An 83,322-nucleotide genomic window follows, 5' to 3' on the forward strand; every position below is an offset into this window, starting at 1 on the left:
CTTCACCCCGCTGAAGCTGCCCGTCGGCTTCGACTACCAGCGGCTCTTCCACGGCGTCGACGAGCGCGTCCCCGTCGACGCCCTCCACTTCGGCGTCCGCGTCCTCGACCACTATCTGCGCACCGCCTGACCGACCACCGACCGATTCGCACCCGGGGGACCGTCCTACGTGAACACCGTGCCGGCAGCACCGTACGGAAGCTGGCCGTCGCCGATCGACGCGGCGCTCGCCGCCTCGCACGACGGCCGCCCCGACCACCTCGGCACCGTCGGGGACGAGGTGTGGTGGACCGAGCCGCGCCCGGCCGAGGGCGGCCGGCGCGCGTTGATGCGCCGCCGCGCCGACGGCTCCACCGCCCCGGTGCTGCCCGCCCCCTGGAACGCCCGCAGCAGGGTGATCGAGTACGGCGGACAGCCCTGGGCGGGCACGGTGCGCGCGGACGGCGAACTCCTCGTGGTCTTCGTCCACTTCACCGACCAGCGGCTGTACGCCTACGCCCCCGACGGCCCGGACGAGCCGTGGCCGCTCACCCCGGTGTCGGACGTCGGCGGCGGGCTGCGCTGGGTGGACCCGCAGGTGCGCCCGGAGCACGGGGCGGCGGGCGAAGTGTGGTGCGTGCTGGAGGAGTTCACCGGGCCCGCACCCACCGACGTACGGCGCGTCGTCGCCGCCGTACCGCTGGACGGCTCGGCGGCCGACGACCGCTCGGCCGTCCGTGAACTCTCCGACGACCGGCACCGGTTCGTCACCGGACCCAAGGTCTCCCGCGACGGGCTGCGGGCGGCCTGGATCGCCTGGGACCACCCCCGGATGCCGTGGGACGGCACGGTGGTCATGCTGGCCGACATCACCGGCGCGGGTGAATTCGCCGATGTACGGCCCCTCGTCGGCGACCTCGACGAATCCGTCTGCCAGGTGGAGTGGGACCGCGACGGCAGCCTCCTGTTCGTCTCCGACCTCGCCGACTGGTGGGAGCTCCAGCGCATCCGGCCCGACGCGGTCGCGGGCGGCGTGGTCCCCAGCAGCCGCCTCCTGCCGCCCCGGGGCGAGGAGTTCGGCGGACCGCTGTGGAAGATCGGGCTGCGCTGGTTCCACCCGCTGGACAACGGACTGATCGCCGTCCTGCACGGCAGGGGCGGCATGCGGCTCGGCATCCTCGACCCGGAGACCGGCGAACTCGCCGACGTACCGGGCCCCTGGACCGCCTGGTCCGACACGCTCGCCGTCCACGGCAGCCGGGTCGTCGGCGTCGCGGCGAGCCCCCGCGGCGGCCCCGAGATCGTCGAGCTGGACACCGCGACCGGGCACACCCGCGTCATCGGCGCGCCCCACCGGGACGCGGTCGACCCCGCGTACTACCCGGCGCCCGAGGACCGCACCTTCAGCGGCCCCGACGGCCGTGAGATCCACGCCCACATCTACCCGCCGCACAGCCCCGACCGCACCGGCCCCGAGGGCGAGAAGCCCCCGTACGTCGTCTGGGCGCACGGCGGCCCCACCGGTCACGCCCCGCTCGTCCTCGACCTGGAGATCGCCTACTTCACCTCGCGCGGCATCGGTGTGGCCGAGGTCAACTACGGCGGCTCCACCGGCTACGGGCGCGGCTACCGCGAACGGCTGCGCGGGCAGTGGGGCGTGGTCGACGTCGCCGACTGCGCGGCCGTGGCCTCGGCCCTGGTCGAGGAGGGCGCCGCCGACCCGGACCGGCTCGCGATCCGGGGCGGCAGCGCGGGCGGCTGGACCACGGCCGCCTCGCTGACCTCCACCGACCTGTACGCCTGCGGGACGATCCTCTTTCCGATCCTGGACCTCGAAGGATGGGCCACGGACGAGACCCACGACTTCGAGTCGCGGTATCTGGAGTCCCTCGTCGGCCCGTTCGCCGAGGTGCCCGAGCGCTACCGCGAGCGCTCCCCGATCCACCGCACCGACCGGCTGTTCACCCCGTTCGTGCTGCTCCAGGGCCTGGACGACGTGATCTGCCCGCCCGCCCAGTGCGAGCGGTTCCTCGCCGCCGTGGCCGGGCGGGGCGTCGCCCACGCCTATATCGCCTTCGAGGGGGAGAGCCACGGCTTCCGGCGCGCGGCGACCCTGGTCCGCGCGCTGGAGGCCGAACTCTCCCTCTACGCGCAGACGTTCGGTATCGACCGGCCCGATGTGCCGCACCTGGAGCTGACCACATGACCGGTGAGGACCACGGCCCGGCGACCGAGGACCGGGGCCCGTTGGCGCCCCTCGCCCGGCCGGCCCGGCTGCGCCCCGGCTCCCGGGTCGCCGTCGTCGCGCCCAGCGGCCCCGTCCCCGCCGACCGGCTGGAGGAGGGGCTCGCCGTCCTGCGCGACTGGGGCCTCGAACCCGTCGTCGGCCCCCATGTCCTCGACGGCCACCCGGAATTGGACTACCTGTCCGGGGCGGACGCGGACCGCGCGGCGGACCTTCAGCAGGCGTGGTGCGACCCGTCCGTGGAGGCCGTACTGTGCGCCCGGGGCGGCTACGGCGCGCACCGGATGGTCGACCTGGTCGACTGGGCGGCGATCCGGGCCGCCGGGCCCAAGGCGTTCGTCGGCTACAGCGACATCACGGTCCTGCACGAGGCGTTCGCCCTGCGGGCCGGGTTCGCGACCCTGCACGGGCCGATGGTCGCCACCGACACGTTTCTGCAGGACCCGGCGACCCGTGAACACCTGCGCGCCACGCTCCTCGAACCGGGAACCGTCCGCACCCTCGGCCTGGAATCGGCCGGGTCCCTGGTCCCCGGCCGGGCGCGGGGCATCCTGTACGGCGGATGCGTCAGCCTGCTCGCCGCCGACATCGGCACCCCGGGCGGCCGCACCCACGCCCGCGGCGGACTGCTGGTGATCGAGGACACGGGGGAGGAGCCCTACCGGCTCGACGGCTTCCTCACCGGGCTGCTGCGGTCCGGAGCCCTGGACGCGGTCGCCGGTGTGGTCTGCGGATCCTGGCAGGAGTGCGGACCGTACGAGAAGATCCGCGCCGTGCTCGCCGACCGGCTCGGCCCGCTGGGCATACCCGTGGTCGAGGAGCTGGGCTTCGGCCACGGTCCGACCGCGCTGACGATCCCCCTGGGCGTTCCCGCAGTGCTCGACGCACCGGCGGACGGCGGGCGTTGCACGCTGACCCTCGAGAGCCCCGCCCTGCGCTGAGCGCTCGCCGGACCTCTCCTCGGCCCTCCCGCCCGCAGATGTGTGTTTTCGCCCGCGGAACGTGAACATCCGTCAAGAACCGCTGACCGATGCGTTGACACGGCTATGAGCTGTGTCACACCATGAGCGCGGCCCAATACTTACCGGTCGGTAAGGTGTCCTCGGTGTGGAGGTCTTCGTGTCAGGTGCTGTTTCCAGAGTGCGCGGCCCGCTCGTGGCGGTCGCCGGGGCGGCCCTCGTCGCCCCCCTCGTCCTCGCCGGCCCGGCCCATGCCGAGGCCGACCCGTACACCGTCACCCCGCTGACGTTCACCGTCGAGGCGGGCGACCGCACCTGCACGGTGGACGCGGACCTCTACCGGCCCGCCGGGGCCGACGCGGAACACCCCGCCCCCGCCGTCCTCGCCACCAACGGCTTCGGCGGCAGCAAGTCCGACGGCTCCACCGACGCCATCGGCAAGGCCTTCGCCGAGCGCGGCTACGTCGGACTCGTCTACTCCGGCCTCGGCTTCGGCAAGTCCGGCTGTCTGATCACCCTCGACGACCCGGAGATCGACGGCAGAGCCGCGAGTGAACTCCTCGACTTCCTCGGGGGAGTTCGCACCGCCGACGACGGGACCGAGGCCGACTACGTCACCCGGGACGCCGACGGCGACCCGCGCGTCGGCATGATCGGCGGCTCCTACGGCGGTGCGATCCAACTCGCGACCGCCGCCGTCGACCCCCGCGTCGACGCCCTCGTCCCGCTGATCACCTGGAACGACCTCGGCTACGCACTCGCCCCCAACAACACCGGGGCGCGCACCGGCGTCACCTCCGACGCCCCCGGCGTCTTCAAGTGGCAGTGGACCAACGGCTTCTACCTGATCGGCGAAGGCCAGCCGCTCCTCAACCCGAGCCTGGACCCCTCCCGGATCAACCGGCTGGACTGCCTGCACTTCGCCACCCGCGCCTGCGAGACCATCCGGCTGCTCAACTCCGGCCGCTACCCCGCCGACCGGGCCGAGGAGATGCTCGCCTACGCCCGCAGCGTCTCGCCCGTCTCCTACCTCGACCGGGTCAAGGCCCCCACCCTCATCGTCCAGGGCCAGGCCGACAGCCTGTTCAACCTCAACGAGGCCACCGCCACCTACCGGACCCTCAAGGCGCAGGGCACCGAGACGAAGATGATCTGGCAGTCCTGGGGACACAGCGGCGGCCAGGTCCCCGGCGAACTCGACCTGAGCCAGGGCAATCTGGAGACCAGCCACGTCGGACAGCGGGTCCTGGCCTGGTTCGACCGCTACCTCCAGAAGAAGACGGACACCGACACCGGACCCGCCTTCTCCTACTACCGCGACTGGCAGAGCGGCTACGGCACCGCCGCCGACGTCCCCGCCCTCTCGCAGTCCCTGTACCTCTCCGGCGACGGCAAACTCGTCGACAACCGGTCCAAGGTGGCGCGCGGCAGCCGCCAGTACACCAACTGGCTCGTGCCCACCAGCCACTCCGAGAGCTCCATCGCCCCGCTGATCGGACTGCCCGACCCCAAGCCGTACGACATCAAGGGCACCTACCTCGGCTGGCGCAGCGAACCCCTCACCGCGCCCCTCGACGTCGTCGGCGCGCCGAAGGCCACCCTGAAGGTCGTCTCCCCGAAGACGGAACGGGTCCAGAACAGCGGCGACGCCTCCGACAAGCTCGTCCTGTTCGCCAAGGTCTACGACGTCGCGCCCGACGGCACCCGGACGCTGGTGAACCGGCTCGTCTCCCCGGTCCGGGTCCCCGACGTCACCCGGCCCTTCACGGTCGAGCTGCCCGGCATCGTCCACCGGTACGAAGCGGGGCACCGCCTGGAGTTCGTGATCGCCGCCAGCGACACCGCGTACTTCGGCAACCGGGGCGTCAAGCCCGTCACCGTCGTGAGCGCCCCCGAGGACACCGGCGTACTGGAGCTCCCGGTGGTCCCGGCCGGCTGACGCCCGGCACCCCGTTCACCCGAACGGCCGTACAGCACCGCCCCCCGAACCCGGCAGCCGGACATGCTGGGACCCCGGGGGGCGGTCGCGTGCACGACGGGCGGGCCGGACGGCGAGGAGCGAGCGGAAGGGCCGGACCATGAGCCCCAAGGACGTATCGAGCGGTACCGCGCGCGCCAAGGGGTGGCTCACTCCGGGGCGCATCGTGGTCGGTGTGCTGGTCGTGCTCGTCATCGTGTTCATCTGCGTGAACACGAACAAGGTCACCATCCGGGTGCTGATCCCCGAGGTGACGATGCCCCTCTGGTTCGCCCTGCTGGCCATGTTCCTCATCGGCCTGGGCTGCGGCGGCTACCTCTTCCGCCGCCGGGGGAAGTGACGGGCCCCCGCGCCCCGGCCCCACGGAATCCCGCGAATCCGCTTGAAGGCCCCGGTCCGATGCGGCGAGGATGGGCCGCATGCGTACGATCGTGGCTCTCGACGCCCCGTCCAACCTCGGGCTGCGGCCCCCGGCCCCCGGCACCGTACCGGGCGTGTACAAGCTGGCCGGCGCCCTGCGCGAACAGGGGCTCCTGCGCCGCCTCGGAGCCCTGGAGGGCGGTGTCGTGGTCCCGCCGCGGTACGACCGGGGCGACTGGCAGGAGGGCGACGGGGTGTTCAACGCCGCCGCCATCGCCCGCTACACCCGCACGCTCGCCGACCGTATCGAAGGACACGTACGGGCCGGGGAGTTCGCCCTGGTCCTCGGCGGGGACTGCTCCATCCAGCTCGGCGCCGCCCTCGCCCTGCGCCGCATCGGCCGGTACGGGCTCGCCGCCGTCGACGGATCCGCTGACTTCCGGCACTCCGGCAACAGCGACCGGATCGGCGCGGCGGGCGGCGAAGAGCTGGCCATCGGCACCGGCCGGGGGCAGGACGACCTCAGCGACCTCGAAGGGCTCCGCCCCTACCTCAAGGACGAGGACGTCCGCCTCTTCGGCCTGCGCGACGAGGACGAGGACCGGGCGGAGCTGACCGCCCTGAAGATCCCCCACGCGACCGTCGGCCAGATCCGCGAGCAGGGCCCGGACGTCCTCGCACGGGCCACCGTGGAGAGCCTGGAGACGCCCGCCCTCGACGGCTACTGGGTCCATCTGGACGCCGACGTCCTCGACCCGAGCGTCATGCCCGCCGTCGACAGCCCCGACGACGGCGGCCTCCTCCCGCACGAACTCGCCCCGCTGCTGCGCACGCTCGTCTCCTCCCCGCGCTGCGTCGGGCTCAACGTCACCATCTACGACCCCGATCTCGACCCGGACGGCACCGCGGGCGCGCTCCTCGCCGACCTCGTCGTCGGCGCGTTCACGGACGATTGAGCGGTCACGGACGACTGAGCCTTCACGGACACCCTCGGCGTCCGCGCCGGGCGCGCGAAAATCCGGCCGACGGGGCTCTGGTCCCCACGGCCACCCGCGTGTTCCATGGTCACCGGGGGCGCCCGGACCTGCGGCGGCCCGCCGCGAGGGAACGAGGGTGCCTTGGCCACGACCGTACGACGTGCCGTACTTGACCTGCCCGCAGCGCCGCTCGGGCCGGAGAACCCGCTCCCACCGCTGCGCACGCCCGCCGCACCGCCCGTCCTCGACCCCCGGGAACGGGCGGACCTACCCCGCGACATGGCCCGGCAACTGGGCCACCGGCCCCTGCGCACCGTCCTGCCCACCCGGCTGCTCGACGGCTACGGGCGCGAACGCACCCCCACCGCCATCGACACGCTCGTCATCGAGAACGACCAGCTGCGCGTCACCGTGCTCCCCGGACTCGGCGGCCGGATCCACTCCCTGCACCACAAACCCACCGGCCGCGAACTGCTCCACCGCAACCCGGTCCTCCAGCCCGCCGCCTTCGCCCTCAACGGGGCCTGGTTCTCCGGCGGCATCGAGTGGAACATCGGCGCCACCGGCCACACCACCCTGTCCTGCGCACCCCTCCACGCCGCGCTCGTGCCCGCCCCCGACGGCGGCACCATGGTCAGGCTCTGGGAATGGGAGCGGCTGCGCGACCTGCCCTTCCAGGTGGACCTCTGGCTCCCCGACGACTCAGACTTCCTGCACGTCGGCGTACGGATACGCAACCCGCACGAACAGAGCGCGCCGGTCTACTGGTGGTCGAACATCGCCGTCCCCCAGACCCCGGACACCCGGGTGCTGGTCCCGGCCGACGAGGCCTGGCACTTCGGCTACGACCACACCCTCACCCGGGTCGGCGTCCCCGAGGCGGACGGACTCGACCACACCTATCCGCTGCGCTCCGAGTACCCCGCCGACCACTTCTACGAGCTTCCCGACGACTCCCGGCGCTGGATCGCCGCGCTCGACGCGGACGGCCACGGACTCGCCCAGACCTCCACGGATCTGCTGCGCGGCCGCAAACTGTTCCGCTGGGGCCACGGGAAGGGCGGCCGCCGCTGGCAGGAGTGGCTGAACGGGCCCGGGGGCGGCGGTTACGCGGAGATCCAGGCGGGTCTGGCCCGCACCCAGCTGGAGCACGTCCCCCTCGAACCGGGCACCGCGTTCAGCTGGCTGGAGTCCTACGGTCCGCTGTCCGCCGACCCGGCCGCCGTGCACGGCCGGGACTGGGCCGCCGCCACCGAGGAGGCGAGCGCGCGGCTGGAGGAGGCACTCCCGCGCGGAACGGTGGAGGATGCGTACGCGGCCTGGCTGCCGCACGCCGACACCGAACCGGGCGAGATGCTCGCCGCCGGCTCCGGCTGGGGCGCGCTGGAGGTGCTGCGGGGCGGCCACCGACTGCCCGGCACACCGTTCCCCGTCTCCACCATCGGCGCACCGCAGGCCCCCTGGCGTGAGCTGCTGGAACACGGCACCCTCCCGAAGCAGACCCCGGACGGCATACCCGGCCCGACCCCGGTCTCGCCGCCCTGGCGCGACATGCTGGAGACCGCCGACGCCGACCCGCACACCGAGTACCACCTGGGCATCGCGCAGTGGCACGCCGACGACCGGGCGCAGGCCGTCCGCAGCTGGGAACGCGGCCTGGAGCGCGGCCCGGCGCCCCGCTGGCCGCTGCTGCGCTGCCTCGCCGTCGCCGCCGAGGAGAGCGGCAGGCCGGACCATGCCGCCGAGCTGTACGCCGAGGCCTTCGCGGACCTCGACGCTCCGGGAGCGGGGGAGCTCATCGCATCGGCGGAGGGCGGCGCCCTCCTGGTCGCCCTGGCCCGCGAGACCATCGAGGCGCAGCTGTCCGCCGGCCGGCCCGGAGACGCCCGGACGCTGCTGGCCGGGCTGCCGGGGGCGATCCGTGAGCGCGGACGCTTCCGGCTGCTCCTCGCCCGGATCCTGGTCGCCGAGGGCGACACCGGGGCGGCCCGCGCGATCTTCGACGCCGGATTCGAGGTCGCCGATCTGCGCGAAGGGGCCGGAATCCTCGGCGAGCTGTGGGCGTCCGTCAGCGACGAACCGCTGCCGGACGCCTACGACTTCCGCATGCGCCCGCCGCAGGACTGATCAACGCTCCCCGGGCGGCCGGTCAGACGGTGACGTTGCGGTCCACGTACTCGAAGATCGAGCCGTCCGGGTGCAGCGCGATGAGGTTACGCCCCGCAGGGGTCGGCACCGGTCCCGCGATGACGCGCGCGCCCGCCCGGGTCAGCGCCGCGTTCGCCTCGTCGACGTCCTTGACGGCGATGGTCGCGCCCACCTTGCGCAGCACCTCCAGCTCCGACTCCGGCCCGCTCATCAACAGGAAGCAGCCGATCGCGGCCACCGACACCCCACCGCGCTCGAAGCGCAGGGCCGACGTGCCCGTCAGCCCCTCGTAGAAGGCCACCGAGGCCTCCAGGTCGTCGACGCAGATACGCAGCGTGGTTCCGAGGATCTCCATGCGTGCGAGGGTAGTTGGCGGCCGCCACCGGTGTGATCGATTCCGGGGCGGCCGGGCCCCTTATCGGATCGCACCGACTGTCCGGCTCACGCCCGGCACAGCACCTCGCCGTGCGGGACCAGGAACCAGCCGTCGCCCTCCTCGCCCCAGGAGCGCCACGCCCCGGCGACGGCCGTGAGCTGTTCGGTGCTCGCATGGCCGCCGTGTACGGCCAGTTCGGCGTAGACCGAGTCCGTCGTACGGTCCGCCCACAGACCGCTCCACCAGGCGCGGCTCTCCGGGGTGGCGAAACACCAGGCGGCCGCGGTCGGGGTGATGTCGGTGAACCCGGCCCGCCGCGCCCACGACAGGAGCCTGCGGCCCGCGTCGGGTTCGCCGCCGTTGGCACGGGCCACCCGGCCGTACACGTCCAGCCACTCGTCGAGGCCGGGGGCCTCCGGATACCAGGTCATCGCCGCGTAGTCGCTGTCGCGCGCCGCGACCACACCGCCGGGGCGGCAGACGCGCCGCATCTCGCGCAGCGCTTGGACCGGGTCGCCCACGTGCTGGAGCACCTGGTGGGCGTGGACCACGTCGAACGAGTCGTCGGGGAAATCCAGTGCGTGGACGTCGGCCACCGCGAACTCGACGTTCTCCAGCCCTCGTTCGGCCGCCACCTCGGCGGCCTGGCCGAGGATGCCGGTGCTGGTGTCCACCGCGGTGACCCGGCCGGGCGCGACCAGCGCGGCCAGATCGGCGGTGATGGTTCCGGGGCCGCAGCCGACGTCCAACACGGCCAGACCGGGGCGCAGTTCGTCGAGGAGATACGCCGCCGAGTTGGCGGCGGTCCGCCAGCGGTGCGAGCGCAGGACCGACTCGTGGTGGCCGTGCGTGTACACGGCGGTCTCCTTCGGCATGGCGTGACGTCCTCTCCCGAAATTCCCGCGCCGACGGGCGCGACGACAGGAACCACCGTACGCCGACCTGCCGCATGGTGAGATGGCCGTCTTGCGATGCGGACGCGTGGTCCTGGGGTGTCAGACCGGCATCGGGCAGTAGACGGTCAGCGCCTCCGGCAGCTTGTCGATCATCAACTCCGGTCCGGAGTGGGCCACTTCGCCGTCGTACGCGTACGGGGTTCCGGGTGCGAGACCGCCGATCCGCACCCGACGCCTGCGCACCGCCGCATGGGCGGGGGAGCGGGTCAGCGGTCCCGCCACCGCCGCCGCCAGCAGGCGCAGCGCGGGTCCCCGCCCGCCGTGCACCACCCGGACGTCCAGCAGCCCGTCCGCCAGGTTGTGGCGGCGGCCCGGGGCGGGGCCCACCCGCTGGAAGAGCCCGTTGCCGACGAAGAGCAGCCACAACGGACGCCTGCGGCCCTGCAGTTCGGCCTCCAGAGGCCGCTGGCCGCGCAGCACGTGGAACGCCGCGAGCACCCCCGCGGGCCAGCCGCCGATCCGGGGCGACCAGTGTTCCCGGGTGCGCACCAGATCCGGATAGACGCCCAGCGAGAAGGCGTTGAGGAAATAGCCGTCCGCCCCGTCCGGACCCTTGGGCCCCGGCCGGAACCGGCCGAGGTCCACCCGGATCGCATCGCCCGCGGTGAGGGCGGCGGCGGTGTCGTGGACGGTCTCGATGCCCAGGTCGTAGGCGAAGTGGTTGAGCGTGCCGCCGGGGAAGACCGCCAGCGGCACGCCGTGCGTCGCCGCCACGGAGGCCGCCAGGTTCACCGTGCCGTCGCCGCCGCAGACACCCAGCGCCCGGCCCCGGCCCGCCGCCTTGTCCAGGGCGGCCGACAGCTCCTCGGGCGGCACCTCCACCACCTCCGCGGCGGGCAGCGCCTCGCGCACCAGCGACGCGGTCGCGGTGGCCGTGCCCGACTCCTGGTTCACCACCACGACGAGGTCCTGCCCGGCGGGCAGCGCCGGGGCCTCACCGGGCGGGCGGCCGGGCGCGGGCAGCTGGCCCCGGGTGGGCACCACCCCGCGCAGGGCGAACGCGGCCCCCACACCGAGCACCGCTCCCGCCAGCACATCGCTCGGATAGTGGACCCCGGTGTAGACCCGGGAGGCCGCCACGGCCACCGCGACCGGGGCCACGACCGCGCCCCAGCCCCGGGACTCCAGGGCCACCCCCGTGGCGAAGGCCGCCGCCGAGGCGGCGTGGCCGGACGGGAAGGAGGTGGTGACCGGCTGCCGCTTGAGCTGCCGCACCACCGGCACCAGGTCCACTATCGGCCGCTGGCGGCGCACCGCGCCCTTGCCGACCGTGTTGATCGCCGCCGAGGCCACGGCGAGGGACGCCACCCCGCGCAGCGCGGCCCGGCGCGAGCGCGCACTGCTGCCGAGCGCCGCGATCCCGGCCGCCGCCCCGAACCAGAGCAGCCCGTGGTTGGCGCTCCGGCTCAGTCCGGGCAGCAGCGGATCGGCGCCCGGCCAGTGCCGGTCCGCGACGCTCCGGAAGACGGCCAGGTCCCGCCCTTGCAGCCAGCCGCGCAACCGGGCGGCGGCGGGGGCGGCGGATGAGGTTCTCGGTGAGGACATGGCTCAGCGAATACCCGGCCGGGCCACGCTGAACCAGCAGGCGCGCTGAGACCCCGGCCACGTGTCGCCGTCGACCGGCGGAACAGCCCACCTGGAGGCGGCCCCCGGCGCGGGTGGGCGATTGAGCGGGCGGGCCGCCCGGAACCTCCGTATAAAGAAGCCAGGGAGCGACGCGTGGCGGAGGAGGGCCGGATGCACGGGACCGAGGACCACGGGCCCACGCACGAGGACCACGGGCGCGCGCATGAGCGCCCCGAACCCGCCCACGAGGACCACGGCCCCGTCCGCTACGGGCCGCCGGCCCCCGACCCCGGCCTCCCGGTCCTCCCCGAACTTGCCGCCGTCCTGGCCGCCGCCTCCGCCCGGACCCGTCCGGAGCTTCCCGGCGGGGGCCCCGTCCTGCGTGAGGCGGCCCGCGGCTACTGGGACCGGCGCGGACTGCACGGCACGGCGGGCAGCATCGCCGCCGCCCCCGGCGCCCAGCCGCTCCTCCTGGCCCTGATCGGTGCGCACGGCGGCGACGTCCTCATGCCGCGCCCCTGCCCGGTCGCCTGGATGCCGCAGGCCCGGCTGCTGGGCCGGCCCGCCTACCATGTGCCGACGCCGGCCGAGTGCGGCGGCGTACCCGACCCGTACGCCCTGCTGGAGACCGTCCGCCGGGTCCGGGCGGAGGGCGGCCGTCCGAAGCTGCTGCTGTTGTCCGTCGTGGACGACCCCACGGCCACCGTCGCCCCGCCCGAGCTGGTCCGCGAGGCCTGTGAGGCAGCGGTCGGCGAAGGGCTGCACATCATCAGCGACGAGACCTGGCGCGACACCGTGCACCGGCCCCGCGACACCGTTCTCCTCAGCCCCGCCGAGATGTGCCCGGACGACGTCACGGTCATCGCCGACCTGGCCGGAGCCCTGACGCCCGCCGCCTGGCCGGTCGCCGTCGCCCGCTTCCCGGACACGGCCCGGGCCGCCGTCCGGCACGCCCGCACCCTGGACATCCTCACCGCGCTGGGCGCCCTTGTCGCGGCTCCGGTCGCCCACGCGGCCGCCCACGCGCTGGGGGAGCCGGATTCCGTACGGGAGCGGATCCGGCGGGCCGCGTCGCTCCAGGCGGAGGTCGCCGCCGCCGCCCACCGCGCGGTCCTCGGCTCCGGCGCACTGGCCCGCCCCCCGCAGGCGGGCCGCCACCTCTACGCCGACCTCGGCCCGCTGCGCGCCCGGCTGGCGGAGCTGGGCGTCACGGACTCCATGGAGCTGGAGGAGTACCTCACCGACCGGCTCGGCGCACCGGCCCCGGGCGGCCACCGCTTCGGCGACGAACTCGGCGCCCTGCGCGTACGCCTGGGCACGGGTCCGCTGCTGGGGGCCACGCCGCAGCAGCAGACGGAGTCCCTCAGCGCCGCGAAGCCGCTGGAGCTCGCGCATGTGGCGCGGGCACTGGACAGCTTCGCCGCGGTCTTCGGCGCGCTGCGCTGAGCGCGGCCGCTGAGCGCGGCCACGAAGACGCAGGGGCTACGAAGACGCCGCGGCCACGAAGACGCAGGGGCTACGAAGACGCCGCGGCCACAAAGACGCAGGGGCTACGAGGACGCCGGGCCGAACCGCGACCGCAGCCTGCGCCACACCGCCGGAGCCCCGCTGATCAGCAGCGTCAGGGCCACCGCCGCGACCACCCCCTGCCACGGCTCCGGGAACAGCGAACCGCCCAGGATCCCGATCAACTGGTACGTCGCCGCCCACGCCAGACACGCCGGAACATCGCCCCGGGCGAACCGCCGCAACGGCATCCGGCCCAGCAGACACGCCAGCATCACCGGGATCCGCCCGGCCGGCACCAGGCGGGAGAGCACCAGCACCGTCCCGCCGCGCTCGTCCAGCTTCGCCTGCGCCTGGGCCAGCCGCTCCGGCGCGGCCCGGCGGGTGATCGCCTCCAGCCACTTGGAGCCGTTCCTCGACCGCACCCCGCGCTGCCCCAGCCAGTACAGACAGACATCCCCGAGGAACGCGGCGGCCGACGCCACCAGGAACACGAAGAGCAGGGCGAGCGGAGACGTCTGGTGGAAGGCCACCACCGCCGCCGAACTCACCAGCGCCCCCGTCGGCACCACGGGCACCAAGGACCCCAGCGCCACCAGCGTGAACAGCGTCGGATAGCCGACCGCCTGCTGGGTCGACTCGGTCGGCAGCTCCCGTACCACCTGCTGGATCTCGTGGATCACCGGCCGGCCTCCGGCCTGACCCGTTCGCCGTGCCCCAGCACATGCACCGTCACCTCGGGCGCCCGCTTCCCCGCCTGCCGTACGAACTCGTCGCCCGGTCCGTGGAACTCGTGCGGGCGCACCCCGTCCAGACCGATCGGCCAGTACGTCCCGTAGTGCACCGGCACCGCCGACCGCGGTGCGAGACGGGTCAGGGCCTCGGCGGCGCGGGCCGGGTCCAGATGACTGTGTCCCAGATAGGGCCCCCAGCCGCCCACCGGCAGCAGCGCCACGTCCACCGGCCCCACCGCGTCGGCCATCCCGTCGAAGAGCCCGGTGTCCCCGGCGAAGTACGTCCGGGCCTCGCCCTCGACCACATAGCCGAGGGCGGGGGCGCGGTGCGGCCCGACCGGCAGCCGCCGTCCGTCGTGCAGCGCGGGGACCGCCCGCACCCGCACGTCGCCCACGCGCACCATGTCGCCCGGCCCCACCTCGGTGATGTGCAGCTGCCGCACGCGCCGCAGCATCCGCAGCCCCGGCACCGCCGCCACCGCGCCGCTCGGCACGATCAGCCGGCTGCCGGGGGCCAGCCGGGCCAGCGACGGCAGATGCAGATGGTCGGAGTGCAGATGGGAGACCAGCACCACCTCCGCGACGGCGGCCTGCGGCGGCGGCACCTCGCCCCGGCGGCGGCGCAGATGCGCGAAGCGCCGTACGAACAGAGGGTCGGTCAGCACCCGCACCCCCGAGTCCTCGATCGTGCAGGTGGCATGACCCCACCAGGTGACCTCCACCGGCACGTCCGCCTCCTCGCTCGATCCCCGCTCGGTCTCCGCCGGACCCCGCGACCTCGTGTCCCGGCGCGGCCCGCGCTTGCCCGTGCCCGGGTGCGCTGCCGGTACGAGCCTATGCGCCCCCCGTACCGTCCCGCCGCCCCCTGGCCGGTCGACCCGGAAGGCGCTGACCGGGACCGACGCTGTGAAAAGCTGAAGGGTGGGCCCCGGACGACCGGGCCCGGGGGCGGAGAGGGCGTGAGGTGGACCGGCGTGGGTGACGGGAAGTGGCGTACGGCGGGCAGAGCCCTGATGCGGGTGATCGCGGTCTGGGCGGTGTCCACCCTCACCATGCTCGCGCTCGCCGGCATCCTGCCCGACTTCCAGCTCCAGTCCGACGACGGCGACACCATCACCAGGACCGCCTTCACCGCCGCCTGGGGCGCGGGAGCCTTCGGTCTGCTCTCCGCCCTGGTGTGGCCCGTTCTCGTACGGTCCCTGCTCATCGTGCCCGCGCTCGTCCTCGGGGCCCTGGTCTTCTTCCTCAACGGCTCGCTGCTGCTGATGGCGCTGCGCCTCATCCCGGACGGGCGCGGGGACGCCGCGCCGGAGACCGCGGTCGTCGTCGCCGCCGTCATGTCCGCCGTCGCCTCCGCCACCTCCACCGCCCTCGCCGTCCGCGACGACGAGGCCTACCGCCGCCGGCTCTCCCGGCTCGCCGACCGGCGCCGCAGACGCGGCCGCACCCCCGGTCCGCCGGAACCCGGCCGCGAAGGACCGCCCGGCACCGTCTTCCTCCAGCTCGACGGCGTCGGCCACGACGTCCTCGTGAAGGCCGCCGCCGACGGGCTCATGCCGACCGTCGCCGGCTGGCTCGCCGACTCCTCCGGACACCGGCTCACCCCCTGGCGCACCGACTGGTCCAGCCAGACCGGCGCCAGCCAGCTCGGCATCCTGCACGGCAGCAACCACGACGTGCCCGCGTTCCGCTGGTACGAGAAGGAGACCCGCACCGTCATGGTCTCCAGCCGTCCCGCGAGCGCCCTGGAAATGCAGCGCCGGGCCATCGCGCACACCCGTGACGGGGGGCTGCTCACCGTCGACGGCGCGAGCCGCGGCAACCTCTTCAGCGGCGGCGCCGGACAGCTCGCCCTGGTCCTCTCCATGGCCGCCCGGCGCGGCAAGGGCCGCCGTTCCCGCGCCGGATACTTCGCCTACTTCTCCGACCCGGCCAACGCCACCCGTACCGCTCTCTCCTTCGTCGCCGAGGTCGTCCGCGAGATCGGCCAGTCGACCCGGGCCCGCGCCCGGAAGGTCACCCCGAGGATCAAGCGCGGCGGGCTCTACCCGTTCATCCGCGCCTTCGCCACCGTCGTGGAGCGTGATGTGGTCGCCGCCGCCGTCCTCGGCGACATGTTCGCCGGACGCACCGCCGTCTACGCCGACCTCGTCGCCTACGACGAGGTCGCCCACCACTCCGGCCCGCACAGCCGCGATGCGGAGAAGGTCCTCGAACGCCTCGACCGCTCCCTCGCCCTGATCGCCAAGATCGCCGACCACACCCCGCGCGCCTACCGGATCGTGCTCCTCTCCGACCACGGCCAGAGCCCCGGGGAGACGTTCGCGGGGAAGTACGGGCTCACGCTCAAGGACCTCGTCCGGGCGGGCTGCGGGCTGCCCGTGCCGCGCCGGGCCCAGCGCACCCGCAGCGCGTCCGAGGCCCGCGACGCGGTACGGATCGCCCTGCACCGCCCGCCCGAGGAGGAACCGGAGGCCGAGCATCCGGCCAAGCACTCCGACCCGATCGTGCTGGCCTCCGGCAACCTCGGGCTGCTCTCCTTCCCCGACATCGAGGGCCGCGCCACCCGCGAACAGATCGAACGCCGCCACCCGGCACTGCTCTCCACCCTCGCCAACCACCCGGGAATCGGCTTCCTCCTCGTCCGCGCGGAGCACGGATCGGTCGTGCTCGGGCCCGGCGGGGCCGAGGTCCCCGTCGCCGGACTGACGGACGGCGAGGGCCCGCTCGCGGAGTTCGGCGTCGGTGCTGCCGCCGCCGTACGGCGCACCGACACCTTCCCGCACGTCGCCGACGTCATGGTCAACTCCATGTACGACCCGGTCACCGGGACCGTGCACGCCTTCGAGGAGCAGATCGGCTCGCACGGCGGCCTCGGAGGCGAACAGTCCCGGCCGTTCCTGCTCTGGCCGCGCGGACTGACGGACCCGCTCGACATCGTGGCCGCCGAGACCGCGGAGGGCGCGCCCGTGCCGCCGGGCGGAGGTCTGGTGGGCGCCGAGGCGGTGCACCGGGTGCTGACCCGCTGGCTCCAGGAGTCCTCGGGCCCTCAGGTGCCGGTCCGGGCCGAGGGCTTCGCCGGGGCGGATCTGGCGGACGAGCCGTTCCCCGGAGAGGCCTCGGTGCCGGACGCGCCCGTGCCGGGAGAAGCTCCGGTGCCGGACGTGCCGGGGACGACGACCTGACCGATGGGCGGGGCCTCGTACAGGCAGCCCGTCCGCCCTTACGCCCTTCCGGATCAGGCCGACTGCCGCCGTACCAGCGCCGGCGGGAAGAGCACGGAGGGCGAGGGGCCGCTCGGCTCGCCGATCTGCCTCAGCAGCAACCGGGCCATCTCCGCCGCCATCTCCTCCACCGGCTGCCGGACCGTGGTCAGAGGCGGATCGCAGGCGGCCGCCGCGCTGCTGTCGTCGAAGCCGACCACCGCCACATCGGACGGCACGTCGCGCCCGGCCCGCAGCAGCACCGGCAGCGCGCCCAGCGCCATCAGGTCGGAGGCGATGAACACCCCGTCCAGGTCGGGGCGGTCCGCCAGCAGCCTGCGCATGGCCGCGGCCCCGCCCAGATGCGTGAAGTCGCCCTCGGCGCAGGCCACGTCCTCGATGCCGTGGGCGGCGACGGCCTCCAGGAAACCGGTCAGCCGGACCTGCCCGGCGGGCATGTCCTGCGGTCCCGAAATGGTGCCGATGCGCCGCCGCCCCAGCGCGGCCAGGTGATCGGCCGCCAGCCGCGCCCCGGCGTGCTGGTCCACCTCCACATAGGCCAGCGGCGACGGCTTGTGCGGACGGCCCGCGAGGACGGCGGGCATCCGGGTGTCCTGGAGCAGTCCCGGCAGCGGGTCGTCGGCGTGCGTGGTGATCAGCACGACCCCGTCGACATGGCCGTGGCGCAGATAGGAGACCAACTGGGTCCGGGACGCCTCGTCGTCGGCCAGCATCACGACCATCTGGATCCCCGCCGGGCGCAGCACCTCCAGCAGCCCGCTGACGACCCGCCCGAAGTAGGGGTCCGAGAACATCCGGCCGACGAACGGCTCGGACATCGGCCGCCGTTCCCGCTCGGAGACCACCAGGGCCACCGAGTCGGTCCGCCGGGTCACCAGGGAGCGCGCCGCCCGGTTGGGCACGTAGCCGGTGGTCGCCACCGCCTCCTCGACCACGGTGCGCAGGGCGGGGTCCACCGTGGTCGCCCCGTTGATCACCCGGGACACCGTCGCCCGTGACACACCGGCCACGGCCGCCACGTCCTCCAAGGTCGCGGGGCGTACGGGCTGCGGCACTTCGGCTGTCATGCAGCCCTTTATACCCGCAGGCCGGCCGCCCCGTTCAGCCGAGGGCCCGCACCGCACCCGGCAGCCGTTCCAGCTCGGCGAGGAAGGCCTCGCGCGCCGTCACGAGGTCACCGGCCAGTTCACGGGCGTCCGCCCGGCCGCCCGCGGTGATCTCGGAACGCGACACCTGCGCGGACTGGCGCAGATGGTCCCGGATCCGGGCGACGACGAGCCGGTCGAACGCGGGCCCTTCGGCCGCGCGGGCCGTCTCCAGGTCTTCCTCGGTCACCATGCCAGGCATGTCGTGCCCCGCGTGCACATCGGTCTGGGGCAGCCCCATCCGGGTCAACAGGGGTCGCAGGCGGTCGAGTTCGGCTTCCTGCCCGGTGCGCAAGCGGACCGCGAAGGCGCGTACCCGTGGTTCGGCCGCGCGGTCGGCGGCGAGCGTCAGCAGCTTCACCGCCTGCTGGTTCATCGGGGTCATCAGCTGGACCCAGCCGACGTCGGTGGCAGTGGCGGCGGGGGCGGCGGATCCGGTGGCGGACGGCGGCGCGGACTTCCGTACCTCTGCCGTACGGGGTGCGGAATCCGGCGCCGACGAGCAGCCGGCCGCGCCGGTGAGGACCAGCGCGCCCAGCAGGCCGAGGACGCCGGCCCGGTGGCGGGGCGACGGGAGGTTCATGGGGTTCATGGCTGTCCTCGTACAAGGCGCGGCGGGGAGGGGAGGGGCGGGCGTCCGCCCCGGAGCCGGGGCCCCGGGACGGACGCGGTGGAGCGTGGGGTGACGACCGATCAGGGCTTGCCGTCGAAACCGCACTTGACGATCGCGTTGATGCAGTCGCGGACGCGCTGTGCCAGCTCCTCCTCCGGCCATACGTTGAAGAAGTCGCCGTGCATGGTGTAGCCGGGCCCGGAGGCCAGCCGGAAGCGCGCCGGGTCGCCGTTCACCGGGTAACGCAGCACCTGCCGGAGCTTGGGCACCGGCACCGGGTGGGTGGACGGGCAGCCCCCGTTCACCGGGTAGGCCATGTGGCTCTTGTGGTCGGCCGAGTCGAGATCCGTACCGTTCCAGCACTGCGGGAAGTCCAGGTAGGACTCCATCATCGTGCCGGGCGGACAGTTCACGAAGTCCTGCGAGGGGTTGACCTCACCGGCGTGCAGGCACGACCAGCGGGCGAGGGTGTTGTCCTCGGGACCGGTGGCGACGGCGTTGCCCGCAACGATGCGCAGGCCCCGGGGGAAGGGCTGGATCTGCCGGATGACGTCGTCGCTTACTCCTTCGCCGAGGTAGTAGAAGGTGGTCCCGGTGGGCTCCACCTCCGTGTCGCCGTCGTAGAGGGTGGGCACCCAGTACGACGACAGGTCGGTGTCGGGCGAGCAGCTGGTGCGGCCCTTCTCCAGCGACTCCAGGTCCGAGTTCCCGTTGGTGGTGTCGTTGCCGAAGAAGCTGTGCATGTGGGAGGCGCCCGGCAGCCCGGGGAAGACGATCGGGTCGTCGGGGGCCCGGTGGGTGTAGGGGCATTCCGCGAGGAACTCGGCCACCCGCACCACATCCGCGGCGGCCTGCGGGGCGGCTTCGGCGGCGGCCCGGTCGGCCGCCGCGTTGCCCACGTTGGCCTGGAGGAAGGAGAGGGCGAGGGCCGCGGCGGCGAGCCCGGCGATTCTGTACCGCCAGGGCGGCAGGGAGCGTTGGCGGCGGTGGTCGGGGTTGCGTCGATGACGGAAGAGCACGGCACTCCTGTTCGGGACGTGGGGGGATGGGGAAACACGTGATCACGGTTCACGTGAGAGAGCGCTCTCTCACGTGAACGTAAGAGTGCTACCTGTGCATGTCAAGAGAATGCGCCAGGGGAAGTAAGTACTGCTTCTATCAAGGGCGTTGGCGAGTCGCTGGATGGGAGAGCGCTCTCCCATTTGGGGGTTTGAGTCTCCTTGCCTCCCGCCGACAGGCGGTGAAGGCCCCGGGGGGGGGATCCCGGGGGTGAGATGTCGGCAGGACTGGACCGTCGACCATGCGGTCGACGCGGTGTCACTTGGCATGCAGGCCCGGCGGGGAGGTCCGTGTGGCGTGCGGTGTAATGGTGATGATTCCTGGATATCGCACACGCGTCGGATCGAGTTCTCCTCGTCAGGCGACAGCCGGCAAGTGGGCGAGGGAGGCAGGCGCGTGACCCAGTGCGCTGCGAAGAAATAGCTGAGAGCGGAACAAGGGGGCAATTCGTGCTGACGTATCACGAGGTCATGACCACAGACTTCGGGCGACTCACCACCGCGGCCGACAAGTGGGAAGCCATGGCGGGTGAGATCAAGAAGGTCGAGGCCCGTTACAAGGACACCGTCCGGAACATCAGAGTGGAATCGACGTGGTCCGGTTCCAGCGCCAGCAGTGCCCGCATCAACTTCGCCGGTACCCGGTACGAATACGCCGCCGCCCAGACTCAGGCCAAGGCCATCGCCGCGCTCCTCCGGGATGCCCACACGCAGTTCGTCGACCTCAAGAAGAGGCTCGATTCGGCTCGTGCGGATGCGGTCAAGGGCGACTTGCACATCGACTCCCGTGGCACGGTGAGCCACGACGAGAGCAAGCTGACCGGCCAGGACCGGATGTATCTGCGGGATCACCCCGAGGCCGTCGCTGCTCTGAACAAGCGGATCAAGGCCATGGCTCACCGCATCAAGACCCTCGTGCAGGCCTTCGACGATGCGGACCAGGGGGTCAAGATAGCCCTGGCGGCTGTAGCCGTCGACAGCAACAAGGATGCCTTCGGCAAGGGCGCGGACGACCAGCTCAACGGGTTCAACGCCGGGGCGTTGAGTGATATCGAGCAGTACGAGGTGATCAACACCACCGAGACAGCCCTGAAGATCAACGGAGGGGAGAAGGTTTCGGCCGCTGAATACGCGGAGTTCAACCGGTCCATGCGCGACAACGCGCAGGACAAGGCTTTCAGCCAGACCTTCCTCAACAGCATTGGCGCCGAGGGGACCATCAAACTCGGAAACAAGCTGAACGACCTCGCGTACTACACGGACAAGAAGTCCATGCAGACGTACCTGGGTATCGAGCGCGGCCTGTCGACCGCGATCGCCAGCGCCACACGGGTGCCGGAGTTCAAGAAGGACGGCAAGGTCCTGGCGATGGGCTCGAGAGAGTACGCCCAGGAGCTGGCCGACTGGAAGAACCAGCGGGGGGAGTGGGCGAAAAACCCGGACTCGGATTTCTACAACGCGTGGCTCGATGACGTCAAGAGCAACGGGACCAAGGAATTCGACAGCCAGGTCACCAACGTCAACCGGATGACCACAGCCGATCAGAAGGCACTTGGCTACCAGACCCTGGTCACCGTGATGCAGAACGGCGGCGACTACAGCGGCCCCTTCCTTCATGATCTGGCGGACTCCATTCGAGCGGCCGAGAATCCCGCTCAAGGAGGCAATAAGGATATCTGGGACCTGGACCACAAGTTCGACGTGAGGGGCGGGAGCAAGACGTCCGGCTGGTTCGCCAATGATCCCCTGGACGGCCTGCTCGGTGTCATGAGCAAGAATCCTGACGCGGCCACGGCCTACTTCGACCCGCAGGCCTATTCCGACGTCGACCACAAGTTCGGCAAGGACCGCTTGGAATACCTGCAGTCCGGGCGCGACTGGGATGTTGTCAATGAGTACGGAACAAGGCATAAGGATGGTGCTCTGTTCCCCAAGGGGGACACGGAGGACGTGGACAACCGTGTTGGCTTCGGCGCGGCACTGGAAGCCGCCATGACCGGTAACGTCCCCGGCAGCCCGGTGCCGGAAGGATTCACGAAGCACAGCGAAGCGCAGGTTCGTGTACTTGAAGACGTCGTGAAGTCATACGCGGAGATCGCCAAGATCGACCAGGGCGCCATGCCGGCCAACATTCGCGTGAACATGGCCAATGCGCTCGCGTACTACCCCGGAGACGTCCACGATGTCATCAGTGGCCAGGTCGACTACACGGACCCCCGGTTCTCGACACACCCGAACGATATCGACGTCAACAGGCAATCGATGAACCAGTTCATTCGGGCGCTCTCCGAGGATGGCGACGCCTTCAGGAAGGTCCATTACTCCCAGGTGGGTCACATAGCTGAGCAGATCGGCACCCTCGACAAGGACGACTTCATGCAGAATCCGACCGGAGACACCGACCGGGGAACCGGAATTGCCAAAGATGCAGGGAAGATCATGGGGACACTCGACGAGATTCGTGCCGATGTGCTGGGTGACGCACGTGACAGCAAAATAAGCGAAAATAACTGGGACAAGGTCTACGGATACCATGCCTACGGAGCTCCAGTGACGGGAATTCCGGTGATCGGCGACAGTTTGCAGCGCATGATCGATATTGGTACCGGCATGAGGGCCGAAAATCTCAATGATGCCGTGACCGACGCCACCAAGGAAAAATTGATCAGCTACTATGCGCAGAACGGCTACCCCCGGCTGGAGCTGATGCTCGTCGAGCACGCGGCGGAAGTGGGAGTCCCCGACGACTACATCAAGAATACTCACAACCGCATGGGGCGCATCAGCGAGTCGGCTGGAAACGCTTACGAGCGAGGCTTGGGCAGTGCGCAAGGGTCCACCGGAGAGAACGGCTGATCCCTGTGCGGACGTATATAAAGTCTCGCCCGTACACGTTCGTCGCGACCGCCCTCTGTGCGGTCCTTGGAGCCGCCCTCGGCGGTGCCCTGTGGTTCTGGTCGCAGGGTGACGGTGCTGAGGAGCAGGGGGCCCGGTCCTGCTGGCGGGTTCTCGCGGAGCTTGGCACCGATTCCTCGGGGTCGATCGGTTCCTGCGGTGACGAGCTGGAGGCCGCGATGACGGGTAAGCCGGCGGGGAGCAAGCCGACGGGTACCGGCCCGGTCCGGCTGGCCGATGAGCAGAGCCGGGCTTTCGAGCATGTGGTCAAGGCGTATGCGGCACCTGAGTCAGGGGCCGAGAAGATGCCTAGCGGAATTCGCCGGAATATGGCGCATGCGATTACCTACTACCGTGACGATGTGTACGAGATCGTTTCCGGGCAAGTGGATTACTCTGATCCGAGGTTCTCGACTGAACCCAACGATATCGATGTCTCGAGACCTGTCATGTGGGCATTCCTGAAGGGGGTGGCCCGGGACAAGGCCGCGTTCGGTCTGGTCCGTGAGTCCATGTTCGATCTCATCGAGCAGCAGGTGAACGAGCTCCAGCGGGAAGATTTCGCCGGAGAGCAACGGGGGGACAGCGATCAGGCCATCGGAGTCGCTCGTCAGTCAGGAAGAACCGTTGGCGTTCTGCAGGCGTCCCGGTTCGAGGGCCTCCAGGGCCAGTTCGGCGAGTCCGGCGCCAAGCTCGAAGAAGCGCTGGCCGACAAGGACTACCAGGCCTATGGGGTGCCCCGGCTTGGGCAGCTTTTCCGGAGCCGCGCCGCAAGTCTGGGGATTCGGGAGACGCCGGAGAGTCAGAGGCGCTTGGACGACATTGTCTCGACGGCGGAGGACAACTACCGGATGCGCTCGGGCTTTCTCGTCCCATGACCGGCAAGCCCTGGGGCTCATCGGGAGCGGGACGGGCCTGGCCGGCCCTCGGGGGCGCGCGGCGAGGCCGTGCCTGCGAATCGGTGAGGAAGTGGCGTTCCACCACCCCGTATTGCATAGTGAGGGATCGGTCGTGCCTCGCTATCAGCGGGCCGACGGGGTGCGTGGACGGCTGCGACAGGCGGCCGGGGGTGAGGGACGATGCGTTCTGTGCACGACGGACAGCGACCGGGTCGCGCCGTCCCCCCGTCGTCCGTACCCGTCCCGGTCTCTGCTCTCCCTACCCCTCCGGTACCGGCTGTTCACGTCCCGATCGCTTCCGCGCCCGGCGAGTGGCGAGGGCCGCTCCGCCCGGGGGCGGGCCCATGGGGGAAGGGCCCCGGACCGCTTCGTGACGGGAGCGGTGCCGGGGCGTTCGGGGCGGGGCGTTCCCACGGTGGCCCCCGGACGTACCGGCGCACGGGTGAGCCGGGCGCCCCGGCCGCCCGGGGACTGGCCCTGGACCTCGGCAGCTCCCATACCCGGGCCTGGGTGCCCGGCCGGGGGCTGGTGCTCGACCCGTTCCCCGGCTCCGGCCCGCACGGTGGCCCCGAGCGGGCGGTCCGGCGCGGGCGCATCGTCGACCCCGAGTCCTGCGGCCGGCAGCTCGGCCGGATCGCCGACGCGGCCCTGGGCCCCGACCGCAGCGACAGCGTGATCGTCCTCAGCCACCCCGTGCTCGCCGGGGCCGAACACCGCACCGCCGCACGGGCCCTGCTCGCCGGGCTCGGGACGACGCGCGTCGTGGTCCTCAGCAGCGCCCGGGCCGCCGCCGCGTACGCCGGACCGAGGGACGCGGGTCCCCTTCTCGTCATCGACATGGGAGCCGAGCTGACCGAGGTCACGCTCCTCGTGGGCGGCCTGGTCGCCGACGCCCGGCAGGCCGAGAGCGGACTCGACGACCTCGACGGCCTCGACCCGGCGGCGCTGCCCGCCGTCCTCGTCCGCACGGTCCTCGACATGATCACGTCCATGTGGCGGCACGACCGGCACGGCGCGATCCGCGGAGCCCTGCGCAAGGGCCCCGTCCTCGCGGGAGGCGGCGCGCTGCGGGCCGACGTCACCGATCGCATCGCCCGCTGCCTCGGCACCCGGGTGCGCCTGGCCGACGACCCGTCGACCACGGTCGTCCGGGGCGCCGGACAGATCCTCAGCTCCGTGCTCCGCCACCGGACGGCGCCGCCCGAGCACTCCGGCCGACCGAGGTGACGCCGTACCCGGGACCGGCCCGGGCGCACACGTCCCGCCTGCGGTGTGTGCTGACCACGCTGCTCCTCACCGTCCTCACCCTGATCGGCGGCGCGGCCACGGCAAGCGGCGCGGCTCCCGCCCCGGCTTCCCGAAACCTCGCGCCGGCCGTCACCGTCACCGCTGCCGTCTCGGCGTCCGCCGCACCGCAGACCCACCACGCCGGGACCCACCACACCCGAACCGACCACGCCGGGACCCATCACACCGGGCATGTCGCCGGGCCCGACCGAGATGAGCCGGGCCGCGCGAGCGGGGTCGTGGCGGAGGCCGGTACGGGCACGGTGGCGCGGGCCGAGCACGAGCACCCCCGGGCGGCGGCCGATCCGGCGCAGGCTCCCCGGGCCGGCTCCGGCAGGCCGTATCTGCTCCTCCACGCGCCCCCGCCGCCGCACGACGGGCTGCCGCCCTCTCCGGCGTCGCCGGCCGAGGCGCCCGGCGGCGCCCGGGAGAGCACGGCCGATTCCTTCGACGTGCCAGGCAGCCGTCGGGGCGCGCTCCCCGGCGTCCGGGGGCCTCCGGGCCGGACGGTCACCGGTCCCACGACCGGTCATCCGTCCTGTTCCGCATCTGCCGAACCGGCGTCGCGTCCTCACTGAGGTGAGGGCGCCCGGCGCCCCACCGGAGGATTTCCATGACTCGCGCCACCGCGGTGCGAGCGGTTCTGGCTGTCGCCGTTCTGCTCGTCTCCGTCTTCATCACCCTGACCATGTCGCCCAGACTCGGACTCGACCTCCAGGGCGGCACCCGTATCGTGCTCCAGGCCCGGGACACCGCCACCGTCCAGGCGGACCGGGAGACCACCGACCGCACCCTGGAGGTGCTGCGGCAGCGCATCGACTCGCTGGGCGTCTCCGAACCGACCCTGACCCGTTCCGGCGAGGACCGGATCATCGTCGAACTGCCCGACGTCCAGGATCCGCGCCAGGCCGCCGAGGTGATCGGCCGGACGGCCCAGCTCACCTTCCACGCGGTCGAGGGCCCGGGGACCGAGGAGCCTGCCGATGAGACCGGGGGAACCGACCCCGCCCCCGACCAGCTGACACTTCCCGACGAGCAGGGCCGTCAGCTCGCGCTCGGCACCGCCCGGCTCTCCGGCGCGGGTGTCGAGGACGCCACGGCCGGGTTCGACGCGCAGGGCGGGGCGGGCTGGAGCGTGTCGCTCGAATTCCGCAAGGACGCGGGCCAGGACTGGAAGCGGCTGACCGGCGAGGCCGCCTGCCATCCGGCGGGGGACGACCGTCGCCGGGTCGCCATCGTCCTCGACGAGAAGGTCATCTCCTCGCCGCAGGTCGACCCCTCGGTCGGCTGCCGGGCCGGACTGCCGTCCGGGGCCACCCAGATCACCGGCTCGTTCAGCGCGGACGAGGCGCGTGACCTGGCGCTGCTCATCAAGGGCGGGGCCCTGCCCGTACCCGTCGAGATCGTCGAGCAGCGGACCGTCGGCCCGACGCTCGGCGCGGCGGCCATCGACGCGAGCGCGCGGGCCGCCCTGATCGGAGCAGCCGCCACCGCACTCTTCATCACCCTCGTCTACCGCCTCTTCGGCGCGCTGGCCGCCGTGGCGCTGGGCGCGTACGGGGTGATCTCCTACGCCGCGCTCGTCGCCCTCGGCGTCACACTGACCCTCCCCGGGCTCGCCGGATTCGTCCTCGCGATCGGGATGGCGGTCGACGCGAACGTCCTGGTCTTCGAACGGGCCAGGGAGGAGTGCGCGGAGCGGCCCAAACGCTCTCTGCGCTCCGCGCTGACCACCGGGTTCCAGCAGGCGTGGAGCGCGATCGCCGACTCCAACGTGACCACCTTGATCGCCGCCGGACTGCTCTTCTTCCTGGGTTCGGGCCCGGTCAAGGGCTTCGGCGTCACCCTCGCCATCGGCGTCGTCGCGTCGATGTTCTCCGCGCTGGTCATCGCCCGCGCGCTCACCGAGATCGCCGCGAACTCCCGCTTCGTCAGCGACTACCGGAGCGTCAACGGCATCGCGCGCCCCGGCGCCGTACGGACGTGGCTGGTCCGCAAGGACCCGCAGCTCTTCCGGAAACCGGTCCGTTGGCTCGTCGTCTCGGCGGCCCTGGTCGCCGTAGCGGTGGCCGGGATCGTGGTGCGCGGGGTCGACCTGGGCGTCGAGTTCACCGGGGGCCGGCTCGTGGAGTACTCCACCAGCCGCCCGGTCGACGTCGAAACGGCCCGGGACACGCTCACCGCCGCCGGGTTCGGCGACGCCGAGGTCACCACGGCGGGCGACGGCGACCTGTCCGTACGCACCGGGAAGCTCGACAACGACGGCGAACACGCCCTGCGAGCCGCGATCGCGGAGGAGGGCGGCGAGACGGAGAAGGTACGGGACGAGCTGATCGGCCCGAGCCTCGGCGACGAACTGCGGCGCAACGCGCTGATCGCCCTGGCGGTCGCGGTGGCCGTGCAACTGGCCTATCTGGCGGTCCGGTTCCGCTGGACGTTCGCCGTGGCCTCCGTCGGGGCCATGGTGCACGACGTGATCCTCGTGGTGGGGGCCTTCGCCTGGCTGGGGCGGCCGGTGGACGGCATCTTCCTGGCCGCCCTGCTCACCGTCATCGGCTACTCGGTCAACGACTCGGTGGTGGTCTTCGACCGGGTACGGGAGCTGTGGGGGGCGAACCGGCGGACTCCGCTGGACACCATCGCCCGACGGGCCGTCCTCCAGACCGTTCCGCGCACGGTGAACACCGGGATGGGCGCCCTGTTCATCCTGACCGCCCTCGCGGTGCTGGGCGGCGACTCGCTCGCCGACTTCGCGCTCGCCCTGCTCATCGGCATCGTCGTCGGCACCTGGTCCTCGGTGTTCACCGCCGTACCCGGGGCGCTCGCCCTGGAACGGACCGCGAAGGCCCCGCCGCCCGCACCGGGGAAGGGGAAGGGCAAGGGCAAGGGCAAGGCGCGCGGGCGCGCCGGTGCGTCCAGGCGCGACCCGCTCGACAACGGAGCCCGCGTCTGAGGTGATCTCCGAGGTGATTCAGAGGTGATTCAGAGGTGATCTCCGAGGTGATCAGGACGGGACGTGGTCGTGCAGATAGGCGGCGGTCTCCCGGTCGGCGGGGAGGAACGTCTCGATGGCCAGCTCGGCCACCGTCACGTCCATCGGCGTGTTGAACGTCGCGATCGACGACACGAACGACAGGACCCGGCCCCCGTGTTCGAGCAGCATCGGCAGCGCGAACGCGGCGGGCCGCTCCCGCTCCCGGTCCGTACCGCCCGCCCGGTCCGTGCCGTCCGGCCGTGCGGGGACCGGGTAGGCGGCCACCTCGTCGTACAGCTCACGCAGCTCCGGCGAGCGTACGAGGGCGATCTGACGGTCCATCTGTGCCAGCAGGTCCGCCCGCCACTCCGGGAGGTTCACGATGCGCGGCGCGAGCCCCTCCGGGTGGAGGGTGAGCCGCATGGCGTTCACCGGCGGGGTCAGCAGCTTCTCCGGCACCCCTTCCAGCAGCAGCGCGATACCCCGGTTGGCCGCCACCACCCCGTAGGTGCCGTCCACCACGAGCGCCGGATACGGCTCGTACGCCGTGAGCAGCCGGTCGAGACTCTCGCGCAGGGAGGCCAACGCGGGGTCGTCGAGCGGCGTCTGCGCGTAGCGGGGCGCGTAACCGGCGACCACGAGCAGCGCGTTGCGCTCCCGGACCGGGACGTCCAGCTGCTCGGCCAGCCGCAGAACCATGTCCTCGCTGGGCCGGGAGCGGCCCGTCTCGATGAACGAGATGTGGCGGGCCGAGGAGTCCGCGCGCAGGGCCAGCTCCAACTGGCTGATGCGCCGCCGCTCCCGCCAGTCGCGCAGCAGTGGGCCTACTCCCGTGTCGGGCAAGACAGTCGTCATGCCGAGACCGTAACGTCACCGGCGGGCCGGGGCCGGTACGGGCCGCCCCGGCCCGCTGTGACGCATGCGCCGATCCATCGTGACCGTACGCAATCCTGACCGTACGCAACCGAGACCCACGGGAGCCGTTCCATGAGCGCCGAACCGCTGTCGCCGACCGAGATCGCCCGCCGGCTGGAGAGCCTGCCCGGCTGGGCGCTGGAGGGGGACCGGATCACCCGGACCTTCCGGCTGCCCTCCCACGTCGCCGCCGCTGCGCTGACGGTTCACATCGCGCGGATCCAGGACGAGCTGAACCACCACTCCGACCTGAAGCTCGGCTACAACACGGTGGCCCTCTCCATCCACACGCACGACGCGGGAGGCGCGGTCACCGAGAAGGATCTCGCGCTCGCCGCCCGGGTCGCGGCCGCCGCCCCGGCCCACGGAGCCGAATAGCCCGGCGGAGCCGTCGGTGTCCGTCCGGCCCGGTCCGGGTCGAGCCTTGGCCGGGTCGGGGCGGGCCTTGGCCGGGGCGGTCCGGATCGGATCCGGGCTCAGGCCACCGTGCCGAACCTCGGGTGCGCGCCGAGCCACTGCGCGTAGCTCGGGCTGCGCGACACCGCCTCCGCGTACGCCGCGCGGGTCGCCCCGGCCACCGTGCCCGCCGCGGCGAGCGCGGCGGGGGAGTGCGGGTGCCAGCCCACCAGATGGCGCCAGCTGAGCGGCGCACCGGCCAGCGGCCGGGTCACCAGCCCGGGCGCCGGCGGGAACGTCGCCCGGCACAGCCCGATCGCTCGCCCCACCTGCACCAGATGGACGACGGAGGAGGTGTCCGTCTCGTACACCGACACCGGGGTGAAGCCCGACCGCGCACAGGCCGCGGTGAAGCAGTCGGCGAAGCAGCCGTCGCCCGGCACGTCCGCCCAGCACTCGTCCGCGAGCGCGGCCAGGTCCAGTTCCGCTTCGCCGGCCAAGGCGTGGTCCTCCGGCAGCATCACGAAGACCGGGTCCACCCCGACGACCTCCCAGACCAGCCGGTCCGCCAGCGGCGGCGGACTCTCGCCGCACGTTCCGATCAGCGCGAAGTCCAGCCGCCCGTCGATCACCAGCGAGGCGATCTCGGCCACCGACCACGAGGTGTACGTCGACACCGGCACCGACGGGTGCGCGGCGGCCATCCGGTCCACCAGACCGCCGAGCAGCGGGCCGTGCGTGCCGCCCAGCCGGAACCGGTCCAGCGACCCCGTGGCATTGGCGAACCGCACGGCCTCCGCCTGGAGTTCGCTGACCGCGGGCAGCACCACCCGGGCCCGCTCCAGCACCAGTTCGCCGAGCGGGGTGGCGCGTGCTCCGGTGTGGTCGCGGTCGAAGAGCGCGCCGCCCAGGGCCTTCTCGATCCGCCGCAGCTGAGCGCTGAGAGCGGGCTGGGCAAGCCCCAGTGTGGCGGCGGCCTTGGTGAGGCTGCCCGTGTCGGCTATGGCACGGACCGTTCGCAGATGGCGCAACTCCAGCTCCATAAGGGCAAGTTATGGGCCCGGCGTCACCCCGGCAATATGTGTGCTCCGCCTACCGTTCGGTCGGTGTACAGAGGGCGTACTCCGCGGGGTGCGGCGGCGGGGAACGGCGTTCCGGTTCAGCCGTGCCAGGCGCCGTCCCCGGCGGCCTCGCGGGCGAAGTCGGTGAAGTCCTTCGGCTCCCGCCCCAGGACCCGCTTCACGTCGTCCGTCGTCGCCGTGTTGTGTCCGTCCAGCAGCGTCGCGAACAGCTCGGCCAGGAATCCCGCCTCCGGTCCCGGCACCCCGAACTCCTCCAGCAGCGACGCGTACGCGGGTCCCGTCACCGGCACGTACCGCACCGGCCGGCCCGCCGCCCGGCCCAGTTCCTCGGCGGCCTGCGCGAACGTCAGGCTCCGGGGGCCCGTCAGCTCGTACACCGCACCCGCGTGCCCGTCCCCGGTCAGCGCGGCCACCACCACGTCGGCCAGGTCGTCGAGGCCGAGGAACGGTTCCGCCGTCGTGCCCGCGGGGAACGCCAGCTCACCGCCGAGCACGCCGTCCAGGAGCGCGCCCTCGCTGAAGTTCTGCGCGAAGAACGCCGACCGGACGACCGTGACCTCCACCGCCCCGGCCACCCCTTCCGCGCCGCGGAGGGCTTCCTCGGCGACGGCCGCCTGTGGTTCGCCGCGCCCCGACAGCAGCACCACCCGGCGCACCCCGCACGCCGCCGCGGTCCGCCCGAAGACGGCCATCGCCTCCGCCGCCCCGGGCACCGCCAGATCCGGGTAGTACGCCACATAGGCGGCCTGTACGCCGCGCAGCGCGGCTGCCCACCCGGTGTCGTCCTGCCAGTCGAACGGCACCTCGCCCGGGCGTGAAGCTGTGCGTGAACCCGACCGGACCGGCACCCCGAGGGCTGTCAGCCGCTCCGCCACCCGACGGCCGGTCTTGCCCGTGCCGCTCGTCACCAGAACCGTTCCCATGGCCTGCCCTCCGTCTCGTCCGCTGCTGCCGTTGCTGCTGCCGTTGCCGTCGTTCTGTCGCGTGTTCGCGTTCTCTGTCATGGCTCCAGACTCCCGGGCCCGTGACCGGCCGGACATGCTCCAGAGGCTCAGGCACCTACTTCTCCGTCCACTTCTCCGTCCACGCGCCCCCGCGTCCGCCCGTCTACGCTGGCGGTCATGGACGCTCTCGACGGACTCCTGGACGGACCACGGGCCCGGGGCGCGTTTCTGCTCCGCATGGTGATGGAGCCGCCCTGGGCGGTACGGATCGAGGACCGGGCGCCGATCTGTCTGATGTCGGTCCGGCGCGGCACGGCCTGCGTCGTCCCGCCCGACGGAGGCGAACCGGTCCGGCTCGGCCCCGGGGACATCGCGGTGGTCCGCGGCCCCGATCCGTACACCGTCGCCGACGCGCCCGGTACGACACCCCACGCGCTCATCGGACCCGGCGGCGTCTGCACCACGCTGCACGGCCGGCCGCTCTCCCAGGACATGGCGCTGTCCGTACGGACCTGGGGAAACGCCGCCGACGGAGCTACTGCGGTCCTCGTCGGCACCTACCTGCTGGACGGCGAGATCAGCAGCCGACTGCTGGACGCCGTGCCCCCGCTGCTCACGGTCCCCGCCGACGCGCGGACCCGGCCGCTGCTGGACCTGCTCGACGCGGAGATCGCCCAGGACGAGCCGGGCCAGCGCGTCGTCCTGGACCGGCTGCTGGACCTGCTGCTGATCGCCGTGCTCCGCGCCTGGTTCGCCCGGCCCGGTGCCGACGCCCCCGCCTGGTACCGCGCGATGGGCGACCCGGTCGTGGGCACGGCGCTGCGGCTCCTCCGGAACGCCCCGGCGGACCCCTGGACCGTCGCCACGCTCGCCGCCCGCGTCGGGGTGTCCCGGGCCCAGCTCGCCCGGCGGTTCACCGAACTGGTCGGGGAGCCGCCGATGGCGTACCTCACCGGCCGGCGGCTCGCCGTCGCGGCCGACCTGCTGCGCGAGAGCGACGCCACGGTGGAGGCCGTGGCCCGGAAGGTCGGCTACAGCGCCCCCTTCGCCTTCAGCGCCGCGTTCAAGCGGGCCAGGGGAGTCAGCCCCCAGGAGTACCGCGGCAGCCCGCGGGACCACCCCGATTTGCCGGACCGGCAACGAAGCTTGCCGCACGACCGGGGCCCGGGGAGTCTGACCCCATGAGCAGCCACGCCGGTCACGGCCCCCACGACGCGCACGCATTCGCCACCCCCGTACAGGCCCACGCCCACACCCATGCTCATGCTCACGCGCATGCGCATGCGCATGGATCGGCAGGCGATCCGGCGACGGACATCGACTGGGACGTCCTGGGCCCCCTGCTGGAGCAGGAGGCCGAACTCAACGGAGCGCAGTACGAGGAGGCGGCCCGCTGGATCGCCGCCCTGCCCACCGCGCCGGAGGTCCGCCGGGTCCTGGACGTCGGCAGCGGTCCCGGCGTCGTCTCCTGCCTGCTGGCCGAGGTCTTCCCGGAGGCCGAGGTGGTGGCCGTGGACGCCACTCCCGCTCTCCTGGAACGCGCGAAGAACCGTGCCCGACGCCTCGGCGTGATCGACCGCTTCCGGACCCTGGAGGCCGAACTCCCCGACGACCTCGACCGGTTGGGCGAGGCCGACCTGATCTGGGCGGGCAATTCCCTGCACCATCTGGGCGACCAGCGGGCCGCGCTGGCCGGATTCGCCGGGCTCCTGCGGCCCGGCGGCACGGTCGCGCTCGTCGAGGGCGGACTGCCCACCCGACGGCTGCCCCGCGACATCGGCATCGGACAGCCCGGCCTGGAGGCCCGGATGGGTGCGGCCGCTGCCACGCGCTTCGAGCACATGCGGTCCGAACTCCCGGGCGCGAAGCGGGAGACCGAGGACTGGAGCGCGCTCTTCACCGCGGTCGGCCTCGTCCCGCAGGGCACCCGCAGTTTCCTCCTCGACCTGCCCGCCCCGCTCTCCCGGACCGCCCGCGACCATGTCGTCGCGAGCATCGCCCGTGAACGGGAGGTGCTCGGCGACCTCCTGACGGCCGAGGACGGCGCCGTACTGGACCGCCTGCTGGACCCCGAGGACCCCGAAGGCCTTCACCACCGCCCCGACGTCCACCTGCTCGCCGCCCGCACCGTGCACCTGGGCCGCCGCGAACAGGGCATGTCCGGCGGTTCTGCCGCTACGTGACGAGGGTGAGGGTGAGGAAGAAGTCCCGGACGTCCTCGGCGAACAGCTCCGGCACCTCCATCGCGGCGAAGTGACCGCCCCGGTCGAACTCCGACCAGTGCCTGATGTCGTACAGCCGCTCGGCCAGTGGTCGCACCGACTGGGTGATGTCGTGCGCGAACACCGCCACCCCGACCGGTACCGTGCACGGCTCGGTCCGCCGCGGTGCCTCGCGGTGCAGCCGCGCCGAGGAGGCCGCGGTGGCGGTCAGCCAGTACAGCGAGATGTCGGTGAGCATCCGCTCGTCATCGATCCGCGAGCGGGGATCCGTCCACTGGGCGAAGCGCTCGGCGATCCAGGCCAGTTGGCCGACCGGCGAGTCGGTCAGCGCGTAGCCGATGGTCTGCGGGGTGGTGGCCTGCAGGGCCTGGTACGGCGGGCGGCTCGCCATCATCCCCCTGATCCGGTCCAGCCGGGCCTCCTCCACCGCGGACAGTGCGACCCCGGCGTCCGGGTCCGGCCTGGTCGGCAGGTAGTTGACGTGCACCCCGACCACCTGCTCGGGTGCCACGGCGCCGAGCGCCGTCGAGATGCCCGAGCCGAAGTCGCCGCCCTGTGCGCCGTAACGCCCGTACCCGAGGCGGCGCATGAGCTCGGCCCAGGCCCGTGCGATCCGGACCATGTCCCAGCCGCGCTCGTGGGTCGGACCGGAGAAGCCGTAGCCCGGGATGGACGGGATCACCAGGTGGAAGTCGCGGGCCAGCGGCTCGATCACGTCGAGGAACTCCAGGAACGAACCGGGCCAGCCGTGGGTGAGTATCAGCGCGAGCGCGTCCGGTTTCGGGGACCGGACGTGGACGAAATGGATGTTCTGGCCGTCGATCTCGGTGGTGAAGTGCGGCAGCCCGTTGAGTTCGGCCTCGTGCGCGCGCCAGTCGTATCCGGTACGCCAGTGATCGGCCAGCTCCTTGAGCCGCGCCAGCGGGAAGCCGTAGTCCCACCCGGCGTCGGCGACCTCGTTGGGCCAGCGGGTGCGGGAGAGCCGATCGTCGAGGTCGTCGAGGTCGGCCTGGGGGATGTCGATGCGGAACGGTCTGATCATGGTTGTGGCTCCAGGGCTACGGGGTCGGTGATCTCATGACGGTCGACGTGACCCTGATCCATGACCCTCCATGTCGTTGGTTGTGCCAACGTTGGCGTGACCCACCATATGGGTGATCGTGGGTGTGGCCAATGAATTTGCTAGATTGCCTCCGTGGAAACCGCAGAGGGGACGCCGCCGCGGCGGCTGCGCGCGCTGCCGAGCAGGCTGGCCAACCAGGCGGCCCTGGCCGCCAATCGGATCGTGGATCAGGCGCTCGGCCAGGCCGGCGTCCGGCGCTACCACTACGCCCTGCTCGCCGCGTCGGAGGAGTGCGGCCCGTCCAGCCAGGCCGCCCTCGGCCGCCGCACCGGCATCGACCGCAGCGACATGGTGGCGACCGTCAACGACCTCGCCGAACGCGAACTCATCGAGCGCGCCCCCGACCCGGCGGACCGCCGGCGCAACATCATCAGCATCACCCCGGCGGGCCGCAGGGAGCTCAGCCACCTCGACCGGCTGCTCGCCGCAGCCCAGGAGGAGTTCCTCGCCCCGCTGCCCGCGGCCGACCGGCGGAACCTGACCGACCTGCTCACCCGTGTCGTCGACCATCACGGCGGCCGGCACGGCTGAACGCGCCGTGGCCGACGGGGTGTTGCCGCACGGGACCGCCCTTCGGGCGACGACGGCAGCTCGACGGCGGCAGCTCGACGACAGGCCCAGCCCTACTCCGCCGACTCCAACCGCCACCACTGGAAGGGGGAGTCGGTGTCCTCCCACTGCTGAATCGTGCCCCCGGCCTCGGTGGAACGGTCCGCGACCTCCATGACGAGCCCGCTGATGAAACTCACCAGCGTCACCGTCCCGGGCGCCTCCGCGTGCTGCTCGATCAGCCACTCCTGGGCGCCGAAGTTGTTGGCCTTCCACTGCTGGATCCGGGTGCCGTTCGACGTATCGGCATTGGCCACGTCCAGCCGCTTCCCGCTGTGCTCGTTGACCAGATGGAAGAGGGCCGCGCCCTCGTGCACCGGGGACAGCCGCCACACCTGCGCGGCCGTTGTGTCGTCCTCGCCCTGCTGGACCCGGGCCCCGCTGCCCCTGGCCGCGCCGTGCACCTCCAGCAACAGCCGGCTGCCGACGTTGCGCAGGCGGTACGGGCCCGCCTCGACGACGGGCGCGAGTTCGCCGCTCATGTTTTCCTGTCTCCCCGGTTGACGTGTGTGCTGCCGCTGGGACACGGCCGACGACGGCGCCCCCACCGGGATCCCGGTGGGGGCGCCGTCGTCGGCCGGGGGCTCAGGCGCCGACGTTGAACTCCGCCGGGTCGGGGCCGAGCCGCTTGCCCTCGTCCAGGGCCGCGAAGGCGGCGAGGTCGTCGGCGTCCAGCTCGAAGCCGAACACATCGAGGTTCTCCTTGATCCGCGACGGCGTCACGGACTTCGGGATCACGATGTTGCCGGTCTGCAGATGCCAGCGCAGCACCGCCTGGGCGGGGGTGCGGCCGTGCTTCTGGGCGATGGCGACGACCGTCGGCACCTCCAGCAGGCCCTTGCCCTGGCCCAGCGGCGACCACGCCTCGGTGGCGATGCCGTGGTCGGCGTGGAAGGCGCGGGCCTCGGCCTGCTGGAGCTGCGGGTGCAGCTCGATCTGGTTGACGGCCGGGACCACGGAGGTCTCGGCGAGCAGCCGCTTGAGGTGCTCGGGGTGGAAGTTCGACACGCCGATCGCCTTCGCGCGGCCGTCGGCGAGGATCTTCTCGAACGCCTTGTACGTGTCCGTGTACGCGTCCTTCGCCGGGACGGGCCAGTGGATCAGATACAGGTCGACGTAGTCCAGGCCGAGCTTGTCCAGCGAGGCGTCGAAGGCGCGCAGCGTGCTGTCGTGACCCTGGTCGCTGTTCCACAGCTTCGTGGTGACGAACAGCTCGTCGCGGGCGACGCCGGAGGCGGCGATGGCCTTGCCGGTGCCCGTCTCGTTCTCGTAGATCGCGGCGGTGTCGATGCTCCGGTACCCGGTCTCGATGGCCGTGGCGACCGCCTTCTCCGCCTCGTCGTCCGGCACCTGCCAGACACCGAAACCGAGCTGCGGCATGTCGAGGCCGTTGTTGAGGGTGATGGAGGGGACCTGGCTCACGAGCGGTCGATCCTAACGTCGTCGGTTGATAACTCCCCACGACAACGACCGGGCGGGTCCCAGCATTCCCGCCCCCTTCCGGCGGCCTGGATCAGCCTCGATCGCGCCGCCCCTTCGCCGCACCTTCGCCGTCCGGTCGCCGCCGGGTCAGTGGTAGAGGGCGTCGACCTCGACCTCGTACGCCGTCTCGATCGCCTTGCGCTTCAGCTTCAGCGAGGGCGTCAGCAGCCCCAGCTCCTCGGTGAACGGATGGGCCAGGATCCGGAACGTACGGATCGACTCGGCCTGGGACACCGCCGTGTTGGCGGCCACCACCGCCCGGCGGACCTCCATCTCCAGGTCCGGGTCGCGCACCAGGTCGGCCGGGCCGAGCGGGGTGCGGCCCTGCATCGTCAGCCAGTGGTCCACGGACTCCTGGTCGACGGTGACCAGCGCCGCGATGTACGGGCGGTCGTTGCCGACGACGATGCACTGCGCCACCAGCGGATGCGCCCGTACGCGTTCCTCCAGGCCGGCCGGGGAGACGCTCTTGCCGCCGGACGTCACCAGGATCTCCTTCTTCCGCCCGGTGATCGTCAGATAGCCGTCCTCGTCCAGCGCACCGAGGTCCCCCGTCGCCAGCCAGCCGTCCTGCAGCACCGCCCGGGTGGCCGCGGGATTGCCCAGATAGCCGGAGAACACGTTCGGCCCGTGCACCCACACCTCGCCGTCGTCCGCGATGTGCACCGACGTCCCCGGAATCGGCTGGCCGACCGTGCCGTACCGGGTGCGCTCGGGCGGGTTCGCCGTCGCCGCGGCGGTCGACTCGGTCAGCCCGTACCCCTCGAAGACCGTCACCCCGGCGCCCGCGAAGAACAGCCCCAGCCGGCGGTCCATGCCCGAACCGCCCGACATCGCGTGCCGCACCCGGCCGCCCATCGCGTCGCGGACCTTCTTGTAGACGACCTTGTCGAAGAACTGGTGCTGCATCCGGAGCCCCGCCGAAGGCCCGGGACCCTCCCCGAACGCCTTCTGCTCCAGCGCCTCGGCGTACTTCACCGCGATGTCGACAGCCTTGTCGAACGGCCCGGCCCGGCCCTCCGCCTCGGCCCTGCGCCGGGCCCCGTTGAACACCTTCTCGAAGATGTACGGCACCGCCAGGATGAAGGTCGGCCGGAACGTCACGAGGTCCGGCATCAGCGCGTTCGCGGACAGCTCCGGCTGATGGCCGAGCTTGACCCGGCCACGGACCGCGGCGATCTCCACCATCCGCCCGAAGACATGGGCCAGCGGCAGGAAGAGGAGCGTGGCCGCCTCGTCGCCGGGCTTGGAATGGAACACCGGCTCCCAGCGCGTCACCATCGTGTCGCTCTCGAACATGAAGCTCGCGTGGGTGATCACGCATCCCTTGGGGCGGCCCGTCGTCCCCGAGGTGTAGATGACGGTCGCCACCGAATCGGGCGTCACCGCGCGCCGGTGCCGCTGCACCACCTCGTCGTCGATGTTCGCGCCCGCCCCGACCAGCTCGCCCACCGCTCCGGCGTCCAGCTGCCACAGCCGCTTCAGGTGCGGCAGCCGGTCGATCACCGAGCCGACGGTCATCGCGTGGTCCTCGTGCTCGACCATCACCGCCACCACCTCGGCGTCGTGCAGCATCCACAGGACCTGCTCGGCCGATGAGGTCGGGTAGATCGGCACCGACTGGGCCCCGACGGTCCAGAGCGCGAAGTCGAAGAGCGTCCACTCATATCGCGTACGGGACATCAGCGCGACCCGGTCGCCGAACCGCACCCCGTGCGCGATCAGCCCTTTCGCCAGGGCCAGCACGGAATCGCGGAACTCCGCGGAGGTCACATCACGCCACTGGCCCCCGGCGTCCTTGCGGCCGAGCGCGACGCGGTGCGGATCGTCCTCCGCGTAGTCGAAGACCACATCGGCCAGACCACCGACTTGAGGCGCCGCCGCCATGGGTGGGACAGTGAAATCGCGCAATGACATGCTCCTAATGGCGCTCCGCACAGCGCCGCGACGCTACCCCAAGCAGGGGCCCGGCGGGAGGGGCCCGGAGCCTCCGCACACCGGTCGTCCGCGTGTCGTCCGCACAGGTCAACCGTCGAAATCCGGCCAGATGGGCAAGGCTCGGGCGTCCGGCCGGTCCCGTCCGGTCCAGTTCTGCCGGAGGAGTAAGCGGCTCGCGCCGGAATCTCCACCGAATCCGCCCGCTGTGCCCACTGCCGGTCCCCGCCCGCGGCCCTGAAAGCGCGCTCCGCGCCCCTAGGAGCCCGTCCCGCGGTGCAGTCGGTCGCCGCCCGCCAGGATCGCCGAGGCCAGCGCGTCGGCCGCCTCCTGGGCCGCGCCCCTGCGGTTCCCGTGCAGCAGGACGAAATCGACGCCGCCGAGCTCCGGCAGCCCCGTCCTGGCCGGAACCGGCACCAGCCCCGGCGGGATCATCCCCCGGGAGTGCGCCATCACCCCCAGCCCCGCCCGCGCCGCCGCGACCAGACCGCTCAGGCTCGTACTCGTACAGGCGATCCGCCAGGCCCGCCCCTGCTCCTCCAGCACCTCCAGGGCGCGGGCCCGGGTGATGGCCGGCGGCGGAAAGACGACCAGCGGTACGGGGCGTTCCGGATCCACCCGCAGCTGCGGTGCGCCGATCCAGTCCAGCGCGTCCTGCCACATGAGCTCCCCGTGGGTGTCACCGGTGCGCCGCTTGGCCAGCACCAGATCCAGCCGGCCCGCCTCGAGCTGCCGGTGCAGCGTCCCGGACAGCTCCACGGTGAGCTGGAGCTCGACCTCCGGATGGTCGCGGCGGAAGGACTCCAGGATCTCGGGGAGCCGGGTCAGCACGAAGTCCTCGGAGGCCCCGAACCGCAGCCGGCCGCGCAGCCGCGTGCCCGCGAAGAACGCGGCGGCCCGCTCGTGCGCCGACAGGATCGTCCGCGCGAAGCCGAGCATCGCCTCGCCGTCCTCGGTGAGGTCGACGCGATGGGTGTCCCGGGCGAAGAGCTGCCGCCCGGTCGCCTCCTCCAGCCGCCGCACGTGCTGGCTGACCGTGGACTGACGGCATCCGAGCCTGCGCGCGGCCTGGGTGAAGCTCAGCGTCTGGGCCACGGCGAGGAAGGTGCGCAGCTGGGCGGGGTCGTACGTGGCGTCCATGAGGTCACGTTATCGGGATCCGTGATGACAGTCAGAGCGGTATACCTGATTCCCGATGGCGCGGTCCGGGAGCAGGATGGATGCCGAAACGGAACGCCTACCGCCGGAGCACCCCGCACATGACCCGCCGTATCCCCCGACCGCCGTCCTGGCTGCCGGTCGACGCCTACCTCCTGGCGCTGGCCGCGACCGTGGCCCTCGCGGCGCTGCTGCCCGCCCGGGGGACCGCCGCCGATGTGGCGGGCGGGGCCTCCACCGGCGCGGTCGCCCTGCTGTTCTTCCTCTACGGGGCGCGGCTCTCCACCGCCGAGGCGCTCGACGGGCTCAAGCACTGGCGCCTCCACCTCACCGTCCTGGCCTGCACCTTCGTCGTGTTCCCGCTGTTGGGGCTGGCGAGCAACGGACTGGTGCCGTACGTGCTGACGCCCGAGCTCCAGGCGGGCTTCCTCTTCCTGTGCCTGGTCCCCTCGACGATCCAGTCGTCCATCGCCTTCACCTCGATCGCCCGGGGCAATGTGCCCGCCGCGATCTGTGCCGGGTCCTTCTCCAGCCTCGCCGGGATCCTCCTGACCCCGCTGCTCGCCGCCCTGCTCCTCGGCTCGACCGGGGGCGGGTTCTCGGCGGAATCCCTGCTGCGGATCGTGCTCCAGCTGCTCGTCCCGTTCCTCGCCGGACAGCTGCTGCGCCGCTGGGTCGGCGGCTTCCTCACCCGGCACCGGAAGGTACTCGGCCTGGTCGACCGGGGGTCGATCCTCCTGGTCGTCTACACCGCGTTCAGCGAGGGCATGGTCGCCGGTGTCTGGCACCAGGTCACCCCGGCCCGGCTCGGCGGGCTGCTCGCCGCCGAGGCGGTCCTGCTGGCCGTGATGCTCGCCCTGACCTGGTACGGGGCACGGCGGCTCGGGTTCGACCGGGCGGACCGGATCGCCATCCAGTTCGCCGGGTCGAAGAAGAGCCTGGCGGCCGGGCTGCCGATGGCGAGCGTGATCTTCGGGGCGCACGCGAGCCTCGCGGTGCTGCCGCTGATGCTCTTCCACCAGATGCAGCTGATGGTCTGCGCGGTGATCGCCAAGCGCCGCTCCCGCGACCCCGAACCGCCGCAGGACCCGGCAGCCGGCTCCGAGGGCTCGGCCGCCGCCTCCGGCTCCACGCCGGGGGCCGCCGCGGCCGCGATGCCCCGCTAGAGCAGGTGCCCCAGGTGCCCAGGTGCCTCACGTGGTTCACGTGGTTCAGGGTTGCCGGGCCGCCGCCTCCAGCGCGATCCGGTGCTCACCGGCGTACACGTTCATCGACGGGCCCCGCAGAAAGCCGACCAGCGTCAGTCCGCTCTCCGCCGCCAGGTCCACCGCCAGCGAGGACGGTGCCGAGACCGCCGCGAGCACCGGGATCCCCGCCATCACGGCCTTCTGCGCCAGCTCGAACGAGGCCCGGCCCGACACCAGCAGAACGGCCCGCGACAGGGGCAGCCGGTGGTCGGTGAGCGCCCGGCCCACCAGCTTGTCGACCGCGTTGTGCCGGCCGACGTCCTCGCGGACGTCCAGCAGCTCGCCCTCCTCGGAGAAGAGCGCGGCGGCGTGCAGGCCGCCCGTCCGGTCGAACACCTGCTGCCTGGCCCGCAGCCGGTCCGGGAGGGCCGACAGCAGCTCCGGGGTGATCCGCACCGGGGGAGTGTCGGACACCGGGTGCCGGGTCGTGGTGCGCACCGCGTCCAGGCTGGCCTTGCCGCACAGGCCGCACGAGGAGGTGGTGTAGACGTTCCGCTCCAGCGTGATGTCGGGGACCTCGACCCCGGGCGCGAGCTTCACGTCCACCACGTTGTAGCTGTTCACGCCGTCCGCCGTCGCCCCGGCGCAGTAGACGATCGACTGCACCTCGTCCCCTTCGGCGATCACCCCCTCGCTGACCAGGAAACCCGCGGCCAGCGCGAAATCGTCGCCCGGCGTACGCATGGTGATGGCCAGGGGCCGGCCGTTCAGACGGATCTCCAGTGGTTCTTCCGCCACCAGGGTGTCTGCGCGGGAGGAGACGGCACCGTCCCGGATGCGGAGGGTGCGGCGGCGTTCGGTGACCCGTCCCATGGATGTGAACCCGATTCTGTCCGTGTGCGGCGGCTTCCGCGTCCGTGTACGGAAGCCGGAACCTGACCCCGTCATTGTCCGGCACCCGCACCGGCGTGTCGCAGTCGCGGGTGCAGCACGCTGACCAGGCTGTTGTCAATGCTCCAACGTGTGGGCCGGATATCTGTGGGATCACGTGCCCCCGTACCCGGCGGTAGCGACCAAGACTGGATGTTTCCTGCCCTACCTGACGATGGGAACCCGTATGACCGGCTCACGTGTCGTGGCGCTCGGCCACTACCAGCCCGCCAAGGTGCTCACCAACGACGACCTGGCGGCCATGGTCGACACGAGCGACGAGTGGATCACCAGCCGGGTCGGCATCAAGACCCGCCATGTGGGTGGCCCCGACGAGCCGGTGGACGAGATGGCCGCGCACGCGGGAGCCAAGGCGCTGGCCACGGCCGGTCTGCAGGCCTCGGACATCGATCTGGTCCTCGTCGCCACCTCCACCGCGATCGACCGGTCCCCGAGCATGTCCGCACGGGTCGCGGCACGGCTCGGGATGGGTTCGCCCGCCGTGATGGACATCAACGTGGTGTGCTCCGGCTTCACCCACGCACTGGCCACCGCCGACCACGCGATCCGGGCCGGAGCGGCGACCCGGGCGCTGGTCATCGGCGCCGACAAGATGGCCGACATCGCGGACTGGACCGACCGCACCACCTGTGTGCTGCTCGGCGACGGTGCGGGCGCGGCGGTCGTCACCGCCGACCCGGCCGCCCCCGACACTCCGGACGGGCCCGGCATCGGACCGGTGCTGTGGGGTTCCGTGCCGGAGATGGGCAACGCGGTCCGCATCGAGGGCACGCCGCCGCGCTTCGCGCAGGAGGGGCAGTCCGTCTACCGCTGGGCCACCACCCAGCTCCCCCCGATCGCCCGCCGGGTCTGCGAGAAGGCGGGCATCGCCCCGGAGGACCTGGCCGCCGTCGTGCTGCACCAGGCCAATCTGCGGATCATCGAGCCGGTCGCCCGCAAGATCGGCGCGGTCAACGCCGTCATCGCCCGGGATGTCGTGGACTCCGGCAACACCTCGGCCGCCTCCATCCCGATGGCCCTGTCCAAGCTGGTCGAGCGTGGCGAGGTCGCCTCCGGCGCACCCGTCCTGCTCTTCGGGTTCGGCGGAAACCTCTCCTACGCGGGCCAGGTCATCCGCTGCCCCTGACCACTTCTCCAGAACCTTTGTCCTGGGTGTGGAGAAAGTTGGGGCCGATTCCTGCGCAACTTCTTCCCACTCCGGGAAAGCGCTGCTACGTTCCCCTCGAAAGCCCGACGGACTGGCCGATGTGGCGGGGAGGGACGCGTGAGACGTATGACGGCACGACCCGCGAACGCGCATCAGGCGCGGCTGCTCCGACTGCTGCGCGACGGGGGCCCCAACTCCCGTGCACAACTGGGTGATCAGGTCGAACTCTCGCGCTCGAAGCTCGCCGTCGAGGTGGACCGGCTGCTGGAGACCGGCCTGGTGGTGGCCGACGGACTCGCCGCATCGCGCGGCGGCCGTCGCTCGCACAACATCCGGCTCGCTCCCGAACTGCGTTTCCTCGGGGTCGACATCGGTGCCACCTCGATCGATGTGGCCGTCACCAACGCGGAGCTGGAGGTACTGGGACACCTCAACCATCCGATGGACGTGCGCGAGGGGCCCGTCGCCGTCTTCGAGCAGGCCCTGTCGATGGCCGCCAAACTGCGGGCCTCCGGGCTCGCCGAGGGCTTCGACGGCGCGGGCATCGGGGTCCCCGGCCCCGTCCGCTTCCCCGAGGGCGTGCCGGTCGCGCCGCCGATCATGCCCGGCTGGGACGGTTTCCCGGTCCGCGAGGCGCTCAGCCAGGAGCTGGGCTGCCCCGTCATGGTCGACAACGACGTGAACCTCATGGCCATGGGGGAGCAGCACGCGGGTGTGGCCCGCTCCGTGGGCGACTTCCTCTGCGTCAAGATCGGTACGGGCATCGGCTGCGGCATCGTCGTCGGCGGCGAGGTCTACCGCGGCACGACCGGCAGCGCCGGGGACATCGGGCACATCCAGGTGGACCCGGACGGCCGGTCCTGCGCCTGCGGCAACAAAGGCTGCCTGGAGGCCCACTTCAGCGGCGCCGCCCTCGCCCGGGACGCGGAGGACGCGGCCCGGGAGGGCCGCTCGCCCGAGCTCGCCGCCCGGCTGGAGGCGGCGGGCCATCTCACCGCCGCCGACGTGGCGGCCGCCGCCGCTGCCGGGGACGCCGCGGCGCTCGACCTGATCCGCGAAGGCGGCAACCGGCTCGGCCAGGTGATCGCGAGCCTGGTGAGCTTCTTCAATCCCGGTCTGGTGGTGATCGGCGGCGGGGTCACCGGCCTCGGTCACAACCTCCTCGCCAGTGTCCGCACCCAGGTCTACAAGCAGTCCCTGCCCCTGGCCACCGGCAATCTCCCCATCGTGCTGGGCGAGTTGGGGCCCACCGCCGGAGTGATCGGCGCGGCCCGGCTCATCAGCGACCACCTCTTCTCACCGGCCTGACCCCAGGCCGTACGACGCACCACGGAACCACCCCGTCAGCAGCCGTACGCACCACGCACCACCGAACCACCTCCTTGTCAGCAGCCGTTCGCGGTGCCGCCGGCTCCACGGCACCTCCAGCCCTGCGCCCTGTCCGCTCACCGGCCCTCCCCGGCCCCTCGGCACCGCCCGAGCAGGGGAGACCCCATTCGCCGAGGGGATTCGTCATGGCACCAGAACCACCCCTGCTCACCATGTCCGGCATCACCAAGCTCTTCCCGGGCGTCCGCGCCCTGGACGGCGTCGACCTGGAGGTCCAGGCCGGCGAGGTCCACTGCCTCCTCGGCCAGAACGGTGCGGGCAAGTCCACCCTCATCAAGGTGCTCGCCGGAGCCCACCAGCCCAACGACGGCGAGATCACCTGGCGCGGCGAAACCGTCCAGCTCAAGTCGCCGATCGCCGCCATGCGCCTGGGCATCGCCACCATCTACCAGGAACTCGACCTGGTCGAAGGCCTGTCGGTCGCCGAGAACGTCTTCCTCGGCCACGAGCCGACCAGCGCCGGCTTCATCGTCCGTACGGGGGAGGGGCGTCTCGCGGCGAAAGCGCTCCTGGCCCGCCTCGGTCACCCGGAGATCGACCCCGCCCGGCCGGTCGGGGACCTCTCCGCCGCCCAGCAGCAGATCGTCTCCATGGCGCGGGCACTCTCCCACGACGTCCGGCTCATCGTGATGGACGAGCCCTCCGCCGCCCTCGACCCCGACGAGGTCGACAACCTCTTCCGGATCGTCGACAGCCTCACCGCCGACGGGGTGGCCGTCGTCTACATCTCGCACCGTCTCGAGGAGATCCGCCGCATCGGCGACCGGGTCACCGTCATCAAGGACGGCCGGACCGTCGCCGTCGGGCTTCCCGCCGCCGACACCCCCACCCGCGACATCGTTGCCATGATGACCGGCCGCGACGTCGCCTATGTCTTCCCGCCGCGCCCGGAGGAGCCGGTCGCCGCCACCGACGAACCCGTGCTCCGGGTCCAAGGCCTCTCCCGCAAGGGCGAGTTCGCCCCCGTCGACCTCGAACTGCGGCCCGGCGAGATCGTCGGCCTGGCCGGCCTCGTCGGCTCGGGCCGCTCGGAGATCCTGGAGACGATCTACGGCGCCCGCAAGGCGAGCACCGGGACCGTCACCGTCGCCGGCAAGCGGCTCCGCCCCGGCAGCGTCCGCGCCGCCGTCGCCGCGGGCATCGGCCTCGCGCCCGAGGAACGCAAGGCGCAGGCCCTGCTGATGACCGAGTCGGTCACCCGCAACGTCTCCGTCTCCTCCCTCTCCCGCTTCGCCCGGATCGGCTGGATCGACCGGGGCGGGGAGCGGAAGGCCGCGCAGAGCGCCACCCGCGAGCTGCAGATGCGGCCCGACAACCCGGACGCCGCCGTCCGCACCCTCTCCGGCGGCAACCAGCAGAAGGCCGTCCTCGCCCGCTGGCTGCTGCGCGGCTGCCGGGTCCTGCTGCTGGACGAACCCACCCGTGGCGTCGACGTCGGCGCGCGCGCCGAGCTCTACGCCGTGATCCGCCGGCTGGCCGACGAAGGCCTCGCCGTTCTGCTCGTCTCCAGCGAAGTGCCCGAAGTCCTGGGCCTCGCCGACCGGGTGCTGGTCCTCCGCGAGGGCGAAGTGGTCCACACGGCCCCCGCCCAGGAGCTCGACGAGCACCGCGTACTCGACCTCGTGATGGAAGGGAGCCCGACGCCATGACACAGCCCGCCCCGTCGGCGCAGCACAACGGGCCGGACAAGGGAGCCCTCACCGGCCCCTCCGGCGCGCCGCCCTCGAAGTCGGGCGGCGGCAGGCCGGCCCTCGGTCTGCGGCTCGACGTCCGGATCCTGTCCCTGCTCGGCGTCCTCGCGGTCCTGATCCTGGTCGGCGGCATCACCGAACCGGACGCCTTCCTGGACACCGGCAACCTCCAGCTGATCCTGACCCAGGCCTCCGTCATCGGTGTCGTCACCGTCGGCATGACCTTCGTCATCATCAGCGGCGGCATCGACCTCTCCGTCGGCGCGATGGTCGCCCTCGCCTCGGTGTGGGCGACGACCCTGGCCACCCAGGAGTACGGCTTCGCGGGCATCGCGTTCACCGCGATCATCGTCGGTCTCGCCGCCGGACTCGTGAACGGCGTCCTCATCGCGTACGGGGGGATGGTCCCGTTCATCGCGACGCTGGCCATGCTCGCCTCGGCCCGCGGACTCGCCCTCCAGATCACCGACGGCAAGACCCAGATCGTCACCGTCGACTCGGTCCTGGACCTCGGCCTGCCCGACTCCTACATCCTCGGCATCCCGCCGCTGGTCATCATGTTCGCCGTGGTCACCGTCGTCGGCTGGCTGATCCTCAACCGGACCACGTTCGGCCGCCGCACGGTCGCCGTCGGCGGCAACGCGGAGGCCGCCCGGCTCGCCGGGATCGACGTCCGCCGCCAGCGCCTGTACCTCTACCTGCTGTCCGGACTCTGCTGCGGCATCGCCGCCTTCATGCTGATCGTGCTCGCCGGTTCCGGCCAGAACACCAACGGCAACCTGTACGAGCTCGACGCCATCGCCGCCGCGATCATCGGCGGGACCCTGCTCAGCGGCGGCCGCGGCACCATCGTCGGCTCTGTGCTCGGCGTCCTGATCTTCACCACGATCACCAACATCTTCGCGCTCAACAACCTCCAGAGCGACGTCCAGCAGATCGCCAAGGGCGCCATCATCGTCGCCGCCGTCCTCGTCCAGCGCCGCACCATGCGCGGCAGGGAAACCTGACCGCCCGCGCAACGGCACCCGAGCGCCCCACAACGCACCCCCCCGCACCCGCACCTCGTAGCACCCACCGGATGAAGGGTCAGACCGTCATGCAAGAAACCAGCCGCAGAGGGCTGCTGTTCGGAACCGCCGCCGTCTCCGCGGGCGCGCTCCTCACGGCCTGTACCAGCAACGAGCCCAAGAAGACCGAGCCCGCCGGCAACAGCGCCCCCGCCGACGACAAGCCGGGCAAGGCCGTCACCATCGGCTTCGCCGGACCGCAGGCCGACCACGGCTGGCTCAACGCGATCAACGTGAACGCCAAGTCCCGGGCGGAGACGTACTCCGACGTCACCCTGGAGATCACCGAGGGCTCCAACGACACCGCCGCCCAGATCGGCCAGGTCAAGACCCTCATCAACAAGAAGGTCGACGTCCTCGTCGTCCTTCCCGCCGACGGCAAGGCGCTCACCCAGGTCGGCCTCGAAGCGATGCGGGCGGGCATCCCCGTCGTCAACCTGGACCGCATCTTCGCCTCCCCGCAGGCGTACCGCTGCTGGGTCGGCGGCGACAACTACGGCATGGGCCTCAACGCCGGGCACTACATCGGCGAGCAGCTCAAGGACAAGCCGAACGCCAAGGTCGTCGAGCTCGCCGGGATCGACAACCTGGAGCTGACCAAGCAGCGCAGCCAGGGCTTCGCCGACGCCCTCAAGAACTACTCCAACATCAAGCTGGTGGCCCGTCAGGCAGCCGACTTCACCGTCGAGTCCGGCCAGGCCAAGATGGCCCAACTCCTCCAGGCTCAGAAGCAGTTCGACGCCCTGTGGAACCACGACGACGACCAGGGCGTCGGTGCGCTCCGGGCCATCAAGCAGGCGGGCCGCGACGAGTTCATCATGGTCGGCGGCGCCGGCGCCAAGTCCGCGATGGACGCCATCAAGGCCGATGACTCGGTCATCAAGGCGACCGTCCTCTACCCGCCGACGATGGCCGCGTCCGCGATCGACCTGGCACGGGCACTGGGCCAGAGCAAGGGGGTCAGCGGCCTCTCCGAGATGGAGATCCCGACCTCCCTGACCCTGTACTCCGCGGTCGTGACGAAGGACAACATCGACCAGTACCTGCCGACGGGCTTCAACTGACCGGGACTCCGGGGGACGCGGAGAGCGCGTCCCCCGGCCCGTTACCGCACACCGATGAGGAGGAAGTCCGCATGGCCCGTAGTCAAGAGACGGAAACGCAAGCCCCAGCAGCCTCGCCGCGGCAGGCGCCAGGAACGCTCGGGGTCGGCATGGTCGGATACGCGTTCATGGGCGCCGCCCACTCCCAGGGGTGGCGTACCGCCGGACATGTCTTCGACCTGCCCGTGCGGCCCGCTCTCGCCGCGATCTGCGGACGCGACCGTGCGGCCGTCGACGCCGCCGCCGCCCGGCACGGCTGGGCCGCGGCGGAGACGGACTGGCGGGCCCTGATCGCCCGGGACGACGTCCAGCTGATCGACATCTGCACCCCGGGCGACAGCCATGCGGAGATCGCCATCGCCGCCCTGGAGGCGGGCAAGCACGTGCTGTGCGAGAAGCCGCTCGCCAACACCGTCGCCGAGGCGGAGGCGATGGTCCGCGCCGCCGAAGCGGCCGCCGCGCGGGGGCAGGTGGCGATGGTGGGCTTCAACTACCGCAAGGTTCCCGCGATCTCCTTCGCCCGGCAGCTCATCGCCGAGGGCCGGCTCGGCCCGCTGCGCCATGTGCGGGCCACCTACCTCCAGGACTGGCTGGTGGACCCGGCGTCCCCGCTCACCTGGCGGCTCAAGCGCGAGCACGCCGGGTCCGGCGCGCTCGGGGACCTCGGGGCGCACATCGTCGACCTCGCCCAGTATCTGTCGGGCGAGCTGCTCACCGGCGTGTCCGCCGTCTCCGAGACCTTCGTACGGGAACGCCCCCTGCTCGCCGGAGCGTCGGCCGGACTCTCCGGCAGTGCCGACACGGTGGAGCGGGGCGAGGTGACCGTCGACGACGCGGCGATCTTCACCGGCCGCCTCGCCTCCGGCGCGCTCGCCTCCTTCGAAGCGACCCGGATGGCGGCGGGACGCAAGAACGCCCTGCGCCTGGAGATCAACGGGGAGCTGGGCTCGCTCGCCTTCGACCTGGAGCGGCTCAACGAACTGTCCTTCCACGACCACACCGAACCCGCCGCTACCGCGGGGTTCCGCCGCATCCTCGTCACCGAGCCGGAGCACCCCTACCTGGAGGCCTGGTGGCCCCCGGGCCACGGGCTCGGCTACGAGCACACCTTCGTCCACCAGGCCCGCGACGTGGTCCACACGATCGCCGAAGGGGCCCCGCCCGTACCGTCGTTCGCGGACGGGCTCCAGGTGCAGCGGGTGCTCGCCGCCGTCGAGGAGAGCGCCGCCAAGAACTCCGTCCACACCTCGGTCCCGTCCTCGTCCTAGGAGGCTGCCGCCCATGCCCCGCCCCTTCACCCTCTTCACCGGCCAGTGGGCCGACCTCCCGCTGGAGGAGGTCTGCCGGCACGCCCGTGACTTCGGTTACGACGGTCTCGAACTCGCCTGCTGGGGAGACCACTTCGAGGTCGACAAAGCGCTGGCCGACCCGGGATATCTGGACACCAGGCACCAACTGCTCGACAAGTACGGGCTGAAGTGCTTCGCGATCTCCAACCACCTGGTCGGCCAGGCCGTCTGCGACCACCCGATCGACGAACGCCACCAGGGCATCCTGCCCGCCCGCATCTGGGGCGACGGAGAGCCCGAGGGCGTGCGGCAGCGCGCCGCGGCAGAGATCGCGGACACCGCCCGGGCCGCCGCCGCCTTCGGCGTCGACACGGTCATCGGCTTCACCGGCTCCTCGATCTGGCACCTGGTCGCGATGTTCCCGCCCGTCCCGCCGCACATGATCGAGCGGGGCTACGAGGACTTCGCCGAGCGCTGGAACCCGATCCTGGACGTCTTCGACGCCGAGGGGGTGCGCTTCGCCCACGAGGTGCACCCGAGCGAGATCGCGTACGACTACTGGACCACCCAGCGCGCCCTCGAAGCGGTGGACCACCGGCCCGCGTTCGGGCTGAACTTCGACCCGAGCCACTTCGTCTGGCAGGACCTCGACCCGGTCGGCTTCCTCTACGACTTCCGGGACCGGATCTACCACGTGGACTGCAAGGAGGCCCGCAAGCGCCTCGACGGCCGCAACGGCCGCCTCGGCTCGCACCTGCCCTGGGGCGACCCCCGGCGCGGCTGGGACTTCGTCTCCGCCGGTCACGGCGACGTGCCCTGGGAGGACGTCTTCCGGATGCTCCGGTCCATCGGCTACGAGGGTCCCGTCTCGGTGGAGTGGGAGGACGCCGGCATGGACCGGCTGCACGGCGCCCCGGAAGCGCTTGCCAGCCTCAAGCGGTTCGACTTCGACCCGCCGTCGGCCTCCTTCGACGCGGCCTTCGGCGGCGGCGAGTAGCGCGGAAGATCAAGCCCCGGGGGTCTGATCCGGTTCACGGCCCCAGCCCCCGGGGCTGCTTCGCGCTGCCCGGAATCCCCTTTGTCCTCGCGGAAGCAGAAGTTCGACTTACCTGTTGCACAAGGGCTTTCCGTCGAGGACGAACAGGTCTACCGTCCATTTCGTGTACACGACATGACTCGCGTCACCGGGGTCGCACCCGTCTCCGGTGACGCACGCGCGGCAGTCCCCGCGCGGCACGGCACGGCTACACCCGCCCGTACAACCGGCACTCTCCGGAGGACCTACGTGCACCGAACCAGAAAGCGGCTCCTGGCCCGGACCCGCGTCCGTAAATCGCTCGCGCTGTTCACCGGCGGCCTGCTCGCCGCCGCGACCCTGACCCTCGGCTCCGCGCCCGGAGCCGCCGCCCACCCCGGTCACCCGGGCCACGAGGAGCCCGTGGCGGAGGACTTCCAGCAAGTCACCCTGGCCAAGGGCGTCGAGGAGACCGGCGAGCCCATGTCGCTCGCCGTCCTCCCGGACCGCAGCGTGCTGCACACCTCGCGCAGCGGCGAGCTGCGGATCACCGACAGCGCCGGCAACACCCGGATCTCCGGCACCCTCCCCGTGTACACGCACGACGAGGAAGGCCTCCAAGGCGTCGGCGTCGACCCCGACTTCGCCGAGAACCGGGCGATCTACCTCTTCTACGCACCCCCGATGGACACCCCGGCGGGCGACGCCCCGGAGACCGGCACGGCCGCCGACTTCGAGAAGTTCGAGGGCGTCAACCGGCTCTCCCGCTTCGTCCTGAACGAGGACGGCACCCTCGACACCGCCAGTGAGAAGAAGGTCCTGGACGTCGCCACCTCGCGCGGCATGTGCTGCCACGTCGGCGGTGACATCGACTTCGACGCCGAGGGCAATCTCTACCTCTCCACCGGCGACGACACCAACCCCTTCGCCTCCGACGGCTTCACCCCGATCGACGAACGCCCGGACCGCAACCCGGCGTTCGACGCCCGCCGCACCTCGGGCAACACCAACGACCTGCGCGGCAAGATCCTGCGCATCAAGGTCGCCGAGGACGGCTCGTACACCGTCCCGGAGGGCAACCTCTTCGAGCCGGGTACGGACAAGACACGCCCCGAGATCTACGCGATGGGCTTCCGCAACCCCTTCCGCTTCTCCGTCGACCAGGCCACCGGCACCGTGTACGTCGGCGACTACGGCCCCGACGCGGGCGCGGCCGACCCCAAGCGCGGACCCGCCGGGAAGGTCGAGTTCGCCCGCGTGACGAAGGCCGCCAACTTCGGCTGGCCCTTCTGCGTCGGCGACAACGAGCCCTACATCGACTACGACTTCGCCACCAAGACCTCGGGCGCCGCCTTCGACTGCGCCGCCCCGAAGAACGAGTCGCCGCACAACACCGGACTCGTCGACCTGCCGCCGGCCGAGGCCGCGTGGATTCCCTACGACGGCGGTTCCGTGCCCGAGTTCGGCACCGGCTCCGAGTCCCCGATGGGCGGACCCGTCTACCGCTACGACGCGGACCTGGACTCCCCGGTGAAGTTCCCCGAGGCCTACGACGGCGACTTCTTCGCCGGTGAGTTCGGCCGCCAGTGGATCAAGCGCATCGAGCAGGACGCCGACGGCGGCGTCCAGTCCATCAACGACGTGCCGTGGTCCGGTACGCAGATCATGGACATGGCCTTCGGCCCGGACGGAGCGCTGTACGTCCTCGACTACGGCCTCGCCTGGTTCGGCGGCGACGAGAACTCCGCGCTCTACCGCATCGAGAACGCCACCGGAGGCCGCTCGCCCATCGCCGAGGCCTCGGGCAACAAGACGTCGGGCACCGCACCCCTGAAGGTGAAGTTCTCCTCGGCCGGCACGGCGGACGGCGACGACGACCCGCTCACGTACTCCTGGGACTTCGGGGACGGCGGCACCTCCACCGCCGCCGACCCGACGTACACGTACAAGAAGAACGGCACCTACACCGCCACCCTCACCGCCGAGGACCCGACCGGCCGCACCGGCTCCGCCAGCGTCCACATCACCGTCGGCAACACCGCCCCGACCGTGGAGCTGGTGCTCCCCGAGGACGGGCAGCTCTTCGAGTTCGGTGACTCCGTGCCGTTCAAGGTGAACGTCAGCGACCCGGAGGACGGCACCATCGACTGCACGAAGGTCGAGGTCAAGTTCACCCTGGGCCACGACAGCCACGGCCACGACATCACCACCGAGCACGGCTGCGAAGGCACCATCAAGACCGCCATGGAAGGCGGCCACGACCCCAACGCCAATATCTACGGCGGCATTTCGGCCTCGTACACCGACAACGGCGGTGGCGGCCAGCCCAAGCTCACCGGCAAGGACGCCTCGCGCCTCCAGCCCAAGCACCGGCAGGCCGAGCACTTCGACGACTCCTCCGGCGTCACGACGCCGAGCAAGGACGGCGCGCACGGCGGGAAGACCGTCGGCGACATCCACAACGACGACTGGATCTCCTTCGACACCTACGTCCTCGGCGACACCACCAAGCTGACCGCCCGGATCTCCTCGGCCGGCTCCGGCGGCTTCCTCGAAGTGCGCACCGGATCGCCCACCGGCAAGATCCTCGGCTCCGGGCCCGTCCCGGTGACCGGCGACTGGGACACCTTCCAGGACATCGACATCCCGCTGCGCGGTGTGCCCAAGAAGCAGACGGAACTCTTCCTGGTCTTCAAGGGCGGCGACGGAGCGCTCTACGACGTCGACGACTTCGAACTGTCCAACACCCCGGTCGACAAGACCGCCAAGCGCGTCCTGGTCTTCTCCAAGACCGCCGGCTTCCGCCACGACTCCATCCCGGACGGCATCGCCGCCCTGAAGGAGATCGGCAAGGACACCAACATCACGGTCGACTCCACCGAGTCCGCCGCCCAGTTCACCACCAGCAACCTGGCCCGCTACGACGCGGTCGCGTTCCTCTCCACCACCGGTGACGTCCTCAACGCCGAGCAGCAGAAGGCGTTCGAGAACTACGTGGCCACCGGCGGCGGTTACGTCGGCATCCACGCGGCCGCCGACACCGAGTACGACTGGGAGTTCTACGGCGGCCTCGTCGGCGCCTACTTCGACTCCCACCCGCAGATCCAGCCCGCCACCGTCCGCGTCGAGGACCACGACCACCCCGCGACCGCCCACCTGGACGAGGAGTGGGAGCGCACCGACGAGTGGTACAACTACGGCACCAACCCCCGGGACAAGGCCAAGGTTCTCGCCACCCTGGACGAGACCACCTACACCGGCGGGAACATGAAGGGCGATCACCCGATCTCCTGGTGCCAGACCTACGAGGGCGGCCGCTCCTTCTACACCGGTCTCGGCCACACCAAGGAGTCCTACGCCGAGCCGGAGTTCCGCAGCCACGTGCTGGGCGGCCTGCGCTACGCCACCGGTCAGGTCAAGGCCGACTGCAAGCCGGACAAGGACTACCGGCCGATCTTCAACGGCAAGACGCTGGAGGGGTGGAAGCAGGCGGGCCCGGGGAAGTTCTCCATCAGTGACGGCGCCCTGCACTCCGAGGGCGGCATGGGCCTGCTCACCTACCAGGCCAAGGAACTGAACGCGTACTCGCTGAAGCTCGACTGGAAGATGACCGGCGACGACAACTCCGGTGTCTTCGTGGGCTTCCCGGAGTCCGACGACCCCTGGTCGGCGGTCGACAACGGGTACGAGATCCAGATCGACGCCACCGACGCCGCCGACCGCACCACCGGCGCCGTCTACACCTTCAAATCCGCCAACATCAAGGCCCGCGACCGCGTCCTGCGGCCGCCGGGACAGTGGAACAGCTACGAGATCAAGGTCCAGGGCGAACGTCTGCAGATCTTCCTCAACGGAGCGAAGATCAACGACTTCACCAACACCGACCCGGCCCGCAGTCTGAAGGACGGCTACATCGGTCTCCAGAACCACGGAGCCGACGACCAGGTGTCCTTCCGCAACATCCAACTGAAGGAGCTGCCCTCGAAGTAGGGCGGCCGCCTCTGCCGACGACGGGCGGGGGAAGCACTCACACCTTCCCCCGCCCGTCGTCCACCACCCCCGACATCCCCCCAGGGAGGCAGCCCGTGACCGCACACGCCGATCGTGAAGGCCGAACCGACGCCCCAGGCCGAACCGACACCCCGAGCCCCTCGGGAGTTCCCGGTGCCGTAAGCCGTACGGAGGTGGCCGGCCCGGCCGGCACCGCGGGCCGTACCGGTGTCTGGTTCATCGGAGCACGCGGATCCGTGGCGACCACCGCCACCGCGGGCTGCGCCGCCATCGCGGCCGGCCTGCACCCGCCGACCGGCATGGTCACCGAGACGCCCCCCTTCGCCGACAGCGGTCTGCCCGCCCTGACGAGCCTGGTCTTCGGCGGCCACGACACCCTCGACTGCCCGCTGTCCAAGCGGGCCGAGGTGCTGGCCGACGGCGGTGTGCTGCCGCACGGACTGCCCTCCGCCGTACGCGCCGAGCTCGACGCCGCCGACGCCGAGATCCGCCCCGGCGGACCGCTCCCCGGTGACACCCGCACCGACCAGGAACTCATCGCCGCGTTCGCCGCCGACCTCACCGACTTCGCCCACCGCCACGACCTGGCCCGCACCGTCGTCGTCAACGTCGCCTCCACCGAGCCCGCGCCGGGCCCCGACGACACCCGGCTGCCCGCCAGCTCGCTTTACGCGGCCGCCGCCCTGCGCGCCGGCTGCGCCTACGCCAACTTCACCCCGTCCACGGGACTGCGCACCCCCGCGCTCACCGACACCGTCGCCTCCAGCGGACTTCCCCACGCCGGACGCGACGGCAAGACCGGCCAGACGCTGCTCCGTTCCGTACTCGCCCCGATGTTCCTCCAGCGCGCCCTCGCCGTACGGGCGTGGTCCGGGTCGAACCTGCTGGGCGGCGGGGACGGGGCGGCGCTGGCCGATCCGGCGGCCGCCGCCGCGAAGAACGCCGGCAAGGAACGCGTCCTGGCCGACACCTTCGGCACCGCCCCCGAGGGCGAGGTGCACATCGACGACGTGCCCGCGATGGGGGACTGGAAGACCGCCTGGGACCACATCGCCTTCGACGGCTTCCTCGGCTCCCGCATGATCCTCCAGACCATCTGGCAGGGCTGCGACTCCGCCTTGGCGGCCCCGCTGGTCCTGGACCTGGCACGGCTCCTGGCCCGCGCCCACGAGGCCGGGATCAGCGGCCCCCTGCCGGAGCTCGGCTTCTACTTCAAGGACCCGGACGGCGGCACCTCGGCGGCACTCGCTGAGCAGTACGCCACCTTGCTCTCCTTCGCCGAGCGGCTGCGGGCCGGGGCATGAGGCGGCGGCGCGCCCTCCCGGCCGCGCTGGTGGCGGCCCTGTCGCTGCTCCCGGTCGGGCGGCGGAACGGTTTTGCACACGGTAGGCCGCCGGCTGCCGTGACCGATGACAGCCTGTCCGGTGCGGGTGGGACTGCGCCCGCACCGGACAGGCCCGGACCGCCCCCCACGGGCCGGAACGGGGAACAGGGCGCGGACGACGCCGGCGCGGGCCGGCCGGACGCGGCTTCCATCCGGGGCGCAGAGCGGGGCACGCCCCGGGAGCGCCTGCGGGCCTGGGCGGAACTGCTGCGCGTCTCCGCCCTGTTCTCCGTGCCCGGGGACGCCCTGGCGGGCGCGGCGGCGGTGGGCCGCCGACCCGGCCGGGGCACCGCGCTGGCGATCGGTGCGTCGCTGTGCCTGTACGAGGCCGGGATGGCCCTCAACGACTGGGCCGACCGCGACGAGGACGCCGTCGACCGCCCGCACCGCCCGATCCCCTCGGGCCGCATCAGCCCGGCGGCGGCCCTGGGAGCGGCCGGGGTGCTGACCGCGACGGGGCTCGCCCTGGCGGCCCGGGCCGGCCGCCCCGCGCTGACCGTCGCCACGGGTCTGGCCGCCACGGTCTGGGCCTACGACCTCCACCTGAAGCACACGAAGGCGGGCCCGGCGGCCATGGCGGCGGCCCGCTCCCTGGACCTGCTGCTGGGCGCTACGGCGACGTCCACGGTCGCCGTGACGGGGGCCGGTACGCCGGGTCGGGCAGGCCGCTTCGACAACGTTGCCGGGGCGTCGGTGACCGCGAAGGCGACCGTGGCGCCGGGGCGAGGCGTGCTGACCGCGGCCCTGCCCGCGCTGCCCGCCGCCCTGGTGCTCGGGGCACACACCTACGGCGTCACCGCCGTATCGCGCCACGAGACGCAGGGCGGTTCCACGGGCGTCCCGCTCGCGGTGCTGGCCACGACGACGGCACTCGCGGCAGCGGTGCTGGGGGCGTCCCGTGGACGGGCCCCGGACAGCCCCGGTGCGACCACGGACCACGGCGGGACAGGGCTGCGGGACGCGAGCCGTACCGGGTGGGCCGCCGTCGGCGCGAGGCCTCAGGGCGCGGGCCTCCCCGGGTGGTCCGCCTCCCTCGGCGCGACCCCGCAGCCCGGGGTCTCCCCAGGGTGGGGCCTCCCGGGGTGGGCGACCGACCCCACCCGCCTCCTCCTGATCACGCTCACCGGCGCCTACCTCCGTACCGCCGGACCACCCCTCCTGCACGCCGCGCTGAACCCGTCCCCACCCCTGACCCAGCGGGCGGTCGGCGGCGGCATCCGGGCCATGATCCCGCTCCAGGCCGCGCTCGCCGCCCGCGCCGGGGCGCCCGTCACCGGTCTCGCCGTCATGGGGCTCGTCCCCCTCGCCCGCAGCCTCGCCCGGAAGGTGAGCCTCACATGACCCTCCACCTCGGATACGGCACCAACGGGCTCACCGACCTCCGCCTCGACGACGCCCTCGGCCTGCTCGCCGACCTCGGCTACGAGGGCGTCGGCCTGACGCTCGACCATATGCACCTGGACCCCATGGCCCCGGACCTCACCGAGCGCACCCGCCAGGTCCGCCGCAGACTCACCTCCCTCGGCCTCCGGGTCACCGTGGAGACCGGCGCCCGCTATGTCCTCGACCCGCGCCGCAAGCACGGCCCCTCCCTCCTCGACCCGGACCCCGACGCCCGTGCCGCCCGCGCCGCGCTGCTCGTACGCGCCGTCGACGTGGCCGCCGAACTCGGAGCGCACGCCGTCCACTTCTTCAGCGGCATCACCCCGCCCGGCACCCCGGCGGACACCGCGTGGAAACGGCTCACCGAAGCGATCGTCCCCGTCCTCGAAGCCGCCGACCGGTCCGGCATCCCGCTCGCCGTCGAGCCCGAACCCGGTCACCTCCTCGCGACCCTCGCCGACTTCCACCACCTGCGCGGCCTCCTCGGCGACCCGGGGCCGCTCGGCCTCACCCTCGACATCGGCCACTGCCAGTGTCTGGAGGAGGCCTCGCCCCTGGAGTGCGTCAAGGACTCCGCCCCCTGGCTCCGGCACGTCCAGATCGAGGACATGCGGCGCGGAGTCCACGAACACCTCCCGTTCGGCGACGGGGAGATCGACTTCCCGCCCGTGCTCGCCGCCCTCGCCGCCTCGGACTACCGGGGCCTCACCGTCGTCGAACTGCCCCGCCACTCCCACGCGGGACCCGAACTGGCCCGTACGTCGATCGACTTCCTGCACGACGCCATGACGCGCGGCAGCACGACGCGCGGTTTCGCGACCAAGGGAGCCGCCCCGTGCTGAAGTCCCGCAAGGAACTCGACGCCGAACTCGGCGGGGTCGCCCGCGCCTGGCTCGACGAGGCCCTCGCCGAGGCAGCCCACGACGCGGCTCGAACAGAAGCCACCCCCGACGCCCCCGACGCCCCCGGCGCGGAGGCCACCGGCCCCTCCACCTCCCCGCCGTGGGAGCTGCGCTACGCCGCCGCCGGCCGGCACTGCGGCCTCGAACACGCCGACTCCGTACGCTCCCTCCTGCTCGTCGAGGCCCGCGCCCCGCTGTCCTCCGTCACCCGGCTCTACGAACAGGGCACCGCAGCCGAACGCCGCGCCGTCCTCCTCACCCTGCACCGCCTCGACCTCGGCGCCACCGCCCTCCCGCTCGTCGAGGACGCCCTGCGCGCCAACGACACCCGGCTGGTGTCCGCCGCCGTCGGCCCCTACGCCGCCGACCACCTGGACCCGCACGCCTGGCGGCACGCCGTCCTGAAGTGCCTGTTCACCGAGGTGCCGGTCGCGGCCGTCGCCCGGCTCGCCGACCGGGCCCACGGCGACGCCGAACTCGCCCGCATGCTCGACGACTTCGCCGCCGAACGCACCGCGGCCGGCCGCACCGTCCCCGAAGACCTGCGCACGGTCCTGGGGCATGCCCTGGCCCTCACCGCCCCGGCCGACGAGGGCGCCCACCAGGCCCCGCCGACCGCAGCTCCCGCAGCCCCCGCCCCCACGGAGGAGTCCTGATGCGCATCTTCGACCCCCACATCCACATGACCTCCCGCACCACCGACGACTATCAGGCGATGTACGACGCGGGCGTCCGCGCGCTCGTCGAGCCCTCCTTCTGGCTCGGCCAGCCCCGCACCTCGCCCGCCAGCTTCTTCGACTACTTCGACGCGCTCCTCGGCTGGGAACCCTTCCGCGCCTCGCAGTACGGCATTGCCCACCACTGCACGCTCGCCCTCAACCCCAAGGAGGCGAACGACCCCCGCTGCACCCCCGTCCTGGACGCGCTGCCCCGCTACCTCGTCAAGGACTCCGTCGTCGCCGTCGGCGAGATCGGCTACGACTCCATGACCCCGGCCGAGGACCACGCGCTGGCCGCCCAGCTCCAGCTCGCCGCAGACCACGGTCTGCCCGCCCTCGTCCACACCCCGCACCGCGACAAGCTCGCCGGTCTGCACCGCACCATCGACGTCATCCGCGAATCGAACCTCCCCCCGGAGTTCGTCCTCCTCGACCACCTCAATGAGACAACCGTAAAGACCGCCACTGACAGCGGCTGCTGGGCCGGGTTCTCCATCTACCCGGACACCAAGATGGACGAGGACCGCATGGTCACCATCCTCCGGAATCACGGCACCGAGAAGATCCTCGTCAACTCGGCCGCCGACTGGGGAAAGAGCGACCCCCTCAAGACCCGCAAGGTCGCCGACGCCATGCTGAAGGCCGGCTTCACCGAGGACGACGTCGACCAGGTCCTGTGGCGCAACCCCGTCGCCTTCTACGGCCAGAGCGGCCGCCTCCAGCTGGACGTCCCCGCCCCCGACCCACTCCACGAGGGCAACTCCATCCTGCGCGGCGGGGAGTGAGGCGGTCATGCGCTTCCGCCACCCGGACGGCTCGACCGTCCACCTCGCCTACTGCACCAACGTCCACCCCGCCGAAACCCTCGACGGCGTCCGCGCCCAACTCCGCGACCACTGCGAACCCGTCCGCCGCCGCCTGGGCCGGGACCGGCTCGGCATCGGCCTCTGGCTCGCCCGGGACGCCGCCCGCGCCCTGATCAACGACCCCGCCGAACTCCGCGCCCTGCGCGCCGAACTCGACAGCCGCGGCCTCGAAGTGGTCACCCTCAACGGCTTCCCCTACGAAGGGTTCGGCGCCGACGAGGTCAAATACCGGGTCTACCGGCCGGACTGGACCGAACCCGACCGCCTCTCCCACACCACCGACCTCGCCCGCCTCCTGGCCGCCCTGCTCCCGGACGACGCCACCGAGGGCACCATCTCCACCCTGCCGCTCGCCTGGCGCACCCCCTACGCCGACGACCCCGAGGCGGCCCGCACCGCACACGCCGCCCTCACCACGCTCGCCCAGCGCCTGGACGCACTGGCCGAACTCACCGGCAAGTCCATCCGCATCGGCCTCGAACCGGAACCGGGCTGCACGGTGGAGACCACCGCCGACGCCATCGCCCCGCTCACCGACGTCGGTCACGACCGCATCGGCATCTGCGTCGACACCTGCCACCTCGCCACCTCCTTCGAGGACCCCGGCACCGCACTCGACGCCCTGGCCGCCGCCGGCGTCCGCGTCGTCAAGTCCCAGCTCTCCGCCGCCCTGCACGCCGAGCATCCCCACCTGCCCGAGGTCCGCACCGCGCTCGCCGCGTTCGCCGAACCGCGCTTCCTGCACCAGACCCGCACGCGTACGGCCGCGGGCCTGCGCGGCACCGACGACCTCGACGAGGCCGTCACCGGCCGGGCGCTCCCCGACTCCACCCCCTGGCGCGCCCACTTCCACGTACCGCTGCACGCACCCCCGGCGCCCCCGCTGACCTCGACCCTGCCCGTGCTCCGCGACACGCTCGCCCGGCTCGTCGGCGGACCCGCGCCCCTGACCCGGCACCTGGAGGTGGAGACGTACACCTGGCAGGCGCTGCCCGCCGAACTGCGTCCCCGCACCCGCACCCAGCTCGCCGACGGCATCGCCGCCGAACTCACCCTCGCCCGCGACCTCCTGGTCGACCTCGGCCTCAAGGAACTGCCATGACCGACGCAACAGGACCCCGGCCCACTCCCCTCCTCGTCCTCGACGTTGTCGGCCTCACCCCCCAGCTCCTGGCCCACATGCCGAACCTCCGGGCCATGGGGGAGCAGGGTGCGAAAGGACCGCTCTCCACCGTCCTGCCGGCTGTCACCTGCGCCGCCCAGTCGACCTTCCTCACCGGCACGATGCCTGCCGAACACGGCATCGTCGCCAACGGCTGGTACTTCCGCGAGCTCGGCGACGTCCTGCTGTGGCGCCAGCACAACGGACTCGTCGAGGGCGACAAACTGTGGGACGCGGCCCGCCGCGCCCACCCCGGCTACACCGTCGCCAACATCTGCTGGTGGTACGCGATGGGCGCCGACACCGACTGGACGGTCACCCCGCGACCCGTCTACTACGCCGACGGCCGCAAGGAACCCGACTGCTACACCAGGCCCCCCGCCCTGCACGACGAACTGACCGACAAACTCGGCACCTTCCCCCTCTTCCACTTCTGGGGCCCCGGCGCCGACCTGGTCTCCTCCCAGTGGATCATCGACGCCACCCGGCACATCGTCGCCACCCGCACCCCCGACCTCGCCCTCTGCTACCTGCCCCACCTGGACTACGACCTCCAGCGCTACGGCCCCGACGACCCCCGCTCCCACCAGGCCGCCACCGACCTGGACCGGGCCATGGCCCCGCTGCTGGCCGACGCCCGCGCCGAGGGCCGTACCGTCGTCGCGCTCTCCGAATACGGCATCACCCGCGTCGACCGCCCCGTCGACATCAACCGCGCCCTGCGCCGGGCGGGCCTGCTGGAGGTCCACACCCAGGACGGCATGGAGTACCTGGACCCGATGACCTCCCGGGCCTTCGCCGTCGCCGACCACCAGCTCGCCCACATCTACGTACGCCGTCCCGAGGACCTGGAGGCGACCCGGGCGGCCCTCGCGGATCTGCCCGGCATCGAGCAGCTCCTCGACGACGAGGGCAAGAAGGCGCACCACCTGGACCACCCCCGCTCCGGCGAACTGGTCGCCGTCGCGGAGAAGGACGCCTGGTTCACGTACTACTACTGGCTCGACGACGCACGCGCCCCCGACTTCGCCCAGCTCGTCGAGATCCACCGCAAGCCCGGCTACGACCCCGTCGAGCTCTTCATGGACCCCCAGGACCCCTACGTCCGGGTCAAGGCCGTCTCGGCGGTCGCCCGCAAGAAGCTCGGCCTGCGCTACCGCATGGCGGTCGTCCCCCTGGACCCCTCACCTATTCGCGGCAGCCACGGCCGCCTCCCCGAGAGCGACGACGAAGGTCCGCTCATCCTCTGCTCCACCCCCCACGCGTTCACCGACCGGGTCAGGGCCACCGAAGTGAAGTCCCTGCTCCTCCAGCTTGCCGGACTGCACTGACAACGCCCCGGCACTGCATTGCTCACCCCACGTCACCCATGTCACCCAAGGGAGTCACGCGAACATGAGCCGCACCTCCAAGGACACCGAACTCGCCCGCAGACTGAGCCGCCGCAACATCCTCGGTGTCGCCGCCGGAGCCACCGCCGCCACCATCATCGGCACGGCGGCCGCCCAGGCCGACAGCCGCGACCGCGGCCAGGGCCACGGCAAGGGCCACGGCCACGGACATGACCACGGCCACGGGCACGGCAAGGGCAAGCCCGTCCTGCCCCCGGGCCGCCTCGGCATCCAGCTCTACAGCCTCCGTGACCAGGTCTCCACGCTCGGCTTCGCCCCCGTCTTCGCCGAACTGGAGAAGTACGGCTACGACGAGATCGAGTTCGCGGGCTACACCCAGGGCTCGGCCGGCGACATCACCCTGGCCCAGCTCAAGCGGCTGGCCCGGGACCACGGCCTCAACCCGATCGGCAGCCACGTCGGCTACTACGACGACAACAACCCCGGGGCCTACACCTTCGCCCAGAACCTGGAGAAGGTCCTGGACGACGCCCAGGCGCTGGGCCTCAAGCACATCGGCACGGCCTCGGGCCCCTTCCGCTACGGCGACACGGTGGACGGCTGGAAGCGGGCGGCCGAGGACTTCAACACGTACGGGGCAGCCGCCCGCAAGCGCGGTATGAAGTTCTACCAGCACAACCACGCCGAGGAGTTCTCCTTCGCGACCGACAAGCCGCGCGTACGCCTCTACGATGTGCTGCTCGAGGAGACCGACCCGGACCTGGTCTACCTGGAGATGGACATCTACTGGGCGTTTTGCGCCCAGTTCCGCTTCAGCAAGCGTGTGGACGGCAGCTCCGCCCCGCTCGACCCGCTGAAGTACGTCCTGAAGCACCCGGACCGCTACCCGCTGTTCCACGTCAAGGACGGCGTCCGCGACGACACCACGCGGGACGGCTACCGCATGTCGGACGTCGGCGACGGGGACATCGACTACAAGACGTTCCTGTCCAAGGTCACGCACCGGACCCACCAGGGCCGGACGTACCACCACTGGCAGACCGAGCACGACAACCCGGTCGAGTCGCTCGCCTTCGCCCGCAAGTCGAGCGAGCACCTGCACTCCCTGCGCGAGGGCCGCTGCGGCGACTGACGCGCGGACCCGGCCCGCCGGAGCCATTCCGGCGGGCCGGGCGCCAGGGCCGCACCGCTTCCCGCGCCGCGCCCCTACCCGATGCCCTGCCGGTCCGGCAGCAGGGCGAACTCCCGATCGGCGCCCACCGCCACCGTGCGCTCCACGGTCTGGACGAGCAGCGCACGATGCCGGACCAGCGACTTCTTCCGCTCCTCGGGGACGAGCAGCAGCAGGTCGTCCAGCCCCGCCATGAGCCGGCGCGTCACCTGAGGGCTCCCGGCGACACACCAGCGGATCTCCTCGAAGGCGAGGTCGACCAGGTCGTCCCACCCTGGGCCGTCCTGCACCAGACGCACCCGCCCGGCCCGGTCCCGGTGGTGGACGGCACCGAGCGGCAGGTGCGCCACGGCCGCGAGGAACTGCACGATCCGGTCCAGGCACTGCACGGCGGTGGTCGGATCGTTCACGGACGTCGACAGGGCCCGCAGCGCGATGTCCGCGAGCTGACGCAGCCCGAACGCCAGATCCTGGTGCAAGGTCCGCTCCACCGAGACGGACACCGTGTACCGGAGCCGGCGCCGGGGCGGCACGGCGCGGCCGTGGACGGCGAGGACCGGCGTCCCCGGCACCACGAAGTCGCCGATCCGCGGGATGAGCCGCAGCACGACGTCCTGCCGCCGCGCGGCCCGGACCAGCCGCGCCGTGTTCACGTCCCGCAGCACCCCGGCCCGTCCCTCGTGCGTCACCCGCGCGGTCTCCGGCCCCGGATCGTCCTCTCCCCGCGGCCCCCTCGGCATCCTGCCCAGCACCCGGAACGAGTCGCGCGCGATCTTGTCGACGACCGGGCCCACCTGCATCAGCCGCAGCGTCGCGCTCACGTAGACGACGAAGAGCAGCAGACTCAGCCCGAGCAGCACCAGGATGAGCAGGCTCTGCACCAGCGGGACCGAGACCACCAGGCGCGGGTCGGTCTCGCTCTCGAACGAGGAGAGCACGAGCAGCGAGAAGAGGAACGTCGCCAGGAACACCGTCAGCGTGAGCTTGCTGATCCGGCTCCTGACGAAGATCCGCACCACCCGGGGCGTCAGCTGGCCGCTGGCCATCTGCACCGCGACCAGCGAGATGCTGAACACGACACCGATGAACGTCATCATCGCCGAGCTGATGGTGGTCACCACGGTCTTCGTGTCCTGGGAGAACCCGATCAGGTCGCCGAGCTCGTCGTACGCCTCCTCCCGCTGCAGCAGCGAGACGATCGCGTCGTCCAGCTCGGTGGCGACCAGCCACAGCACGAACACGCAGACGAACCCCATGGTCGGGGCGAACCAGAACGTGTCACGCAGATGCTCACGCAGAGGGGACAGCGGACGGGGCCGGCGGTAGCCGCGATCACTCATGGACGCGAAGGTAGCCCCGGAAGCTCCGCGGACCGGGGAAGCCGAGGCCCCACCGGCACGCCGCACCGCACTGACCACCGGATATGCGGGTGAAGGGCACGCCGAACCCCTGGTATTGTTTTCCATGTCGCCGCGGGGAACACACCGCGAACGACAGACACCTTGTCCGGGTGGCGGAATGGCAGACGCGCTAGCTTGAGGTGCTAGTGCCCTTTATCGGGCGTGGGGGTTCAAGTCCCCCCTCGGACACCAGCAAGACCCCACTTCACGTGGGGTCTTTTGCTTTGCCGGGCGGTCCGGCGGCGTGGGCCGGGGCAGGGCAGGGCGCACGGCGGAATCGGTCACCCGACGGAGAACCACGCGGCCGTCGCCAGGACCAGCGGGACCGGGCAGGCCAGAGCTCCCAGCAGGAGGCTGCGTCCGTCACCGGACATACGCCGTACCGCCGGTGCCCGGCAGGCCGCGACGAACATGCCCGCGCCACCGCACAGAGGACCGCCGAGCAGCACAGCAGGAAGCCGCCGACCGGCGCGCCCGCCGCCGCGCCCCACAGCGCCGTCATCCCGACCAGGAAGCACAGCCAGGAGACCGACATCGCGGTGAGCAGCCACAGCACCGCGGACAGCAGCACCACGCCGGGGCGTCGAGGCGGAGGCGCGATCCGGGCCGGCCGGTAGAGGGCGTCATACGTGCGGGGGTCCATGCCCCGATCCTCGCCGGGCGCCCGCCGTCCGGGCCTGAGGCGTATGACTCAACCGGGCGCGACCCCGTACTCATTCCACCGACGACGACACCAGGAACCTCGCATCACGATCCGGTCTCGGCCGCGGGAGGGGGTCTTGATTTCGGCCATGTAATCGATTCCAATCATCCGTGTAATCGATTCCATGGATGTCGTGCCGCCGGTTGTCACCGGTTCATCGCCGACCGTCCCCAGGTTTCGAGGTGTACGGAAACCACAAGGAGGTGGTCCGGACATGGCGGGCATCAAGGATGTCGCGGCCGAGGCGGGCGTGTCCGTCGCGACGGTCTCGCGCGTGCTGAACAGCCATCCGTCCGTCAGCGAAGAGGCGCGCACCCGCGTCCTCGCCGCCGTGGAGATCCTCGGCTACCGGCCCAACGCGGTCGCCCGCTCGCTGCGCACGGCCCAGACCCGCACCCTCGGGCTGGTCATCAGCGATGTGCTCAACCCGTACTTCACCGAGCTGGCCCGCTTCGTCGAGGAGGAGGCCCGCGCGCTCGGCTACAGCGTCATCATCGGCAACGCCGACGAGCGGCCCGAGCTCCAGGACCACCACATCCGCACCCTCATCGACCGCCGGATCGACGGGCTCCTCGTGTCGCCCGCCGACGGTGGCTCCCCGGTGCTGCGGGACGTCGCCCTGACCGGTACGCCGATGGTCTTCGTCGACCGCTGGATCCCCGGTATCGACGTCCCCGTCGTCCGGGCCGACGGTACGGGCGCGGTCAAGGACCTCGTCGCGCATCTGCACGGACTCGGTCACCGCAGACTCGCCATCATCGCCGGGCCCGCTGCCACCACCACCGGCAACGAGCGCGTCGAGGCCTTCCGGGACGCGATGCGGGAGCTCGGGCTCGCCCTGCCCGACGCCTATATCGGGCAGGGCGACTTCCAGGCGGCCAGCGGCCGCCGGGCCACCGAGGGGTTCCTGGCCCTGCCCGAGCCGCCCGAGGTCGTGTTCGCCGCCGACAACCTGATGGCGCTCGGCGCTCTGGACGCGATCCGCGCCCGAGGGCTGCGGGTCCCCGACGACATCGGGCTCGCCGCCTTCGACGACATCCCGTGGTTCGTCCACACCGATCCGCCGATCACCGCCATCGCCCAGCCGACCGCCGACCTGGCGCGGGCCGCCGTGCGCGCGCTGGCCGACCGGATCGAAGGACGGACCCCGCAGTCCGTCACCCTGCCCGCCCGCCTCGTCGTACGCCGCTCGTGCGGCGGGGCCGCATCGAACCAGAGGAGCTACCGGTGACCGCACCGGACAAGCAACTGGCGACCGCGCCGGACGAGTTGCTGCGCATCGAAGGTCTGCGCAAGACCTTCCCCGGCGTGGTGGCGCTCGACAACGTCGACTTCGACCTCCGCAGAGGCGAGGTCCATGTCCTGCTCGGCGAGAACGGCGCGGGCAAGAGCACCCTCATCAAGATGCTCTCCGGCGCCTACCGCCCCGACCGCGGCCGCATCCTGGCCGAGGGCCGCGAGGTCCGCATCGACGGTGCGCAGGACGCCGAACGGCTCGGGATCGCCACCATCTACCAGGAGTTCAACCTCGTACCCGACCTCACCGTCGCCGAGAACATCTTCCTGGGCCGCCAGCCGCGCCGCTTCGGGCTCGTCGACCACCGTCGGATGCGCGAGGACGCCGAGAAGCTGCTGCGCCGGGTCGGCGTCAACGTACGCCCCGATGCCAAGGTCCGTGAACTGGGCATCGCCCGGCTCCAGATGGTGGAGATCGCCAAGGCGCTCAGCCTGGAGGCCCGCGTCCTGATCATGGACGAGCCGACCGCCGTGCTCACCTCCGAGGAGGTCGACAAGCTCTTCGCGATCGTCCGCCAACTCCGCGAGGACGGCGTCGGGATCGTCTTCATCACCCACCACCTGGAGGAGATCGCCGCACTCGGTGACCGCGTCACCGTCCTCCGCGACGGCCGCAGCATCGACCAGGTGCCGGCGTCGACCCCCGAGGACGAACTCGTCCAGCTCATGGTCGGCCGCAGCATCGAACAGCAGTATCCGCGCGAACGCCCCGACACCGGCGACGCGTTGCTGTCCGTGCGCGGACTCACCCGCGACGGCGTCTTCCACGACATCAGCTTCGACGTGCACGCCGGTGAGGTCGTCGGCCTCGCCGGACTCGTCGGCGCCGGACGTACGGAGGTGGCGCGCGCGGTCTTCGGCGCCGACCCGTACGACGCCGGCACCGTCGACGTACGCGGAAAGCGCCTCGCCCGGCACGACGTCCCCGCCGCGATGGGCGCCGGAATAGGCCTCGTACCGGAGGACCGCAAGGGCCAGGGCCTGGTCCTGGACGCCTCCGTGCAGGAGAACCTGGGCCTGGTCACCCTGCGGTCCGCGACCCGCTCCGGGCTGGTGGACCTCAAGGGGCAGCGCACGGCCGCCGCCCGTATCGCGCAGCAGCTCGGCGTCCGCATGTCCGGCCTCGGCCAGCATGTCCGCACCCTCTCCGGCGGCAACCAGCAGAAGGTCGTCATCGGCAAGTGGCTGCTGGCCGACACCCGGGTCCTCATCCTCGACGAACCCACCCGGGGCATCGACGTCGGCGCCAAGGTCGAGATCTACCAGCTCATCAACGAGCTGACCGCCTCCGGGCACGCCGTCCTGATGATCTCCAGCGATCTGCCGGAGGTCCTCGGCATGAGCGACCGGGTGCTGGTCATGGCCCAGGGCCGGATCGCCGGGGAACTCCCCGCCGACGAGGCCACCCAGGACGCGGTGATGGCCCTCGCGGTCGGCGCTCCGGCCCCCACCACCCAGGGCCCCGCCGACGCACCCACCCCCACCGACGTATCCACGCCCACCGAACACCCCGCACCGAAGAAGGAAGAGGAGGGCCCCCGTGGCCACTGAGACAGCCAAGAGTGACGCGGGAACGGGCGGCGGAGTCTCCGTGATACGCCGCGTCCTGCTCGACAACGGCGCGCTCAGCGCCCTGGTCGTCCTGGTGGTGGCGATGTCGCTGCTCTCCGGCGACTTCCTGACCACCCAGAACCTGCTGAACGTCGGCGTCCAGGCGGCCGTCACCGCGATCCTCGCCTTCGGCGTCACCTTCGTCATCGTCTCGGCGGGCATCGATCTGTCCGTCGGCTCCGTGGCCGCACTCTCCGCGACGGTCCTCGCCTGGTCGGCGACCTCGGCCGGCGTGCCGGTCGTCCTGGCGGTCGTGCTCGCGATCGCCACCGGCATCGCCTGCGGCTTCGTGAACGGCGCCCTCGTCTCGTACGGCAAACTCCCGCCGTTCATCGCGACGTTGGCGATGCTCTCGATCGCCCGCGGCCTCTCCCTCGTCATCTCGCAGGGCAGCCCGATCGCCTTCCCCGAGTCCGTCTCGCGGCTCGGCGACACGCTCGGCGGCTGGCTCCCCGTACCGGTCCTCGTGATGATCGCGATGGGCCTGGTCACCGCACTGATCCTCGGCCGCACCTTCATCGGCCGCTCGATGTACGCCATCGGCGGCAACGAGGAAGCGGCCCGGCTCTCCGGCCTCCGCGTCAAGCGCCAGAAGATCGTCATCTACGCGCTGTCCGGCCTCTTCGCCGCCGTCGCGGGCATCGTCCTGGCCTCGCGCCTCGTCTCCGCGCAGCCGCAGGCCGCCCAGGGGTACGAACTCGACGCCATCGCCGCCGTCGTCATCGGCGGCGCCAGCCTGGCCGGCGGCGTCGGCAAGGCGTCCGGCACCCTGATCGGCGCGCTCATCCTCGCCGTCCTCCGCAACGGCCTCAACCTCCTTTCCGTGTCGGCGTTCTGGCAGCAGGTCGTCATCGGCGTCGTCATCGCACTCGCCGTCCTGCTCGACACGCTGCGCCGCAAGGCCGGCTCGGGAGCGGCCTCCTCGGCGGGCACCGCACCCGGCGCCCCCGGGTCCGGTCGCAGGAACGCGCTGAAACTGGGCGGCGCCGCCCTCTGCGTGGCCGTCGTCGTCGGCGGGGTCTCCTTCTTCAACTCCGGTTCGTCCGGCGGCACGACGAAGGTCGGCATGTCGCTCTCCACGCTCAACAACCCCTTCTTCGTGCAGATGAAGGAGGGCGCGCAGGCCGAGGCCGAGAAGGCGGGCATCGACCTCACCGTCACCGACGCCCAGAACGACGCCTCCCAGCAGGCCAACCAGCTCCAGAACTTCACCAGTTCGGGCTTCTCCTCGATCATCGTCAACCCGGTGGACTCGGACGCCGTCGGACCGGGCGTCCGCAGCGCCAACAAGGCGGACATCCCCGTGATCGCCGCCGACCGTGGCGTCAACAAGGCGGACACCGCGACGCTCGTCGCCTCCGACAACGTGGCGGGCGGCAAGCTCGCCGCCGACGCGCTGGCCGACAAGCTCGGCGGCAAGGGCAGCATCGTCATCCTCCAGGGCACGGCGGGCACTTCGGCCAGCCGTGAGCGCGGAGCGGGCTTCGCCGAAGGACTGAAGGCGTACCCGGACATCAAGGTGGTCGCCAAGCAGCCCGCGGACTTCGACCGCACCAAGGGCCTGGACGTCATGACGAACCTCATCCAGTCGCACCCCGGCATCACCGGTGTCTTCGCCGAGAACGACGAGATGGCGCTCGGCGCGGTCAAGGCGCTCGGCAGCAAGGCCGGAAAGTCCGTCCCGGTCGTCGGCTTCGACGGAACCCCGGACGGCCTGAAGGCGGTCGAGGCCGGCACGCTCTACGCGTCGGTGGCCCAACAGCCCGCCGAACTGGGCAAGATCGCGGTGCGGAACGCCGTGAAGGCGGCGAAGGACGAGAAGGTGGAAAGCACGGTGAAGGTGCCGGTCAAGGTGGTCACCCGCGAGAACGTCGCCGACTTCTCCTGAGCCGCGTTCACCGACTCCTTTCACCGACTCCCGTTCACCGGTTCCGACCGACGAAAGCAGGAAGCACGCACATGCACGACAACGCCCCCGACGACCGGTACGACCTGCTGGTCGTCGGGTCGGCCAACGCCGACCTGGTGATCGGCGTCGAGCGCCGCCCCGCGCCCGGCGAGACGGTCCTCGGCTCCGACCTGGCCGTCCACCCCGGCGGCAAGGGTGCCAACCAGGCACTGGCCGCCGCCCGCCTCGGCGCCAGGACCGCCCTGCTCGCCCGGGTCGGCGACGACGACCACGGACGGCTGCTGCTGGAGACCCAGCGCGCGGCGGGTGTGGACACGGACGGCGTCCTGGTGGGCGGGGCCCCCACAGGCGTCGCGCTGATCACCGTCGACCCCTCGGGCGACAACAGCATCGTGGTCTCGCCGGGCGCGAACGGACGCCTCACGCCGGAGGACGTCCAGGCGGCGGCCCCACTGCTGGCGGCCGCCCGGGTCATCTCCGTACAGCTGGAGATCCCGCCGGCCACGGTGGCCGAGACGGTACGCGGCCGGGGGCCGGACACCCGCCTCGTCCTCAACCCGTCCCCGCCCGCCCCGCTCCCCGATGAGGTGCTCGCCGCCTGCGATCCGCTGGTGGTCAACGAGCACGAGGCGCGGTACATCCTCGGCGAGGACGCGGGGGAGACCCCGCACGACTGGGTTCCGGCGCTCCTCGCGCTGGGCCCCCGCTCGGTCGTGATCACCCTGGGCGCCGCGGGGGCCCTGGTGGCGGACAGCCGTACGGACTCGCTGGACCACCTGGTCAGCCCGAAGGTGGAGGCCGTCGACACGACCGGCGCCGGGGACGCGTTCACGGCGGCCCTGGCCTGGCGGCTGGGCCGTGGCGACGACCTGCGGGAGGCGGCGGCCTTCGCGGTCAGGGTGGGCGCGGCGGCGGTCACGGCGCGGGGGGCGCAGGAGTCGTTCCCGACGCTGGAGGAGGTCGACGCGCTGTGAAGAAGTCGGGCATCCTCAACCGCCATCTGGCGGGCGCGATCGCCGAACTCGGCCACGGCGACGGCGTCCTGATCTGCGACGCCGGCATGCCGATCCCACCCGGACCCCGAGTCGTCGACCTGGCCTTCCGCGCCGGAACCCCGTCGTTCGCCGAGGTGCTGGACGGCCTGCTCGACGAGCTGGTGGTGGAGGGCGCGACGGCCGCCGAGGAGATCCGCGAGGCCAACCCGGAGGCCGCGGCGCTCCTGGACGGTCACTTCCCCTGGCTGGAGACCGTCCCGCACGACGATCTGAAAGCGCTCACGGCGGCCGCCCGGCTGGTGGTACGGACGGGGGAGGCCCGGCCGTACGCGAACGTACTGCTGAGGTGCGGGGTCTTCTTCTGACCGAGCGCCCCCTTCCGGACCGATCCGACGACGGGCCGCGCCCCACGAGGGGCGCGGCCCGTCCCCGTACCGTCGTCGCGGTCGCTCAGCCGGCCACGGCGTAGTCGCTGAGCGAGGCCACGAGCGAAGTGCGCGGCGGGGAGGCGGGTTTCGGCCCGCGAGAATATTCCTGGCGCATCCCGTCGAGGCGAGCTACGCTTCCCGCGATGAATCACTCCATGAGCAGATTGGGGGACCCGTCCGCGCAAGGTGAGTGCTGATGCTCACTTCGACCGCGTACCGGGATTCCCACCCGTCTTTCCCATCCCTCCCGTCTTTCTGGCCGCGCGTACGCGAGTTCGCCGTGCCGGCCTCGATGATCGAGACTGCGACCGCCCGCCGTGAGGCCGGGGACTGGGCAGGAGCGTGCGCCGCAGCAGGCGTCGACATCGATTTCCGCCTCCGGTCCGTGGCGCGCAGCCACGGCCGGGATACCGCCGCCCTCATCCGGGTGGACCTTCGCCATCTGGCTCCCGACCTGCTGCGCTGGCACCTGCCGAGAATCGCCCCGCACGGGCTGCTGCGTCCGGGGCTGACGATCGCCCTGGCCCGCTACGACCCACCGGAGCGCGACGGACCGGGACCCCTCCACCTGGTCGTCCGGACCCCGCCCGCCTGGGCGGACGCCGGGCAGCGGATCAGCCTCGCGCTGTGGGACGGGTCGCACACCGAGCCGGGCGCCCGCCGCCACCCTCACCCGCATCCGAATCGGCGCTACCGCCTCGATCTGCACCGCCACCTGTGGGATGCGCGCAGGGCTGATGAACTGCGGATCCGCTCCGGACTCGATGGCCGGTCAATCGACCATGCCAATAAGGCCGTTGATCCTGAACTGTGGAGCGCCGTGCCGACGGACCGCCCCTGCGCGGTCGACCGGTGGGCGGCGGAGGCGGCGATCCTGCTCGGGGCCGAAGGGCAGGAGCCGGGGCCGGGGCCGGGCGGAACAGTGAGCGTGCGGTTGGGCGGCCGGCACCGGCTTCTCCTGCACGTGGAGGCCGAGGAGGAGTACGGCCGTGGACTGCCTGCCGGGCGGATCGCAGCCGTGACCTCGGACCAGGGCCTCTCCGCGTCACCGGTGCTGCCGGACGCGGCTACCTGGGTGCTGCCCGACCTCGACCTGCTCCGTACCGGGGCGATCGAGGCCGGTCAGCTGCACCCACTGGTCGCGCGGGCCCTCGTGCCGGATCTCCCGCCGCCGGCCCCGGCATCGGGTCCGACCTCGGCTCGCTCACGTACCGGCGACCGGGTGGGGGCGTCGCGGCTCGTGGAGTGCCGGGGAGCACAGCACCGGATCGGCCTGGTCGACGGGGCCCTCGCCCCGCTGGACCACGACCCGGCCGAGATCCGCCGAGAAGAGCTGCTGGTCGCTCTGACCGGTACTCCGCTGCCCTGTCTCCAGGCCATCGACGAGGCGCACCGAAGGCCGGACTGCCTCACCGGTGTCCGTGAACGCCTCGACCACGGGGACATCGCCGGTGCGCTGGCCGTCGTCGAAGGGCTGCTCGGTCCTGAGGCGGTGCTGCGCGACGGCCCTCTGCGGGACGAACTGGAGGCCGCCGCGCAACGGCGGATCACCTACGGGCTGTTCCGGGCCGACCTGCTCGGGCCAGGCCCCATCCTCCGCCGCTCGGACCCCCGTCGGCCCGTCGACCGCCGTCCACGCCGGGCCCGACACCCGCGTCACACAGCAGTCCGCTGACCCCGGAGTCTCGGAGCCCGTCGACTCTCGCCCCCTGACCACACGTACCCGCACCCGTACCCGCACCCGTACCCGCACCCGTACGCACCCGTGCTCATTCACCCTCTCGCATACCCACAGGTGATCACCCATGCTCACGAACAGCCCGTCCACCGTCCCCGCGCCCGTGTCCCAGGACTCCGCTCCCGGCTCCCAACTCGCCGTTGCCGACACGCTGATGAGCCTGCTCCGCGACACCACCACCGAGCCGCGCCCCGACACGCAACTCGAAGCGCTGACCCTGGCGGTCTCCGCCGACCTGCCGGTGCTGCTCTGGGGCGAGCCCGGCATCGGGAAGACCGCCGCCCTCACCCAGCTCGCCGCCTCCCTGGACCTGCCGCTCACCACGGTCATCGCCAGCGTGCACGAGCCGTCCGACTTCTCCGGGCTGCCCATCGTCGGCGACGACCCCGCCGAACAGGGAGTGCCGATGGCCCCGCCGGACTGGGCCGTTCGGCTCGTACGGGCGGGAAAGGGGCTGCTGTTCCTCGACGAGCTCTCCACCGCACCGCCCGCCGTGCAGGCCGCGCTCCTCCGCCTCGTACTGGAACGGCGGATCGGAGCGCTGCAACTCCCGCCCGGTGTACGGATCGTGGCTGCCGCCAACCCGCGCTCCTCGGCGGCCGACGGCTGGGAGCTGAGCCCGCCGCTCGCCAACCGCTTCGTCCACCTCCAGTGGACCCACGACCACGCGGTCGTCGTACGCGGACTCGGCGGCACCTGGCCCCGCGCGACGCTGCCCCGACTCGACCCCGAAAAGCTGCCCGAGGCAGTGGACTTCGCCCGGCGCGCCGTGTGCGGGCTGCTCTCCGCCCGCCCCACGCTCGTCCACCGGCTGCCCACCACGGAGACACGCCGGGGCGGTCCGTGGCCCTCGCCGCGCAGCTGGGACATGACGCTGAACCTGATCGCCTTCGCGACCGCCGCCGGATCCTCCCGGGACGTACTGTCCTTGTTGGTCAGGGGCACGGTGGGAGACGGCCCGGGGCTTGAGCTGCTGGCGAGCCTGGACCGGATGGACCTTCCGGACCCCGAGGACCTTCTCGCCGACCCGGCGGGCGCCGTCCTGCCCGAGCGGGGCGATCTCCGCCAGGCCGCGCTGGAAGGTGTGGTCGCGGCGATCCGTACCCGCCCGGACCGGGCCCGTTGGGACGCGGCGTGGGCGCTGCTCGTCCGGGCGCTGGAGTCCGGAGCCCCGGATCTGGTGGTCGTCCCGGCGACGACCCTCGCCGCGCTGCGCCAGGAGGACTGGGACGTACCGGCCTCCATCGAGCAACTCGCGGGCGTCGTGTCCCTGTCCGGGCGCGCGGACCGGGCGACGGCCCGGGTGACGGCGAAGGCCAGGGCGAAGGCGACGGCGGGCCGATGACGACGACGGACGCGCCGAGCGCGCTCGACCTGGAAAAGCTCTTCGCCGCCCGCCTGCAGGCAGCCCGGGTCCGCCCCTACCTGGCCACCGCGCTGTTCGCCCTGCACACCGTGGAGTCACGGCAGGTGCCGACCATGGCCGTCGACCGGTACTGGCGGTGCTACGTCTCGCCGGCCTTCGTGGCCCGGACCCCCGTCGAGGAGCTGGCCGGGGTCTGGGTCCACGAGGTGTCGCACCTGCTGCGCGACCACCACGGGCGCAGCGACCGGGTCGCCAAGCAGCGCGGGCTGACCGGACCCGGCGACCGGCTGCGGATGAACATCGCCGCCGACTGCGAGATCAACGACGACGTGTACGGCGACGGCCTGGCCCGGCCGAAGGGCGCTGTCTACCCGTCGACGCTGCATCTGCAGCCCGGCGAGCTGATGGAGGACTACCTGTACCAGTTCCGCCTCGGCTCGCGCACCCAGGACCTCGCCTGGCTGGACTGCGGAAGCGGCGCGGACGGGCTGGAGAGGGAGTGGGAGCTGGGGCCCGACGGCGCGAACGGGCTCAGCGCGCAGGAACAGGACGCGGTCCGTTTCCGGGTGGCGCAGGGCATCACGGGCCGGCCGGGGAACGCCTCGAAGGGGTGGAAGCGGTGGGCGGAGGAGGCGTTCCATCCCCCGCAGCCCTGGCGGGATCTGCTGGGCGCCGCCGTCCGTTCGGCCGCCTCGGGGTCCGGCGCGGGGGAGGACTACACCTACGGCCGCCCGTCGCGCCGCTCCACCGGACTGCCCGGCGTCGTCCTGCCGAGCCTTCGCCGCAGACCGCCCCGGGTCTCCGTCGTCATCGACACCTCCGGCTCGGTCAGCGACGCCGAACTGGGCAGCGCCCTCCTGGAGGTCGCCGCCATCTCCCGTGCGGTGGGCGGCCGCCGCGACCTGGTCACCGTCCTCGCCTGCGACGCGGCGACCCGGGTCGTGCACCCGCTCTGCCAGGCCGAGGGCATCCCGCTGGTGGGCGGTGGCGGCACGGACCTGCGTACGGGCTTCGCGAAAGCACTCCGGTCCCATCCCCGCCCCGACGCCATCGTGGTCCTGACGGACGGACAGACACCGTGGCCCGCGACGCAACCGGCGTGCCGCACAGTCATCGGCCTGTTCCCGAGGGACCACGGGCGCCGCTCCTGGAACGAGGACCACCCCGACTACGTTCCTCGCCGACCGCCGGCCTGGGCGCGGGTGGTGGAGATCGGGTAGCCGCAAGGCGGCTCACACCAGCTCCGCCAGCGCCCCCGCCAGCGTGTCGAGCCCGGGTCCCGCAGGCCCGCCCGGCTCGCTCATGTACGTGTCGCGGCGGATCTCGATCATCAGCGCGGTGACCCGGCGGTCCGTTCCGTAGTGCTTCAGCGGAACGTACGTACCGGCGAACGGGGTGTCCCGTCCGATGCCGCCGTGGCCGATCCGGCCGCCGAACGCCGCCTCCGCCGCCGCGATCAGCTCCGGCGGGGTGTGGAACGGATCGGTGCCCAGGCAGACGGGCGGGCGGGGGCCCGTGCCGTGGAGTTCGTAGGGGAGGGGTGCGGTCGGGTACGAGTGGACATCGATGATCACCGCGCGGCCCGCGGCGGCGATGCGCGCCTCGACCGCCGCCGTCATCGCTTCGGCGTACGGGTGGAAGTACGCCGCCAGCAGCGGGCCCGGGTCCGTCTGCGGCGGGCGTAGCCGTTCGCGGTGGGTGGTGCGGGTGTAGACGGCGCCCATGCCGACGGCGCGCATCTCCTCCCGTTCGTCCGGGAAGCGTTCCGGGTCGACGACCAGCCGGGAGAGGTTGTTGACGAAGCGCCACGGGGCGGACGGGGCGGCCGCCGCGGCCGAGGCGGCCAGTTCGGCGGTGTGGGCGTCGGTGATGTGGTCGAGCTCGCGTTCCAGGGCGGCGTCGTCCAACGTGATGCCCTCGCGGACCTCTTGGGGGATGTGGCGGGATCCGTGCGGGACGTGCAGGATGACCGGCGAGTCCACAGCCCCGGGGATGAGCGTGAACGGCTGCGGAGGGTGATGCACGGGTACTCCTTCGGTGTGCTTCGTTCGTTCCCGCACCAGCATCCCGGACCGGCCCGGAAGGCGTCGGACGATCTTCTTCCGTTCTCCTGGCAGCCCGTCAGTACCCCGTTTCAGCAGATAGCGTTGATCCTCGCGGTCGGTCGCGGCGGTGCCCGGGAGGGGTGCACCGGGCGAACCGACGGGAACAGGGGGCGTACCGCATGCTGGATCCCATATCGATGGCCGCCATCACGGCGGTCCTCGGCGCCGTCGGATCGGGCGTGGCGAGCGAGGCGGGCAAGTGGGCCTGGGAGACCGCGGGCGGGCTGGTGCGGCGGATGGCCGGACGCGAGGTCGTCGCGCCGACCCGACCCGAGGACCGGGACGCGGTGGCGCGCATCATCCACGACAGCGTGCACAGCGACCCCGAACTGGCCCGGACCTGGAGCACGTTCGCCCGCAGCGTGCAGACCACGGGGACGACGATCGGACGGCCCCGGCTGCCCGCTTCCGTCCGCTTCTTCACGGACCGGAAGGGGGCGATGAGGCTGCTCGACCGCGAGGCGGGCCGCAAGGCGGACGGGCGCCCCCGGGTCGCCCTGCTGTACGGGGACGACTCCATGGGCACCAGCGCCCTCGCCGTGCACTGGGGCTGGCGGGCGGAAAGCCTGTTCCCGGACGGGCAGCTCTACGTGGACCTGGGGCGCCGCGGCGCGGGCGGCGCACACACCGCGGGCAGCGCCCTGCGGGAACTGCTGTGCCGGCTCGGGCTGCGCGACGAGCAGATCCCGCCCTCGGAGGCGGAACGCATCGACGCGTTCCGCCGCATCGTCGCGGACCTCAAGTTGCTCCTCGTCCTCGACCATGCCCGGTCCGCCGCGCAGATCGCACCGCTGCTCACCTCCGCACCCTCCGTTCTCACCCTGGTCGTGGCCCGGCGCCCGTTCGCCGGCCTCGACGCGTTCCCGGTGCCCGTCGGGCCGCTCAGCGACCGGGACGCGGCCCGCCTGCTCACCAAGATCGTGGGCAAGCAGGTCATGCGCTCCGCCCGCGCGGCGCTCCCCGCCGTGCTCGCGCGCTGCGGCGGATCGCCGTACGCCCTGCGCGCCGCCGCGCCCCGGCTCCTCGACCCCGGGCCGCTCACCGCGCCCCCGCCGCCCCCACTGCCCCATCATGAACCGACGGGAGGCCTCACCATGAGCGACAGCGACCCGATGCGTACGGCCGCGGAAGATGCCTACCGGCTGCTCCAGCCGGACGCGGCCCGGCTCTACCGCCTCATGGGGCTGCGGCACTGGCCCGCCTTCGACGCCGAGGCGGCCGCCCGGGTGGCGGGTGTCGATGCCGAAACAGCCGAGGAACTGCTCGGCAGGCTCGCCGACGCACTGCTGCTGGAGCACTCGGACAACGGGCGCTACCGTTACCGGCCGTCCGTACGCGCCCACGCCGAGGAAGCGGCCTACCGGCAGGAGGGCATCGCCGGTTGCTCGGCGGCCACGACCCGTGCGGTGGAGTACTACCTGCGGCTGTCCGTGACGGCGGCGCGGGCCGCCCTCCCGGAGAGCTGGCGGGTGCCGGACGCCGTCGCCGACGAGCCGGGCGATGTCTACGCGGGGCGGGGGGACGCCGTGGCGCGTCTCGCCGTCGAACTGCCCAACCTCGTCGAGGCCGTCAAAACCGCCGAGGAGTTCGGGAAGCCGGAGACGGTGCTGACGCTCTGCCGGGCCCTGTGGCCGCTCCAGCTCAAGGCGGGCCACCACGAGGAGCTGCTCCCGGCTCTGCGGATCGGGACGGCGGTCGCCGACGACCGGTTCCCCGGCAGCCGGACCGCGGGCGCTCTGCATGCACAACTGGCCCACACCTTGGGTGAGTTGCAGCTCGAGGACGAGGCCGGTGCGGAAGCAGCGGCGGCCGCACGCGACGAGCGGGCAGCGGGGCACACCCGTGGTCTGGCCTCCGCCATCGAGTTCCTGGGCCTGCTGCGGCTGCGGCAGTGGCGCTTCGCCGACGCGTACGACTGCTTCGACGAGGCGTACGCCGTCCTCGACGGCATCGGCCCCGACGACGAAGGCGCGGCCGACGTGCCCCGAGCGCGGGCTCTGCTGGAACGTCACCGGGGCCGGGCCCTGCGAGGCCTCGGCCGGCTGGACGAGGCCCAGGAGCATGTGCGGCGCGCACTGGCCGCCTTCCGGGCGAACGGCGAGGCGTACAACACCGCCCGGGCGCTCACGGATCTGGTCGAGATACTGCTGGCCGGTGAGGAGCCCGCCGAGGCGCTGCCGCTGATCGACGAGGCGATCAGGACCCTGTCCGAGGAGAACGCCGACCAGCACGTGGAGTATCTGCGCCGCCTGCGCGAGCGGTGCTCCGGTCAGCGGGAGTAGCAGGAGCGGTTGGGTCGGTACGGGGGTGCTGTCGTGGTCCGCCCGCAGCCGGCGCGGCCACCTCCGCCGTGACCACCACGTGGTGGGCGGTGCTGCCCGTACGGACGGTCAGGCCGTCCGCGACCAGAGCGTCGAGGGTCCTGCCCGCCGCCAGCCAGGCGTGCACAGCCGACGCGTACACCGCCGGGTCCGCGTCGGCCTCCGCCCCGGCGGTGAGCCGGAGCAGGGCCCCGTCACGGGTCCGGACGACGCAGGACGAGGACCCGGTGACGTACGCCGCGAGCGCGCAGTACGGGTGCCGGGCCAGTACCTCGGCGGCCCACCGGCCGGGCGGTCCGAACCGCGGGTCGTCCGGGGAAGCGTCCCGGAAAACGACGTCGGCCAGGTCGAGTTGGCCCGGATCGCGGGTGTCCTCATGTACGGCGAGGTGGGCGTCCCCCGTCCCGGCCGGCTCCCGGGCGGGATCGGCGTACCGGGTCACGGCGAGCTCCGGCCCCGCCAGGAAACGCGTCAGCACCCGCAGGGGAGCCGTACGGGGTGCGGCCTCCGGGGCCGGCGGCGGCAGCGGTAGGAGGAGGGCGGGGTCCGACGGCTCGGGGGCGGCCATCAGTTCGTAGAAGGCGCGCCTCAGCCGTACCGCCGCCTCGCCGGGCACGGACGACGTGAATCGCATCGGGCCCGGCTGCGGGACATGGCTCTCGATCAGCGCGTCCACCTGGCCGCGCAGGGGCGACCGGGCGTCGAGCCTCGGCGCGGTCCGGATGAAGTCGGCGATGGGCGCATCGGGGTCGAGGCTGTCGAGAGGCGCGGCTCCCAGGAGCACCGGGGTGCCGAGCGCGGCGGCGTAATAGGTGACCGAACCGTGGTCCCCGATGACCAGATCGGCCGCGAGAAGCGCCTGACGCCAGTCCTCCAACGGGTCGATCAGCGCCAGGCCGCTGCGTCTGGCCCGGTCCAGCCAGGCCCTGATCTGGCCGGGGCCGTGGCCGTGCCAGATGTTGGGATGGAGGACGGCGGCGATGCGGTACTCGTCGGCGGGAAGTTCCGACGTGAGCCGAGGGAGCAGCGCGGGCAGGACATCGTCACCGGGCCCGTCGCCGCCGTCGGCTCCATCACCCAGCAACGACTCCGGACTCCAGGTGGAGTTGAGCAGGACGAGGCGTTGTCCGCGCCGCACGCCGAGCGTCCTGCGGAACCGGTCACGGTACGGGCGTGCCGCCAGCATCCGGTCGAAACAGGGGTCGCCCGCGAGAACGGCGGTGGGCAGCGCCTCGGGGCAGGCGGCGGCCAGCCGGTCGAACTGTTCGGGGTGGGAAAGGACGAGTGCGTCGGCGAGGGGGACGCCGTCCGAGAGCAGCCAGTCCGGTGCGAGCCCGAAGACGGGAGGCGGCGTGTTCCGGGCCGCGCCCGCCGAATCCGAATCCCAATCCGAACTCGGTGTTCGGTGTTCGGTGTTCGGTGTTCGGTGTTCGGTGTTCGGTGTTCGGTGTTCGGTGTTGCCAGCCTCTTAGTATAGCCAATACCGTGCGAAAGTACGATCAATTTCCCTTGGAGGGAGGCCAGTTCGCCCCCGAAGCTGGCCGAGATCGCCAGGTCCACCGGCGTCGCGAGAGCCTGGTCCCACGGCAGTACGGGCACCCCCATGTCCGCGAGCAGGCCGGCGACGCCCGAGCGGAACGCCGAGGAGCCCGTGCAGGTGGCGAGGAGCTGGACCCCGAGGTCGTCGTCGAACAGCGGCAGGACGTCGAGCAGCCGGGTCGCCGAGGTCACGTTGTGGACGACGAGCAGCACACGGCGGCCTCGCACCCGCGTGGCCCAGCGCGCCGCGTCGTCCCCGACCGGCACCCGTATCCACTGGTCCTGCCCCTCATCCATACCGGCCCTCTCGCGCTCCCGGACATAAGCGCTGGCCACGATATATCGGCAGGAGCCCGGCGGCGTCGCAGTCCCCTCCGGCGAGGAGCGGGAGGGGGCGGCGACGTCATGGTGCGGTGGGGGCTACTGACCGGAACCGATCACCGGGTAGTGGTCGGAGAGGTTCGTGTAGGTGTAGTCCGTGCCCCAGCTGGACACCGTCCAGGGGGCGCTCTCCTCCTTGATCACGTCGTTCTTCCAGCCCGACGGCTTGACGTGGCCCGTGCGGTGCAGGACGTGGTCCAGGTCCTCGCGCGGGTCGTCGGGGTAGCGCTCGGAGGCGATGGAGTTGTCGCGGGTGTCGAAGGAGTACGGGTGGCCCGTCCGGGACTCCGGCGCGGTGAGGCCGGCGTCGGAGAGGAACGACGCGTACTCGGCCGAGTGCCCGTCGACGTTGAAGTCGCCCGCCACGACGACCTGTTCCGAGGCCGGTATGTTCTTCGCGTCGAGGAACGCGTCCATCTGCTTGAACTGCCGGCTGCGCATCTGTTCGGCCTGGCCCGCCGAGCAGCCGGGGTCGGTCGACTGGGCGTGGGTGCCGACGACGTGGACCCGGGCGCCGTTGACGTTCAGCACCGTGTACGCGAAGCCCTTGTTCGAGAACCAGTCGCCGCCGCACGCGTCCTTGAAGACGAACTGCTCCTTGCGCACGATCGGCCACTTGCTCAGGATGGTGACGCCACCGTCCTCCGGCGTCGCGGCCGCGTACGAACCGCCCGTCGCGTCCCAGCCGCTCTTGCTCCGGCCGACCACCGGGGTCTGGTACGGGTACTGGGCGGCGGCGTTCCGCAGCAGCGCGTCCGAGGAGCTGTTGTCGAAGGCCTCCTGGATCACCACGACGTCATTGCCCTGGAAGAACGAGGTCTTCGGGATCTCGGCCGCTCGGTGGTCCTGGCCCCAGTTGGGGTAAAGGTTCTTGCTGAAAAGGAACGCGTTGTACGAGAGCACCCGCAGCGAGGGAGTGTCGGCGGGGGTCTCGGCGGCCATTGCCTGCGGTGCGGTCACGGCGAGCGTGACCGTGGCGAGTGTGGCGGACAGGGCCACGCCGGTCAGACGGCGGAGCGCGGTGTTCGGCACGAAGTCTCCTGCGGTGTAGTGGGGGGTGTACCGGGTGCCCCCATCAAAGCAGTGGCAGTTACCCACGGGTAGACATCGGATGGCACGAGTCTGTCCGGTCGGCTGCCATCCGGATTCCCCCGGCCGTATCGTCGCTGCTCAGGTGCTGCTCAGGTACGTTGCCGATCAGGCTGGGGCGCCGTACACGATGAGGTTGTCGACCGGATGGCCCTCCGCGTCGAACTCCCCGTCGCAGGTGATCAGCCGCAGTGTGCTGCCCTTCGTCGGGCCGTAGACCTTCTCGGTGGGGAACGCCTTCTTGCTGACCGCTTCCTTTCCCGTGACCGTGAAGCGCAGAGTCTTCCCCGCTCCGTCGCGGACCAGCACATCGGCTCCCTCGCGGATGTTCTTGAGGTCGTGGAAGACGGCCCGGCCGAAGCGGGTGTCGTTGTGGCCGATCAGCACAGCAGGTCCCGGCGTGCCGGGCGCGGACCCGCCGCTGTACCAGCCGGCCGTCATGCCCTTCTCCGCGGGCGGGACCTCGACCGTGCCGTCCGCGTTGAGCCCCAACTTCATGAGGGTGCTCTTCACCCCGATCGAGGGGATGGAGACCTCGGTGGGAGCTTGCTGGTTCTGCTGGTCGGTCCTCGGCTGCTCGGTTGATCCGGGGACCGACTCGTCCTGCGCCGAAGTAGCGGCGGGGGAGGAGGCGGAGGAGGTCGAGGGCTCGTCGGACGAGCATCCGGCCAGGGCGACGCAGGCCGCGACGGCGGTCAGCAGGGCTGCGGTCCGCCGGAAGCGGTGGGGTGAACGGGACGGCACAGAGCACTCCGGGATCAGGGAGGGGCGGGGCGGGGAGGGGAGAGGGGCTTTGGGTGGTGAGCGGGCGTGGGGGGGGGGGGGGGGGGGGGGGGGGGGGGGGGGGGGGGGGGGGGGGGGGGGGGGGGGGGGGGGGGGGGGGGGGGGGGGGGGGGGGGGGGGGGGG

Annotated in this window: 67 protein-coding genes and 1 tRNA gene (1 of these 68 cut by a window edge); 45 read left to right on the forward strand and 23 right to left on the reverse strand. The window is 72.1% G+C overall.

Annotation, left to right across the window (positions count from 1 at the left end):
• From ACIQPT_RS19290 to ACIQPT_RS19320, 7 genes are all read left to right on the forward strand, one after another.
• Positions 1-130, forward strand: partial view of a M20/M25/M40 family metallo-hydrolase gene (locus ACIQPT_RS19290; RefSeq protein WP_401157084.1) — the end only. The gene continues 1,214 nt to the left of window position 1, outside the view; 130 of the gene's 1,344 nt are visible here — the last part of the coding sequence; the start codon falls outside the window, past its left edge; it ends in the stop codon at positions 128-130.
• 39 nt (positions 131-169) lie between these two features.
• On the forward strand, positions 170-2,185 hold the full coding sequence (locus ACIQPT_RS19295) for a S9 family peptidase (RefSeq protein WP_401157085.1): 2,016 nt from the start codon (positions 170-172) through the stop codon (positions 2,183-2,185).
• Positions 2,182-3,165: an LD-carboxypeptidase gene (locus ACIQPT_RS19300; protein WP_401157086.1), complete on the forward strand. Its 984-nt coding sequence runs from the start codon at positions 2,182-2,184 to the stop codon at positions 3,163-3,165. The genes ACIQPT_RS19295 and ACIQPT_RS19300 overlap by 4 nt, the downstream gene beginning before the upstream one ends.
• A gap of 199 nt (positions 3,166-3,364) precedes the next feature.
• Complete coding sequence (locus ACIQPT_RS19305; protein ID WP_401157087.1) at positions 3,365-5,122, forward strand: CocE/NonD family hydrolase; 1,758 nt, start codon at positions 3,365-3,367, stop codon at positions 5,120-5,122.
• Between the two features lie 139 nt (positions 5,123-5,261).
• Positions 5,262-5,501: a LapA family protein gene (locus ACIQPT_RS19310; protein WP_401157088.1), complete on the forward strand. Its 240-nt coding sequence runs from the start codon at positions 5,262-5,264 to the stop codon at positions 5,499-5,501.
• 79 nt (positions 5,502-5,580) lie between these two features.
• The gene (locus tag ACIQPT_RS19315; RefSeq protein WP_401157089.1) at positions 5,581-6,477 is read left to right on the forward strand and encodes an arginase family protein; all 897 of its coding nucleotides are present in this window, start codon (positions 5,581-5,583) and stop codon (positions 6,475-6,477) included.
• A 162-nt stretch (positions 6,478-6,639) separates the two neighbouring features.
• Positions 6,640-8,625 (forward strand): DUF5107 domain-containing protein, encoded by a 1,986-nt coding sequence (locus tag ACIQPT_RS19320; RefSeq protein WP_401157090.1) that lies wholly within the window; start codon positions 6,640-6,642, stop codon positions 8,623-8,625.
• Positions 8,626-8,647: 22 nt separating this feature from the next.
• Here ACIQPT_RS19320 and ACIQPT_RS19325 read toward each other — a convergent pair whose 3' ends face one another.
• From ACIQPT_RS19325 to ACIQPT_RS19335, 3 genes are all read right to left on the reverse strand, one after another.
• Positions 8,648-9,001, reverse strand: a complete 354-nt coding sequence (locus ACIQPT_RS19325; protein WP_103531196.1) for a VOC family protein — start codon at positions 8,999-9,001, stop codon at positions 8,648-8,650.
• A gap of 86 nt (positions 9,002-9,087) precedes the next feature.
• The gene (locus tag ACIQPT_RS19330) at positions 9,088-9,897 is read right to left on the reverse strand and encodes a methyltransferase domain-containing protein (protein ID WP_401157091.1); all 810 of its coding nucleotides are present in this window, start codon (positions 9,895-9,897) and stop codon (positions 9,088-9,090) included.
• Between the two features lie 120 nt (positions 9,898-10,017).
• Entirely contained in the window at positions 10,018-11,523 is a 1,506-nt protein-coding gene (locus ACIQPT_RS19335) for a bifunctional phosphatase PAP2/diacylglycerol kinase family protein (RefSeq protein ID WP_401157092.1), read from the reverse strand.
• Positions 11,524-11,715: 192 nt separating this feature from the next.
• On the opposite strand from ACIQPT_RS19335, the gene ACIQPT_RS19340 reads away from it, so the two are divergent.
• On the forward strand, positions 11,716-12,990 hold the full coding sequence (locus ACIQPT_RS19340) for an aminotransferase class I/II-fold pyridoxal phosphate-dependent enzyme (protein ID WP_401157093.1): 1,275 nt from the start codon (positions 11,716-11,718) through the stop codon (positions 12,988-12,990).
• Positions 12,991-13,094: 104 nt separating this feature from the next.
• Here the strand turns inward: ACIQPT_RS19340 and ACIQPT_RS19345 are convergent, their stop codons facing one another.
• Together ACIQPT_RS19345 and ACIQPT_RS19350 are read right to left on the reverse strand one after the other, a co-directional pair.
• Positions 13,095-13,733: a DedA family protein gene (locus tag ACIQPT_RS19345; RefSeq protein ID WP_401157094.1), complete on the reverse strand. Its 639-nt coding sequence runs from the start codon at positions 13,731-13,733 to the stop codon at positions 13,095-13,097.
• A complete protein-coding gene (locus ACIQPT_RS19350) occupies positions 13,730-14,512 on the reverse strand; it encodes an MBL fold metallo-hydrolase (protein WP_401157095.1) in 783 nt (260 codons plus the stop codon). The genes ACIQPT_RS19345 and ACIQPT_RS19350 overlap by 4 nt, the downstream gene beginning before the upstream one ends.
• Before the next feature lie 246 nt (positions 14,513-14,758).
• Here ACIQPT_RS19350 and ACIQPT_RS19355 point away from each other — a divergent pair, with 246 nt between their 5' ends.
• Positions 14,759-16,969, forward strand: coding sequence for an alkaline phosphatase family protein (locus ACIQPT_RS19355; RefSeq protein WP_401157096.1), 2,211 nt, complete (start codon positions 14,759-14,761; stop codon positions 16,967-16,969).
• A gap of 53 nt (positions 16,970-17,022) precedes the next feature.
• Here the strand turns inward: ACIQPT_RS19355 and ACIQPT_RS19360 are convergent, their stop codons facing one another.
• The 3 genes from ACIQPT_RS19360 to ACIQPT_RS19370 all read right to left on the reverse strand — a co-directional run bounded on the left by ACIQPT_RS19360 (position 17,023) and on the right by ACIQPT_RS19370 (position 19,785).
• Complete coding sequence (locus ACIQPT_RS19360; protein ID WP_401157097.1) at positions 17,023-18,075, reverse strand: LacI family DNA-binding transcriptional regulator; 1,053 nt, start codon at positions 18,073-18,075, stop codon at positions 17,023-17,025.
• A gap of 34 nt (positions 18,076-18,109) precedes the next feature.
• Positions 18,110-18,745 (reverse strand): DUF305 domain-containing protein, encoded by a 636-nt coding sequence (locus ACIQPT_RS19365; protein ID WP_401157098.1) that lies wholly within the window; start codon positions 18,743-18,745, stop codon positions 18,110-18,112.
• 101 nt (positions 18,746-18,846) lie between these two features.
• Positions 18,847-19,785, reverse strand: a complete 939-nt coding sequence (locus tag ACIQPT_RS19370; RefSeq protein ID WP_401157099.1) for a DUF1996 domain-containing protein — start codon at positions 19,783-19,785, stop codon at positions 18,847-18,849.
• Between the two features lie 489 nt (positions 19,786-20,274).
• Here ACIQPT_RS19370 and ACIQPT_RS19375 point away from each other — a divergent pair, with 489 nt between their 5' ends.
• From ACIQPT_RS19375 to secD, 5 genes are all read left to right on the forward strand, one after another.
• Positions 20,275-22,680, forward strand: a complete 2,406-nt coding sequence (locus ACIQPT_RS19375; RefSeq protein ID WP_401157100.1) for a DUF6571 family protein — start codon at positions 20,275-20,277, stop codon at positions 22,678-22,680.
• A gap of 218 nt (positions 22,681-22,898) precedes the next feature.
• A complete protein-coding gene (locus ACIQPT_RS19380; RefSeq protein ID WP_401157101.1) occupies positions 22,899-23,597 on the forward strand; it encodes a hypothetical protein in 699 nt (232 codons plus the stop codon).
• A 531-nt stretch (positions 23,598-24,128) separates the two neighbouring features.
• Complete coding sequence (locus tag ACIQPT_RS19385; RefSeq protein WP_401157102.1) at positions 24,129-24,845, forward strand: rod shape-determining protein MreC; 717 nt, start codon at positions 24,129-24,131, stop codon at positions 24,843-24,845.
• A gap of 47 nt (positions 24,846-24,892) precedes the next feature.
• The gene (locus ACIQPT_RS19390; RefSeq protein ID WP_401157103.1) at positions 24,893-25,483 is read left to right on the forward strand and encodes a hypothetical protein; all 591 of its coding nucleotides are present in this window, start codon (positions 24,893-24,895) and stop codon (positions 25,481-25,483) included.
• Between the two features lie 35 nt (positions 25,484-25,518).
• A complete protein-coding gene (gene secD / locus ACIQPT_RS19395) occupies positions 25,519-27,858 on the forward strand; it encodes a protein translocase subunit SecD (protein WP_401157104.1) in 2,340 nt (779 codons plus the stop codon).
• A gap of 51 nt (positions 27,859-27,909) precedes the next feature.
• Here secD and ACIQPT_RS19400 read toward each other — a convergent pair whose 3' ends face one another.
• Entirely contained in the window at positions 27,910-28,734 is an 825-nt protein-coding gene (locus tag ACIQPT_RS19400) for a helix-turn-helix domain-containing protein (protein ID WP_401157105.1), read from the reverse strand.
• Positions 28,735-28,866: 132 nt separating this feature from the next.
• Between ACIQPT_RS19400 and ACIQPT_RS19405 the strand changes: the two genes are divergently transcribed.
• Complete coding sequence (locus tag ACIQPT_RS19405) at positions 28,867-29,172, forward strand: 4a-hydroxytetrahydrobiopterin dehydratase (RefSeq protein WP_401157106.1); 306 nt, start codon at positions 28,867-28,869, stop codon at positions 29,170-29,172.
• A 98-nt stretch (positions 29,173-29,270) separates the two neighbouring features.
• On the opposite strand, the gene ACIQPT_RS19410 is transcribed toward ACIQPT_RS19405, so the two are convergent.
• Together ACIQPT_RS19410 and ACIQPT_RS19415 are read right to left on the reverse strand one after the other, a co-directional pair.
• Positions 29,271-30,233 carry a LysR family transcriptional regulator gene (locus ACIQPT_RS19410; protein WP_401157107.1) on the reverse strand — a complete coding sequence of 321 codons (963 nt, stop codon included), beginning with the start codon at positions 30,231-30,233 and terminating at the stop codon, positions 29,271-29,273.
• A 116-nt stretch (positions 30,234-30,349) separates the two neighbouring features.
• Complete coding sequence (locus tag ACIQPT_RS19415) at positions 30,350-31,276, reverse strand: NmrA family transcriptional regulator (RefSeq protein WP_401157108.1); 927 nt, start codon at positions 31,274-31,276, stop codon at positions 30,350-30,352.
• A 117-nt stretch (positions 31,277-31,393) separates the two neighbouring features.
• Between ACIQPT_RS19415 and ACIQPT_RS19420 the strand changes: the two genes are divergently transcribed.
• Positions 31,394-32,401 carry an AraC family transcriptional regulator gene (locus ACIQPT_RS19420; protein WP_401157109.1) on the forward strand — a complete coding sequence of 336 codons (1,008 nt, stop codon included), beginning with the start codon at positions 31,394-31,396 and terminating at the stop codon, positions 32,399-32,401.
• Positions 32,398-33,399 (forward strand): class I SAM-dependent methyltransferase, encoded by a 1,002-nt coding sequence (locus ACIQPT_RS19425; RefSeq protein ID WP_401157110.1) that lies wholly within the window; start codon positions 32,398-32,400, stop codon positions 33,397-33,399. The genes ACIQPT_RS19420 and ACIQPT_RS19425 overlap by 4 nt, the downstream gene beginning before the upstream one ends.
• Here the strand turns inward: ACIQPT_RS19425 and ACIQPT_RS19430 are convergent.
• A complete protein-coding gene (locus ACIQPT_RS19430) occupies positions 33,392-34,480 on the reverse strand; it encodes an epoxide hydrolase family protein (protein ID WP_401157111.1) in 1,089 nt (362 codons plus the stop codon). The two genes, ACIQPT_RS19425 and ACIQPT_RS19430, sit on opposite strands and share 8 nt — an antisense overlap.
• Positions 34,481-34,633: 153 nt before the next feature.
• Here ACIQPT_RS19430 and ACIQPT_RS19435 point away from each other — a divergent pair, with 153 nt between their 5' ends.
• Entirely contained in the window at positions 34,634-35,092 is a 459-nt protein-coding gene (locus ACIQPT_RS19435) for a MarR family winged helix-turn-helix transcriptional regulator (RefSeq protein ID WP_401157112.1), read from the forward strand.
• Between the two features lie 92 nt (positions 35,093-35,184).
• On the opposite strand, the gene ACIQPT_RS19440 is transcribed toward ACIQPT_RS19435, so the two are convergent.
• The 4 genes from ACIQPT_RS19440 to ACIQPT_RS19455 form a co-directional block, all read right to left on the reverse strand.
• Complete coding sequence (locus ACIQPT_RS19440; RefSeq protein WP_401157113.1) at positions 35,185-35,652, reverse strand: RICIN domain-containing protein; 468 nt, start codon at positions 35,650-35,652, stop codon at positions 35,185-35,187.
• A gap of 103 nt (positions 35,653-35,755) precedes the next feature.
• The gene (locus ACIQPT_RS19445) at positions 35,756-36,592 is read right to left on the reverse strand and encodes an aldo/keto reductase (RefSeq protein WP_401157114.1); all 837 of its coding nucleotides are present in this window, start codon (positions 36,590-36,592) and stop codon (positions 35,756-35,758) included.
• A 147-nt stretch (positions 36,593-36,739) separates the two neighbouring features.
• Positions 36,740-38,539: an AMP-dependent synthetase/ligase gene (locus ACIQPT_RS19450; RefSeq protein WP_401157115.1), complete on the reverse strand. Its 1,800-nt coding sequence runs from the start codon at positions 38,537-38,539 to the stop codon at positions 36,740-36,742.
• 306 nt (positions 38,540-38,845) lie between these two features.
• Positions 38,846-39,727, reverse strand: coding sequence for a LysR substrate-binding domain-containing protein (locus tag ACIQPT_RS19455; RefSeq protein WP_401157116.1), 882 nt, complete (start codon positions 39,725-39,727; stop codon positions 38,846-38,848).
• 119 nt (positions 39,728-39,846) lie between these two features.
• On the opposite strand from ACIQPT_RS19455, the gene ACIQPT_RS19460 reads away from it, so the two are divergent.
• Positions 39,847-40,911, forward strand: coding sequence for a bile acid:sodium symporter family protein (locus tag ACIQPT_RS19460; RefSeq protein WP_401157158.1), 1,065 nt, complete (start codon positions 39,847-39,849; stop codon positions 40,909-40,911).
• Positions 40,912-40,956: 45 nt separating this feature from the next.
• On the opposite strand, the gene fdhD is transcribed toward ACIQPT_RS19460, so the two are convergent.
• Positions 40,957-41,805, reverse strand: coding sequence for a formate dehydrogenase accessory sulfurtransferase FdhD (gene fdhD, locus ACIQPT_RS19465; protein WP_401157117.1), 849 nt, complete (start codon positions 41,803-41,805; stop codon positions 40,957-40,959).
• A 244-nt stretch (positions 41,806-42,049) separates the two neighbouring features.
• On the opposite strand from fdhD, the gene ACIQPT_RS19470 reads away from it, so the two are divergent.
• From ACIQPT_RS19470 to ACIQPT_RS19545, 16 genes are all read left to right on the forward strand, one after another.
• Positions 42,050-43,009: a beta-ketoacyl-ACP synthase III gene (locus tag ACIQPT_RS19470; RefSeq protein WP_401157118.1), complete on the forward strand. Its 960-nt coding sequence runs from the start codon at positions 42,050-42,052 to the stop codon at positions 43,007-43,009.
• A gap of 147 nt (positions 43,010-43,156) precedes the next feature.
• Positions 43,157-44,338 (forward strand): ROK family protein, encoded by a 1,182-nt coding sequence (locus ACIQPT_RS19475; RefSeq protein ID WP_401157119.1) that lies wholly within the window; start codon positions 43,157-43,159, stop codon positions 44,336-44,338.
• 206 nt (positions 44,339-44,544) lie between these two features.
• Positions 44,545-46,068: a sugar ABC transporter ATP-binding protein gene (locus ACIQPT_RS19480; protein WP_401157120.1), complete on the forward strand. Its 1,524-nt coding sequence runs from the start codon at positions 44,545-44,547 to the stop codon at positions 46,066-46,068.
• A complete protein-coding gene (locus tag ACIQPT_RS19485) occupies positions 46,065-47,117 on the forward strand; it encodes an ABC transporter permease (protein WP_401157121.1) in 1,053 nt (350 codons plus the stop codon). The genes ACIQPT_RS19480 and ACIQPT_RS19485 overlap by 4 nt, the downstream gene beginning before the upstream one ends.
• Before the next feature lie 89 nt (positions 47,118-47,206).
• A complete protein-coding gene (locus ACIQPT_RS19490) occupies positions 47,207-48,241 on the forward strand; it encodes a substrate-binding domain-containing protein (protein ID WP_401157122.1) in 1,035 nt (344 codons plus the stop codon).
• A 71-nt stretch (positions 48,242-48,312) separates the two neighbouring features.
• On the forward strand, positions 48,313-49,548 hold the full coding sequence (locus tag ACIQPT_RS19495) for a Gfo/Idh/MocA family protein (RefSeq protein ID WP_401157123.1): 1,236 nt from the start codon (positions 48,313-48,315) through the stop codon (positions 49,546-49,548).
• Positions 49,549-49,561: 13 nt separating this feature from the next.
• Entirely contained in the window at positions 49,562-50,566 is a 1,005-nt protein-coding gene (locus ACIQPT_RS19500) for a sugar phosphate isomerase/epimerase family protein (RefSeq protein WP_401157124.1), read from the forward strand.
• A gap of 288 nt (positions 50,567-50,854) precedes the next feature.
• Positions 50,855-54,574 carry a ThuA domain-containing protein gene (locus tag ACIQPT_RS19505; protein WP_401157125.1) on the forward strand — a complete coding sequence of 1,240 codons (3,720 nt, stop codon included), beginning with the start codon at positions 50,855-50,857 and terminating at the stop codon, positions 54,572-54,574.
• Between the two features lie 95 nt (positions 54,575-54,669).
• Positions 54,670-55,899 carry an inositol-3-phosphate synthase gene (locus ACIQPT_RS19510; RefSeq protein ID WP_401157126.1) on the forward strand — a complete coding sequence of 410 codons (1,230 nt, stop codon included), beginning with the start codon at positions 54,670-54,672 and terminating at the stop codon, positions 55,897-55,899.
• Complete coding sequence (locus tag ACIQPT_RS19515; protein ID WP_401157127.1) at positions 55,896-57,320, forward strand: SCO3242 family prenyltransferase; 1,425 nt, start codon at positions 55,896-55,898, stop codon at positions 57,318-57,320. Before ACIQPT_RS19510 ends, ACIQPT_RS19515 begins: the two co-directional genes overlap by 4 nt.
• A complete protein-coding gene (locus tag ACIQPT_RS19520; RefSeq protein WP_401157128.1) occupies positions 57,317-58,204 on the forward strand; it encodes a sugar phosphate isomerase/epimerase family protein in 888 nt (295 codons plus the stop codon). The genes ACIQPT_RS19515 and ACIQPT_RS19520 overlap by 4 nt, the downstream gene beginning before the upstream one ends.
• The gene (locus tag ACIQPT_RS19525) at positions 58,198-58,920 is read left to right on the forward strand and encodes an EboA domain-containing protein (RefSeq protein ID WP_401157129.1); all 723 of its coding nucleotides are present in this window, start codon (positions 58,198-58,200) and stop codon (positions 58,918-58,920) included. The genes ACIQPT_RS19520 and ACIQPT_RS19525 overlap by 7 nt, the downstream gene beginning before the upstream one ends.
• Entirely contained in the window at positions 58,920-59,768 is an 849-nt protein-coding gene (locus ACIQPT_RS19530) for a TatD family hydrolase (RefSeq protein WP_401157130.1), read from the forward strand. The genes ACIQPT_RS19525 and ACIQPT_RS19530 overlap by 1 nt, the downstream gene beginning before the upstream one ends.
• 7 nt (positions 59,769-59,775) lie before the next feature.
• Positions 59,776-60,951 carry a metabolite traffic protein EboE gene (gene eboE, locus ACIQPT_RS19535; protein WP_401157131.1) on the forward strand — a complete coding sequence of 392 codons (1,176 nt, stop codon included), beginning with the start codon at positions 59,776-59,778 and terminating at the stop codon, positions 60,949-60,951.
• Positions 60,948-62,342, forward strand: a complete 1,395-nt coding sequence (locus ACIQPT_RS19540) for a nucleotide pyrophosphatase/phosphodiesterase family protein (protein WP_401157132.1) — start codon at positions 60,948-60,950, stop codon at positions 62,340-62,342. The genes eboE and ACIQPT_RS19540 overlap by 4 nt, the downstream gene beginning before the upstream one ends.
• 64 nt (positions 62,343-62,406) lie before the next feature.
• The gene (locus ACIQPT_RS19545; protein ID WP_401157133.1) at positions 62,407-63,495 is read left to right on the forward strand and encodes a sugar phosphate isomerase/epimerase family protein; all 1,089 of its coding nucleotides are present in this window, start codon (positions 62,407-62,409) and stop codon (positions 63,493-63,495) included.
• 74 nt (positions 63,496-63,569) lie between these two features.
• Here the strand turns inward: ACIQPT_RS19545 and ACIQPT_RS19550 are convergent, their stop codons facing one another.
• Positions 63,570-64,874, reverse strand: a complete 1,305-nt coding sequence (locus tag ACIQPT_RS19550; protein ID WP_401157134.1) for a DUF2254 domain-containing protein — start codon at positions 64,872-64,874, stop codon at positions 63,570-63,572.
• Positions 64,875-65,038: 164 nt separating this feature from the next.
• Here ACIQPT_RS19550 and ACIQPT_RS19555 point away from each other — a divergent pair.
• Positions 65,039-65,126, forward strand: a tRNA-Leu gene (locus tag ACIQPT_RS19555).
• Positions 65,127-65,139: 13 nt separating this feature from the next.
• On the opposite strand, the gene ACIQPT_RS19560 is transcribed toward ACIQPT_RS19555, so the two are convergent.
• Positions 65,140-65,577 (reverse strand): hypothetical protein, encoded by a 438-nt coding sequence (locus tag ACIQPT_RS19560; RefSeq protein WP_401157135.1) that lies wholly within the window; start codon positions 65,575-65,577, stop codon positions 65,140-65,142.
• 274 nt (positions 65,578-65,851) lie between these two features.
• On the opposite strand from ACIQPT_RS19560, the gene ACIQPT_RS19565 reads away from it, so the two are divergent.
• The 8 genes from ACIQPT_RS19565 (at position 65,852) to ACIQPT_RS19600 (ending at position 76,200) form a co-directional block, all read left to right on the forward strand.
• Positions 65,852-66,868: a LacI family DNA-binding transcriptional regulator gene (locus ACIQPT_RS19565; protein ID WP_401157136.1), complete on the forward strand. Its 1,017-nt coding sequence runs from the start codon at positions 65,852-65,854 to the stop codon at positions 66,866-66,868.
• Complete coding sequence (locus ACIQPT_RS19570; RefSeq protein WP_401157137.1) at positions 66,865-68,484, forward strand: sugar ABC transporter ATP-binding protein; 1,620 nt, start codon at positions 66,865-66,867, stop codon at positions 68,482-68,484. The genes ACIQPT_RS19565 and ACIQPT_RS19570 overlap by 4 nt, the downstream gene beginning before the upstream one ends.
• The gene (locus ACIQPT_RS19575; RefSeq protein ID WP_401157138.1) at positions 68,474-70,432 is read left to right on the forward strand and encodes a substrate-binding domain-containing protein; all 1,959 of its coding nucleotides are present in this window, start codon (positions 68,474-68,476) and stop codon (positions 70,430-70,432) included. Before ACIQPT_RS19570 ends, ACIQPT_RS19575 begins: the two co-directional genes overlap by 11 nt.
• A gap of 71 nt (positions 70,433-70,503) precedes the next feature.
• Positions 70,504-71,427, forward strand: coding sequence for a ribokinase (locus tag ACIQPT_RS19580; protein WP_401157139.1), 924 nt, complete (start codon positions 70,504-70,506; stop codon positions 71,425-71,427).
• Entirely contained in the window at positions 71,424-71,813 is a 390-nt protein-coding gene (gene rbsD, locus ACIQPT_RS19585) for a D-ribose pyranase (RefSeq protein WP_401157140.1), read from the forward strand. The genes ACIQPT_RS19580 and rbsD overlap by 4 nt, the downstream gene beginning before the upstream one ends.
• Positions 71,814-72,072: 259 nt before the next feature.
• On the forward strand, positions 72,073-73,551 hold the full coding sequence (locus ACIQPT_RS19590) for a hypothetical protein (protein ID WP_401157141.1): 1,479 nt from the start codon (positions 72,073-72,075) through the stop codon (positions 73,549-73,551).
• Between the two features lie 130 nt (positions 73,552-73,681).
• Positions 73,682-74,959 (forward strand): AAA family ATPase, encoded by a 1,278-nt coding sequence (locus tag ACIQPT_RS19595; RefSeq protein WP_401157142.1) that lies wholly within the window; start codon positions 73,682-73,684, stop codon positions 74,957-74,959.
• Positions 74,956-76,200, forward strand: coding sequence for a VWA-like domain-containing protein (locus ACIQPT_RS19600; protein WP_401157143.1), 1,245 nt, complete (start codon positions 74,956-74,958; stop codon positions 76,198-76,200). Before ACIQPT_RS19595 ends, ACIQPT_RS19600 begins: the two co-directional genes overlap by 4 nt.
• Before the next feature lie 12 nt (positions 76,201-76,212).
• On the opposite strand, the gene ACIQPT_RS19605 is transcribed toward ACIQPT_RS19600, so the two are convergent.
• Complete coding sequence (locus ACIQPT_RS19605) at positions 76,213-77,046, reverse strand: N-formylglutamate amidohydrolase (RefSeq protein WP_401157144.1); 834 nt, start codon at positions 77,044-77,046, stop codon at positions 76,213-76,215.
• Between the two features lie 158 nt (positions 77,047-77,204).
• Between ACIQPT_RS19605 and ACIQPT_RS19610 the strand changes: the two genes are divergently transcribed.
• Positions 77,205-79,367, forward strand: coding sequence for a tetratricopeptide repeat protein (locus tag ACIQPT_RS19610; RefSeq protein WP_401157145.1), 2,163 nt, complete (start codon positions 77,205-77,207; stop codon positions 79,365-79,367).
• On the opposite strand, the gene ACIQPT_RS19615 is transcribed toward ACIQPT_RS19610, so the two are convergent.
• From ACIQPT_RS19615 to ACIQPT_RS19625, 3 genes are all read right to left on the reverse strand, one after another.
• Positions 79,282-80,544 carry a hypothetical protein gene (locus tag ACIQPT_RS19615; RefSeq protein WP_401157146.1) on the reverse strand — a complete coding sequence of 421 codons (1,263 nt, stop codon included), beginning with the start codon at positions 80,542-80,544 and terminating at the stop codon, positions 79,282-79,284. The genes ACIQPT_RS19610 and ACIQPT_RS19615 overlap by 86 nt on opposite strands.
• A gap of 821 nt (positions 80,545-81,365) precedes the next feature.
• Positions 81,366-82,358, reverse strand: coding sequence for a sphingomyelin phosphodiesterase (sph, locus tag ACIQPT_RS19620; RefSeq protein WP_401157147.1), 993 nt, complete (start codon positions 82,356-82,358; stop codon positions 81,366-81,368).
• 165 nt (positions 82,359-82,523) lie between these two features.
• Entirely contained in the window at positions 82,524-83,159 is a 636-nt protein-coding gene (locus ACIQPT_RS19625) for a class F sortase (RefSeq protein ID WP_401157148.1), read from the reverse strand.
• Positions 83,160-83,322 lie beyond the last annotated feature (163 nt).

This window comes from Streptomyces sp. NPDC091289, from assembly GCF_044757365.1.
Taxonomy (GTDB): domain Bacteria; phylum Actinomycetota; class Actinomycetes; order Streptomycetales; family Streptomycetaceae; genus Streptomyces.

Excerpts from the sequence above, each read along its gene's own strand:
- ACIQPT_RS19300 (WP_401157086.1), top strand. The coding sequence starts at position 2,182 with ATGACCGGTGAGGACCACGGCCCGGCGACCGAGGACCGGGGCCCGTTG.
- ACIQPT_RS19310 (WP_401157088.1), top strand. The coding sequence starts at position 5,262 with ATGAGCCCCAAGGACGTATCGAGCGGTACCGCGCGCGCCAAGGGGTGG.
- ACIQPT_RS19315 (WP_401157089.1), top strand. The coding sequence starts at position 5,581 with ATGCGTACGATCGTGGCTCTCGACGCCCCGTCCAACCTCGGGCTGCGG.
- ACIQPT_RS19325 (WP_103531196.1), bottom strand. The coding sequence starts at position 9,001 with ATGGAGATCCTCGGAACCACGCTGCGTATCTGCGTCGACGACCTGGAG.
- ACIQPT_RS19330 (WP_401157091.1), bottom strand. The coding sequence starts at position 9,897 with ATGCCGAAGGAGACCGCCGTGTACACGCACGGCCACCACGAGTCGGTC.
- ACIQPT_RS19335 (WP_401157092.1), bottom strand. The coding sequence starts at position 11,523 with ATGTCCTCACCGAGAACCTCATCCGCCGCCCCCGCCGCCGCCCGGTTG.
- ACIQPT_RS19340 (WP_401157093.1), top strand. The coding sequence starts at position 11,716 with ATGCACGGGACCGAGGACCACGGGCCCACGCACGAGGACCACGGGCGC.
- ACIQPT_RS19360 (WP_401157097.1), bottom strand. The coding sequence starts at position 18,075 with ATGACAGCCGAAGTGCCGCAGCCCGTACGCCCCGCGACCTTGGAGGAC.
- ACIQPT_RS19365 (WP_401157098.1), bottom strand. The coding sequence starts at position 18,745 with ATGAACCCCATGAACCTCCCGTCGCCCCGCCACCGGGCCGGCGTCCTC.
- ACIQPT_RS19380 (WP_401157101.1), top strand. The coding sequence starts at position 22,899 with ATGACGGGTAAGCCGGCGGGGAGCAAGCCGACGGGTACCGGCCCGGTC.
- secD (WP_401157104.1), top strand. The coding sequence starts at position 25,519 with ATGACTCGCGCCACCGCGGTGCGAGCGGTTCTGGCTGTCGCCGTTCTG.
- ACIQPT_RS19400 (WP_401157105.1), bottom strand. The coding sequence starts at position 28,734 with ATGACGACTGTCTTGCCCGACACGGGAGTAGGCCCACTGCTGCGCGAC.
- ACIQPT_RS19405 (WP_401157106.1), top strand. The coding sequence starts at position 28,867 with ATGAGCGCCGAACCGCTGTCGCCGACCGAGATCGCCCGCCGGCTGGAG.
- ACIQPT_RS19410 (WP_401157107.1), bottom strand. The coding sequence starts at position 30,233 with ATGGAGCTGGAGTTGCGCCATCTGCGAACGGTCCGTGCCATAGCCGAC.
- ACIQPT_RS19415 (WP_401157108.1), bottom strand. The coding sequence starts at position 31,276 with ATGACAGAGAACGCGAACACGCGACAGAACGACGGCAACGGCAGCAGC.
- ACIQPT_RS19420 (WP_401157109.1), top strand. The coding sequence starts at position 31,394 with ATGGACGCTCTCGACGGACTCCTGGACGGACCACGGGCCCGGGGCGCG.
- ACIQPT_RS19425 (WP_401157110.1), top strand. The coding sequence starts at position 32,398 with ATGAGCAGCCACGCCGGTCACGGCCCCCACGACGCGCACGCATTCGCC.
- ACIQPT_RS19430 (WP_401157111.1), bottom strand. The coding sequence starts at position 34,480 with ATGATCAGACCGTTCCGCATCGACATCCCCCAGGCCGACCTCGACGAC.
- ACIQPT_RS19440 (WP_401157113.1), bottom strand. The coding sequence starts at position 35,652 with ATGAGCGGCGAACTCGCGCCCGTCGTCGAGGCGGGCCCGTACCGCCTG.
- ACIQPT_RS19450 (WP_401157115.1), bottom strand. The coding sequence starts at position 38,539 with ATGGCGGCGGCGCCTCAAGTCGGTGGTCTGGCCGATGTGGTCTTCGAC.
- ACIQPT_RS19455 (WP_401157116.1), bottom strand. The coding sequence starts at position 39,727 with ATGGACGCCACGTACGACCCCGCCCAGCTGCGCACCTTCCTCGCCGTG.
- ACIQPT_RS19460 (WP_401157158.1), top strand. The coding sequence starts at position 39,847 with ATGACCCGCCGTATCCCCCGACCGCCGTCCTGGCTGCCGGTCGACGCC.
- fdhD (WP_401157117.1), bottom strand. The coding sequence starts at position 41,805 with ATGGGACGGGTCACCGAACGCCGCCGCACCCTCCGCATCCGGGACGGT.
- ACIQPT_RS19470 (WP_401157118.1), top strand. The coding sequence starts at position 42,050 with ATGACCGGCTCACGTGTCGTGGCGCTCGGCCACTACCAGCCCGCCAAG.
- ACIQPT_RS19475 (WP_401157119.1), top strand. The coding sequence starts at position 43,157 with ATGACGGCACGACCCGCGAACGCGCATCAGGCGCGGCTGCTCCGACTG.
- ACIQPT_RS19480 (WP_401157120.1), top strand. The coding sequence starts at position 44,545 with ATGGCACCAGAACCACCCCTGCTCACCATGTCCGGCATCACCAAGCTC.
- ACIQPT_RS19485 (WP_401157121.1), top strand. The coding sequence starts at position 46,065 with ATGACACAGCCCGCCCCGTCGGCGCAGCACAACGGGCCGGACAAGGGA.
- ACIQPT_RS19490 (WP_401157122.1), top strand. The coding sequence starts at position 47,207 with ATGCAAGAAACCAGCCGCAGAGGGCTGCTGTTCGGAACCGCCGCCGTC.
- ACIQPT_RS19495 (WP_401157123.1), top strand. The coding sequence starts at position 48,313 with ATGGCCCGTAGTCAAGAGACGGAAACGCAAGCCCCAGCAGCCTCGCCG.
- ACIQPT_RS19500 (WP_401157124.1), top strand. The coding sequence starts at position 49,562 with ATGCCCCGCCCCTTCACCCTCTTCACCGGCCAGTGGGCCGACCTCCCG.
- ACIQPT_RS19515 (WP_401157127.1), top strand. The coding sequence starts at position 55,896 with ATGAGGCGGCGGCGCGCCCTCCCGGCCGCGCTGGTGGCGGCCCTGTCG.
- ACIQPT_RS19520 (WP_401157128.1), top strand. The coding sequence starts at position 57,317 with ATGACCCTCCACCTCGGATACGGCACCAACGGGCTCACCGACCTCCGC.
- ACIQPT_RS19530 (WP_401157130.1), top strand. The coding sequence starts at position 58,920 with ATGCGCATCTTCGACCCCCACATCCACATGACCTCCCGCACCACCGAC.
- eboE (WP_401157131.1), top strand. The coding sequence starts at position 59,776 with ATGCGCTTCCGCCACCCGGACGGCTCGACCGTCCACCTCGCCTACTGC.
- ACIQPT_RS19540 (WP_401157132.1), top strand. The coding sequence starts at position 60,948 with ATGACCGACGCAACAGGACCCCGGCCCACTCCCCTCCTCGTCCTCGAC.
- ACIQPT_RS19545 (WP_401157133.1), top strand. The coding sequence starts at position 62,407 with ATGAGCCGCACCTCCAAGGACACCGAACTCGCCCGCAGACTGAGCCGC.
- ACIQPT_RS19550 (WP_401157134.1), bottom strand. The coding sequence starts at position 64,874 with ATGAGTGATCGCGGCTACCGCCGGCCCCGTCCGCTGTCCCCTCTGCGT.
- ACIQPT_RS19560 (WP_401157135.1), bottom strand. The coding sequence starts at position 65,577 with ATGGACCCCCGCACGTATGACGCCCTCTACCGGCCGGCCCGGATCGCG.
- ACIQPT_RS19565 (WP_401157136.1), top strand. The coding sequence starts at position 65,852 with ATGGCGGGCATCAAGGATGTCGCGGCCGAGGCGGGCGTGTCCGTCGCG.
- ACIQPT_RS19580 (WP_401157139.1), top strand. The coding sequence starts at position 70,504 with ATGCACGACAACGCCCCCGACGACCGGTACGACCTGCTGGTCGTCGGG.
- ACIQPT_RS19590 (WP_401157141.1), top strand. The coding sequence starts at position 72,073 with ATGCTCACTTCGACCGCGTACCGGGATTCCCACCCGTCTTTCCCATCC.
- ACIQPT_RS19595 (WP_401157142.1), top strand. The coding sequence starts at position 73,682 with ATGCTCACGAACAGCCCGTCCACCGTCCCCGCGCCCGTGTCCCAGGAC.
- ACIQPT_RS19600 (WP_401157143.1), top strand. The coding sequence starts at position 74,956 with ATGACGACGACGGACGCGCCGAGCGCGCTCGACCTGGAAAAGCTCTTC.
- ACIQPT_RS19605 (WP_401157144.1), bottom strand. The coding sequence starts at position 77,046 with ATGCTGGTGCGGGAACGAACGAAGCACACCGAAGGAGTACCCGTGCAT.
- ACIQPT_RS19610 (WP_401157145.1), top strand. The coding sequence starts at position 77,205 with ATGCTGGATCCCATATCGATGGCCGCCATCACGGCGGTCCTCGGCGCC.